Genomic DNA, 115,343 nt, shown 5'->3' with positions numbered 1-115,343 from the left:
GGCGGGCGCGGTTGTGGAGCGCCGGGTCAATCTGGGCCAGCCGGTCGGCGGAGAAGGTCAGGAAAAGGAGCTGTTCAGGCTCGCCGATTTGAGCGTCGTCGAGGCCGAGCTTTCCGTCGGCCAGGCCGACCTTGCGAACATCAAGGAAAATCAACCTGTTCGTATTGTGACCGCGGACGGGGCCGGCCATGACGGGCTGGTGACCTACTCGCCCCGGGTGCTGGATCAGGGCACCCAATCGGGTTCGGTCCTGGCGAGTTTCGACAACGCCGACGGCGTCTTGCGCCCGGGCGCCATGCTCACCGCCAAAATCGATCTTGCCAAGGCCCGCGTGCGCATGGCGGTTCCACGGGCGGCGATCCAGACGATCGACGGCGAACCCTCGGTCTTCATTCGCGTTCCGGATGGTTTCGTCAGGCGAAAAGTCGACCTCGGCGCCTCCGACGACGAGTCGACCGAGATCATTTCCGGAATCGAGCCGGGAGAGACGATCGCAGTCGGCGGGACCTTCGCCCTGAAGGCGGAACTCGGAAAAAGCTCGATAGACACGGGCGATTGACGCCGAATGCCGTGTCGGCAGGGGCATTGGAGCGGCCGCATGGATGGGTGTGCGTAAATGATCAGGGGGATAATCGCCTTTTCGGTCCACCGCCCGTGGCTCGTATTGGTCGCGGTCGTCATCGCATGCGGTTTTGGCGCTTGGTCGCTCACCCGCCTCCCGATCGACGCCGTGCCGGACATCACCAACAATCAGGTCCAGATCAACGCTTTGGCCCCGTCTCTCTCTCCGATCGAGATGGAGAAGCAGGTCACCTTTCCGATCGAGAACGCACTCGCCGGCATTCCGGGACTCGAATACACCCGTTCCCTGTCACGAAACGGCTTCGCCCAGATCACGGCTGTTTTCGCCGACAAGGTGGACATCTACTTCGCCCGACAGCAGGTTTCGGAGCGGCTTGCGCAGGCGAAGGCGGATTTTCCCGCGGGCGTCGACGTCCGCATGGGCCCCGTCGCCACGGGCTTGAGCGAAATCTACATGTGGAGCGTCACCTTCAAGGAGCCCAAGCCGGGACGCGACGGCGAGCCGGGCTGGCAGAGCGACGGCTCCTATCTCACGCCCGAAGGGCAGGTCCTGCGCAGCGACCTCGAGAAATCCGCCTATCTCCGCACCGTGCAGGACTGGATCATCCGGCCGCAGTTGCGCGTCGTTCCCGGCATCGCCGGCATCGACTCGCTCGGAGGCTACGTCAAGACCTATGGCGTGCATCCCGACCCGGCGAAACTCTACGCGCTCGGCCTATCCTTTGCGAACGTCGCCTCGATCCTGGAACGCAACAATCTGAGCCGCGGCGCCGGCTATATCGAAAGCAACGGGGAAGGCTATGTGGTTCGCAGCCGCGGCCGCCTCGAGGATTTTTCCGACATATTGTCGGTTCCGGTCGCCAGCCGCGGCGGCGTGCCGGTGCGGATCAAGGATATCGCCCAGGTCGGCGTCGGCCGCGAACTGCGCACCGGCAGCGCGAGCATGGACGGCAAGGAAGTCGTGATCGGCACCGCCCTGATGCTGATCGGCGACAACAGCCGCATCGTCTCCCAGGCGATCGACGCCAGACTGAAGGAGATCGGCAAATCGCTGCCGCCCGGCATAGAAACGCGGGCCATATTGAACCGCACATTGCTGGTCGACGCCACGATCAAGACGGTGGCGAAAAACCTCGCCGAGGGCGCGGCCCTCGTCATCGTGGTTCTGTTCGCCATGCTGGGCAATTTCCGCGCGGCGCTGATCACCGCGCTGGTCATTCCCATCACCATGCTCCTGCTGATCTCCGTGATGGTGCAGGGCCAAATCAGCGCCAATCTGATGAGCCTCGGCGCGCTGGATTTCGGGCTCATCGCCGACGGCGCGGTCATCATCGCGGAGAACAGCCTGCGCCGGCTCGCCGAGCGCCGCCATGAGCTCGGAGAGGATCTGTCCATCGGCGAAAGGCTGAGCACCATCATCGGATCGGCCGAGGAGATGATAAAGCCCACGGTCTACGGGCAGGCCATCATCATTCTGGTTTACCTGCCGCTGCTGACCTTCTCGGGCGTCGAAGGCAAGATGTTCCAGCCCATGGCTTTGACCGTCATCATCGCCCTGGTCTGCGCCTTCGTTCTCTCCTTGAGCTTCGTTCCGGCGATGACCTCCGTTCTTATTTCCGGCCAGGTCGAGGAAAGCGAGAATTTCTTCATGGCGGCGCTGAAGCGCGGCTATCGCCCCTTGCTCGAGCGCGCCATCGCCGCTCCCATTCCGACCATCGGCGCCGCGGCGGCGATATTCCTCGCGTCCCTGTTGCTGTTCGGCAGCCTCGGCCAGGAGTTCATCCCCACCCTGGACGAGAAGAACCTCGCCATGCAGGCCTACCGCATCCCGAGCACGTCGCTCACGCAGTCGCAGGCCATGCAGCTGCAGATCGAGAAGGCGATTCTTCAGGTCCCGGAGGTCTCCTATGTCTTCTCCAAGACCGGCACTGCCGAGGTGGCGACCGACCCCATGCCGCCGAATTTGACCGACACCTACATCATGCTGAAGCCGGAGGCGGAATGGCCTGATCCCCACCTTCCCAAGCCGGAGCTCATTCGCCGCATCCAAGCCAAAGTGGATGTGCTGCCGGGCAACGCCTATGAATTCTCCCAGCCGATCCAGAACCGCTTCAACGAGCTGCTCGCCGGCGTGCGCGGCGATATAGCGATCAAGACCTTCGGCGAGGATTTCGACGTCATGCTCAAGAGCGCCAACCAGATCGCATCCATATTGCGGGGCATCGAAGGCGCAAAGGACGTCAAGGTCGAGCAGATCGGCGGACTTCCCTTCCTCGAAATCAATGTCGATAAAAAAGAGCTGGCGCGGCTGGGCCTGGGCTTCTCCGAGGCGCAGGACGTGATCGGAGCCGCCATCGGCGGCCAGCAGGCCGGAGTGGTGTTCGAGGGCGACCGTCGCTTTCCGATCATGGTGCGTCTGGCGGACGACATCAGGGAAGACCCCCGCCGTCTCGAGAACATTCCCCTGTCGCTGCCGCCCGATGAAAAAGGCCAGACGGGCACGATCCTGCTCAAGCAGGTGGCGAAGTTCTCCTTCGTCGAGGGACAGAACCAGATTTCGCGAGAGAACGGCAAACGGCGCGTCGTGGTCACGGCGAATGTGCGCGGCCGCGACATCGCATCGGTCGTCGCCGAGGCGCAGAAGAAAATCGACGCCAAGGTGCGCGTGCCTCCCGGCTATTGGCTGACCTGGGGCGGTCAGTTCCAAAATCTGGTCGAGGCGCGAGAGCGTTTGACGCTGGTGGTGCCGATCTGCTTCTTCATGATTTTCCTCCTGCTGTTCTCCGCGCTCGGCGGCTTCATGGACGCCCTGCTGGTTTTCAGCGCCGTGCCTTTGGCGCTCTCGGGCGGCGTAGCCGCCCTGTGGCTGCGCGGCATGCCCATGTCCGTGTCCGCGGCGGTCGGCTTCATCGCCCTTTCGGGCGTCGCAGTGCTCAACGGCCTCGTCATGCGCACTTACATACGGCAGCTGATGGACGCAGGGCGGCCGGCGCGGGACGCGATCGTCGAAGGCGCCATGACCCGCCTGCGACCGGTGGTCATGACCGCTCTCGTCGCTTCGCTAGGCTTCGTGCCGATGGCGATCGCCACCGGAACCGGCGCGGAGGTGCAGAAGCCGATAGCGACGGTCGTCATCGGCGGCCTGATCAGCGCCACGCTCCTGACCCTGATCGTGCTCCCGGCTCTCTACACCCTCTTTGAAGGAGCGACGCGAAATCGTAAAACGGAGCCCGCCGACCTCGGGGGGGTGAGCTGTTGAAACGGCGGATTCTGATGGCGACGCTGGTTTTCGCGGCGCCCGCTCCGGTGGGCGCGGAAACCCTGAACGGCGCGCTGACCAAAGCCTATCGCGCCAATCCGGTGCTGAACTCTGATCGCGCAGGGGTTCGCGCACAGGACGAAAACGTGCCCCGAGCCCTGTCCCAGCTGCGTCCGCGGGTCAAGACCGACACATTTTTAGGGGCGGAGCGGCGGCGCTCGGTCAACAATGCGACCGACATCAGCAACGGCGACTATCTGGACCCGGTGTTCACGCAATCGATCCAGAACAACCAGGGCGCCCCCCGTTCCGCGATCCTGAGCGTCGAACAGCCCCTGTTCGACGGGCTGAAGGCCATCAACTCGACGCGCGCCGCAGAGGCAAATGTCTATGCCGCGCGGCAGCGGCTGCGCCTCACCGAGTCGCGCGTGCTGCTGGATGTCGTCTCCGCCTATATGAACGTGATGCGCGACACCGCGATTTTGCAGCTCCATGAGAGCAATGTCTCGGTGCTCGGCGAACAGCTCCGTCAGGTCAAGGAGAGATACGCCGCGGGGCAGATCACCCTGACGGACATTGCGCAGGCCGAAGCCCGCCTCTCGGCGGGACGCGCGCAAGCCGCAGCCGCCCGGGCGACCGTGGAAGCCAGCATCGGCGCCTATAAGAAGGTCGTCGGCGACGAACCGAACAAGCTGGTTCCCGCGTCCCCCATCGACAATCTGCTGCCAAAAACGCGGGAAGAGGCTGAACGCATAGCGCTGGTCGAGCATCCGATCGCCTGCGCCGCGCTGCATGATGCGGATGCGGCCGATCTCCAGGTGCTCGTCGCCGAGGGCGACTTCATGCCGACCTTTTCACTCGTGGGCAATGTCTACACCCAATCCGACATAGACGGACGCGGCAATCGCGCCGTCGGCGCGCAAGTATTGGGCAAACTCTCCATACCCTTGTATTCGGGGGGCGAAACTTCGGCACGCGTCCGCCAGGCCAAGGAAACCGCAGGGCAAAAGAAATTCGACGTCGACGTCGCGCGCGCCGAGCTGATGTCCCTCGTGCGCGCCAATTGGGGAAGCCTGCAAGCCGCCAAAGCCCAGGTCACAGCGGCGCAGGCGCAGGTCAAGGCGGCGGAGCGCGCGCTGACGGGCGTGAGGGAAGAGGCCAAAGCGGGGCAGAGAACCACGCTGGATATTCTCAACGCTCAGTATGAGCTGCTGGGCGCAAGGATCGGCCTTGTCCTCGCCCAGCGTGACCGGGTCGTCGCCTCCTATGGCGTGATGGCGGCCGCCGGACGCCTCTCGGCCGCGACTCTGGGTCTCAAGGTCGAGGAATATGACGCCGGCGTCCATTTCGATCAGGTGAAAGATCTGTGGTTTGGACCCGATACGCCGGGCGCTGCAAATCGCTGAAAGCAATCTTCCGCAGGTCGACTCTCGTTTGGCCCAGAGGCGACGCAAGCGGCAGTGGAACTTTCTTGCTCTCTTCCGGCTTTAGCAGCATGCGCGGCGCTCCAGACGGCCGTCGACCCGAGAGAGCAGAATGCCGCAGGTCTTTCGCCCCTATGCGGATACGATCGCTCGCCTCGTCCTGCTCGCGATCCTGATTGTTCCCTTCGCCGCGATAGGCGTCGCTTACGGCGTGATGTGGTCGCCTTTCGTCACCGGAGAGAATGTGACGCTGAAGCAACCCGTGCCCTTCAGCCATGAGCATCACGTCGGCGGACTGGGGCTTGATTGCCGCTATTGCCATGATGCGGTGGAGAAGTCGCCGGTGGCTTCGGTCCCGCCCACCTACACTTGCATGACCTGTCACTCCCAGCTCTACACCAATGCGGAAATGCTCGCGCCGGTTCGTGAAAGCCTGGCTCGGGGCGTCCCGATCCAATGGAACCGGGTTCATCGGCTTCCCGCATATGTCTATTTCGACCATTCGATCCATCTTGCAAAAGGCGTCGGCTGCTCCACCTGCCATGGCCGCATCGACACCATGCCGCTCGTGAGGCAGACGCAGCCCCTCACAATGTCATGGTGCCTGGAGTGCCATCGCAGTCCGGCCCCAAATCTGCGCCCGCTCGCCGATCTGTTTCGCTCTGACTGGAAGCCGGGAGCGGATCAGGACCAAAAAGGCGAGCGGCTGCTCAGGGAATATGGGATCGAAACCGGGCATCTGACCGATTGCTCGACCTGTCACCGTTGAAACTCATCCGCGGTGAGAACGCCCTCTGCCTCCGCCGCCACCATGACGCCTGGGCCGCCCTTGCGTCTTCGCCGCGGGCTTGCGGACATTTTCTTCAGAGGGCGGCTGTGATTTTTGCTGCGCGAGGCTCTTTTGTTCTATCGGAGAATAAGCGTCTGCTCCGCGCCGGGCGATCATCTCCATGGCCTGCTCGATCGGAATGGCGCCGCCATCCGCATCCGGCGCCGCATAAGGATTTCGATCGGCGATCGATTCACGGTTGTTGGTCTGCAATACGCTCGGCGACGGAAATGAGGTCGGCTCCTTGAACTTTCCGGACGGCGCCATCCAATCATAGAGTCCGATCGATACGCCGACGCCCGACGCGAGCAAAACCAGAACTCCGCCGGCGACACGCAGGACCAGCCTCGCGTCGACCTGCGCGGGCGAGAGCTCGTCGTCTTCAGGGGGCACGACCGGAACTCCATTTGCAAAAGGCCGTCCGCGCCCATGGCGCGCCGATGAATGCGACGAACAGCGCGCCGATTCCGATCATGGCGACGAGGCCGGCGCCGAGCGACAGCGCGCCGAATGGCGGGCCTATCAGATAGGCGTAATAGAGCGCTATTCCAGCGAGCGCGATCGCGCCGATAATGCGCAGGCCGCGGCGGCTGTTGCGGACGCGTTGCAGGAACAACCAGAAAATGGGGAAAACCGCCCCCAGAAAGAAAGCAAGGCCGGCGATCAGGGTCCATGGCCAGTGATCGCGGCGAACCAGCCACAGAACCTTATGCGGCAGGTCGCCGTACCAGATGACCAGCACGGCGATGAAATTCAAATAGACGACGCCGAGAAGCGTCGCGAGAAGAAGTCCGCCGATGTCGCCCACAGCCACGCCGTCACGGCTTTCCGGCGCAACGATGGCGGCAAAGGCCAGCGCAGCGGCGAGTTGGGTGAAAGCGAGGGTGGCGCCGAAGGAAGTTGAAATGAAGACGGGTTCGAGAGAAAGAATCCAATCCAGCCCGATCAGGCCGATGATCAGGCCGTGTATGGCGAGGCCGATCGCGGCGCTCAAGAGAAGCGCCGTTCCCGCAAGGCGAGTCAACAGCACGCCGATCAAACTCCAGAAAGCGAGCGCCGCCAATGTTCGCGCGATGTAAAAGGGCGCGTTGAGATAGAGTTGCGACACATCGGCGGGCGCCGCCGCGGGATCCTGCGCCCAGGGATAGAAAAGCCTCAGCGCCGCGAGAACCGGCGCAAATAGCGCTACGACGAGAGGCGCCGCTATCGAACCTGGAACCAGCGCAGCGGCAAACTGCGCGCCCCATCTTCCCCCGGTGAGCGTGTGGATCATGACCGCGAAAAGACAGCCGACCGCAACGCCGCTCCAGAACACCGCCGCCATGAGCCAGCCGCCCGCGGCGGCTTTCAAGTCGTAAAAACCAAACGCGACCAAGGCGCAGAGCGCCGCGACAGCGACCAGGAGCGCCGCCGCGCCAGGGATCTGGAGCGAAAGGGACTGGTCTCGCCTTTGGTCCTGGCCTTCTGCTCCTTTTGACATCGCCGCCTCGTTTCTGTTCCGCTCGACTGGAGGAGGAGGCTTCGCCTCGCGCCGCCGATCGACGCCGCCCTATGGCGGCGCCTCGCTTCCGGCCGTGGCCGGAGTCCTGGATAATTGCAAAGCGCGGATATAGGCGACGATGGCCCAGCGATCCGCAGGCTCCACGCGCGCCGCATAGGAATACATCACCCCATATCCTTGCGTGATCACGTCATAGAAATGCTGCGCGGGCGCCGCCCGCAGATTGGCGGAAAAATAGGAGGGCGGGCGCGGAAACCCGCGCTGCGCGATCACGCCGTTTCCGTCCCCCGATAAGCCATGGCAGGGCGAGCAATATATCGTGAAGCGCTCCTGGCCGCGCTTGACGAGTTGCGGGGTAATCGCAGGAGGCGTTTTCCCTGCAGCTTCTCGCGAGGCGTAGTTCTGCGCCACCACGCCTTTGGGCGGAGGCCGCGCCGAAGATCCATCGGACCAGAACCGGGAAGGCTTGTAGGTGGTGTATTTGCGCTGCTCGGTCATGCTCAGATCGCAGCCCCCGATCAAGAGCGCGGCCAAGGCTGCGATGGTCAGCCTCGCGACCACTATTCCATATCCCGGATATTGGAGGCTCCCATGTCTTCGAGCCGCTTTTTGGCCTCCGCCTGCGTCATTGCGGCGGGAGGCTTCAGTGCGAGCAGAAACCGGTCCTGGGTCGTGCGTTCGAAGCCCTCGTGAGCAAAGATGGGATGATGCAGCCTCGGCAGCCCGGTCTGGATGAGAAGACTGATGAAACCGGTGAGAGCGGCGCCGAATATCCCTACGGTGAAGGGGAAAGGCATGAAGGCGGGCCAGGAGTCGAGCGGGCGTCCTCCGCTGATAATTGGATAGTTCGAGGTCGCGCTCCAGGCCTCCACGCCATAGGCCAATGCGGCCACAGCGACGCCGCCGATAAACATGTGAACGCGCAGCGCCGTAGGACCGCCGCCGACGAACTCCCCGGCGCCCTCCACCGGAAAGGGAGAATAGATGTCGATCACCTCGTAATGCGCCTTGCGCGCCCGGCGCGCGAATTCGAGGACGGCTCCGGGCTCGCCAAAGTCGACGACAAGCAGGCGAGTCATGTCTGCTTCTCCAATGACAGCAGATGGCGGGTCTCATGTATCGATACGATCGGCGCCATGCGGCAAAGCGTCAGATAGAGAAGCGCGAACAATCCCAGAGAGCCGAACATCAGGGAATAGTCCCAGAATGTCGGATGAAAGACGCGCCACATGCTGGCGGCGTAGTCATGCGAAAGAGTGTTCCAGACGATGGTGATGCGCTCCAGCCACATTCCGATGTTGATCAGGATCGCGACAATCACGACGGCGAGGATGCTGCGGCGCGCGGCCCTCGCCCAGAACGCCTGGGCCACAACGCAGTTGCAGAACAGCATCAGATAATAGAGGACGCGATAATCCCCGAGGAATTCGAAGCGGACGAGGCTGCGTTCATTGGGATCGCCGCCGTACCATGCGGCGAACCACTCGGTGAGGTAGGACGCGCTCATGATCATCGAGGCGGCGAGCATGATCTTCGCCATCACGTCGAAGTGATCGATCGTGATGATCGCTTGCAGGCGGAAGCCCCACCGCACCGCGGCTGCGAGAACGACCACCATGGCGAACCCCGAATACATCGCTCCCACCACGAAATAGGGCGGGAAAATGGTTTCCGACCATCCCGGCATCAGGCTGGCCGCAAAATCCAGGCCCACCACGCTGTGGAGAGAAACGACGAGGGGCACGCCGAGGCACGCCATGGTCATATGATAGATATGATAAAGCCGCCACTGGCGGGCGGACCCTCTCCAGCCCAAAGCCAAAGCGCCGAAGCGACTGCGCGATTTCTCGCTGCGCGCGCGGTCGCGCAGACAGGCGAAATCCGGGATAAGCCCCACGTACCAGAACAGGATCGAAAAGAGGATGTAGCTCAGTATGGCCCAGAAATCCCAGATCAGCGCGCTGCGCCACTGAGGCCAGAGCGCCATCGTGTTGGGATAAGGGGTGAGCCAATAGAAATAGAGCGGCCGCCCGAGATGCAGGATCGGAAACAGGCCGGCTATGCCCGCGGCGAAGAGAGTCATCGCCTCGGCGAACCTGTTGATCGACGCCCGCCAATGCTGGCGCATCAGCAGCAGCATCGCCGAGATCAACGTGCCGGCGTTGCCGATGCCGATCCACCAGACATAGTTGGCGATGGCGAAGCCCCAGACGACGGTGGTGTTGACGCCCCAGACTCCGATCCCCTGCGCCAGCAGCCAGGAGGCCGAAACAAGCATCAATCCTGTCAGGAGGAGGCTTGCGACAAAGGCGATCCGCCAGGCGCGCCAGCTCCATCTCTGGCGCTCCAGCAGGGGCGCGCTGACGAGATCGGTTATGGTCTCGTATGAGCGCCCCTGCGGCAGGACCCAGCGCTCGTCCTGCGAAGCGATGCTGCGCGGCGTGTCGTTCATGTTTTTTCCGGCGCGAGCATCGGGTTGGGGTTTTTAAAGCGAGCGAGATAAGTGGTTCGGGGCTTTGTGCCGAGATGTCCGAGCAGGACATAATGGCGCCGTTCCTCACGCAAGGAGCGGATGGGCGAAGAGGGATCGTTCAGATCGCCGAAACTGATCGCATGGGTTGGACAAGCCGCCTGGCATGCCGTGACCACGCCGCCGGTCGGGATGCGCCGGCTCTCCTTTTCGGCGTCGCGGCGCGCACGGCTGATGCGCTGCACACAGTAGGTGCATTTCTCCATGACCCCTCTCGACCGCACGGTCACGTCGGGGTTGAATTGGGCCTCGAGGGGCTCCTGCCCGAGATTGGCGTAGCTCTCTCCATCGGCATATCCGAAAAAGTTGAACCGGCGAACCTTGTAAGGGCAGTTCGACTGGCAAAAGCGGGTGCCGACGCATCTGTTATAGACCTGGACATTCAATCCTTCGCTGTCATGCACCGAAGCCGCGACCGGACAGACCGGCTCGCAGGGCGCATATTCGCAGTGCATGCAGGGCACCGGCTGAAACCCGAGAGGCTCGCCGGATCGGCGCGAAAAATATGTGTCGACGCGCAGCCAGTGCATGTCACGGCCCATCGCGACCTCCTCGGGACCGACGACCGGCACATTGTTTTCCGATTGGCAGGCGACGACGCAGGCGTTGCAGCCGATACAGGCCGCAGTGTCGATCGTCATCGCCCATTTGTAGGAATCATACCGCCATTGCGGGAGCAGCGTCGGCAGATCGGCCGAGTTCGGCAATTCCACCCTGCCCTGGGCCAACTCCTCGAATGTCAGCGTAGGCAATATGTCCTTCACCTCCGCTTCGATCTGGAAATTGTGCTGGGTCGTCAGAATCGGCCGGCGTTTTCCCGTGCGCGCGATCTCGACGTCGTTCAGTATCCACGGCGAATTCGCGCTCTGGAGACGAAAGGCGTCGAAGCCGATGTCGCTCCCGATGGCGCCGGCCTTCCGGCGGCCATAACCGAGCGTGGCCGCAAGCACGCCGACCGCCTGCCCTTCCACCACATGAACAGGCGCTTCTACTACCCGCCCGCCCCGGCTCACGGCGACGACCTCGCCCTCCTCCAGTTTATGCGCCGCGGCGTCTTGCGGAGAAACTTCGAGCGCATTGCCCCAAACCTGCTTGGTGAGCGGCTTGGGGCATTCCTGCAGCCACGGATTGTTGCAGAATCTCCCGTCCCATATCGAAGGATCCGGCGCGAGCGCGAGAACGAGTTTTTGCGACGTCGGCGCCGGCCGGATATCGACGAGCTTTGCTCCCGGAGACGACACGGGGCTTTCGGAGGTTCCGGAGATCACCCCTTCGTGCAACCAACGCCGCCATGAGGTTTCGAAATCGGAGGGGGAAGCGCGATTGCGCCAGGTTTCGCGCACCAGATCATAGGAAGATGCAGACTCCCCGCTCCCGATCAGGGCGAGAAGCTGATGCGCCGTGCGCGTGTCGTAGAGAGGCCGGATCATCGGTTGAACGATGCTGGCGGTTCCCTCGAAAGCCCTTAGATCGGACCAGCTTTCCAATATGTGCGTGAGCGGCAGGCGCCATTTGCAAAGCGCCGCGGTCTCGTCTTCGAACAACCCGATATGCGCGGTGAAAGGCGCTGCCGCTATAGCTTCGCCCAGCAGCAATTCCCCCGGCGCGCCATAGGCGGGGTTGCTGTCGATGACGATCAGCGTTTCCGCGCGGCTTTGGCGAAGGTCGCTCGCGAGTTGTTGCAGCGACTGAAGATGGCCGGCGCCGACCGGGTCGACCGGCTGGATGAAATCGACGGGAGCCCCGAGTCGGTCGTTGATCCAATGGCAGAGCGCGTGGAGTTCGGGAGGTTGCTCCCGCCCTGCAAGCACGATGGCGCGGCCGACATTGGCCTGAAGATCCTTGAACGCAGCGTCGACGAATCTTTGAGCCGGTTCCGGCAGATCGCCCCGGCTGGAAATCCCCGCGCCGAGATTTCTGGCGACCTCCACCCCGATGTTCTGGATTACGGGAGGCGGGACCGCCAAGCGTTCGTCGGCGTTCGCTCCTGTCAGCGTCCAGCAGGACTCGGCGGCGTATAGACGTATGGTTTGGCCGCTTTGCAGTTTGGACAGCCGGGCCTTTATGTAGCCGCTTCCAAGATGGAGCTGTGCCGGACCCGGCCCGAGCGGATCGGCGCCGAGCGTGAGAACGACAGAAGCGTCTTCGAGCTTCGGCAGCATGGTCAAGGGCTTGCCGAAGGCGAGGGCTGCGCCCGAGGCGGCCGAGTCCTCATGGACGGGTTCCCAGCGCAGCCAGCGCGCTTCCGGAAAAGCCTTGAGGAGATCGCCCATCTGCCTCGCAAAGGTCGGCGAAGCGATCCTTCCGGTGACAAAGCGCAAGCCCGATCCTTTTCGCGCTTTCTCCTTTTGCATTTGAGCGAAAAGCGCGGTCGAGAACGCTTTCCACGAGGATAGCCCCTTTTCGTCGCTCGCCGCCTTGGCGCGGTCCGGCTGATACAGGGAAACAATTTCCGCCTGCGCGAAGATGTCCGCGGCGCCGAGGCTGGCGGGATGGCGCGGATTGCCTTCGATCCTCGTCGGCCGTCCTTCGTAAGTAGCGACCAGCGCCCCTCGTCCATATCCTGCGAGCGGCAATGCGGTGGCGAAAAAAAGCGGAACGCCCGGAGTAAGGCCTTCCGGCATCTCGACATAGGGCGCTATTTCTTCCTCGGGACGGCCGCAGGCGCACGGCGACAGCGCCATGCCCGCCGCCAGCAGGCGCAATGCGCGGCGCCGGTCCACGCCGGCAGCGTCGCCACTCACTGCGTCGGAAGGCTCCCCCATGCAGATTACCTCATAGGCTCCAATGGATGACCCCACCCGCCGCCTTTTTGGGGAGGGCGCCGCTCGAACAACGCATTCCTGCCAAAGTCCTCCGGCCGCTCGACCTGCGGAAAGTAAAAATCCAGCACGAGAAATGAACTAGGCGCGCGCGAAAAAGGTTCCAGCCAGGCGGGCCAACGGCCGGGTGAAACGCGAACCCGAGGTTGGCGTTATCGATAGCGGCGCAACTTCGGAACACGTTCCTTCGCTCGAGCCGACCCTTCGCCGCCATGGGGAAGAGAAAATGAAAAAGGCAGTCATCGCCACAGGAGCCCGCCGGTCGACATGATCGACGAATTTGCGGCGAAGGCGTCGGAATACGCCGGCTCATGGGACAGGTTCTTTTTCGCGCTCGTCGCAGTGTCGGCGGTCGTCGTTGCAGCCGTCTTTGTCGTCATCGTGGGATTTTCGATACGTTATCGCAAAGGTTCCGACGCCTATCGCCCGACATTGCCGAAATCTCTCGGCTTTGAAATCGAAATCGGCTGGACCGCAGCGACAGCCTTCGCCTTTCTATTCATTTTCTGGTGGGCGGCTTCGATGCAGTTGCGTGAGATAATTCCTCCGCGCGACGCATTGCAGATTCATGTGCTGGCCAAACAATGGATGTGGAAGCTTCAGCACTCCAACGGCGTCAGGGAAATCAACGAGCTTCACGCGCCGACGGGACATCCCGTTCAATTGATCATGACGTCGGACGACGTGATACACAGCATGTTTCTGCCATCATTGAGATTGAAGCAGGACGTCCTTCCGGGACGATACACCTACATCTGGTTCACCGCCGACAAGCCGGGAGTGTATCATCTGATGTGCGCGGAATTCTGCGGAACCCAGCATTCCCGCATGACCGGCCGCCTCATATTGATGACGCCCGAAGATTATTCCCGCTGGCTTGCCGCCCAGCCCGAGGCCGACAATCTCGCAAAGCGAGGCGAGGCGCTGTTTCGCTCCCTGGGCTGCTCGGGCTGCCATGCGCCGAACTCCGCCGTGCACGCGCCGGATCTTCACGGGGTCTATGGCCATCCGGTGCATCTATCCGATGGCCGAGTCGTCAACGCCGACGAGGCCTACATAAGAGACTCGATCCTTTTGCCCGACAAGGACGTCGTCGCCGGCTACCAGCCCATCATGCCGAGCTTTCGTGGAACGGTGAGCGAAGATCAGATCATCGAGCTGATCGCCTATGTCAGATCGCTGGCTTGGGAAGGAAGACAGGAATGAGCGAGACCGCCATCGAAAGTGCGCGCGATGAGGAACCAGGCGCCGTGACAGCCAGCTATCTCGTCGCCGGCCACACCCTGAAATCCTGGCTGACCACCACCGACCACAAGCGGATCGGCATACTTTACGCCCTGGCCATAACCGTGTTTTTCTTTATTGGCGGCATTGCGATCGGATTGGTTCGGCTCGAACTCATGAACCCAAAAGGCGCGATTTTGAGCGACGAAGGCTACAACAGGCTGTTTTCGCTCCATGGAATCGTGATGGTCTGGTTCTTTCTGGTGCCGTCGATTCCGGCGACTCTGGGCAACTTCCTTCTGCCTTTGATGATCGGCGCGCGCGACGTGGCCTTTCCGCGCCTCAACCTCATATCCTGGTATATTTACGCGGTGGGCGCCGCTTTCACCTGCTACGCTATCGTTGCAGGCGGCGTGGACACGGGCTGGACGTTCTACACGCCCTATTCCTCGCTCTATTCGAACAGCAATGTCCTGGCTGCGGCGCTCGGCGTTTTCATCGTGGGCTTCTCCTCCATCGCGACGGGCGTGAATTTCATCACCACCACGCATATGCTGCGCGCACCGGGAATGACCTGGTCGCGCCTTCCGCTGATGGTTTGGGCGCTCTATGCGACGAGCATCGTCATGGTTCTTGCGACGCCGGTCCTTGCAATGTCGCTACTGTTGATAATAGCCGAACGCTATTTCGGGCTTCCCTTGTTCAATCCGAGCGAGGGCGGCGACCCCTTGCTGTTTCAGCATCTCTTCTGGTTCTACAGCCATCCTGCCGTCTATATCATGGTGCTTCCTGCCATGGGCGTCGTGTCGGAGGTGTTCGCCTGCTTCGCGCGGCGGCGCGTGTTCGGCTATATCATGATGGTCTACGCCATCATGGCCATCGCCATCGTGGGATTTCTCGTCTGGGGACATCACATGTTCGTGTCCGGCGAGTCCCAATATGCGAATGTCGTATTCTCGTTCCTGTCCTTCGCGGTCGCCGTGCCCTCTGCGATCAAGGTGTTCAACTGGACCGCGACGCTGCATCGCGGCCAGGTCACCTTCGAAGCGCCGATGCTCTATGCGCTCGGCTTTCTGGGGCTGTTCACCATCGGAGGCCTGACCGGACTGTTTCTGGCGTCGATCCCGATCGACGTGCATGTCACCGACACTTATTTCGTGGTGGCGCATTTCCACTACATAATGGTGGGCGGCAGCGTCTCGGCCTTTTTCGCCGGACTGCACTTCTGGTGGCCCAAGATAACGGGCAGGCTTTATTCCGAGGCCTGGGCGCGTTTCGCGGCGATCGTCATGTTTCTCGGCTTCAACACGACCTTTCTGCCGCAGTTCATAATGGGCTACGGCGGGATGCCGCGCCGCTATCATGTCTACCCGCAGGAATTCCAAGTCTACCATGTCATATCTTCGGTGGGCGCCCTCATCCTGCTTTCCGCCTATCTTCTCCCGCTGATTTATCTCGGCTGGTCGCTTCTCTACGGAACCCGCGCAGGCGACAACCCCTGGGACGCAACCGGGCTCGAATGGCAGACGAGTTCGCCGCCCCCAAAAGAAAACTTCGAGGAAATCCCCGTGGTGAACGCCGGCCCCTATCACTATCATCCCGCAGAAGAAGCGCCCGACGCGGCGCGGCGCGAGCCGCAGGAAGCGCAGGGAAGAAAGCCATGAGCGACGCGCCGACGCTCTTGCATGAACCCTGGCCCAGCCTCGCGCGCGAAAAAGAAGGCGTCGCATTCGGCCTATGGACCTTCCTCGCCAGCGAGATCCTTTTCTTCGCGGGGCTGTTTCTGAGCTATGCCGTGTATCGAAACCTCTATCCCGACGCCTTCCGGATCGCGTCCCGCGAGACCGACATCCTCTATGGGAGCATCAACACCGCGATCCTGCTCACCAGCAGCTTCGTAATGACCATCGCGCTGCACGCCTCCGAACTGGACAGAAGGCGCATCCTCGCTTCATGCCTGCTCGTGACCGCGATCCTGGGCCTCGCGTTTCTCGGGGTCAAGGGACTGGAATATGCGGACGACATCGACAAGCGCCTCGTGCCGGGCCCTGATTTCAGCCTGAAGCCGGCCGCGACGAGGCTCTTCTTTGCGCTCTATTGGGTGATGACCGGCGTTCACGCCATTCATCTCGCCGTCGGCGTCGGCCTCGTCATTTACGCGGGCGTTCAGGTTCAGCGCAGGGCCATTGCGGCGCAAAGCCCCGCGATAGAAGCGATTTCGCTGTACTGGCACTTCGTCGACAGCGTTTGGCTCATTCTCTACGCCCTGATCTACCTTCCGGGGAGATCATGATGGAGGAGCCCCGATCCAGGCGCAGCATGCTCAGTCTATCGCTCGGCTATGCCGGCGTATGGTTCATCCTGCTGCTGCTGCTCGGCGTCAGCATTGGAACGGTCTTCCTTCACATCGGCGCCTACAGCTCCTTTGTGCAGATGGGAATTGCGATCGTTCAAGCCATGCTCGTGTGGTTTTTGTTCATGAATCTGCGCGGCTCCAGCGTCCAGGTCCGGCTTTGCGCCGCCGCCGGCCTGTTCTGGCTGATCTTTCTGTTCACCATCACCTTTTCGGATTACCTCACGCGCCCCTGGAACGGAGGGCTCACGCCGTTCTCGGAGCAAGCGGCCAGAACCGGCGGGTGACGACGCTCTCCGGGGGAACTCCGAACGTCCCCTTCACTATGCCGAATATACCCGGCCCTTCCAGACCACTCGCCCGCGGCGTCGCCGGACGACGCTGTCGGCCGCAATCACGGCTCCCATGCTGTAGCCGAGCGGAAACAGGAGCCCGTACCATAGCGGAATTCGAAAATGGCGTGCGCCGGCGATATGAAACCCGAGAACCGCCGCCGAGGCGGCGAGCGCAGGACCAAGCGCCCAGCACGACCATGCGTCCCCCTGCGCCCAGCGGTAAAATACGATACAAGGAACGAAGACGGCCGCCCATCCGAGGGTGACGGCGACGAAGGCCGCGGAAAGGAGCGGCAGCTGCCCGCCGAGCATGTCGACAAGATTCTTGGTCAGCCCCTGCCACAGCCGGCTCCATCCGGTGTACATGCGGGTCGAGAGCAGGCGGCCGCCGTCGCGAAACGCCGCCCGGAAGCCGCTCTGCTTGATCAGGCGGGCGAGACCTGCGTCCTCGCAGATCATGTGGCTCACGGCGGCGTGCCCTTCGACCGCATCATAAGCTTGCCGGCGGATCAGCATGAACTGCCCCGTCACCGAGGCGTCCAGGCTGTCCTGAGCCTCCAGCCTGCGGATGTCCTGGCGAAAGGCGAGACTGTAAAATCCGCAGGGCATCACCAGCCGCTCGGCGAAACTCTTCAATTCCTGCCGCGGGGCGAGCGACAGCAGACCGAGGCCCTCGCCGGAGGCGAAGCAAACCGCTCCAGCGATGAGGTCGGGCCCCGCCTCGACGTCCGCGTCTATGAAACAGAGCCATTCGGTTTCGGGCGGGGCGGCCTTCGCCCCGATCCAGCAGGCATGCGGCTTTCCTTTCCATCCTTGCGGCAGCGCCGGGCAGCCGATCGCCTGAACATGGGAGTAAGTTTCGGCGATGGAGGCTGCGATGCTCAGCGTCTCGTCTTCGGAATGGTCGTCCACCACAATGACGCTCAAACAGGCTTTCGGGTAACTCTGCGCGGCGAGACTGGCTAGGCAGCGTCCTATGTTCCCGGCCTCGTTTCGAGCCGGCACGACCACGCTCACATTGGGGGAGTCTTCCAGATTGCCCGCAAGAATGTCCGGAAGGGCCAGAAACGCGTTGCGCTGGGCGATCGCCCGCACAATCAGCCAGGCCACCAACGCCGCCCAGGCGCATGAGACCATCAGAGACACCGCGCGTCTCCCGTAATGTTGGAGATACAACCTCCGCCAGGAGCGCCTGGTTCCCGCGCCTTCGCGGATCCGCCCTCGGCGTGGAAGCAGCGGGCGACACCTTCAATTGGCGGTTAGCTCTCGACTGGCCCGGTTTCACCGCCATGATCGTGATCTTCTGGCTGATTGCCGCCAAGCCTCAATTTTAGTTCCCCGCTATTTTCCGGCGACGGTTTTCCAGTCGAGCTCGAAACGGGCGAGATATTTGCGCAGCCGGTCCGCGTCATTGACGCTCGCCTTTTGGGCCCGCGAGGCGGAGAACAGCGCCCGCCCCGCGGCGCTGAGGCTGGAATGGACGCGGCACACGCGCAACACCGCCGCGAGCTGAACGCGGTCGAAAAGGTCCATTTCTGCGAGCGCCTCTTCGCTGAAGAACTCCCGCAACACCGCCTCGGGCTCGTCTTTCGCGCCGCGCGCCCATGAAGCCTCGAGCCGCGCAATCTCCTCGGTCACGATTTCCTCGGTGATGCGGCCCGCGGGAGCGAGCGTCGCCATACGCGTCACCGAGGCGCCGAGATCGCGGAAATTGGCCCGCCATTTGGCGCGGTCAGAGCGCGCGAAGGCGAGATAGCGCTCCCGGGCCTCGCGGTTGAATGTCCCCTGCGCCCCTTCCCGCTCGGAGAAACGCGCCAGCTCGAAATCCAGATTGGGCTCGATATCCTCACGCCTGTCCCTGAGAGCCGGCAGCTCGAAGGTCCAAAGATTGAGGCGCGCGAGCAGATCCTCTCGAAACTTGCCCTTGGCGACATCCTGGGAAAGGTCCCGGTTTGTGCCTGCGATGAGCTGGAAGTCGCTCGAAGCTTCCTTGTCGGAGCCCAGCGGCAAGAAGCGCTTTTCCTCGATCGCGCGCAGGATCATCGCCTGTTCGTCGGGCCCGAGTTCGCCGATCTCGTCGAGGAAGAGAATGCCGCCGTCGGCTTTGCGCAAGAGTCCGGGGCGGTCCTGCAACGCCCCGGTGAAGGCGCCTTTGGCGTGGCCAAAGAGCGCCGACATGGCGCTGTCGCCGCGCAGCGTCGCGCAATTGACCTCAACAAACGGCCCCTTGAGACGATGGCGGGATTTTTTCAATTCATAGATGCGCTGCGCGAGCTGCGACTTGCCGGCGCCGGTCGGCCCTGTCAGCAGCAGGGACGCCCTGGAGCGCGCCGCCACCTGCTCGATGCGCTCTATCATGCGGTTGAACGCCTCGTTGCGGGTCGCGATGCCGGATTTCAGGAAGGATGTCGCCTCGGCCTTTTCGACTGCAAAACGCGTCGCGATGCGATCGTAGCGCGCGAGATCGAGGTCGATCACGTCATATTTGCCGGGCCCGCCCTCGCGCCAGCGCCGCGGCGGCGTGAGCTGCAGTATCCTGGCCGGCACATAATGAGCCTCCACCAACAGGAACCAGCAGATCTGCGCGACATGGGTTCCGGTCGTGATGTTGACGAGATAATCCTCGGCCTCGGCGTCGAAAGGAAAGGCGTCGGCGAAATCCCGCATGGCGCCATAAACTTCCTGGAAATCCCAAGGGTCCTTCAGATTCATCACATGGCGGCGCACCTGCGTCTCGGGCGAGACCTGCCCGATATCGCCTTTGACCCGTAGGGCGAGAGCCTCGCTGTGGGCGTCGTGAATGAGCTCCAGCCGGTCGACCAGAAAATCCTCGTGCTGGCAGAGCGCGACCGTCGGGCGCCAGCGCTCCCAGCGATTGTCCTTGCCGGCGTCCATGGTCGTGCCGAGAAAACCGATGACGACGCGCCGCCTGGCCATTATTACTATCCTAAATTATAAATCACTATCTTTTTATCTCGCAGATCCAGCGCACGCAAGACGCCCGCCCGGCGCACGCAAAATTTTATTGTCGTGTATTTACAATAGCTTGATTTATTTTCAGACCGCCGGCGCAGCTCTGGCACGCTGGTCGCAATAAAGGTTCCGTCGAAATCAGAAGGAACGGAACCATGGCGAACAAATCCCTGTTCGCGTCCATCGCCGGAATGCTGCTTCCCAGGGCGGACGCGCAAAACCACGCGGGCGGACCCGCCTATGCGCTCACGCCGCGCCATAAGCTCGCGCAGCTCGCGGCTACCGGCTCGTTGAACCGGACCTTTTACGCCGACGCTCGAGACCAGCTCGACGACGTGCTTCTGACGGCGCTCGACGTCGATCCCGCCTTCATCGCCAAGACGGCGATCTATGCGCGTCGGCGCGGCTATATGAAGGACATGCCGGCGCTGCTCGTCGCGCTGCTCTCCACCATGGAGACACACGACTTCTCGAAAGCGTTTCCCCGCGTGATCGACAACGGCAAGATGCTGAGGAGCTTCGTGCAGATCATGCGCTCCGGCGCCGTGGGCCGCAAGTCTATGGGCTCGCGCCCGAAGCGTTTCGTCGCCAACTGGCTCGAGCGGGCTTCGGATATCGAGATCATGCGCGCTTCGGTGGGGCAAGACCCTTCGCTCGCCGATGTGATCAAGATGGTCCACCCCAAGCCCGGAACCAGGGAACGCGAGGCTCTCTATGGCTATCTCATCGGCAGGCCCTACGATGTTTCGGCGCTGCCGCAGATCGCCCAGGATTTCGAGGCGTTCAAGCGCAATCCTTCGCGCACGCCGCCGGATGTGCCGTTCCAGATGCTGACGGCGCTCCCGCTGACCGGAGAGCATTGGGCTGCGATAGGTTCGAAAGGAGGATGGCAGATGCTGCGCATGAACCTCAACACTTTCGCGCGCCACGGGGCGTTCGATGTGTCGTGGTTCCCGCGCAAGGCGGCGGCGCGGCTGCGCGATCCCGCCGAGATCAAGCGGGCGCGCGTGTTTCCTTATCAGCTGATGGCGGCCTACGCCGCCGCCGACGATAAGGTTCCGCGCATGGTGCGGGAGGCGCTGCAGGACGCGATGGAGATCTCGATCTCGAATGTTCCGCGCATCGACGGACGCGTTGTGGTCTGCCCCGACGTCTCGGGCTCGATGTCCTCGCCGGTGACGGGCTACCGCAAGGGCGCGACCTCGGGGGTGCGCTGCATCGACGTGGCCGGCCTCGTCACGGCGGCGTTTCTGCGGGCCAACCCGGAGACGCGCGTATTGCCCTTCGAAAACGACGTGGTGGACGTGTATCTGAACCCGCGCGACAGCGTGATGACGAATGCGCAGCGCCTTGCTTCCATCGGCGGCGGCGGAACCAATTGCTCGGCGCCGCTGGCGAAGCTGGTCGCGGAGCGCGCCAGGGTCGACCTCGTTGTCTTCATCTCGGACAATGAGTCCTGGATCGACGCGCGCTACGGCGGTCGCGGCACGGCGACGATGGAGATGTGGGAGAAGCTGAAGCGTCGCAACCCCGACGCCAAGCTGGTCTGCATCGACATCCAGCCTTATGGGACGACCCAGGCGGCGGAGCGTGCGGATGTGCTGAATATCGGCGGCTTCTCCGACAGCGTGTTCGAGATGATCTCGGCCTTCGCAAAGGATGAGCTGGACGCCGGCCATTGGGTCGGAGAGATCGAGAAGATCGATCTCGGTTAAAGGAAAAAGGTCATGGCGAATGCGGTCTGGAGTACATTGCTTGTGATGCAAACGCCTCTCGACCATCGGGCCTCGCGCCTCTTGTCGCCACGGCTTTTCGATACTGAGTAAGGCGCGACGAATGCGGAGCGAAACTACATCACTTTTAATGACCAGGTCGCGGGTTCGAATCCCGCCGGACGCAAGTCCGTAGCTCAGGGGTAGAGCAGGCGTTCGGAGAGCAAGGCGCAAGCCGCGCTCGAAGAGCGGTGTTTCGTTCAAACCTTGTCGTCGCGGCCCTTGCCGCCGACCAGAACAGGAGATCGGACGCGGCGGGATCCTCGCCTCGTCTAAAAAAACGTGGAAAGCCATGGCGAATGCCGGCGAGAGTACATCCTCCGCCAGGGGCGCCGGCGGCTGGAAACCGCCCCCGACTCATCGTTATCGGGAGCCCGCCTCTCGCCACCCCTCGTCGCCATGGCTTCCATGCCGAAAAAACGCTGCGGCGAATGCCCGCGGGACTACATTGGTAGAGCGCCCTCAAAAGGGGAGGCTGGCGGTTCGATCCCGCCCGCGCATCGCAAGATGGGCGAAGCTCATGTCGTCATGTCGCGCGCCTCTTGTCGCCGCAGCTTCGCCTGCGCGCCGAAATGGAATCGAACGGCTTAGGTCCTCGATAATATGGGCTTTTCAGAAAAGGATAATGAAATGCAAACCGCCGCCGATCGCTCTTACGATTTTCTCGCCGAAACGTTCGACGCGGCCAAGGCCCGGAACGCCGCGCCCGTCAAAATGTGGACGCGCGGCGTTCCGGTGGACGACTCGTCGAAAGAGCAGCTGCTCAACACGGCGCGAATGCCCTTCATCTTCAAGTGGCTCGCCGTGATGCCCGACGTGCATTACGGCAAGGGCTCGACCATCGGCTCGGTGATCCCGACGAAAGGCGCCATCATTCCGGCGGCGGTCGGCGTCGATCTGGGCTGCGGCATGATGGCCGTGCGCACCTCCCTCACCGCTTCGGATCTTCCCGACAATCTCGCGCTCCTGCGCGCGGCCTTGGAGAAGGCCGTGCCGCACGGGCGCACGGTGGGCCGGGACATGCGCGACAAGGGCTCCTGGGCGGAATTGCCGGAAGCGACGGCGGAGGCATGGTCTGCGCTCGACGCCGGCTTCAGGCGTATCGTCGAAAAGCATCCCAAGCTCGAGAAATCCAACACGGCGAACCATCTCGGCACTCTGGGCACGGGCAATCACTTCATCGAGGTCTGCCTCGACGAAGCGGATCGCGTCTGGTTCATGCTGCATTCGGGCTCGCGCGGCGTCGGCAATGCGATCGGGTCCTATTTCATCGAACGCGCCAAGGAGGAGATGCGACGCTGGTACCTCAACCTGCCGGATCGCGACCTCGCCTATCTCCCCGAGGGCACTGAAGGATTCGACGATTATGTCGATGCCGTGCAATGGGCGCAGAGCTTCGCGCTCGCCAACCGCGAGGTGATGATGAAACACGCCATAGCGGCGGCGCGCGAGGCGATGGCGATTCCGTTCGAAGCGCATCTCGAAGCGGTCAATTGCCATCATAATTATGTCGCGCGCGAACATCATTTCGGCGAGAACGTGCTCGTGACCCGCAAGGGCGCGGTGTGCGCGGCCGAGGGCGTGATGGGTATCATTCCCGGCTCGATGGGCGCGAAATCCTTCATCGTGCGCGGCAAGGGCGACCCCGAAAGCTTCTGCTCCTGTTCGCATGGCGCCGGCCGCGTCATGTCTCGCGCCGAGGCGAAGCGCCGCTTCACGATCGAAGACCACGCCGCTGCGACCAGCGGGGTCGAATGCCGCAAGGACGCCGACGTCATCGACGAGACGCCCGCAGCCTATAAGGACATCGACGCCGTGATGGCCGCCCAGGCGGATCTGGTCGAGATCGTTCATACGCTGCGGCAGATCGTTTGCGTCAAAGGTTAGCTTTTTAGAGGTTCAGTCTGATGTTAACGATCGACGGCGCCTTCGGCGAGGGCGGCGGCCAAATTCTGCGCTCGGCCTTGAGTCTTTCGATGGCGACGGGACAACCGTTCGCTATCGAAAGGATTCGCGCGGGCCGCGAGAGGCCGGGTCTGATGCGCCAGCATCTTACGGCGGTCAAGGCTGCAGCGGAAATCTGCGGCGCGCGGATCGATGGCGCCGAGGTCGGCTCGACGTCGCTGGTTTTCGCGCCCGGCCCCGTGCGGGCGGGAGATTATGTCTTCAACATCGGCTCGGCCGGCTCCACGAGCCTCGTCCTGCAGACCGTGCTTCTTCCCCTTGCGCTGGCCGGCGCCCCGTCCCGCGTGACGATACAGGGCGGGACCAATAATGTCGGGGCTCCGCCTTTCGAGTTTCTCGATCGCGCCTTTCTGCCGCTGCTGCGGCGCATGGGTTACAGCGTCGCGGCGGCATTGACGCGCCCCGGATATTATCCGGCGGGCGGCGGAGAGATCGTGATCGAGATCGGCGCGACGTCTCCGACGCGCCCCCTGCTCCTGACAACGCGCGGCGCCTTGATCGAACACAAGGGCGAGGCCGTCGTCTCCAACCTCGCCTATACGATCGCCACGCGGGAAGCGGAGCGGCTGTGCGCGCTGCTGAACTGGTCCGAGGATCGCGTCGCGCCGATGACGGAACGTCGCGCGAAAGGGCCGGGCAACATTCTGATCGTCACGCTCGGCTATGAGCATGTGACCGAGGTCTTCGTCGCTTTCGGCCGCCTCGGCGCGAGTTCCGAAACGGTCGCCGAGGAATGCGCCGCGCAGGTCGATCATTACCTTCGGGGCGAGCATCCGGTCGACGTCCATCTCGGCGACCAGCTTCTGCTGCCCCTCGCGCTCGGCCCGGGCGGTGTTTTCGTCACATGCGCGCCATCGCGCCACATGCTCACCAATATCGAGGTCATTCACGCCTTTCTGGGAGAGAAAATCGCTATTCGGGAGCTTCCCGAAGGCGTTTGGCGGATAGAGATCGGAGGCGTCGGCGCAGATTCGGAATAGGCGTCTGGCGGCTCGCCGTCAGCGCCCCATCGGCGTGAATAAAAGAGACCTTTCAAACCCTTGCTCCAAAAGATCCGTGATCTAGTTGGGCGGGGAAGGGCCACGAAGAACGGAACAGACGCTTCAGCGCCTAAGGGTTTCGCGCATCGCGGCCTATTGGAGGTCGACATGCTTAGCGCAACCTATACGAACAATCTTCTGGCGGCCTGCGTGGTCGCAGGACTTGCCGTCTCTGCGCCCCCCGCTTCTGCGGCGCCTATGCCAATTGCGGGCAAGGAGATCATCGCAGGTTCTTCTCCGGTGCAGCAGGTCCATTATTATCATCACTATTACCATCACCCACATTATTATCACCATCGTCACTACAGGCATTATGGCTGGCGCCATCACTACTACCGGCATTACGGCTGGCGTCATCATTATTATTATGGCTACTATAATCCCGGAGCGGCCGTGGCCGGCGCAGCGCTGGGGTTGATGACCGCGCCGCTGTGGGCGTTGGGAGGCTGGGGATACAGCCCCTATTATTATGGCTGGTAGGCTGCCCGTCCCCGAAAAGTGCGAGCGTCTCGCCTGATGGTCTGGAGACGACGGCGCTCCACGGCGATCTAACGCCGTCGTCCGATACAGCCCGCCTGCTTCGCCCGCAGGCGGGCGCCTCTCCAACAACCAATTTCGAAAGCGCGAACCTCTCTGACCGGACAGCCCCGCCCTTCTGTATTTCCTTGCGGACTCCGGCGGCTTGTCGCAAAGCCGTCATGACATGATCCTTCCATGCCCCCGGCGCTGGAGGCCGGCGACGCATCGCCGCGCATTGCGCTGACAAGCTTGTGATACAAGCCGGGAGCTGCCCGCTGCGGCCTTCGCCAGACGCCCTGCTTCGGCCTGAGGATCGACCAAATGACGCAGATCGCAACCGTTCCTGCTCTGCGGAAACGCATCCTGGATTTAGCCCTCGTCGCCTCGGTCGCCCTCGCTTGCCTGGCCGTCGCCGCGGCGGCTCCCGCAAAGGCGGAACAACGTCCGGCTCCATGCGGCGACAACCGGGCGCCCCCCTGCAAAGGACCCTCGACGGGCGCGATCGAGAAAGCGCAACGCCGGGCCGCCGCCTTGGCGAAGAAAGCGCTCCAGCTTCGGTCCAAAGGGGATGACGGAGGCGCGCTGGCCCTCCTCGATGAGGCGTTGCGGCTCGACCCCGGATCGGCCACCGCCTGGCGGGAGCGGGCTTCCATCCGCCTCTCAAAAGGAGACTTCGCCGCAGCGGCCGCCGATTGCGACCACGCCATCGCCCTCGAGCCGGGCGCGGCCGCGCCATATTTGCAGCGGGCCGCGGTCTACAGCAGCGCACAGGATTTCGCCCGAGCCAAACAAGACTTCGAAACGGCGCTGAAACTCGATCCGACGCTCCAGGCGGCGCGTGAGGGACTTTCCGAACTCGGCAGGCTCGCGGCGGCCCAAAAGCCTGCAGAGGAAAAGCCTGCCGGGGAGGCTGACCCGGCTTCGACTCCGGAAATCTCTTCGCCGCCGCCTCGCCCGACGATCAGCATGCGGCTTCTCGCATCGCTGGTCGCTTTCGCATCGATCGGATTGGGGGCCGTCGCCGGCGGCCACCTCCTACAAAAGCGGCGCGGCGTGCGGAGTTCCGGCGCTGAGAGCTCCGCGCCTCAGAGCGGCGAACTGGCGGATATCAGCCGATTGGCCCCGAACGAGGCCTGCGGGAAAGCCGGGTCGCGGCTCCAGGGCCTTTCGCAATCGGAGGCGGAGGAGCGGCTGATCGCCTGCGGGCCCAACATCGTCGCCCGCGAAGCCAAGGCGACGATCCTGCAAGAGCTGTGGGGCCGAGCCCGCAACCCGCTCAACGCCTTGTTGCTGACCCTGGCGATCGTTTCCTATTTTCTGGGCGACGTTCGCGCCGCGATCGTCATTTCCTCGATGGTGGTTCTCGCGATCGCGACCGCCTTCGTGCAGGAGCATCGCTCCAATGAGGCCGCGGCGCGGCTGCGGGCGATGGTCCACACCACCGCGAGCGTCAGGCGCACTCCAGGCGATCCCGACGACCCCTTCGCCGAAATCCCCATCGAGCAGCTCGCGCCCGGCGACATCGTTCAGCTTTCTGCGGGGGACATCATCCCCGCCGATCTGCGACTGCTCGAGGCCAAGGATCTTTTCATCAACCAGTCGGCCCTCACCGGCGAGGCGATGCCCGCGGAAAAATACGCTCACGCCTGCGAGCAGGTTCACGGCGATCCTTTCGATCTGCCGAACATCTGCTTCATGGGGGCCAATGTGGTCTCGGGATATGGGACCGGCGTCATTCTGCGGACGGGACGAAACACTTTCTTTGGTCGATTGGCGGACGAGATCGCGGAGCGTCGGGCTCCGACCGCCTTTGATCTGGGCGTCGATAAATTCACCTGGCTGATGATCAGATTCATGCTGGTGATGGCGCCCGCCGTCTTTCTGGTCAACGGGTTCACCAAGCACGACTGGCTGGAGGCGCTGCTCTTCGCCGTGGCGGTGGCTGTCGGGCTCACGCCCGAAATGCTGCCGATGATCGTGACGGTGAATCTCGCGAAAGGCGCTATCGCCATGGCGAGCCACAAGGTGATCGTCAAACGCCTCAACGCGATCCAGAATTTCGGCGCCATGGACGTGCTGTGCACCGACAAGACCGGCACCCTGACCCAGGACCGCATCATTCTGAAACATCATCTGGACATCTACGGCGAAGATTCCGACCGGGTGCTCGAATTCGCCTATCTCAACAGCCATTTTCAATCCGGCCTCAAAAACCTTCTCGACAAGGCCGTGCTTGAACACTCGGAAGTCGAGGAGACCCGCCTCGCCGGCCGCTTCTTCAAGATCGACGAAATCCCGTTCGATTTCCAGCGCAGGCGGCTCTCGGTCGTGGTGCAGCGCGATGACGGCAAGCATCTCCTGATCTGCAAAGGCGCGGTCGAGGAGATATTCGCCGCATCGACGACCTATGAGACGGAAAATGAGTGCGGCCGCCTCGATCCCACCCATCTCGAAACCGCGAAACGGGAGACCTGCGAACTCAATGAGGACGGATTCCGGGTGGTTGCGGTCGCCTATAAGGAGATGCCGGCGGGACAGGCCGTTTACACGGTCGCGGACGAGCGCGATCTTACCTTGCTCGGTTATATAGCTTTTCTCGATCCTCCCAAGGAAAGCGCGGCGCAGGCCATCGCCGATCTCGCCAGGGCGGGCGTAGCGGTGAAGATTCTGACCGGCGACAATGAGGTCGTCACCCGCAAGATCTGCAAGGACGTCGGCCTGAAGGTCGACCGGATAGCGCTCGGGCATGAAATCGACCAGATGGACCAGGAGGCGCTGGCCGGTTTCGCTGTGGACACGGTGGTCTTCGCCAAACTGTCCCCCATGCAGAAATCCAGGGTGATCGAAGCTCTGCACCGGAAGGGGCGGGTGGTCGGCTTTCTGGGCGACGGCATAAACGACGGCCCCGCCCTCAAGGCGGCGGATGTCGGAATCAGCGTCGATACGGCGGTCGATATCGCCAAGGAATCGGCCGATATCATTCTTCTCGAGAAAAACCTGCTCGTGCTCGACGAAGGGGTGATCGAGGGGCGCAGGATCTTCGCAAACATCACCAAATATATCAAAATGGGCGCGAGCTCGAATTTCGGAAACATGTTCAGCGTGCTCGGCGCCAGCCTGTTCCTGCCGTTCCTGCCGATGGCGCCCATCCAGGTGCTCACCAACAATCTTCTTTACGACTTCTCCCAGACGGCGATTCCGACCGACACGGTGGACGAGGAATATCTCGCGACCCCGCGCAAGTGGGACATCAGCAATATTTTCAAGTTCATGGTCTTCATCGGGCCGATCAGCTCGATATTCGACTACGCGACCTACGCCATGATGCTGTTCGTGTTCGACGCCTGGAACGACGCCCCGCTGTTCCAGACCGGCTGGTTCGTGGAATCTCTGCTGACCCAGACCCTGATCATCCACATCATCCGGACCGCGAGGATTCCGTTTCTCGAAAGCCGCGCCAGCAATGCTCTGATCGCGACGACGTTGATCATATGCGTCGTCGGCGTCTCGCTCCCCTTCACATGGGTCGGCTCGGTCCTCGGATTTGTGCCCCTGCCCCAGCTTTATTGGCCTCTGGTCGCCGCCATGCTGGCGACATACGCGGTCATGACGCATTTCGTGAAGGTCTGGTTTGTTCGCAGATGGGGGCTGTGACGCCCCCCGAAGCCCGTCGAGACCCTGCGCGTCTTTTTGCGCGCTGGAACATGACAAGAGAGTCTGCTCTCCTGTCATGCGGATGGCTCGCCTTGCGAATGCTCTGATGCAGTCGGAAAGGCCGCAGCGAAGTTATTCGGCAAGAGCCCATAAAGCATCGTCTTTTCAACGCCAATGGGAGGTACCGGCCTAAGGAGGCCATGGCGGGCGCTCTGCGCGTCCTACGCTACTCCTGGAAAGGAGCTGGAAATGACGGAAATTGAAGCGCGCGAGCCGGAACGGAACGTTCCTCTCGAGCGAGAATGAGCCGCCCGAGATGAACATGCCCGTGAACGCGACGACGAGCTTTCAAGCCGCGGTGGATCGGAAGCCCGCCTCGCCGCGGGTTTCGGCGAGGATCAGCCATGATGCGGCGCCGGGCCGCATCCGGTTCAAACATCCGGGCCTGATCGGCCGCAAAAGGCTCGCGCGCGCGGTCGATGCGGCTTTGCGCAACTGCCGCGGCGTGAGAACGACGCGCGCCGACGCCGCAACCGGCTCGGTGCTGGTCGAATTCGATCCCCCCGCCGGCCCCGCAGCGCTGGCCCGGATCATCGACGCAGCAGCCGCGGGGGAAGAGCCGGCGCCGCTCGCGGGCGAAAGCGCGGCGCTGGCGCTGTCTTCCGCCGCCAGCGGCGACCAACATGCCGCCGAGCGCCATTGGCACGCCATGACGGCGGGAGGCGCAGCGGAGCTGCTCGGCGCGGGCCTGAGCCGCGGCATGACCGACGAGCAGGCCGCCGAACGCCTCCTGGCCTTCGGACCCAATGAATTGCCCCGCGCCAAGCCGCGCTCCGCCGTGGCGATTTTCGCCCAGCAGCTGGTCAGCCTGCCGGTGCTTCTCCTCGCCGGCTCCGCCGTGCTTTCCCTGACGACCGGCGGCGTCGTCGACGCTCTGGTCATCGCGGCGGTCGTCGTGCTGAACGGCGGCATTGCCACAGCGACCGAGCATCAGGCCGAGCGAACCATCCTCGGTCTGTCGGATTATGCTCCGGAGCCGGTTCCCGTGCTGCGCGAAGGCGTGCGCCGCCATATCCATCCCGCGGAACTGGTTCGTGGCGATATCCTGCTGGTGGAGCGGGGCATGCTGATCCCGGCGGACGCCCGATTGATCGAAAGCAGCGAGCTTTCGGTCAACGAGTCCGCGCTCACCGGCGAAGCTCTGCCCGTCCAGAAGAACGCGCAATTCGTGCTTCCTGCCGATACGCTGCTGCCAGAGCGCTGCAACATGCTGTTCCGGGGAACCGCGGTGACCGGCGGCTGCGCGCTCGCGCTCGTCACTGAAACCGGCTCCTCCACCGAACTCGGCCGGGTTCAAAGCCTCCTGAACGCCGTCCGCCCTCCCGAGACGCCGATGCAGCGCCAGCTCGACGACGTCGAGCGCGAGCTTATCCTGCTGAACGGCCTGATCTGCGCCGTCGTCTTCGGCGTCGGCGTCTATCATCGGCATGGTCTGGTGGCGATGCTGCGCAACGCCATTTCGCTCATCGTGGCGGCCATCCCCGAGGGCTTGCCCGCGGTCGCGACGACCACCCTCGCCCTCGGCGTCCAGAACATGCGCAAACGCGACGTTCTCGTGCGCAGGCTCGACGCCGTGGAGACGCTCGGCGCGGTCGAAGTGATCGGCCTGGACAAGACCGGAACCCTGACGGAAAACCGCATGGCCGCGGCTGCGATCCACACGGCAGGCCTCCTGCTGCGGCTCGAAGGCGACCGGCTGCTTCACGGCGACAGGGAGGCGGACGGCCCCACCGCCGCCGTAGCGCGGCGCCTGTTCGAGGTCGCGGTCCTCTGCAACGAATCTTCAGTGCGCCCAGGGCCGGACGGTCCCCTGATCGAAGGGACCGCGACCGAGACCGCCCTGATCGAAGCCGCCCTCGCTTTTGGCGTCGACGCGGTCTCGCTGCGCTTCTCGGCGCCCGTCCTCGAAAACGCGCCGAGGTCCGAGGGCCGCAAGCGCATGTCCACTCTCCATTCGGTTGAAGAAGGCCGGCGCCTGCTGTGCGTTAAGGGGGAGCCCAGCGAAGTCCTGGCGCTTTGCAGCGCGCAGCACACGGCCGAAGGCGTCCAGCCGCTCGACGAAGCCTCGCGCGCGAATATCCTCAGGGCCAATGAGCGGATGGCGGGCCAGGCGCTGCGGGTTCTCGGCCTCGCCCTATGCGAAAAAGACGCCGACCCGCGGGACGAATGCGACCTCGAGTGGCTGGGACTCATAGGGCTGGTCAATCCGATCCGGCCGAGCGTGCAGCCGGCGCTGCGGCGACTCGCGCGCGCAGGCGTGCGCTGCGTCATGATCACCGGGGACCAAAGCGCGACCGCAAGAGCGATCGCGAGGCAGCTCGATCTCGCCAACGGCGGCGAGCTCAGGGTTCTGGAAGCCGGCCAGATCACCGACCTCTCCGCCGACACGCTCGCCGCCCTAGCCGGCCAGGCTCAGGTTTTCGCGAGGGTGAGCCCCGTCGACAAGCTCAATATCGTGAAGGCGCTGCAGACGGGGGGACGCGTCGTGGGAATGACCGGCGACGGCGTCAACGACGGGCCGGCTCTGCGCGCCGCCCACATCAGCATAGCTATGGGAGGGGATGGAACGGACGTCGCTCGCGAGGTCGCCGACATGGTGCTGGCCAGCAACGATCTCAACGGCGTGATCGAGGCGGTGAGACTCGGCCGCGCCACCTACGCCAATATCCGCAAGGTCTTGCGCTATCTGATCTCCACCTCCGTTTCGGAAACCCTCGCCATGCTGGGCGCGGCGCTCATCGACGGGGGCGTCGCCATGACCTCGACGCAGCTCCTGTGGCTGAATATTGCGGGAGAGCCGCTGCCGGCGCTGGCGCTGGGACTGGAAGAACCGGAGAGTTCGGTGATGGACCAGCCCCCGCACGACGCGCGGGCGCCGATCCTGTCGATGGGCGATTTCCGCCATCTGATCCGCGAAGGCGTGATGATCGGATCGACCACTCTCGCGGCTTACGCTCTCGCCGGCGGGACGAGAAACCTGCCGCGAGCGAGCACGATCACTTTTCATGGCATAACCTACGGGCAGCTGCTGCACGCGATCCGTTGCCGCTCCGAGGCCCCGGGGCTCTACGGCAAGCTGGTTCATTCGCAGAACCACAAGCTGAACGGCGCCTTGCTGCTGTCGGCCGTCGCCCAGGTCGCCGCCCAGCTTTCCCCGGCGACCCGCCGGGCGCTCAATCTGGCGCCGCTCGGAGGCCGCGATATTCTGACGATAGCGGGGATCGTGCTCGGCGGGGGGCTGGCCAACAGCATCTTCGATTACGCCGTGCACATTCGATCGGCTTCGGCGGCGCGAAGGCTCTCTCTCGGGAAACCCTCATGACGGCTGACATGATCTTCACTTCGGAGTCGGTGACGGCCGGCCATCCCGACAAGCTCTGCGACCAGATCAGCGACGCGGCGATCGACGCTTTTCTGCGAGAGGATTCCGGCGCCTACGCCATCGTCGAATGCGCCGTGGCGGCGGGAGTGATCTTTCTCGCCGCCCGCTATGCCGCGGAAGCCGATCTGGACCTGCCCTCGGTCGCGCGGCAGGTGATCGCCGACACCGGATATAGCGACGGACGTTTCGATGCGCGCCGCTGCTCGATCCTGACGAGCTTCATGGAGCTTCCCTTGACGATGCGGCAACCGCCGATGGCGGCTGGCGACGAGGAATGGGCCCAGCGCTGCGCGGCCAGGGATCAGGCCAATGTCTTCGGCTACGCCTGTCGCGACACGCCCGAGCTGATGCCGCTCCCCATCAGCCTCGCCCATCGTCTTGCGCGCGAACTCGACAACGCCCGGCAAAGCGGCCTTTCCGGCCTCTCGCCCGACGCTAAGACCCAGGTTTCGGTGGAATATCGCGGCGGCCGCCCTGTCCGCATCCACGGCGTCGCGATCACTGCGGCGGTCTCGCCCGATGAGCGAACCCGCGAATTCGAGGATCGGCTGCAAAGCCTCGCTTTGGACACGCTCGCAGAGGGCGAGATACGCCCCGACGCAAAGACGGAATTTTACATCAGCGTCAACGCCGGAGCCCCTTACGTCATCGACGGGCCGGCGCGCCACGCCGGTCTCACCGGGCGCAAGAACGGCATCGACACCTATGGAGAAATCGCGCGCCACAGCGGAGCCGCCCTCTCCGGCAAGGACCCTTCCAGGATCGACCGCATCGGGGCCTACGCCGCCCGCCACGCCGCCAAGAACCTCGTCGCCGCCGGCCTCGCCGAAAAATGCGAGGTTCACCTCGGCTATGCGATCGGCCAGTCGGCGCCGCTCAGCGTATCGGTCGAGACCTTCGGGACCGGCCGCCTGCCGGACGCAGAACTTTCCGCCCGTCTGCAACGCCATTACGATTTCCGGCCGGCGGCGATCGAGCGGCGCTTTAAGCTGCGAACCCATCCGGCGCTCGCGAACGCCGGTCTCTTTCGCCCCCTCGCCGTTTACGGGCATTTCGGCCGCCCGGAGCTGGGCCTTCCCTGGGAGGACGCCTCCGCCTCGCTGGCGCTGAGGGAGTAACCAGGACGGGTCTTCGCAGACATCTGTCTCGCCGCGGGGTTCGCGCTATCTCAACTCTGCGGTGGCCATCCGAAACTCATGGCCGCCTCTTTGCCCAACAAGCTTTAGGAGGACTAGATGGATGTGCTGGAAGCGATCCTCGGCGGCGTCATCGGCGTGGAAGCGGCGACGCTCATGAACGATTTCATCCGCAAGCACGGCGGAGTGCAGGGGCTGGTCGCCGAATGGGAAAAGGCCGGAGCCGACCTCGGCGAAAAAGTGAAATCCTGGATTTCCACCGGCCCCAACCAGCCAATATCGATGGAGCAGATCAGACAGGCGATCGGCCCCGATCGGCTGAACGACCTCGCCACGAAACTCCATACGACCTCGGACAAGCTCGCCGAGCTGCTGTCGAAGCATCTCCCCACCGCCATCGACGAAGCGACGCCGGAAGGAAAGCCGGAGGAAGCCGAAAAAACGGTTCCGATCCATCAGGGCTGAGGCGGCTGACTCAACCTCGGAAGAGGATTCGAGCGAGGGCTGACCGTATGGGATTTCAGTCGCCTGCCGGAGAGCCGTCGTCGGTCTGCAACAGGCCCGCCACTGCAAGGGCGTGCATCGCGACCGACAACGCCGAGGGGAAATATTTCTCCCGGTAGATCTGCCAGAGCGCGATCAGGCCCAGGCTGACGACGGCGGCGGTCCGCGGGTTTACATAGGCCTCCAGAGCCGGAACCGCCGCAGAGGTCGCCGCCGATCCATCGGCGACCGAAAACAGGCCGCGTCTTTCGGCTTCGGCGCCGATCGCCGAAAGCGGCTCGTCGTGAAAAATCACCATGCTTCCGGTGAGCGGCGTGGCCTTGACGTCGCTTACGCCGCGGACGGCCTTAAGCCCGGCTGCCATGGAAGCGAAAAAAGCCGCGTCATCCCGTCGGCTGGCGATGCGCAAGCGGGTTCTCCCCTCCGAGGCGTGGACGACCTCGGCGAGAGGCAGACCGGCGGCGCTCACGAACGTCGCTCCGCCGGGGAAGGCGCCGCCTCCCGGCCCTTGCCGGCCTCCATCTCGGCGATCACCTTGGCTTTAGCCATGGCGATGATCTTGGCGACCTTGTCGGGCGTCACATTTCCGTTGGTTTCCGCATAAAGCTTGTAAAGCTCTTCGACCGCCGCCGTCACATGAGGGTCGCGAAGATCGTCCTCGCTCACGCGGGGGGCCTGGCCCTCCCCGGCTGCGGCGGCCGTCGCCTGCGCCCGCCTTTCGGCCATGACCTCGGCTTCCGCCTCGGCGTAGAGATCTTCGACCGCCTCCGTGGCTTCGACCTGACGAACATGCGCCTCATGCGCGGCGGCGAGCGCGGCCTTCAGCATCGCCTTTGCGGCCGGTCGGGCGTGTTCCGCAATCTGTGATCCACGCAATGCGACGCCAACCGCGCCGACGACCGCTCCAAACGCAAAACCAGCCAAAGGCCACATGTCAATTCTCCCGTCGTTTCGAACGAAACCTTGGGCGATCCTCGCAAAGGCGGCTTCTTTTATGATTGAACCGATTTCCCGCGCCAAGGGCTAAATTAGCGTCGGATGGCCGCAAGTTCCAGCCGAAGGCGCATAGACGCGGCTGCTCGCGCCGATCTCTGCCGGAAGCTTAATTTTTCTCAGCTTTGTCATCCAGGCTTCACATCGAGAGGCTTTTTAATCGCGATCGACGCGCTCAGACGCTTTCGCTTCCGAAGCGAGGCCAATTGCAGCGCGCTCGATCCCATCCTCACATCGGAGACTGCTTGTGACCGTCGGCGACGGACTGCTTCCCAAGACGGAAGAGACCCGCATTCATCAGGCGAAAAGCCTGCTGCCTGCGCTGTGGTCGCTCTCCCGCCCCGGAATGCTGCTCTTGTCAGGTTGGCTGGGCAGGCGCGCGGTCCTGCTCATTCCCGGCGCCTGCGCGGGAGCGCTGTCCGAAGCGGTGCTGGTCGCATTCATCGTGTTTGCGCTTTATGTGGCATGGGAGCGCCTCGGCCATCGCTTGAACGATCCCGCGCGGTAGAGCGCATTCCGGAAAAGCGTCTGGAATACGCTCTAAAAAACCTGCCTGACGCCGATGATTATCAGCAATAGGCCGCCTATCAGATTGGCCTTGTTGGCGATGCCCCTCCGCACGAAAAACTCCGCCAGATAGTTTCCCGCCCAAAGCGCAAGGAAGCTGACGAGCGCCGACAGGCCCCCAACCAGCCATGGGTTCACGCCGATTATGCCTGCGCTGAGCCCTCCCCCGATGTTGTTTATCGACAGCGCGACGCCGAGGACCGTCCCTTCCTTGAAGTCGATATGTTTCGAGGCGTCGACGTCCGCGTGATGCGGGCGCAGGATTACCTTCCACAGGCTCGTCGCATCTTTTTCCGGCGGTTCCTGATCGTGCCACGGCTCGCCGCGCGTCTGTATGATCATCATCGCGCCGAGGCCAACGAGAAGCAGCATGGCGGCCACGGAAGCAATCTCCGAGCCGAGGGAACCGCTCACTGTCGCGCCCATGTAGGCGGCCGCCGACGAGATAAGAAAGGTTATGGCGGATATCCAGAGATTTATCGGAAGACTTACTCTGGTGCCCTGTATGCTATAGGCGATCCTCGCCCCGAGATTGTCCACGTTGTTCGTGATCGCTATGACGAAGCCGTAACCGAGCAATCTTCCGTCACCCGAACCGAATATTCCTGCGTAATTAAGCATTATAATCGAGCAAGCGATCACTCCGGAGACTGCCGCAGTCAGCGCTACTGCCAGGACCGCCGATGCAAAGCGCTGCATTTCGCCTCCAGAATTATCCGCGCTCTTTTCAATCCCGCCTATAACGCACGGTTCCTTTAGAGCATGTTCCCAAAAAGTGCGGAGCGGCTTTTGGAAAAGAACATGCTCAATCAATGAGGTTTGGAGCACGTTCGACTGTGTTTAAACCGAACGCGCTCTAGGCCGGCGGACCGCCGACGGAGCCTCCGGTTGTTTATCGAGGGGCCATGTGGGCCCTATGACGGGCGCCGCGCGGCTTTTTGCGCCGCAAGACGCTCGCTGATCTCCCCGGCCTCGACCGGGCGGCTGAACAGATATCCCTGAAACGCATGCACGCCGGCGACGCGCAGGAATTTATGCTGTTCGGGCGTATCGACGCCCTCGGCCGTCACCTGCATGCCGAGAGCGCGGCCGAGGCTGATGATCGAATGCACGACGGCGGCTCCCCTCGCGCTGCTTTGAACCCTGGTCACGAAACTGCGGTCGATTTTCAGACGGTCGAACGGCAGGGCGAGCAGATAGCTCAGGCTGGAATAGCCGGTGCCGAAATCGTCGAGCGCCAGCCGCACGCCGATTTTCTTCAGTTCGGCGAGTTGCGCCTCTGCGGTCTGAAGGTCGTTGACCAGAATGCTTTCCGTGAGCTCGATCTCCAATTGCCTGGGATCGAGACCCGTTTCGCCCAGGACCCTTCGCACCAGATCGACAAAGCCGATGCGCTTGAACTGCTGAGGAGAAACATTGACCGCGACCTTCAGCTCGGGCCACTCCGTCGCCTGGCGGCAGGCGTTCCGCAACACCCATTCGCCCAGCAGATGAATCAAGCCGGAATTTTCGGCGAGGGGAATGAATATCGTCGGGGGAACTTCGCCCCGGACGGGATGGCGCCAGCGGCATAAAGCCTCCACGCCGAGCATGACCTCCCCGCTGGGGTCGAAGCTCGGCTGATAGCTCAGATAAAGGCCATCGCCGTTGCGGATCTCGTCGCCGAGCTCCAATTCCAACTGACGCCGCTCTTTTTGCCGTTCCTCCATGTCGGAGCTGTATATGCAGAGACGAAGCCGGTCGTGACGCTCGGCCTGCGCGAGCGCCGCTTCGGCGCAGGCCAGCAAATCCTGGTCGGCGCCTTCGAGGTCGTTCATGATGGCGATGCCTGCGCGGGCGCCGGCGGCCGCGGAGAGCGTATGGCCCAAAACGCGGAACGGAACGCTGAACGCCTCCAGAATTCGCTCCGTAAGATCGGCGACGGCCGAAATCTCCGGCGCCTCGAGCAGAATGATCCCGAACTTCTGATCGCCGATGCGCGTCACGCAATCCTCGGCGCGCACACAGGTCTCCAGCCTTTGCGAGGCGGCCAGTTCGACATATTCCTTCACCTCCGACCGGAACTTCTCTTCCACGGCGGTCAGAGCGTCGAGCTTGATGACGACGACGGCGAGCCGCTGACGATCGGCGCGGGCCTTGACCTTCAACTCGGCGAGTCGATGCTCGAATTCCTGGCGGCCCGCAGGCGCCGGGACAGCGGGGCTTTCGTAGGAGGAGCGATGGCGGAATCTGCCCAGGGCCGGGCCGCGCTCGCGCGGCGCAGCCTTGCTCCTGGCGAGATAAAACAGCAGGCACACGCCCGATATCGCGCCGAGGAGCACAGCCGCCCGGGATGGCTCCCCCTGCGCTGGCCAGAACAACTCTCCGACCAGAAGCAGGAGCGTCACAAACGCTGTGAGGCCCATGGCGGCGACGCCCGACTGCAGCAGGGTCTTCGCCCCGCCTATGAAATCAGCGCCTTCATTATCCATAACCTATTCGTAACCCTTTGAACCGAGAAGCCGTTCAACAGTGGACGCCGTTGCTTTCCAAGCAGTTATCACGCGACAAAAAATCAGACGTGGTTAACGCTGCCTGCGGCGGCGCGCCATAATGGCGCAATACCTCATGAATTCCTGCGGAACACATTGATACGAAAAAAGTTTTTTCGCAATCCCGCCGCATGAGTCATCGATCGATATAACTCTATCTTAAAATGTGTCTTTTTAGAACATTGCCTGATAACCAGTCTTGCTCAGGCTTCATCATTATGGACTCATGGACCTTCGTACTGGAAGACAAAGCGCGGATTCTGATCGTCGACGACGATCCCATTCTGGTCGAATTCGCGAAGGTTCACCTGGCTACCCCCCAGACCACCGTAGAGTCCGCGGCTGATGGCCTCGAGGGCTGGAACAGACTCACGACTGAAGATTTCGATCTCGCGCTGCTCGACATAGAAATGCCCGGGCTCGACGGCTTCGGCCTGCTCGAAAAGCTGCGCGCCGATCCGCGTTTCGCCCAGCTGCCCGTGGTGATGTTGACGGGTCGCGAAGACGTCGCCTCGATCGATCGGGCGTTTCGCCTCGGCGCCAACTCCTTCATCACCAAGCCCATCAACTGGCGCAAGTTGAGCTACTCGCTGAAATATGTCCTGCGCACCACGAACATGGAAGCCGAGCTGTTGCGCGAACGCCGCCGCGTGGAGGAATTGTCGCAGCTGACGAGCAACATGCTTTCGCTGATACGAATGGAAATGCGGGCGCCGATCAGCACCATAATAGGTTTCGCCAACTGCATCGCACAGCAGATAGACGGCCCGATTTCGCTCAAGAGCTACATCTCCTACGCGCAGCAGATCGGCGCATCGGCCAATCATCTCCAGAGCAGCCTGCTGGATCTGATCCAATACGCCCAGCTCAGCTCCTCCGACGCCAAACTCGCTTTCGACGAATATCTCGCCTCCAGCGTCATGGACGCCGCCCTCGCCGGTTTTTACATGAGCGACACACAGTCGAAGACGCCCGTGGTCGTCAATAAGCCGGCCGAGGATTTCTATCTGTTGTGCGACCGGCACTGGCTGGCGCGCGCGCTCACTCATCTGATCGAGAACGCCTGTCTTCGGGCGGGCGACTCCGAGACGGTGGTTTTCACCCTGAAGCGGGATACGACGGGAGACGTATTGTTCTCCATTCGCTCCCGGAGCGCCCGCGAGGTCGATACGGCCGCGTCCGCTTCTCCGCAGAATGTGCGTCTCGTTCACGGCCTCGGGGCGCCGTTCGCAGGACGGATCGCGGAACTTCATGACGGTTCGCTCAAAGAGACGCAATGCGCCGAAGACTTCGAGACTGTCGAAATCCGGCTGCCGGCTGCGCGCGCGCTCGAATCCGTAACTCGCCTCCCTCCGCAGCCGAAGCTGGCCGCCAATTTCAGCTGATGGTTCGCGGGCGCGCGTGTTTGCGCGCTTCGCTTTTCTGATTGGAAATGAGGAAAGCCGCCCCTTGAAGCCGCTGTTTTTTCAGATCAGGGCATTCGGTCGACGCCGCCAGGGCGGCGTCGCGATCATATTTGCGTTGGCCGTTCTGCCTTTGATGGCCACGATCGGCGTCGCGCTCGATTACGCAATGTTGGCCCGGCAGAAATCGCAGCTTCAGGCGATGGTCGATTCGAGCGCCCTGCGCGCCGCGCGGGAATTGCACCTCGCGCAAGTCGGCTCGAGCGACGTCGTGACTTCCATCGCCAAAAACTATCTTCAGGCGGCGCTGTCGCGATCCGGCCCGCAGCTCGCGTCCGCAGCCACCGACGTCGCGCTGCTCAACAACAATTCGTCTTTGCAGGTCGCGGCTACGGCGGTTTACCGCACCCAGTTCCTGCATATCCCGGTCAATATCGGCGCCCGCGCGGTCGCGACCGCTTCGGGATTCCCCATCTGCGCGCTCGGTCTCAACCAACAGGCGCCCGGCACTATCCACCTCGAAGCCAATGCGAGAGTGACGGCTCAATTCTGCGCAGTCCAGTCCAATTCGACAAACCCTCAGGGCTTGTCGGGGGCCGGCAATTCGGTTCTCACCGCGGCGTCGATCTGCTCCGCGGGCGGCAAGGTCGGAAACAAGGTCAATTATTCTCCCGATCCCCTGACCGACTGCCCTGTGTTGCCAGACCCCCTGGCGAGCCGCCCGGCGCCGGCGATCGGGCCCTGCAATTACAACAACGAGGTCGTCAGCAGCGGCACCGTCGCCCTCTTGCCCGGAGTTTACTGCGGCGGGCTGCATGTGACAGGCGGCGCGAATGTGACGCTGACGCCCGGCGTCTATATCATGAAGGCTGGACCGCTCCTCGTCGACAACGGCTCGACTTTCACGGCCCAAAGCGCGGGAGTCTTCCTGCATGGCGCCGGCGCCAATTTTCAATTCGACGCCTCTACTTCGATCAGCATGACGGCGCCCCAGAGCGGCGTCATGGCGGGAATGCTGCTGTTCGAGGATCCTTCGGCCCCGGCGGGAGGCGCTCATCAGATATTGAGCAACAATGCGCCGCTTCTGCTCGGCACGATCTATACGCCGAAAGGCACTCTCGTCATCGACACCAACAACTACGTCGCTCAACAATCCGCCTTCACGATCATCGTGGCCAACAAGATGCAGCTTTATGGCGGTCCCAATCTCGTGCTCAACTCGAACTACCATCTCACCAACGTGCCCGTGCCCGGCGGGCTGGACGTCGGATATCCTTATCTGTCGAAGTAGCCGCCGACGGTCGCCGTCGACCGCTGCGGTCGCAAAGCTCCAGCCGAGGTCTTCTCAAGGCAACCGAGATAAAAACGCGTCATGAAGCGGCCTCCCGGAACAAAACATCCGACCGCGTCGAGATCGGCGCCCCCGACATCCATAGCCCGGAAGCTCGCGATCCTGGTCACGATCGCCGTGGCGCTCGCCTCCGTGGCGCTGAGCGGCGTCTCGCTGTGGCAGGAATTGTCCCGCTACGCGGAGACCAGGACAAAGATGCTGGTCGGGGCCGCCCAGATCTTCGCCTCCGCCTCCGCTCCGGCGGTCGCCGCCCGGAACGCCGGCTCCGCCTATCAGGCGATGAAGGCGATCGCCCGAATGCCGGATTTCAGATATGCGCGCATAGATATCGCGCCGGGACACACGCTCGCGGTTCTCGGGGGAGCGACGCAGCTCGACGACGACCTGCGCATTCGGGCCGACGGGGATGAGCGCATCCCGCCTTTGAGCCTGCTGTCGTCGCATTCGATAGAGGTCGACGCCCCGATCGTAAGCGGCGGGCTCGATGTGGGTCGCTTCATACTGGTGGCGGACACGTCGGATCTTGCCGATCAGTTGTGGTCCTCCCTGCGGGGCGCGATGCTCGGCGGTCTGTTCGCGCTGATCCTGGGTCTCTTCGTCGCGGCGCGCCTGCAGCGCGGGCTCACCAGACCTCTTCGCGAACTGAGCGACACCATCTGGCGGATCCGCTCGGCTCACGCGTATGATGCGCGCGTCGAAGCCAAAAGCAACGATGAAGTCGGAGTGTTGATCGACAGCTTCAACACCATGCTCGAGGAAATCCAGACCCGCGACCAGCGGCTCGAGGCCCATCGCCGCAATCTGGAAAAAGAGGTGGCCGATCGGACGCAGGATTATCGCGCCGCCAAGGATGCGGCCGAAGCCGCTAATGCGGCGAAGTCGGATTTCCTCGCTACGATGAGCCATGAAATCCGCACGCCGATGAACGGCGTGATGGCGATGGCGGAGCTGCTGGCCGCGGCGGATATTCCGCAAAGGCAGCGCCGCTATGCCGAAGTGATCTCGAAATCGGGCCAGAGCCTGCTCGCCATCATCAACGACATCCTCGATTTTTCGAAGATCGAATCCGGCAAGTTGGAACTGGAGCGGATTGCGCTCGACCCGGAAGAGCTCGCAAGCGACGTGACCTGCCTTTTTGGCGGCCGCGCCAGCGAGAAGGGCCTCGATCTCGCCGGCTTCGTTTCTCCCGCGACCCCGTCCCGCATCGCCGGAGACCCGGTGCGGATCAATCAGGTGATCGGCAATCTCGTCAACAACGCGCTGAAATTCAGCGATCGGGGTTCGGTGAGCCTGGAGGTCGGACCGGACCCCGGCGACCCCTCGCGCATCGCTTTTGCGGTCAGCGACACGGGAATAGGCATCCCCAAGGACAAGCTCGGGGAAATATTCGGAGCCTTCACGCAGGCCGATCAATCGACGACGCGGCGGTTCGGAGGCACCGGCCTCGGCCTCGCCATCAGCCGGCGACTGATCAAGGCGATGGGCGGCGAATTGACCGTCGAAAGCGAATTGGGCAAGGGGTCCAGATTCGCCTTTTCGATCCCGGCGGAAGATCGCGTTCCGCCGCCGCCCTGGCCCGGCGCGGCAGGAGACAGGGCGGATGAACCCCTGGCGTTTCTCGATGTCAGGGGCGAAGCGACGCTGGAGGCCCTGCGCCGCTACCTTCGCGCAGCGGGATACAGGGTTTTGTCGGCCCGGGACGGCGCGGCGCCGCCCGAGACCGCTTTGATGATCGTCGATCCGGATCGCGTTCCCGCGTCTCGTAGCGAAAGGGGCGCCCGGATCGTCTGCATGGCGGCGCTGGGCGATCCGTCGTCGCATCGCCGGGTGAGGGAAGGGCGCGCCGACGCCGTGCTCTCCCGGCCCCTGCAGCGCTCGGAAATCTTCGGACTGCTTCTTGCGATCGAAACCGGTTCTCCGCTCGCCGGATTGGCCGCTCCGGAGAGCGCCCTTCGCGGCCGGTTTTCTGTTTTTCCCAATCTGCGCGCGCTCGTGGCCGACGACGGCGCCGTCAATCGCGAGGTCGCCATCGAGGCGCTCACGCGGCTGGAAGCCATTCCGACGACCGTCGAAAACGGGCTGGAGGCCGTGCAGGCCGCGCTCGGGCAGGAATTCGACGTCGTGCTCATGGACGTCAGCATGCCGGAGCTCGACGGTTTCGAGGCTACGCGCCGCATTCGTGCGGCCGAGTCCGAACAAGGACGCCGCAGGACGCCGATCGTGGCCGTCACCGCGCATGTTATCGGCGGAGCCGCCGACGCCTGGCGCGACGCCGGCATGGATGCGGTGTTGCACAAACCGTTCACCGTGAGTTCGCTCGCCGCCTGCCTGGGGCTGTTCTTCGCCCCGACCGAGAACGTCATCGGGCCGGAAGCTACGGCGCCCGCAGCGCCCCAGGCGCCGCCCCGCCCCTCCTCCACCCCTCTGCTCGACGAAAAGGTTCTGCGAGACCTCGCTTCGACCGGCCCCCGTGGATCGACCGCCTTCATGGAGAAGGTGTTCGGCATTTTTGTTGAACAAGCGCCGAAATCCGCGGCTAAAATGGAGGCTGCTTTCGAGAGAATGGACATTGCGGAAGTCGGCCGCGTCGCTCATGCGATCAAATCGATGAGCCTGAATATCGGCGCCGGCGCCGCAGCGGCCATGGCCGCGGAACTGGAGCGCCGCGCCAACCTCGAGCCGGACGGCGTGGGGCCGGATCTGATTGCGCGGATGACCGGCGTACTGGCTGAAACCTGCGTCGCCCTGGACAAGAAAAAAGCGGCGCTGAGCCTTGGGCGGCAGGAAGCCGAAGCGTAGCGCGGCGCCGCGGCCCAAGCTGCGATCGCATTTCGGCTTTCTCGAAAAGCCTGGGCTTCGAGGCCGGGCGAAAGGCGCTCGCGCGCCGCTGGTCGAGGCGCCGGGACGCGCCTTATGCGCGAAAGTCCGGAGGCTTCTGTCACAAAACTGAAGAATTTCCAATCTAATGCTCGGAAAAGCCGGGTTAAAGGCGTGTGTTTGGCGGGCGTCGGTTCAGCGTGAGAGCCGAGCGGACCTTTCGGATCGCTTCGTTGCGCCCCCAATGGCGGCTTCGAAAGAGGGGTCCGGCCCAACCGACGCAATACCCCGGCGCTTTGAACCGCTGATTTGCAAGTGCAGGGAGTTCCTTCCACAATGGCCTCGGACGATCACGTATCGGGAGCCGCGACTGCCGAGCGCATTCGCGCGGATATGCTCGACAGTTTCGACGAAGAGCTGGAAGAGGAAATCGACGACCAGCGCCTCGCCGCCCTGCTGGATCGCGCCTCCGACCATCCGGAGACCGAGAGCCTCAATCGCAGCCTCTATTTCAAGGAGCTGTTCCGGCTGCAGCGCGAATTGGTGAAGCTGCAGGACTGGATCGCAACCAATAAGAAAAAAGCCGTCGTCATTTTCGAGGGTCGCGATTCCGCCGGCAAGGGCGGCGTCATCAAGCGAGTGACGCAGCGGCTCAATCCTCGCGTCTGCCGCGTCGTCGCGCTGCCCGCGCCCAGCGAGCGCGAGAAGACCCAGTGGTATTTCCAGCGCTATACGCCGCATCTGCCGGCCGCCGGCGAACTCGTCCTGTTCGACCGCTCCTGGTACAACCGCGCCGGCGTCGAGCGGGTCATGGGTTTTTGTTCCGAGGCCGAGGTCGAGGAATTCTTCCGCAGCGTGCCGGAGTTCGAGCGCATGATCGTGCGCTCCGGCGTCACCCTGATCAAATACTGGTTTTCGATCTCCGACGAAGAACAGCATTTCCGCTTCCAGATGCGCATCCACGATCCGTTGAAGCAATGGAAGCTCAGCCCCATGGATCTTCAGTCGCGCATCCGCTGGGAGGCTTATACGAAGGCCAAAGAGGCGATGCTGGAGCGCACGCATATCCCCGAGGCGCCGTGGTGGGTGGTCGAAGCCGACGATAAGAAGCGTGCGCGCCTCAACTGCATCAGCCACCTGCTGAGCCAGTTTCCCTATCAGGAGATCGAGAGGCCCCCGGTCGAACTGCCGCCGCGGGTGCACAACCCCGACTATATTCGCGAGGCCATCCCGGAAGAAATATATGTGCCTCGCATTTACTGAGCTTGCTTTTGCGGTCGCAGGCAAGCCCAGGCGCCGCGCTTGCCGCCGTTGCGGCGAACTCGGAACAACCGCCTCGACGGCGCAATATGAAAGAGACTCACATGGCATATGACACGCACAGTCACGATGATCGGCGCCATTCCGCCGAGGAGCACGACGCCGACGTCGCCGAACACGACGAAGAGGATCTGGCGGCTATCGACTCCACCACTCTCGCGACGATCGCCACCATCGGCGTGGTGGGAGTTGGCGTCGTTGTGATGGAAGCCGCTCTGCTGCCGGGCGTAGCGCTCGGCGTCGCGGCGGTGGCGGCGCCGAAATATTTCCCGCGCCTGAGCTCCGCGCTGGCTCCGATCTTCCGCTCGACCGTGCGCGGCGTTTACAAGGCGTCGCAGAAGACGCGCGAATTCGTCGCCGAAGCGCAAGAGCATGTCGGCGATATCGTCGCCGAGGTTGAGGCCGAGAGCGGCCGTTCTGAGACCTCGGAGCGCAAGGCCTGATGTCCGACGAAAATACGCCGCCGGAGGCGCCGAAGCCGTCTCCGGCGTCCGAAGCAGCGACCCCGGACAAAGCAGCGACCCCGGACAAAGCGGCGGCGACGGCGGCCTTTCTCAGGATCGCCGCCGCGCCGCGCAACGAGTCGGCTCCCGGCGCCGAGAGTGCGTCGCCTGCGCCCGCCACAGGCGCCGAGGCCGTTCCGCCGGCGCCCGCCGGAACCCACCAAACGGCGCCCGAGGCGGTATCCGCCTATCAAAGGATCGTCGGCGCGTCGGGCGCCGAGGCGCGCACGGGCGATGCGCCCGCGGATGCGCAATTCAGCTATTGGAGCTATCCGAGCTTCGACGCGTCGCTCGCCGACGACACGGAGAACACGGAAGCCGTCGCTCCGCCCCCGGCCGAAGCCGCCGCCCCGCCCCTTGCCGAGGGAGAGGGCAGAAAGGCCGGCAAAACCAAGAAGAAAAAGGGCCGCAAGCCTAAGATGCGGATCGCGCATCAGACCGCCGGCCGGGTGCGCATGAAGATATCGGGCGCCAAGGGCGACGAGGAGCTGCTGAACGACATCGCCGCCACATTCCGCGCCATTCCGGGAATTAAGCAGGTAACCGCCAATCCCGTCACCGGCAGCGTCGTGCTCCACTATGACGAGCGCTATCAGGTCAGCATGAACGACCATCTGATGCGCAGCATGGGAACGCGCGACCACTCCAAGATGTTCGGCTCGGAATTCGACGAGCTGACGCGCAAGATCCAGAACGAAGCCGAGTTTCTGGCCGAGAGATCCGAGTCGGCCCGCGCCGTCGTCGATTTCATGAAAAAGCTCGATCGCGAGATCAAGGTCTGCAGCCACAATACGGTCGACCTCAAGATCGTTCTTGCTGCAGGGCTGATCGGTCTCACCGTTCTCGAGCTCGGCGCGAACGCCGCGACGCCGGTATGGCTGACCTTGTCGGTGTTCACCTTCAACCATTTCCTCGAATTGCACGCGCCGCGCGCGCCATTGGCGGGACAGGCCGAGGCCTAGAGCGCGTTCATGTTTCATGGAAACATGAACGCGCTCTAGGCTTTCGTTTTAACGCCGGACGGCGTCTGTCGCACAGGAAGGACCCGATGCAGATCGCCGTTCGTCATTTCATGAAAGGGCGCGTGCGCCTCAGTGCGCCGGCGCTTTGCCGCGACCGCACGCTGGCCGAAAGCGCCTCGAACTGGCTCTCGCGTCAGGAAGGCGTCAGAAGCGTGCGCATCAATTTCGACTGCGCCAGCGTCGTGATCCATTTCGATCCCGTCCACGAACAGGCCTTTCGCTTCCTGTTCGGCCGGTTGAAGCTGATGACGCTCGCGGATCTCGCGGCCCTGGTCGCCTCGGCCGGGGGCGGCGAAACGGGTCGGCACGAGGCGCAAGAGTTGCTGCCGGCCAAGGCGCCGGAGACGGAGCGCCGGTTTCCGCTCGCGCTCCCGACGCTGTCGCTCGCCCTCGCCTTCTCGGCGTCGCCGCTGCTGCGCGCGGTCAACCTCCCCTTCATGCTTTGGAACGCCTATCCCATCGCCCTGCGCGCCTGGCGCGTCCTGGCGCGCGAGCGCCGCCTCAACGTGGACTTTCTCGACACGCTCGCCATCGGGGCTTCCATGGCGCAGGGCAATTTCGTCGCCGCTGCGCTGATCACCTGGCTGATCAAGCTCGGCGACTGGATCAGGGACCTCACCGCGGCAGGGTCGAAACGCGCCATCGGCGACCTGCTCGAATTCCGCAACAAGACCGCCTGGGTGATGCGCAACGGTTCGGTGGTCTCGATCTCCTCCGACGACCTCGAACCCGGCGATGAAGTCGTGGTGTTCCCGGGCGAGATGATCCCCGTCGACGGCGAAATCATCGAGGGAGAAGCGCTCATCGACCAGAAGACCATCACCGGCGAAGGACTGCCGGTGATGCGCAGCGTCGGCGAGGCGGCGTTCGCCGCGACCGTGATTCGAGAGGGGCGCATTACGATCCGGGCCCGCGCCGTCGGGCGCGACACCACGGCCGGAAGGATCGTCAGCCTGATCGACAGCGCCCCCGTAGGCGACACCCGCATGCAGAACCACGCCGAGCGGCTCGCCGACCGGCTGGTGGCTCCCACGCTCGCTGCGGCGACCGGCTCGGCGCTGCTCACCGGGGATCTGAACCGCTTCCTGTCCCTCGTCATCGTCGATTACGGCACCGGCATTCGCGTCGCCGCGCCGACCGCCGTGCTGTCGACGATGACTCAGGCTGCGCGCAGCGGCATCATCATCAAGAGCGGGCGCCATATGGAGCGGCTCGCCGAGGTCGACACCGTCGTCTTCGACAAGACCGGCACGCTGACGCGCGGCGCGCCGGAGGTCATCGACATCGTGCCCTATCAGTCCACGATCGACGCTCGCACGCTGATCGGCCTTGCGGCGGCGGCCGAGAGCCGCCTGCAGCATCCGGTCGCCGAAGCGCTGCGCCGCCGTGCGGATCAGATCGGCGCGCCGGCGCCGGTCTGCGACGAGCCCAACTATTCGGTCGGCATGGGCGTCGAAGCTTTCGTCGAAGGCCGTTTCATCCATGTCGGCAATCAGCGCTACATGCGCAAGCTCGGCATTGCGATCGACCGCGCCGCGGGAGACAAGCAGCGCCTCGAGGAGGCGGGCTATTCCTGCCTGCATCTCGCCATCGACGGCGCGCTCGCGGCGCTCGTTCCCTACGCCGATCAGATCCGCCCGGAGAGCTACGGCTGCATCAGGCGCCTGCACGCGCTGGGCGTGCGCGACACGGTGATGCTCACGGGCGACAACGCCGTGGTCGCGCGCGCGGTGAGCGAACGGCTCGGGCTCAGCCGCTTCGTCGCCGACATGCTGCCGACAGACAAGGCCGATGTCGTGCAGCTGTTGCAGAATGAGGGCCGAGTCGTCGCGATGATCGGCGACGGCATCAACGACTCCCCTGCCCTCAGCTTCGCCGACGTCGGCATTTCAATGAAGCACGGCGCCGAAGTCACCCATGAAACCGCAGACGTCATGCTCATGGAGGATTCGCTCGACAAGCTGGTCGAAGCGATCGAAGTGTCGCGCGGCGCCATCAGCCTCATCAAGCAGAATTACGGCATCGTCATCGGCATGAACACGCTGGCGCTGGGACTCGCGCTGCCGAGCGGCCTCGTAAGCCCGTCTGTAACAGCCCTCATCAGCAACGGCTCGGCGATCATCGCCAGCCTGAACGCCGTCCGCCCGCTGATGTTCAGGCGATAACGCGCCGCGCCGGCGATGCTGAAGGACGACCTTGCCGAGCTGAAGCGCGCAGTACGACGTCTCGAACAAGGCAATCTCGCCGGCGCCGGCCCGAAGACTTCCGGTCGCGATCTCGACCGCGCGCTGGCGCGGCTGCCGAAGCCCCTCAAGCGCCGCATCGACCGCGCCATCGAGCGGGCGGCGCTCCGTTGTCTGGCTTTCGTCGCCAGGGCGCCGCGCGCCGATACGGCGAGACGGCCGCTGCGCCCGGCCATGGGCCTGCTGCTCGCGGGCCTCTCCGGCGGGATCGGCGGCGCGCTCGGCGGGCCCGGCGTATTGATCGAACTGCCGGTGATCACCCTGCTCATCCTGCGCCAGATCGCGGATATCGCCCGCCAGTCCGGCGAGGATCTGACCACGACGGAAGCGCGCATCGCCTGCCTCGAAGTCTTCGCGCTCGGCGCGCGCGGCGGCGCGGCGGATGCGAACCCCGGTTATTTCGCGACGCGCACGCGGCTCGCGCGTCTTGCGCAAAACGCGACGCATTCGGTCGTCGAACGCGGCGTCTCGAGCGCCGTCTTTCCGCCGCTTCTCGTCCGCGTGGCGGCTGAGCTGATCGGCCGGTTCGGCGCCTCTTTGTCCGAGCGCGCCCTCGCGGGCGCGATCCCGGTCATCGGCGCGGTTACAGGCGGCGCCATGAACGCGCTGTTCATGCGCCAATTTCAAAATCTCGCACAGGCGCATTTCATCGTGCGCCGGCTCGAGCGGCGCTACGGCGCCGAGACCGTCCGCATCCGCTATGCGGAAATCCGCGCCGATCTTCGCCCGCTCCGCGCCGCGCCTTCGCGACGAAAAAAGATCAAAACGTCGCCGCACCCGAAAAAGCCGGCGGTCCGCCCTGTCACGGAGCGGTGAGGAGTCGCGGAGCCGGCGGCGGCGCAGCGCCGGCCTCGGGCTTCGCCTTGCCATAGTAATCCCAGGCCTTTTCATGCGCGAGATAGACAAAAGGCCCCGCGAAGAAGCCGAATGCGGACAGTTCCGCCGCGAGCCCAACGTCCCGAACCACCGCGAAATTGGTTCCGAATTCGGAGATCGTCGCAAAGGTGCGGTAAGTGATGGTCTTCGCCATGGCGCGCGTGACGGGAACCTGCGTCCCTGTCGCCTCGATCCGAGCGCTCGCGCGCTGGTCCGAGCGGAAGTGGTTCCAGGCCGTCTCATGCAAAAAATAGAACAGGGGGGCGGCGCCGAGCGAGACAGCCGACAATCCCGCCGCCGTCGCGACTTCGCCGAGCAGGAAATAATTCCAACCGAAATCGAGTCCGGAGGCGATCACGCGGAACGTAACCGTCTTCATCGCCGAGCGCCCGAACTTCAGCCCCGCGAAGGAAAACTGCGGCGCCTGCCCTGTCTCGACGGAATCCGGCGTACTTCCGATGGAGACTGACGGAGCCCTGGCGAGGGCGGGCGCCGGGGCGCGCTGGCGCCGGCGAAGCCGGGCGAGCCGACGGGGGGCGAGCGCCGCCGCCGCGCCCAGCATGACCGCCGGGGCGAAAGCCGCCTCCAGAGCGACCGCCGCCAGCGCCGCGACCGCGCAGGCGGCGGCAAGGCTGGCGATGTCGCCGCCGGCGTCACGGTGGTGGATTTGAAGCATGAACTGCCCTCTCCTGCGTGGCGGGCGACGCCAAGGCCGTCCCGCTCATGGCGAAATCGCTCCGGGTAATATGTTGGAGCGCATTCCTGTCGCAAAAGCATGTCTACTTTTGCGGAATGCGCTCCATTCACAGCGTCCGAGCGCATTCTTGTCGCAAAAGCATGCCTACTTTTGCGGAATGCGCTCCATTCACAGCGTCCGAGCGCATTCTTGTCGCAAAAGCATGCCTACTTTTGCGGAATGCGCTCCATTCACAGCGTCCGAGCGCATTCTTGTCGCAAAAGCATGCCTACTTTTGCGGAATGCGCTCCAGGGCCTCTATCCGGCCATCCGCCAGACTGTAGACCTGATCGGCGAAGCTGCGGGCTTTCGGGTCGTGGCTCGCCATGATGACGGCTTTTCCGCGCCGCCTGGCGAAGCCTCGCAGCATTTCGAGGATCGCCTCGCCGCTTGCAGAGTCGAGACGGGCCGTCGGCTCGTCGGCCAGCAAGATGAAAGGATCGCCGGCGAGCGCTCGGGCGATCGCCACCCTCTGCTTCTCGCCGTCGCTGAGACTCGCCGGGTAAAAATCCATTCGCTCGGCGAGATTGCAGTACTCGAGAAGCTCGGCGCTTCGCCGCTCGCGCAGCGGCGCTGGAACTTTCCGCAGGCGCAGCGCCGTCTCGACATTTTCCCGCGCCGTCAAGAAAGGAAACAGGTTGAAGGATTGAAACACGAAACCGAAACATCGGCGGCGGATTGGCGGCAACTCGCGATCGGAAAGATTGCCGACCTCGTGCCCGCCGAGGAGAATCGCGCCGGACGTCGGACGCAATATGCCGCCGAGCATCGAGAGCAGCGTCGATTTGCCGGAACCCGAAGGGCCGATGAGCAGCGTGACTTCGCCGCCCGGCGCCGCGAGAGAGACGTTCTCGACGGCGGCGACCGTGACGCTTCCCTGCTGGTAATGCTTGGTGAGCGCGCGCGCTTCGAGCAAGGGCTTCATCACTGGCTCCTGAAGATCGTCGCAGGATCGAGCTTCTGCACGCGGCGGATCGAGAGATAGGCGGCGGCGAGCGCAGTGACGAGCGTCACGCAAAACTGGCCGGCGAGGAGCGTGGGGCTAATAGCCAGCGCGACTCCCATCGTCTCCAGCCGCTCCCTGCTCAAAAGCGCCAGCAGCGCGGCGATGGCGAAGCCCAGTGCGGCGTCGACGCCGGCCTGGGCGAGAATGATCGTATTGAGATCGCCCCGCGAGGCGCCCATGGCCTTCAGAGTCGCAAATTCGCCGAGATGCTCCATGGTGTTGGCGAAAACGGTCTGGCCGATCATCCCGGCTCCGACGACGAGGCCGAGCAAGGCGGTCAGGCAAAAAGCCGCTCCCATCCCCGTCTGAATCGTCCAATAGAGCACGGTCCTCTCGACGAAGGCCCAGGTCGTCAGAACTTCATTGTCCTTCAGCAGTCGGCGGAGCGACGCTGCGATACGCTCGGCGTCTTTCGGATTGCGCAACCGGATCGCGATGTAGGCCGCAACGGAGCGCCGCGAAATGTCCGGGGTCATCTCCTGCGCCAAAGCATAGGAGGTGAAGACGATCGGCGCAGTCGTGAAGGTTTTGGCCCCGCGCGAAAGCCCGATGATTTGGAGCGGGCGGTCGTTGACCTCCCAGGTCGCGCCGAGCCGCAATTCGCCGAGCCGTTGCGCCGCGCTTTCGTCGACGATCATCTTGTCGTCGCCGACGTCGCTCTCGGAGCCGCTGGCCATTTCCCAAGGGCCGCCCACGGGAGCCGAGGGGTCGTAGCCGATGATCTCGACGAGCTCCTGCGCCCCGTTCCGCAATTTGAGAAAGCCCCAGCTCAAGCTGATCGGCTTGGCCCAGACCAGCTCCCGGCTGCCCTCCAGCATCTTCACGCGGTCGTCGGGGAAGGGCTTGGTGAAATCGAAATTCTGAACGCCCTTGGCGGCCACCCATATATCCGCGCCGGCGTGACGGATGATCGAGGTCGCATTTTCCATCATGCCGATATAGAGCGCCGTTTCAGTGAGCGTCAGATAGGCCGAGAACACGACTCCAAACAGCGTCACGATCAGACGCGCGCGGTTATGGAAGACGAGCCTCATCGCGAGCCAGATCATGATGCGGGGCTCCGCAGCTGCGACGCGAGCGCAGCCAAGGCGACCTTCCGCAGGTTTTCACGATAGTCCATCACGAGCAGCAGACGCGCCATCGGAAACGGCGCGCGGCAGATCCGGCGACGCCGAGCCTCGTAACGGGCGGGTTCCCCGCGGCGCAACGCCTCTCCCAGCGAAAGCCGATCCCCCGCGTCGCCGAAGACGACCCCGCCGCCATCGTCAAGAGCGCGACGGCGAAACGCCTTGTAGATATCAAGCATTCGCGGCGTGCCGGCGCCAGGCCGCCTGATGCGGTGCGAGACTGTCGGGATTGCCCACGTAAACCTTCGACATTCGTAATAGCACCCCCGTGAGGCGACGTCCTCGATAGGGCGGGATCGAGTTGGGCGAACGGCTGGCGAAGGTCGAAATTTCAAAAATGCGATCGCTGACGGGGATGAGGAACTCGGCTTTCGCGCGCAGGCGATGGTGTTCAGGGATGACCAGGGTCGCCATGAAGCGGCTTTCGCTGCGCAGATCTCACGATAAAACGCACTGACGTTTCGCGCATTGGCTGCTGCACTGCGCCGCGACCAGTAAAAATCAAACTTGGGCTGAATTGTGGCGTTTAAGCGGCGAAAATACGTCCTACCAACGCCGCCCGACGTTCATGCGGACCCGCGGGCCCCGGAGTTGCAGCGGATCAGTGCTCTTCTTCAATCCACAGGAGCCGACCATGCGCTCAACGCCAGGCCCGAGGGATCAGCGCGAGAAAGAGCAGGAACGCCAGAATCAAGCTCAGACTCTTCCAGAAAACCAGCGGATTGCGCTCATAGAGCGGTTTCTTCGTCGCAGGCGGCGCAATATTCCGCAGAGCGCCGTTCTCCAGTTCGAACGCGAATTCCACCACGTCGCCGAAGCGATCGCGCGGATCGGCGGCGACCGCGCGCAGGATGGCGGCATTGATCCAGGCGGGAAGATCCGGCCGCTTTACGATCAAGGGGCGCGGCCGGCCGAACCGCGGCGTGCTGAAGGGCTCGATTTCGCCATAGGGGTAATCGCGTGCAAAAGCGCGATACAGGGTGACGCCCAGCGCAAAAAGATCGGAGGCCTCGTCGCCGGAGGCTCCGAGGAACAGTTCCGGCGCCATGTAGCTCGGCGTGCCGGGAATGTCCTCGGGGCAAAAATCCTCGAGACGAGGAACCCGGCAGACCCCGAGATCGACCAGACGCAGGCTGCCGTCCTTCAGCAGGATCACATTGTCGGCTTTGATGTCGCGATGAACGACGCCCGCGCGATGAGCGGCGACCGCCCGCGCAAGGCGCGTCGCGATCGAAAGCCCCTCCTCCAGTTCGATCTTCGGCGCCCGCGCGAGCCGCGCTTCGAGCGTCTCGCCTTCATAGAAGGGCATGACGGAATAAAGCTGCGTCCTGCGGCCCTCCTCCGGCTCGACGATCTCGCCGACATAGGGGCTGCGGATGCGCCCGGCGACCCAGGCCTCGTTGACGAAAGCCCGGCGGCGGCTCGCGTCGTCGGCGACCCGCGCTAGCGGGAATTTGACGACGAGCGGCCGGCCGTTGCGCAGATCCGTCGCAAGTAGCAATCGGCTGTTGCGCCCCTGCGAGATGATCCGTTCGAGCCGGTAATCGTCCACGACCTCCCCGGGCGCCGGCGGCTCCCCGATGCGGAGACCGGCGGCGAGCTGCGACAGCGCTCCCTGGTCTGCAGGAGGGAGATCGACGACATCGGCGACGAGCGCCGTCGCATTATCGTCGCTCCCGGCGGCCAGCGCCGCGGCGACCAGTCTTTCCGCGGCCTCCTGCGGCGAGACGCGCTCGGCAAGGAGCTTGCGAATAGCCTCGCGGCGCAAGAACGCATGCACCCCGTCGCTGCACAGAAGAAAGCGGTCATGGAGGCAGAGCGCGTGCGAGGCATGATCGACCCGCAGCACATCCTCGAAACCCACCGCGCGAATGAGCGCATGGGCGCTCTCGCCGCGCCCCAGCACATGGTCGTTCGTCAGCTGTTCGAAATCTTCGCCTCTCAGCCGATAGGCCCGGGAATCGCCGACATGGGCGAGATATGCGGAGCGTCTCGAGAAAATCAGCGCCGAGAAAGTCGTCGCCATTCCCGCGAGCTTTTGATCGACGCGCGCCTGCGCGGCGATCCAGCCGTTGATGGATTCGAGCGCCCGCGCTGCGGCGCGCGCGACGCCGATCGTCTCGGGCGAGGCGAAATAGGCCTCGATGAAGCCGCGCACCGCCGTCTCGGCCGCCTCGCGCCCTCCCTTGTGGCCGCCCACGCCGTCGGCCACCGCCGCAACGAGGCCATGAAGCGAGCCGGGGCCGAGCGGCCCCGAGCAGGCGGCGACATAGTCCTGGTTGTCCCGCCGCCTGCCCGTCTCGGTGCAAAAGCCGATTTCGACGCGCAGATCGTGGTCGTAGCGGCTGAGCAAGAGAGGAACCCTTTCGCGTTAGATCCGCGCCCCCGATACGGCGCCCCAGGTCGTGCGCCAGCGCGACTTGACCAGCAGCAGGCCGAACAGGCCGAGAATCGCAAGCACGCCGAAAAACGAGAAGCCTGCGAAGAATCCTCCTGTCTCGCCCTTGGAGAAGGCCAGAGTCTTGGCGAGAAAAAAGCCGCCGAGACCGCCCGCAGCGCCGACCAATCCGGTCATCGCGCCGATCTCGCCGCGAAATCGCTGCGGCAGCAGCTGGAACACGGCTCCATTGCCCATGCCCAGGCTGAGCATGCCGATCGAGAACAATCCCACCGCGACCCACGCGACCGGCGGCAGTTGAAAGAGGCTCCAGCCTGCTTCGCCGGCCGGCGCCGGCCCCTCGGGCATCGTCGCGACGCCGAAATAGCTCAGCGCAACGACGCCGAAGAGGATGGAAAGCGTCCTTATTCCGCCGATGCGATCGGCGATATAGCCGCCGACGGGACGAAAGCCGGATCCCACCGCGACGATCAGCGCGACGGCGAGTCCCGCGGCGACGCCGCTCGCATGGTAGTGCACGGTGAAATAGAGCGGCAAGGCGGAAGCCAGCCCGACAAAGCCGCCGAAGGTGATGAAGTAGAAGAACATGAACCAGCGGCTGTCGGCGTCGAGCAGCATCCGGCCGTAGTCGGCGAGGCCGATCCTGGCCCGCGTCGCGGGGGCGTCTTTTGCGGCGAAGGCGTAAAAGGCCAGCGTCAGCGCCATCATGACCAGCAGCAGGCCGTACACCGCGCGCCAGCCGTAATGTTCCGCTATCGAAGGCGCAAAAAGCGTGTCGAGCACCACCCCCATGTTGCCGGCGCCGGCGATTCCCATCACGATCCCCTGATATTGGGGCGGATACCATCTGCTCGCTTGCGGCAGAGCGACGGCGAAAGCGGCGCCCGCGACGCCCAGCGACAGGCCGAAGACCGCAATCGGCAGAGGGCCGGGAAGCCCGAACACGTAAACCAGCATGACGGAAAAGATCACCGCCGCCTGCGCCATGACGCCGGTGATCTTGGCGCCGATGGCGTCGGCGATCAGCCCCAGCGGCATGCGGAAAAAGGCGCCGCCCAGCACCGGGACGGCGACGAGCGACAGCTTGTCCTCCACGGAAATATGCATGTCCCTGGCGATGAAGACGATCAGCGGCCCCAGCGAGACCCAGGCCATGAAGCTGACGTCGAAGTAAAGAAACGCCGCGAGCAGAGTCGGCCAGTGGCCGGCCTTCTTGAAGTCCTCGAATTTCATGTGGTTCGGCTCCTTTCGGTTGCGCTGGAAATGAAAAATCTGCGCGTTGACGGTCGACGTCATTCGAGAGACTCGACAAGGCGAACGCCCGGCGAGATCTGCGCTGCGGGTTTTTGCGTCTCGGCGCCTCTCAGCATTCGCTGGATCTCCGGGCGGCAGGAGCCGCAGCCCGTCCCAGCCCTGGTGAGGCGGCCGACCGCGTCGAGATCGTCGCAGGCACGGTCGGCGATAGCCGCTTCGATCGTATTGGCGCCGACGCCGTGGCAGACGCAGACCATGCGGCCATCGTCCGAAACGCCTGTCGGCGAGCGACCGGCGAGCAGCGCGCGAGCATCGCACGCCTCCGCTTTTTCGAATTCGGCGCAGAGAAAGGCGCGTGAAGCCGCGACCGGCTCGCGCTCGACGAACAAGAGGCCGGTCGGGCGCCCGTTTTGCGAAAAGATCCAGCGGCGCGCGCCGAGCCGCGCGTCTTGCGCATAGGCGAGTCTGGCCCCGCTGCTTTCGTCCTTTCCGAGCAGGCCGCATGCGAAGGCGTCCCAATCCGCCGGCTCCTTTTGGCCGGCGAGCTCGATGCGCCAGCCGAAACCGGTGCGCGCCATCGCCCAATAATCGGCCGCGATCCGCCCGGGCTTTTCGCGGGTCAGGGCAAAACCGTGCCAGGCCGCGGGCCAGGGCTCGATCCGCGCCACTGAAGCCTTCGACTCGGGCTGGCCGGAAACGGGGTCGACCCTGGCGGCGACGAGAGCGTCGATGCGCGCGGCGCCGGCGTTCTGGTCGGTCCAGTGAATTGGAGCGAACAATGCGCCCCTCTGCTGGCGGTCGGTCACCAGAGCGCGCAAAATCGTCGAGCCGTGCTCGTTGGAAAGACACGCCAGCCCCGCCGGCTGAAGACCGACGCGCGCCGCGTCGTCGGGATGAATTTCCACGAAAGGCTCGGCGATATGCTGCGAGAGACTCGGCGCGAGGCCTGTGCGCGTCATAGTGTGCCATTGATCGCGCATCCGCCCGGTGTTCAGGACATAAGGCGTCTTGGCGCTTCTGCGGCTCTCTGGCGGACGAAAAGGCGTGGCGACGAAGCGAGCGCGGCCGTCCGGGGTAAAGAAACGCCCCTCGGCGAAGAACCTCTTTGGAGTCGCGCCGGCGGCTTCTCCCCTGCGCCAGGGCCACTGGAACGGGCGCAGCCTTTCATATTCGGCCGCCCCGATTTCTTGGCAGGCGGAAATGTCGAAGGCTCGCCCGCCGTCGTTCAAATGGCCGGAGAGCGCAGCATATTCACGGAAGATTTCCGCCGGACCGGCGTAATCGAACCCTTCGGCGCCCATGGCGCGGGCGACGCGGCAGATTATCCACCAGTCCGGCATGGCTTCGCCCGCGGCGGGAAGCAAGGCTCGCTGGCGCGAGATGCGCCGCTCCGAATTGGTGACAACGCCGTCCTTTTCTCCCCAGGGGCGGGCGGGCAAGGCCACATGGGCGAAAGCGGCGGTGTCCGTCTGCGCCATTGCATCCGAAACGACCACGAAAGGACAGGCGGCGAGCGCACGCTTCACTTTGTCGGCCTCGGGCAGGCTGTCGACCGGATTGGTGCCGATGATCCAGAGCGCCTTGATCCGGCCGTCGCCGACGGCCTCGAACAGCTCGACCGCCTTCAGGCCCGCCCTGTCGGCGATGGTTTCGGCGCCCCAAAATCGCTTCACGAGCTCGCGGCTTCGCGGATCATCGAGCTCCATGTGGCAGGCGAGCTGGTTGGAAAGGCCGCCGACCTCCCTGCCCCCCATGGCGTTGGGCTGCCCCGTGACCGAAAACGGGCCCGCCCCCGGCCGGCCGATGCGGCCGGTCGACAAGTGGCAATTGAGAATGGCGTTGACCTTGTCCGTCCCCGCGGAGGACTGGTTCACGCCCTGCGAATAGATCGTGAGCGTCCGCTCGGTCGCAGCGAAAATTTCATAGAAGCGCTCGATCAGCATTTCGTCGAGGCCCGTCGCCGCCGCGACTTCGGGGAGGCTCCAGACTTGCGCGACCTGCAGCGCCTCTTCGACGCCGCTCGTATGAGCCCGAACATAGTCCGCGTCGCGCCGGCCCGATTTTTCCAGAAATCGCAGCAGGCCGAGAAACAGGGCGACGTCGGAGCCGGGCTTCAGAGAGAGTTGCAGATGGGCGATCTCGCTCGTCGCAGTGCGGCGCGGATCGATATTCACGACGCGCATTCCGGGACGCGCGGCCTTCGCCCGATCCAGCCGCTGAAAGAGCACGGGATGGCACCAGGCGAGGTTGGAGCCGACGAGGACGACGAGATCGGCCTCCTCGATGTCTTCATAGACATTGGGAACGATGTCGGCGCCGAAAGCGCGCTTGTGGCCGGCGACGGACGACGCCATGCACAGCCGCGAATTGGTGTCGATATTGGCGGAACCGATAAAGCCTTTCATCAATTTGTTGGCGACGTAATAATCCTCGGTCAGCATCTGGCCCGACACGTAGAGGGCGACCGACTCCCGCCCATGCGCCTCGATGGTCCGGCGAAAATTCCCCGCGACGTGATCGATCGCCGTGCGCCAGGAAGCCCGCGTCCCGTTCACGATCGGATGCAGCAGACGTCCTTCATGCGTCAGCGTCTCGGCCAGCGCCGCGCCCTTTACGCACAGACGGCCGAAATTGGCGGGATGGCCGCGATCGCCGGCGACTTCCACCCTGCCCGACGGCGAAATGCGCGCTTCGACGCCGCAGCCCGTCCCGCAATAGGGGCAGGTCGTGTGTACGATTCTTTCCGCTCCCGTCATCGGCGCGCCCTTTGTTTCTTGCTCAAGGCCGGACAGCGGCGCTCATCTCGAGATAGACGCGCCCCTTCTCTATCTTGACCGGAAAACTGCGGGCGCAACCCTGGCCGTCCCCCGCAGCGTCCCCGCTTTCGAGGTCGACGATCAGGTTATGCAGGGGGCATGCGACCTTGCGGCCATGCACGATGCCATCGCTCAAAGGACCGCCCCTGTGGGGACAGCGATTTTCCAGCGCGAACACTTCGTCGCCTGCCGTGCGGAACACGGCGATGTCGCGGCGCGGCGTCTTAACGAGGCGTGCGCCGCGCTTGGGGATTTGATCGAGCGAGCCGATGTCGAACCAACTGGGCGCGTTGACGTTCATGGATTTTCTCCTCACTCGGCGGCGATGGGGCTGATGACCGCGAGCGGCGCGAATTCTCCGGAGCCGAAGCCCGCGGCCCGTTCCGCCCAAGGGTCTTTGCGCACGGCGCGCTGCGACAGCAGAAAGCGCTCATAGAGCGCCTTGCGCGCGTCGTGATCCTCCATGATCATGCGGCGGACGCGTTCGAGCCCGGTCTTCTCGACCCATTTGTAGAGCCGATCGAGATAGGCCGCCTCCTCGCGATAGAGCTGCATCACCGCGGCGACATATTCGAGCGCTTCTTCTTCCCTATCGACATGGCCGAGGAGATCGGTCGCCCGCACATGAAGGCCCGCGGCGCCGGCGATATGGATGTCGTAACCGGAGTCGACGCAGACGACGCCGATATCCTTCACCGTCGCTTCGGCGCAGTTGCGCGGACAGCCCGAGACGGCAAGCTTGATCTTGGCGGGCGTCCACGAACCGCAAAGCAGGCGCTCCAGCTTGACGCCGAGTCCGGTCGAGTCCTGAGTGCCGAACCTGCACCATTCCTTGCCGACGCAGGTTTTCACCGTGCGCAATCCCTTGGCGTAGGCATGGCCGGAGACGAGGCCCGCGGCGTTGAGATCGGCCCAGACTGCGGGCAGGTCTTCTTTCCTGACCCCCAGAAGATCGATGCGCTGGCCTCCCGTCACCTTGACGGTCGGAATGGCGAATTTGTCGGCGACGTCGGCGATGGCCCGGAGCTCGTCGGGCGTCGTCAACCCGCCCCACATGCGCGGCACGACGGAAAATGTTCCGTCCTTCTGGATATTGGCGTGGACTCGTTCGTTGACGAAGCGCGATTGCGCATCGTCCTTGTAGTCGAACGGCCAGGCGCAGAGCAGATAATAGTTGAGCGCCGGTCGGCAGGACGGACAGCCGCAGGACGTCTTCCAGCCGAGTTCCTGCATTACCGCCGGCATGGAGTCGAGGCGACGCGATACGATTAATCCGCGCGCCTCCTCATGGGTGAGATCGGTGCATCTGCACATCGGCTTGCGTGCGGTCGCGCGATAGCTTTCGCCGAGCGCGCCGGCGATGAGCGCCTCAACCTTGGACGTGCACTGGCCGCAGGAGGCCGAAGCTTTGGTCTCGCTGCGCACGTCATCAAGGGTAGACAGCCCCTTGGACGACAGCGCATTCAGTATCGTCCCTTTGCAAACGCCGTTGCAGCCGCAGATTTCCGCATCATCCGGCAAGGCTGCAACGGCCGCCATAGGGTCGAGGGAGGCGCCTCCCTGATAGGCCTGGCCGAAGATCAACATGTCGCGCATCGCACTGATGTCGGCGCGCTTCTTTATGAGATCGAACAGCCACGGGCCGTCGTCGGTGTCGCCATAGAGCACCGCGCCTCTGATACGGTCGTCGCGCAGAACGATGCGCTTGTAGATGCCGCGCGCCGGATCGCGCAGCACGATCTCGTCGGAATCCTCGCCTTCGGCGAAGTCTCCTGCTGAAAAAAGATCGACGCCGGAGACCTTCAGCTTCGTCGAGGTGACGGAGCCGGAATAAACGGCGCCGACGGCGCCGCAAAGGCGCGCAGCGACTACCTTGGCCATTTCAAACAAAGGCGCGACCAGGCCATAACATTGACCGCGATGCTCGACGCATTCGCCAACGGCGAAAATATCAGGATCGCTCGTCAGCAGCCCATCGTCGACCTTGACGCCGCGCTCGACCTCGAGACCTGCTTCCTTGGCGAGGCGCGCATTGGGACGAATGCCGACCGCCATGACGACGATGTCGGCGTCGATGATGCGGCCGTCGTCGAGCTGCACGCCGGCGACACGAGATCCGCCGACGACGGCCTTGGTGTCGGCGCCGAGAAGCACTTCGATCCCGCGTCGCTCCATGGCTTTCTTGAGGAGATAGCCGGCGGAAGAATCGAGCTGGCGCTCCATCAGCGTCGGCATCAGATGCAGGACCGTGACATCCATGCCCTTGGCCCTGAGGCCTGCGGCGGCTTCGAGACCCAGCAGCCCGCCGCCGATCACCACAGCGCGCCCGCCTTTCTCGGCCGCGCGAAGCATGGCGTCGACATCGTCGAGATCGCGGAATGTCGCCACGCCGGGGAGAGACGCGCCCGGGACGGGGATGACGATCGGGCTCGAGCCCGTGGCGATCAGCAGTCTGTCATAAGGTTCTATACGGCCCGACGCCGTGACGATCGTCTTCGCCGTGCGATCGATGGCGACGACGGCTTCGCCCTTGACGAGCCTCACGTCTCTCTGGGCGTACCAGTCGTCGTCGTGGATGACGATGTCTTCGAAACGCTTCTCGCCGGCGAGAACCGGCGACAGCATGATGCGATTGTAATTGACGCGCGGCTCCGCGCCGAAAACCGTGATCCGATAGGCTTCGGTCGACCGTTCGCACAGCTCTTCGAGCACGCGCCCGGCCGCCATCCCGTTGCCGATCACGACAAGCCGGGCTCGCCCGCCATTATCTCTTGCCAGCGCCATCTAACGCTCCCGATGCGCGACCTTCGAGGTCCCGTTTCGGGCGCTATGGCGTACAGCACATGATGTGATTATGGCTGACGACCACGCAAGCGCAGGCGCTTCTCTTCGAGAGAGGCGTTACGCCGCCCGTGAGAGGAATCCATCGTCGGATTCCTTCCGAGGGACCGGAGGTCGTCGTTGACCAAACCAATTAAAGCAATCCAGGCGCCATCTGACGCGAGGAGTCGTGATTGGCTGTGATTGTCCGATGAAACAGGTTTTTGGGAGCGTTTCGCAGCGCGGGCGAGCCGACGCCACAGTCTATCGAACGCTGCAATCTACGGCGCCTACCGCCTATTGTGCAGGCGCTGCGCAATTGAAAGGCGCCTTGCATTATCGAAGCGCGACTGGAGCGCCTTCGGTTTTGATTGAATCAAAACCGGCGTTCCAACTCCGAGCCGTCATGCGTTTCCGCGCGACTCTGAAAATGATCTAGATTTTCTTGCCTATGGCGAAGGCGTCGAGATAACGCTCGATCGCATCCGGCTCGAACGCCGGTCCGGAGAATGCGCCGATTGCGCCGGGCGCCTCGGCGATCGGCGCAATTGCGCCGCCGGCGGCGTCGAAGAGATCTGCCCGCATGACTTCCACGGCGGCGCGCAGGGATTGCGGCGCGAAAGGCGCCTGCCCCCAGCGCACCATCTGTGCATAGAGCCAGGCGGCCTCGACCGGCGCCGGCCGGGCGCCGGCGGCCCCGATCCGCAGATAATCGGACCTCGATCGCGTGGCGCCCGTCGCGTCGATCCGCAGCCGCCCTTCCAGGGTGCGGGAGATCAGACCGGCGTCGACGCCCACCCGATCTTTGGCCGCGAGCAGCGCCGCAACCTCCCCGCGGTTATCGGCTTCGCCGATGAAGGCCATGGCCCGAATTACGGCCCGGATCAGAGCCGCCGTGCGTTCGAAGGCGTCCTCGGCCGCGACCTTGCGTAACGCCAGGGTTTTTTCGGGCGCGCAGGAAAAAATCTCGCAGCCGAAATGCAGGATCACGCCGAGGCCGGCGTCGACCGCGATAGAGTTCCAGGGAGCGCCGACGCAAAAGCCGTCGACATAGCCCTCTCGCAGACTTTCGACCATATAGGGCGGCGGGAGCACGACGAGCCGCAAATCGCGGTCGGGATCTACGCCGCCTTCCGCCATCCAGTAGCGCAGCTGATAATTATGCGTGGAGAACGGAAAAGTCATGCCGAAGGTCAGCGGCTCCAGCCCCTGCGCTTCGCGTCGCCGCGCCAAAGCGGCGAGCGCCCTGGCGCTGACGGCGGGATCGGCGATGTCGCCTTCGGCTTCTTGCCGCAGCTGCGCATGAAGCGGCGCCGAAACCGTGATGGCGTTGCCGTTGGTCGCAAGGCTCACAGGCGCCGCCAGCGGAACCTTGATGTGGCCGAGCCCCAGATTGGACGCGATCGCCATCGGCGTGAGCATATGCGCGGCGTCGAAGAGGCCGATGGCGAGCTTGTCGCGTATATTGGACCAGGAGGCCTCGCGCACGAGCTCGACCTCGAGGCCTTCCGCCGCGGCGAAGCCCTTGTCCGCGGCCACGATGAGCGCGGCGGCGTCGACGAGCGGTATGAAACCGATCCGCAGGGGTCCCGCCGCGGTCATTTCAGGAGATCCGCCGCGGTGAGAATCGCCCGCGCCACATCCGCGATCTTCTTGTTCTCGCGCATCGCTGCGCTGCGCATCGCGGCATAGGCCTGCTCCTCGGTGAGATTTTTGGTCTTCATCAATATCCCTTTGGCGCGATCGATCGACTTTCGATCCTCGAGATCGGATTTTGCGCGCGCCAATTCGTCCTGGAGCCGAGAGAAAGCGTTGAAGCGCGACACGCAGAGGTCGAGAATCGACTTTATCCGCTCCTTCTTCAATCCGTCCACGATATAGGCCGAGACGCCCGCATTCACCGAGGCTTCGATCGAGGCGGCGTCGCTCTGATCGACGAACATCGCCACCGGACGGCGCACCGCCCGGCTGACCTGAAACATCTGTTCGAGCGCGTCTCGCGAAGGGTTCTCGAGGTCGATCAATATGACCTCGGGGTCGAGAGCGTAAAGGCGCTTGAGGAGATTACGCATGTCGCCGAGCAGCTCGACGTCATGGTAGCCCGCTTCGCGCAACCCTTCTTCGAGGATCGCCGCGCGGATCGGGCTCTCGTCGACTATGGCTATTTTCAACCCGCTGATTCCGGTCGGTTAGGGACAAGGGCGGCGCGTTGCGCTCTACCGGGCGAGTTTATCGCCTTCGCCATTATCGGTCCCGCTAAAATTTGGCCGTGGCCGGAGCCGGAGCACCAAAGTTGAAGTGATAATTCACGCCGACGCGGACGATGTCGCCATTGAAGCGGGCCTGATAATAGGCGCTCGAGACCCGCCCTTTCGATCCGTAGACCGCCTGCAGCGGCAAAGTCGTCGCGGTCTGGAGATCATAATAGAGATATTCGAGCTTGGCGCTCCATTTCGGCAGGAACATCCACTCGACGCCGGCGCCGCCGACCCATCCCGTGCGCAAGTCCTGATAGCCGAGCCAGCTGCCGCCGGCGTTGAGCGCCGGCTTCAGGGCCGGGCTGAACCAGGCGGCGCTGAGGTCCGTTTCGCCATAGGCGAGGCCGCCGGTGGCGTAAGCCAGCAGGGCGGGCGTCGCGAGATAGCCGAGGCGGGCGCGCACCGAACCGAAACTGTGCTGGCTGCGCAAGCCCTGGACATAAGCAAGCGGAGAGGCCGCGAGCCAGTTCGCCGCGTTGACCCCGGCCACGACGCCGTCGATCTCGGTCTCGACGCCGCCGACGAATTTATCCGAAAGCTGGTAGTTGTAGCCGAGCTGCGCGCCGCCGACGAAGCCGTCGCTGTTCAGCCTGAAGCCCGACGGGACGGCGCCCGACGCCCACAGATCGACGAAACCGCCCGAGCCGAAATAGCGGAAGTTGGTTGAATTGTCGCCGCTCCATCCATAGCCCGCGTTTACGCCGAAATACAGGCCGCTCCAGCTCACGGGGAACGGCGATGAAGCGTCCGGCGAGTCTTTGAGCGCAGGAAGCCCCGGCGCAGCGCCGGGGACGGCGCCGTCGCCGACCTTCCAGCGCAACCCCATGGTGGCTTGCCAGTTCTTTGCGAGCTGCGGGCCGTTCAGATTCTGGTAGACCGGAATTCCCGCCTCCGCCAGCAGGCTGAACCCGGGATAGCCGAAAATCTTGCCGTCGATCGAAGCGCCGCCGAAGAGCTCGATCCGCTTCCCGCCGAAGAAGTCGGGATCGCCGGTTTGAATCTTGCCGATCACCCACCAGTCGGCCCCGACGATGTGATCCTGGATGTTGCCGTTGACGCGGACTGTGGTCGTGAAGCCCGGGACCCACGTATAGCCGGCCCAGGCGTTCCACTCCTGGTAATTGCCCCACATATAGCCTTCGGGATTGACGCCCAGCGGCAGGCGGGCGCGATAGGACAGGCCCCAGGACCACGGCGCCAGCGCGCCGGCGTATAGAATCCCCGGCATGATGTCGAAGGTGCCCGTGCCGGTCTGCATGGCGTAAAAGGCGCGCGCCGTCGCCCAGGTTCCGGTCGGCTGGAAGGGGGTCGCGAGATTGTGGTCGCTGCCGGTCGGGAAGGACATTCCCAGATTGAGCTGAATGCGATGGATAGGATCCTGGTAGACCCGCCAGATGCCCGACAACTGCGTATCCTGCAGGCTTTCCGTCCCGGGATTGCTCATCCCTCTCGGAATGATTCCCGACGCCCCGTAAAAGGTCATGAGATCGATGTGCTTCTCGATCAGGCCGGCGTTCAGGACAAGGGAGAGATCGTCGCGGAGGCCATAGGCGAGCGTCGCGGTCTGGGATTCGGTCAAGAGGCGCTGCGGAACAAGCCGCAACGTGGACAGAGGACTCCAGTACCAAGGCGTGGTCGCCACGATCTGCTGCGACGAAACACCCCGGGCGCCGACAAGGGAATTGGCGTTCCCGGAAAACTGCGGGGACAAAGTGAGCAGAAGCTTTCCCGCACCCGGCAAGGCGTCGCCGAACACACAGAGCGGAACCGGAGGCGGGGCCGGCCGCGGCGACGACGTCCCTCCCGCGCCGGCCTCATCGGCCCGCGCGTCGTGAGCCACCAAAAGAACCGCGGTCAGAACGGGCGCAAATTTCCTCAGCCCGCCGATCCGCTGCGCGCGATGTGAAATCCCGAGCGCTGCGACTCGCATATCCCCTGCTCCATGTGAGCGAGCCGTCGCGTTGCGCGGCTCGGAAAAACAAAAAGCCGCTGTTTTGGATGTCGCGCACATTACGTGCGCCGACATCCAAAACAGCGGCATTGCTGCGAGGCCCGCCACTGGGCCGATCACGCCATCTCTGGCGTCAGAGGCTACAAAGCAGGATCGGCGCCAAGGCTGCGCTTTGTGATTTCCTTGAAATGGCGCCGCCAGGAAAGCCGAGCGGCTCCCGCCCCGGAAACGCACTGCAATGCGCTGGTTCACCACAATCTGCGACGCGTCCAACGCCGACGTTCCGGCGATGAGCGCAGCGATAGAACCAAATGCACGGGAAAATCGCCGGCGCTCGATGATGATCCGCTTCTGCTCAATCGTTCGGCCTTTTGCAGAAGAATCGAGCACTTGCAGCGATTGGGCGCAGCAGTGCCTTCACCGACCTATTGGGCATGCAGTCGCTTTCCAGCCAAAACCCGTTTATATGTATTATAAATTCCTATTTTAGATATAAACATACGTTGTATGCATACTCTACGAGTATTTCAAGTCTACGGCATATATGTCTGTTTTCATTTGGCCTGAAAAATGCGTAGAGCAAGGGTCGACGTCAGCATCCACGCCAGGGGGCAGGACCGGGATACAACCTGGTCTCTGACGGCGAGGCATACAGGCCACGACGAGTTGCTCTTGATGACTGCACGGCTTTCGGATGACGTCGGCGCGAAAGCGGGGAAATGAACCAGTGGCCATAACTCTCCCCGCAGGCGCCCGGGCTGATAAGTCGCTCCTTGGAAAGACTTTTCCCGTTCTGCTCTTGATCGCGCTAATAACGCTGCTGCTGTTCTCGCTCACATTGGGGCGTTATCCGGTCCCCCTTCTCGACGTGGCTCGCATCGTCTCGACGACGCCCCCTTTCGGCGCGATCGGCGATTACGCCAACGCGCCCTGGGTTGTCGTCGAGATCGTGCGCATGCCGCGCATCCTGCTCGTGACGCTCTGCGGGATGGGGCTTGCGATGTCGGGAGCCGCGACGCAGGGCGTGTTTCGCAACCCTCTCGTCGGGCCGGAGATCGTCGGCGTCTCGTCCGGCGCTTCGCTCGGGGGCGTTATCGGGATCATGTTCTCCTGGCCGCCGCTTGCGGTGGTCGGCCTCGCCTTTGGGTGCGGCCTCGCCGGGGTCGGCCTGGCTTTCGCGCTCGCCAGAGCGACGGGCCGGTCGAGTTCGGTCGGACTCGTGCTTTCCGGCGTGATCGTCAGCGGCTTTTGTGGCGCGCTGGTCGGCTTGCTGCAGACCTTGGCCGATCCTGTGACCAAGCTGCCTTCCATCCTTTACTGGCTGCTCGGCAGCTTCGCAGGCGCGACTTACGATAAGGTCGCAATCGTCGCCGGCGTCTCGCTCGTCGCGGGCACGCTGCTGCTCTCGTTGCGCTGGCGCATCAATCTGCTTTCGCTCGGCGAGATGGACGCCGCTGCCCTCGGCGTCGACGTCGAGGCGCTACGCTGGGCGATCCTCGGCCTCGTGGCCCTCATCGTTGCCGCGCAGGTCTCGGTCAGCGGAGGCGTCGGTTGGGTGGGCCTCATCGTGCCTCATCTCGCGCGCATGCTGGTCGGCCCCGAGCATTCTCGCCTGCTGCCGATCACGGCCCTGCTCGGCGGCTTCTATCTCCTGGCCATGGACGACATCGCGCGCAGCCTTACCGAGCAGGAAATCCCGATCGGCCTGCTGACGAGCGTGGTCGGCACGCCGATCTTCGCCTTTCTGTTCTGGAAGACCCAGTCGAGAGGATGGATCAATGAGTGACGCCGTCGTCGCTTTCGAGGGGCTCGGACACTCCTATCGGAACGGCGTCTTCGTGTTCCGGGGCTATTCGGCTCGTGTCCGCAGGGGTTCGATTTTCGCTGTTCTCGGCTCCAACGGCCGAGGAAAAACCACTCTTCTCAAAATCCTGCTCGGCGCATTGAAGCCGACGGTGGGGAGCGTTTCCGGCGACGGTCATTATGCTTTCGTGCCACAGCTTTTTCATGTGAGCTTCGATTACACCGCGCTCGATATGGTTCTCATGGGCCGCGCGCGGACCGTGGGCATGTTCTCCCAGCCCTCGCGCCAGGATGAGGAGGCGGCTTTCGCGGCTCTGGATCGCTTCGGATTGGCGGATCATGCGGACCGCCCTTATCATGAATTGTCGGGAGGACAGCGCCAACTGGTGATCTTCGCCCGCGCGCTGGTGTCCCAGATGCAGACTCTCATCCTCGACGAACCGACCTCAGCGCTCGACCTCAAGAACCAGGCTCTCGTGCTCGATTGGATATCGACGCTTTCACGCCGCGACGGACTGACGATCATCATGACGACCCACCATCCGCATCATGCGCTCGCTATCGCCGACGATGCTTTGCTGATGATCGCCGAAGAAGAACATGTGATCGGCCCGGCAAAAAAGGCGCTGACCGAAGAGAACCTCGCCCACCTATACGGCGTGCCGATGAAGCTCATGTCTTTCCAGCATGAAGGCCGTCAGATCGAGACTCTCGCGCCGGTCTATGCACTCTCCAGAGCTGTTCCGTCGGGGGGCTAAGCAGTTGTCCAGCAGGAAGTTTTCGCGATCGGCCCTCGACATGCCGGAGAGGGAAGAGATCAGAGGACCGCATCAGGAAGACAGCCGTTCGGTCTCTGGCGATCGCGGCGGGAAACCCCTAGGCGCGCAAGCGAGCGACCCGCCGCAACCGCACCCTGCGAATGATCCGGCGAAGCAAGATTTTACGCTTCCCGAACGCCCCCTTCGCCCTCAATGGTTCGCGCCGGCGACAATCGCCCTCGTAACAGTGGCGCACCTTGGCGTTTTTGTTGCCCTTTCCTTCAATTTCCTGGAAAAGAATACACCTGTCGCGGATATTCAGGTCGAACTGATGCCGGAAGGCGAGGTGGTGACCGAAGTCAGCATTGCGCCTACGCCGGATGCGGCTCCTCTCATCGCGCAGCAATCCTCCAACGCCACCTCACCCGATCCTCATCCGCAGGATGACACGGACGCACAAGCGGCTGAAGAGAGCGCCCGGGCGAGCATGCAGGATATTGCTCCGCCGCCCCCCAAGATCGTGGCGCCGGACCCGATTCCAATCCCGTTGAAGACAAAGAACGCCAAGCGAGACCAAGCTCTCGCGCGCGAGCGCGAGTTGAACAACAAAAAACAGCGCCAGGAAGAAGAAGCGCGCCGGGCTGCCGCACAATATGCGCAAAAACGTGCGCAAGCCCGGGCCAAAACGACGGCGGCCCATTTTCAGCTCGGCGCAGCGGCGCGTCGAGCCGGCGTCCGCCACGGCTCCGGCGCGGCCAATCACATGTCCAACGCCGCTTATGCAGCGCTTGTCGCCGCCGAGATCAACCGCCACAAATTCTATCCGGCCGCCGCACGCGCGAAAGGCGCCATCGGCTCGGTCGGCGTCACCTTCTCGATCGGCTCTTCGGGCGCCATCACATCGCATGCAATCACGCGTTCGTCCGGCAACAGCGCGCTCGATGCGGCGGCGGGACACATGCTCGCCTCCTCGCATCCCCCGCCGCCGCCGGGCGGCGCCTTCCACGGGTCCACGACGATCCACTTCAATTACGAAAGATAACAGCGCCGACGCATCACAGAGCAACCCCTGCCGGCGCATGCCTGAAGAGCTCAATGCCACATATATGTATGCTTATTATATAACCAAACTGCCAAGGCCGTGATGACCCCGACCGCTTCCTGAGCAGCACCTTGGTGACGAGCAGTTTCATATCGCATATATATCAATATATTAATTAACTTTTGAAGTCGGCACGCATATTGCCAATGAGAAGTCGGCGGGCCTGATAGGGGTGGTCGATCCCTCGCAAGGGAGAGCGACCACCTTTTTATGTCACTCTTATACATAGCGAATCGACAAGACGCTTTGATCGCCCACTGACTGAGATTTCATGGAACTGATGCGATGATGCCGACAAAGAGGCGCCAACTCACGAGAGTGGCTGGAACTATATCCTTCGCTATCTCGGCCTGTTCGACTGCGATCGCGCAGCAAGCTACGCCTGTGCCCGATATTTCAGTCACCGAAACGGCGCCCACGGGCGCTCCCCACGACTCCGTGCCGCTGACACAGCGCCCCGCCTCCGGGAATTCGAATGCGGCGCCCCAAAACAAGCTCGATGGAAGCGCCGCCTCAGGCTACCGGGTAGAGGACGCCACAACCACCGGGCCTTGGGGAAGCTTGCCGCTGCAGGACACGCCCTATTCGGTCAATGTGATGTCGCAGCAATTGATCGAGAACGTTCAAGCGTCTTCCCCCGATCAACTCTTTCGCATGAATCCGCTCGTTCAATTGCAGCAACCCACCTCGCTCAACGGCGCGGCAAAGGTCAATATCCGCGGATTCAACGTTCGCACCAGCATGGAAGACGGATTGAGAAATCCAAACGGCTGGGGCAATGCGCTCGAACAATATGATCGCGTAGAAATACTTTCCGGCCTTTCCGGCTTTCTTTACGGTCCGGCGAATGTCGGCGGCATGGTGAATTACGTCACGAAAACTCCCACGACGACGCCGCTCGCCAACATTACCGCCGGCGATCACGGCGGGTCCAACTTTTTCGTGCATGGCGATTTCGGTGGACCGCTGGATAATGGCGTATTCGGCTATCGCCTGAACTTCCTGACCGAAAACGGCGATGAAGGCCCTCAATATTCGACGCTGAGCCGCAACCTCATAAGCGGTGCGCTGGACTGGCATATCACGGATCGGCTGACGCTCGAACTCAACGGCTCCTATTTCGATTATAAACAATTCGGCGTCCCAGCGGCGTGGACGACGGCGAAAGCCTTTCGCTATCCTTCGGCGCCGTCGGTCGATCGCCTCTGGTCCGAACCATGGACCTACCAAACGGTCGGGACCGGCAAACTCGGCGGCAACCTGAAGTGGGACTTGAACGAGATTTTCAGCTTGCGCGCCTCATATAGGCATGTCGACTACACTGACCAGAACGTAACAAACACCAACAATTTGCTAATCAACGGCAGCTACTCCCAATCTACCGCAATCAGAGCGCTGCGCGGTCTTGGAACGGACGCCGGCAATGCTTTTCTAGACGCCCATTTCAACACCGGGTTTATTGACCATAAAGTCACATTCGGCGTTTTCGGCGACAGATACGCCTGGCTTCAGCATCCGGACGAACAAGCCACCATCAACAATCTAAAAGGCGTATTCTCGCCTGCCTTCCCGATTTATGCGGTGCAGCCGGTCTATAACATCGGCCTTTTACCAACCTATAAGAATATCGCCGTCAGCGACCGCAATATCATGATCGGCGACGATGTGAAGATCACCGACCAATGGTCCGCTCTTTTAGGCGTGAATTACGCGCGTGTCGCCGAAACGGATTGGTCGACGTCGAAAGGGCTCGCTCCCGCTTCCGCACGCTATGACAAAGGCGCTTGGACGCCGAATTTTTCGCTGCTCTTCAAGCCGGTTCCCTGGCTCACTGCCTATGGAACCTACATTCAATCCCTGGAAGAAGGACCCATCGTCCCGAACACTGGGGCATTGATCTATACCAACGCCGGCCAAATTCTGCAGCCGATCGTCAGCACGCAATATGAGATCGGAGCCAAAGCGACAGTTGGGGAAGTGTTCCTGACGGCCGCGCTCTTCCAAATCGAAAAGGCGAACGACTACAGCAAAAACAACGGAAACGGCTCCTATACTTATTTTCAGGACGGAAAGGAAACGCATAAGGGCGTCGAGCTCACGGCGACGGGCACAATTGTTCCCGGCGTGCGCGTGGTCGGCGGCCTCACTTTTTTTGATGCAATGGTTACGCAAAGCAGCGATTGGACGCTGAACAACAGAAAGCCTGCCAACGTCTCCGAAAAAATGATCAAGACCTACGCCGAATATGATGTGCCTTTTGTTCCGGGCCTCACTCTGACAGCCGGTGGATATTACACCGGGGCCTTCTATGCCGATGCGCTCAACTCGCAGGTCTTGCCGGGAGTGCTGATCGGCGACGTCGGAGCGCGCTATACCACTACGGTCTTCTCCCAGAATGTGACGGCCCGCCTGAATATCACCAATGTCGCCAATAAGAGCTACTGGCTGAACGCGAATTACCTCGGAGATCCTCGGCGGGTCGCCTTTTCTCTGGAAGCGCGCTTCTAGGCAAATGCGGGATAGCGCTGCGCCAATCGTCCTCTCATGCTGGATCGCGCTCGCCGCGAGCGCGCTCTCGATCGGCCTAGCGCCGCCGCATGTGTCGTCCTTGGCTTCGCCGAGCGCCGCAGACAGGCGCGCGCCGCAACGCGTGGTTATTTTTCCGCCTCTTCTCGCCGCCTATCTCACGATAGACAAAGCCGCGGACCACCTATTGGCGGCTCCCGAGGGGGAGAGAAGGGAAATCGCGAAAGGCGCGCTGAGACATTATTTTTCTACTCTGGATCGTTTATCGAGCGTCCCCACGCTCGGCGCAAATTCGGCTATTCCCTCGGATCCGGAACAAGTGCTGCTGCTGTCTCCAGACCGCGTCGTCGTGTGGGCGTGGGCCGCCGGCGGATTGGATAGACTCGGCCTCCCGATCGCCGCGATCGCGCAAACCGGCATCGCCGAATCCTGGCGCGCCATCGGCGCGATCACGCATAATTCAGCACGAACGGAAGAGATCCTCGACGCCTTCGATCGCCGATTGCAGGCGCTCGCAGACGAAACCTCGGCATCGACACTCGATGGCGGACGCCGCGTGATCGTCCTTTGGGAAGCAGGCCAGAATCTCTGGAGGATCGCATTGGGAGGAAACCGTCATACTCCGTATTTGCGGGGCCTTGGCGTCGAAGATCTCACGCCTCTGTTTCCAGGTCTGGCAAAAACGCTTGGCTCGACCGTCATCGGTGTGGAAACGCTGTTGAAACTCAATCCCCAGGCCATCTTCCTGACCTGCTGCGGATCTCCCGACGATCTGCCGCAGAAATACTATGAGTCGCCCTATTTTCATTCGCTGACGGCGGTGCGGGAGAACAGAGTCTACAAGGAGCCGAAAGGCGGAGCCAGAATGGATGGGGCAGTCGAATGGCCACTGTTGATGCGCTGGTACGCCGAACTCCTCGTTCCCACATCGCTCGAAAGAAAACTCCGGGGGCAATGGCAGGAAGTCTATACGGATTTTTACGGCTTTGCGCCCGACGACGAAGAACTCGACGACATGCTGCGTAACGACGAGAACGCTCATTCTCTGAATTACGGGAGATTTACGAGAACGGGCGGCTGAAACGCCGCTTCTTCAAGATTGAAAACAGGTTCTGGAATGACCCGGGATATCGAAATTCGCGGAATTCGCATTTTTGCAAAGGCCTCCGCATGCGCACATGCATGCGCATATTGTCTGATCGGACCAAAAAAGCTGACCGAGCTGCCTTTTCCTCGCTTCAACGCCCTGGCCGAACGCTTCATTGAATGGCGTAACGAAAAGCCGAACCCTCCGCCCCATGTGCTGATCGGCTTCGAAGACTCATACGAATTCGATGTCGAGATACTGGCCGGCCTGTTCCACCTCTATAAAAAGCTGGGATGGGACGACGAAGGCATGAGCGTGAAGCTCGGCGGATTGCGCATGCGAACCGAAGCCGAAATGCACGACTGGCTTCTCACGCGTCGCGATGTCGCTGGGCTAAAGGTCGCGCACGCTTCGCTCGCCGGCTACGGAACGATCCATGACCAATGGAACCGCCGAGAAAGAGACTTCGACTTTCTTTACAACGCCATGAGGGATGCAGTTGGGCTCGGACTAAAGGTGAATCAGAGAATTTTCATCTCCAGAAGCACAATCGCATCGATCGACAAGCTAGTTCTCGAACTCGACAAGATCACGCCGAACGCGCACCGCTACCTTTCCACTTTCGTCTATAGCGGATTTGCAACCCGGCTCGAAGCCGAACGCATCACCGAAGAAGATCGAGACCGCTTGCCATCGTCAGTCGCCGCGCTCCCGCGGCGTTCAGGCGACAACTGGCTGTCGGAGCGGGAATGGATATCCACGAGATCCGACCTCGTCTCCGATCGCTCGACCCGGAGCGTCACTCTCAGTCTCGAAGTCAATGAGCGAAACATCGATCGATTGGAGTCGATGCAATGCGAAGAAATCATCGCCAAACTCGCCGAGCAGACCCGCCAGGCCTATGCGACGCTTCCAAGCCGGTCGGAACTTTTCGAAAAATACGCCGACCCCAGCAACCGATGCATCTACGCATCGATGGACGAAATCGAGCGCAAATGGTTCGACGCATATCGCCGAGACTATAATTTCGACGTCGCCAAAGGGCTGACGCATCTTGCCGCTTGATCGGATGCGCCTCGAACCCGGTCAGGGCTATCCCTTGGATTAAAGGTTGCGTTCTTCTACTTAAACCCAAGGAGCGGTTACATGAATTCCCCCCCAATCCAACCGCAAAAGAATTCCGGGCCGATTGCATCATGCAAGATATGCACGATCCAGCTCGAATCCCTATGCTACCAGCGCGCCTGGTGGTTCCGCGCCTTTCGGGAGCTGCTCGCCACGGGCATCCGTCTATTCGCGATTGCCTATCGTGTCGAGCCAAAGGAATATTTGGCGCGTTCTCCCATGTGTTTCAGATGTTTACGCTTCAGGAAGAACGCATTGAAACTGAACTCCCCGCTTTTCGACTGGCTCGACGGCTACCTCAACCCGATGTTCAATCGCGTACGGGACTCCCTGCTGACGACTGACGAATTGGAACGAGCGCGCCTGTTGGCGCGGCGCGCAGGCGACCCTGACTACCTCGACCATATAAAGCTCAGATAGTCGTTTGAACGCTTTCTCGGCGCCTAAAAACTCTCCGGACGCCAATGAAGCGCCGTTATGCATATGTTTTATATTGCCTTACGACGAGGCTGATTGCGGCTGCGCCACCATAAATGACTGATAAATATACATCTGTCATGCCCTCCGGGGGACAGCGCCCGAAACTGAGACGCCACGCTTTTCATGGCCTAATACTTGCTCCGCAACGTACCCGGCTGTAAGAAGGGGAAAGCTGACTCCCCGTCGCGCAAGACCCCACAGATGCTCGATCGGTCGAGGGCTGTCGGCGCCCGAGAGCGGACCCGGCTACTCAGGCGAAATATTCAGTTCCGCCGGCTGCGGCAGCGGATCCGTCACAGGTCATCATATTTGAGGCGGCGTCCGCGGCTTTTGGCGGCCCGGTGGATCGAATCCACGATGGAGGTGCGCATTGGCGACTAAATTGGGGCTTGCAGGGGGTAATACTCCGGATAGCGCCTCTCGCGGGGTCTCTGGCGTGTCGCCATTCGAACCGCACACATGTCAGTGCGACCTCGGGGAGTGCAGAACGAATGTGCTTCCCCTCATGAACGAAATGAGCAGCATCGCCAATGCGAGCGATGACCTGTCGGAGACGCTGCAGATATTATTGGAACTCTTGCGCACGCATATGAACGTCGTGAGAGCCATGGTCAGCCTGTTCGAGCCGGGGTCCGGCGACATCTTCATCCATCGAAGCTTTGGCCTAAGCGAGGAAGAGGAAGCCAAAGGCATCTATTTTCTGGGCGAGGGCGTGACGGGGCGCGTCGTCGAGTCAGGCCAGCCGATTATCGTGCCGAGGATCAGCGAGGAGCCGGGCTTTCTCAACCGCACCGGCAGCCGTTCGAGCGAACTCGACAAGAAGGTGAGCTTTATTTGCGTCCCCATCACGCGCGGCAAGCGCGTGCTGGGGACGATCAGCGCGGAACGCCTCTACGACAATGCACGATTATTGCGTCTCGATGTAGAGGTGCTGTCGATATTGGCCATGATGGCGGCACAGGCGGCGGAGCTCTATCTGGTCGAAAACGTCGAGAAGGTGGCGCTCGAAAATGAAAACCGGCGCCTCCGCAGCGCTCTCAAGGCGCGCTTCAAGCCGTCCAACATCATCGGCAGCTCCAAGCCGATGCAGGATGTCTATCAACTGATCGACCGCGTGACCCGCACCCGGACCACAGTTCTGATTTTGGGAGAAAGCGGCGTCGGCAAGGAGCTCGTTGCGAGCGCTATCCACTTCAACGGCAGCTCCGCCAAGGGACCATTCGTCAAGTTCAATTGCGCGGCTCTGCCCGAAAGCGTGATCGAGAGCGAACTCTTCGGCCACGAAAAGGGCTCCTTCACCGGCGCGATCGGCGCGAGAAAAGGCCGGTTCGAGGAGGCCAATGGCGGCGCCGTATTCCTGGACGAGGTGGGCGAGCTTTCCTTGCCGGTTCAGGCCAAACTATTGCGCGTCCTCCAGGAAAGAACCTTCGAGAGAGTCGGAGGCAACACTCCGATCAAGGTGAACCTGCGGATCATCGCAGCCACCAATCGCAACCTCGTCGAGATGGTCGAAAAGGGCACGTTCAGGGAGGACCTCTATTATCGACTGAATGTCTTTCCCGTCACCATTCCGCCCTTGCGTGACCGCGGCAACGACATCATCGCTATTGCAGACTATTTCGTCGATAAATTCTCGAAAGAACTCGGCATGGAGGTGAAGCGCATCTCGACCTCGGCCATCAACATGCTCTTATCTTACCACTGGCCGGGCAATGTGCGCGAACTCGAAAATGTGATCGAACGCGCGATCATTCTTTCCGAGGATGGCGTCATCCACGGCGACAATCTTCCGCCTTCGCTGCAAATGCCTGTGCTCGCAGAGGTCGAATGCAAGGGAAGCCTCGAGACGAGGCTCAACGCGGTCGAATATGAGATGATCATCGAAGCGTTGAAAGTGCAGAAAGGCAATACGACCGAGGCCGCCAGGATGCTGGGTCTCACCCGCAGGATCCTGGGACTGCGGCTGACGAAATACAACCTCAACCACAAGGACTTTCATTAGAGGTCATCGTCGCAAAGGCCGACCGGACTTTGCGACAAAAAAAGCGCGTTCGGCTTGAACGCTGCCGAACGCGCTCCACAGGTTCACTGACAAGACATGCTATTTCCCAAACGCCCGATCACTCTTTACGGAATTATGCTCAACCTGAGCGCGTTCGATTAACGCAGTCGAACGCGCTCAAAATCTCATTGACCGAGCATTGTTCTTTTACAAAAACCGCTTCGCACTTTCTGGGAACAGGCCCTAGTTCATCGCGCTGGAGCCGCATGAATGGCCGGACGCCGATCCACAGCTTGGGGATTCCGTCGTCTGGCTTTTGCACCCGCACTGTTGACTTGCGCTGGGATCGAGCGTGAATTTGAACCCCGGATCTTCGACGTCGCCCGAATAATCCACCGTCGCGCCGCGGAGAATATCCATCGAGGCCGCGTCGAGGAAGACGCGAACCTCGCGGATTTCGATAACCACGTCGTCGCCCAAAGGTTCTTTTTCGAGCCACATGGAGAATTTGGGACCGCCGCAGCAGCCGCCCTCCGCCGCGATGCGCACGCCGGACCCCAGCTTGTCGTTCTGCCGCATAGTGGATTCGATGGCCGCGATGGCGGGACGTGTCAGAACAAGCATCTTTCCCTCCTTCAGGCTTTGACGCAGGTATTTTCAACCGGGCATGATTCGACGCAGCGCGGTGCGTCGCCGTCGCACTCCGTGCATTTGGCGGCCTCTATGATATAGGTCTCGCCCTTCATACGGATTGCGGCGTTGGGACACTCGAATTCGCAAGCGCCGCAAACCGAACATTGGGACGCGATGATCTTGTAGGCCATTTGTTTCTCCTGCACAGGTGGGTGTGAATTACGCGTCTGCGGGGGCGCCTTCTCTGCGCCTGGCGTAGAACGCGGCTATCGAGGGTTCGATGAATTCATAGGCGAAGTCGTCGCTGGGTTCGATCCCGACGGCAGCGAGTTCTTCTTTGGGGCAGTCGCCGATCTTTGCGCAGAGCAGGACATCGACGTCTGCGAGAATCTCGATAATGCCGGCAAGGGCAGAGTCCTCGCCCAATCCGCCCGTACAATAATGCTCGTCGATCTTGCGGACGCCCAGGAAGCGCACGCCCCCGCCGTCCGCCTGATAGATCAGGAACTCCGTCGCATGGCCGAAGTGCTGGTTGATCAGCCCGTCCCCTTTGGTTGCGACCGCAACCGTAAGGGTTCTGGCGTCTTTGGTTTCCGGCGCGAACGCCGCCGCAGCCGCCTTGGCGACGCCCTGCGCCTCGCGCTTTCGCTCGACCTCTGCACGATAGGCCTCGCGCTGAGAGGGATCGACTTCAATTACGTCCGGAAGTTTGTCGAGGGTGAATTCCTGACCCCTATCCTCCCCCAGGAGACCCACAGCGTCGGCGCGGCACTGGCGACAATGTCGCATCATCTTCGCGCCGCCTTCGCAGGCGTCCTGGACCTTCTTCAATTCCTGCGCGGTCGGCCCACGTTGTCCTGAAAGTCCGAAATAGGTTCCATGAGCCGGGTCCGAGATCAGCGGCATGACATTGTGCAGGAAAGCCCCGCGCGCGTTGACTTCACGATTGACATCGGCGAGGTGGGCGTCGTTGACTCCCGGAATAAGCACGGAATTGACCTTTACGAGCACCCCGCGCGCCGTGAGCATATCCAGTCCGAGCATTTGCCGTTGGTGCAATATCTCCGCGGCCTCCCAGCCCGTCCAACGCTTGTGCTCGAAATAGACCCATGGATAGATCTTGGCCCCGATTTCGGGATCCACCATGTTGATCGTGATCGTAACATGGTCGATGTTCATTGCGACGATTTCATCCACGTGGTCGGGCAAAGCCAGACCGTTCGTGGAAATGCAGAGCTTGATGTCCGGCAAGTGACGCGCGACGAGGTTGAAAGTCGCCTTGGTATGGCGCCAGTCATAGAGCGCGTCGCCGGGGCCCGCTATGCCGAGAACGGAAAGCTGCGGCACGCTCTGCGCAACCGCGAGAACCTTACGGGCGCCTTGCTCGGGGGTGAGGCGCTCCGAAACGACGCCGGGGCGGCTTTCGTTGGCGCAATCATATTTGCGGTTGCAGTAGTTGCACTGGATGTTGCAAGCCGGCGCGACCGCGACATGCATACGGGCGAAATAGTGATGCGCCTCCTCGGAATAGCAGGGATGATCCTTCACCTTCTCCCAGATCTGCGGCGCGAGCTCCCCGGCGTCGCCCGAGGCGCCGCATGAGGACGAGGCGCATCCGGTTGATTTGACGGGCGCCGCGACCGCGCCTGTTCCCGTTCCCGTTCGGATAAGGTCATCGATTGTGATCATCTTCCGTTCCCCCAAAATTGTTCCGCGTCCGGCGTCATAGGTCGTGACCTGAAATTCACAGAAAACCGTCCAGCGCGCTCAACTAGGGCATGATCGGTACGACCATGACCGGCTGGCCAAGGGTCTGAACGAGTTTGCGGCGGATCGCGCCTAACGTCTGACCGGCGAGGGCGCAGGTCAGACACTTGCCCGTGAGGCGCACCTCAACGCGCTCGCCACGCAGTTCAAGGAATTCAATGTCTCCGCCGTCAGCCTGGATTCCCGGGCGCGCCTCGGCGATCGTCCGAAGGATCAAACGCAGCTTCTCCTCCTCGCCTATCGAGGGGCCTCCCGCCTCTGAATTTTCGGCGCTAGATCGATCATCCAAATCAAGGCTCATTCCAGCTCCTCCATCGATGCGACGAGTTTACGGCTTTGGGTTGAACCGTTAGTGGCTGGCGTCGGCGGCGCAGCTTTCTTTTTCGCCTTCTCCACCCATGGAAGGCCCCCATAGACGAGCGCCAGGCTCACCTCGTTCAGCAAATCCAGAATCTCGTGGCCGTCGTCGACGACGATCGGCTGCACGCCCATCAGCATCAACCGCCGCACGGAATTACCGCCGATGGAAGCGGCGTAAACCGCAGCGCATCCGTCGACGAACTCCAGCTTGGGGATCACCTTGTCCTGAACGGAGTCCGTAAGACCGCTGCGACCGGATTCCCCCACCGGTTCCGCCTTGATAAACTGCTGGACCCCCAGCAGATCGGCGCGGCCCGGCGAAACGTCGAAGATCACGAGTTGCTCGGCGCCGCCGAAATGCAGGTTCACTCTTTCCTGATCGCTGGAGGCGAAGGCGATCTTCAGCATCGCTCACTCCGCCGCGTCGACGCGATACCGCGACACATAGGGCTGCAGTTCCTGGTAGTGGTTAGCAAGCAGATTGGCCGCCGTAAAAATCAGCCGCCGCGTACCACGGTAGCCGATCCATGCGTCCGTATGCGCGCCATAGGCGTCGTAGATCGGAAATCCTGCGCGCAGCAGCGCGGCCCCGGTTCTGCGGGATATTTCGGCGCCATGGGAATTGGTGACGATGAGATCTACCGAACCCTCCCGCACGAGAGACTCGAAGTCCTCGAGATCGCCGATAACGACCTGTTCGATCCCGAGCGCGTCGAGCCGGGTGGAATTGGCCGAGGCGACCGCCGCTACGACATGAGCTCCCATGCCGGTGAAAAAATCCGCCATGGCGGCGACGACGTCGGCGTCCCCCGCGACCCCAATCTTCGCCCCCCCGAACTGGAACTGGCAATCGACCATGGCGTCGGTAAGCTGCTCGCGATAGCGCGCGAGACGCGCGGGCGCGCAACGCCCCGATATATCGACGAGCGCCTGCGTGAGGGCGTCGCTCTCGGCGAGCCCCGTCAGTTGATCGAAGCGCCAGTCGGAAACGCCAGTGATCTCCTTCAGCGCATCGGCGGCTCCGCAGAGCGAACGCCCGATCACGAACGTTGCGATGGACTCCCCCATAGACTCGATCTCAGCCCGCAATGCTCCCCCGTAGGTCAAGGTGGAATAGCCGGCCTCGATCAAATGCCCATCCAGAGAGGCGCCGATATCTGGCGCGATGATCGGCCTGAGCCCAAAGGCTTCGATCCAATCCCGCAACTCTTCCAGATCCCCGGGAGTGAGCAGCGCTCCGGCCAGCACATTCACCTGGCGCGGATTTCTGCGCGCTTCCGGACGCCGGGTCACCAGCGTGCGGATGATGGATTCCACCGCCGCGGCGAAGCCCGTCTCCAGGCAGCCCAAAGTATCGCTGGCGCTGACCGGCGCAACGGCGACAGAACCGAAGTCGGGATATTTGCGCCGGAACTCATGGATCGTGCGCGGCACGTCCGCTCCCTGCATTTCCGAGAGGCCCGTCGTCACCAGCCCGATGATCTTAGGCTGGTTTCTCCGGCAGATCGTCGCCAGCGCTTCGACAACGCTGTCGTCTGCGCCGAGGACGGCGGTCGTCTGATCCATCGCGGTCGTCTGCAACGGAATCGGCTCATTGAAATGCCGCATGAAGAAGAGCTTGTTGAACGAAGTGCAACCGCGTGCGCCATGCTCCAGCGGCATGCAATCGGCGAGGCCGAGAAAGGCGAGCGACGCGCCGATAGGCTGGCTGGCTTTCAGCGGGTTGACGGCAAGCGCCTTTGTGGGGGTGAGGATCTGCGCCATGTCGCCTCCTCAAGCCACTGCGCGCGCCGGCCTGGGCTCGCTCCAGGAGGGACGAGACCGCACCAGGTTCCAGACCGGAGAATGAACCGCATGATCGAGATTGCGCGCCAATTCGATCAGACCGTCATAGCCCGCGTAGCCGATGCGCCGCACATGGTCGATATCGAGGAAGGGGATTCGCGATTTGAGCGTCGGATAGATGTAGCGATCCCCTGCGATCAATATGTCGGCCCCGCATTCGCGATAGACGCCGATCAACCCGGTCTGGTCGTTATCCGAGATCATGCGCGCATCCGGCCCCATCAGCTCACGTATCCGGGCCTTGTCCTCTTCCGTAGATTTTTCGGTCCCCGTCGCAACCACCACCATGCCGAGATCCTGCATCGCGGAGACAACAGACCACGACTTGTAGCCGCCGGTAAAAATCAGGACGCGCTTGCCGCGCAGCTTCTGTCTCGGCGGATCTAGAGCCGCCTCGACGCGAGCCTCCTCGCGTGCGATCAGCGCCTCCACCCGCATGGTGAGATCGGAATCGTTCAGGAGACGAGCGAAGCCCCGCAAGGCCGCGGACGTATCCTTCACACCGTAGAAGCTACCCTCGAACCAGGGAATCCCGTGATCGGCCTCCAGCTTGCGAGCGACATGCAGCATCGCCTTCGAGCAGACGACCATGCTCGCTTCCGCCCGGTGCATAGTCTGGATTTCGTGAAAGCGACTATCGCCGGAGAAGCTGCACAATACGCGCAATCCGAGTTCGTCGAATAGAGGCGACACATTCCAGAATTCTCCGCCGACATTCCATTCTCCGATGAGATTGATGTCGTGCCGAGTGACCCCCGGGATCTCCGAAGCCGTGGGCGGAGCTTCCGGCTCCCGCCCGCCGATCATGTGCTTATATGCGGCGTCGCCAGCAATTCGGTTGCCCAGATTCTTGTTGCCATAGAAGCCGGCGCAATCCACCGGCACGACGGGAACGCCGAAACGCTCTGATGCGGCTTTTGAAACGGCGTCGATGTCGTCGCCCTGCAATGCCGGAACGCAGGTGTTGTAGACGAACACAGCCGCCGGCTTGTGCGTCTCCACCGCTTGGCGAATGGCCCGATACAGCCGCCTCTCGCCCCTTCCCATGATGACATCCATATCGGAAAGATCGGTAGTCATACCGATGCGATAGGTGTCCGGGCCCGATGATCGCGTGCCGCGGTTGTCCCATGACGATCCGGCGCAGCCGATCGGGCCATGCACGATGTGAGCGACGTCGGCGACAGGAAGCAATGCGTTTCGCGCCCCATCGAAACAGCAACCGCCTTGAGTGGCTCCGGGCGCAGGCTTGGCGCAGCCCGACTTCGACTTCTTGTTGTGGGCGCAGGCGGGTTCATCCATCAACGCCTGAATCTCTTCCGGCTTCATATCTGCCTCCACGATTTCTCGAGCATCCTTTGCAAGAGCGCGGCCACGTCGATGCACGCCATTTCACCCTCGAAAAGTCGAAGGAACGCTGCCACGATGATAGATGCCGTAGAGATCTTGCGTGCAAATCTGTTCTCGGATCTCCGCGTCCGTACCGCCGTGAACGCATTGCATATGCCGAAGCTTCAATGTCGACAGGTTCTGCAGAAGCCGTCTACGTACGATCCAGATTTCTGTCGTGGCTCAAATCTTGTTACCGATTTGATGAATGCTTCGACTGCATGAACGAAAGGATATGAAATGGCAGAGCTGACCGAGAACCAGAAATTCAATCTACTGTTGGCCGATATCGCAATGGCCGCCGCGATTTCGACCGTTGGTTCGAGCTTCGACACGCCGGACGCTTACGTCCCGGGCGTCATTCGCGACAAATGGCTGGCGGAGGCCCGAGACGAGGTGTTGAAGCGCCGCGTACTATCTCTTGCGAACGCGGGAGTCGCTTCACTGCAGGGCGTCGACGCCGAACAGCTGCTACGCGCCGCGCAACGCTACAGCGTTCCGGTGGACGAAGCTCTGGCGGCGCGAATGGTGGAATTTTTCGCCGACAAGCGAGAGGCGCTCCTGCGTTATCGGCGCTGAGGCGCCGGTCGAACGAGCTTGTCGGCGTTTACGACAGGATGAAGAAACAAAGGCGACCGCCGCATAGGCGACGGTCGCGATCAGGCTCGGCACATGGATATCACATGGGCGTGACGCCGAACTCTTCGTAAATGACATCCTGGGCCTTTTTGAACTCCGTCATGGTGAACTCGAACCCGGCCTCGCGGATGGCGGCCCAGCTCGCGTCGTCATCCTCGGATACTTCGTTCATCGATTTCCTGAACTCATGATCCTCGCGCATGCGCCGGATATAGTCCACGGCAGACTCAACTGACATTGGCGCCTCCCTAAAGCGAAATAGCGGCCGGGAACGCTTCCCCGACCGCCTCACCGTCACGCAATAGCGAGTTGCTCGGCGGTCTTGCCGACGGACGATTCGTCGATGGCGTCCATGATTCCATGCTCCATCAGCAGGTCTTCGAGTTCGTCCATCGTGATCGGCGTCGGAATGATTCCCTTGCCGACATTGTTGTGAACCTTGTTTGCAAGAGTGCGATACTCGTTCGCCTGCTTGGACTCGGGAGCAAACTCCACGACCGTCATACGTCGCAGTTCGGCGTGCTGAACGATATTGTCGCGGGGGACAAAATGTATCAGCTTCGTGCCGAGCCGAGTGGCGAGCGACGAGGCCAGTTCCAGCTCCTTGTCGGTCTGGCGTTCGTTGCAGACGAGGCCGCCGAGGCGCACGCCGCCGGAATTCGCATATTTGAGAATGCCCTTGGAGATATTGTTGGCTGCATACATGGCCATCATCTCGCCGGACATGACGATGTAAATCTCCTGGGCCTTGTTCTCGCGGATCGGCATGGCGAAGCCGCCGCACACGACGTCGCCGAGAACGTCATAGGAGACGTAATCAACCCCGTCGTAGGCGCCGTTCTCTTCAAGAAAGTTGATCGACGTGATGACGCCGCGACCCGCACAGCCCACTCCGGGCTCGGGACCGCCGGATTCGACGCATTTGATGTCGCCGAAGCCGACCTTGAGAACGTCCTCGAGTTCGAGATCTTCGACGCTGCCCGCTTCCGCGGCGAGCGACAATATCGTGTCCTGCGCCTTGGCGTGAAGGATCAGACGTGTCGAGTCCGCCTTGGGGTCGCATCCGACGATCAGGATTTTCTGGCCCATCTGCGATAGCGCGGCCAGCGTGTTTTGCGAAGTGGTGGACTTGCCGATGCCACCTTTTCCATAGAATGCGATTTGACGAAGCATATTCACTCCTGTTCAGACTTGGGTTGACGACACGTCATCGAGAGCCGCATCCGCTTCCGGCTGCGGCGCTTGAACCAGTTCAACGCGGTATCCATCGGGATCTTCGATGAAAGCGACGACGCTTTCCCCGTGGCGCTGGGCGCGGGGAGGCCGCGGCATGGGCACGCCCGCTACCGCAAGGCGATCACACAGACGCATGATATTGGTCACGCCGACCGCGATGTGACCGAATGCGTCGCCATGGACGTAGGGCTCATCCCGCATCCAGTTGGCGACGAGCTCGAGCGTCATCCCGGAGCCGGGGCCGCCGTATCCGAGATAGGCCTGGCTAAACATATTCTTCTTGTGCTCGCGCCGCTCCATGAGCTGCATACCGAGCTTCCGGGTGTAGAAGTCGATCGATCGGTCGAGATCCGCGACACGCAGCATGGCGTGCAAAAGGCGGAATTCACTGGAGTCGACCGCCGCGTCGGCCATAGCCGCCAATTTTGCGGCGTAAAGCTCGGCCAACGCGGACGAAACATCCTTGCCGGCGTACATGTTGCTCGCCTGCACCCCAACCTTGGCGAGCGCCTCCTGCGGCGTAGCGCCGATCTTGGCGATCAACAGATCCGAGCAATCGGCGAGCATTCGATAGATTGTCTCTCGCTTGTCCTCGTCTTCATGGAGCGCATGCTCGGCGATCTGACGTTCTTCGACGAAGCGCGGTCCATCAGCGGAGACCGCATATATCCAGAAGGACTCGGCCTGCCCGAAATGAAAATCGATGCGCTGACCATCCCTGGTCGCGACCGCGACGCGCAGGATCGTGGGCGCGGGAGGCGTCTCCCGCTGCACGGGCGTTTCGACTTTATCCTCGACACCATCGTAGAGCATGAGCGACCTTTCCGTCAGGACCGCTATCCCTAGAGCAGAAGACGTGCCAAGCTTATATTCGCTTAAACCGGCCTGTTTTCGGCCTCACATGCGCAGCGTGGTACACTTGCAAAGCGTTTCGTTCGCACAGGTGCGCTACGGATCTTGCCTCGCCGCATTTTATATGGGCCAGCACTTACGCCGAGCCGCCGCCTAAAAGGAGAAGAGGTGCGGAGCCAGGCGCGCTACAGGAGCTAACATATTGTAATTTAGTGGTAGACTCGCCTGTGTGCCGCAACTGATATGTATTCTTATTACATTCCGATTAATTGGCACGCTTTCTGCCAATATCCCCTCGAACGGCGCTGGAACAGACTGATCTCTTCCGGCGCCGCCAGCTGAAAGCCGCCAGCTCTGCAGCTCACTTCCTGTGAGGAGGACGACTCATGCCTATGGTTTTGTTGGAATGCGATAAAGCGATTCCGGAACGAGAGAAGCATATTTATCTTAAGGTCGAGGGAGAAGACTCCCGCGACTATCTGCCGATATCGAACGCTTCGACGATTCCCGGCACGCTCTCCGAACGCGGCTGCGCATTCTGCGGCGCCAAGCTCGTCATCGGCGGGGTTCTCAAAGACACCATCCAGATGATCCACGGGCCGATCGGCTGCGCCTACGACACATGGCACACCAAGCGCTATCCGACGGACAACGGCCACTTCAACATGAAATATGTGTGGTCGACCGACATGAAGGAAAGCCACATCGTTTTCGGCGGCGAAAAGCGGCTCGAAAAATCGATCAACGAAGCCTTCGACGAGATGCCCGACATCAAGCGGATGTTCGTTTATACGACCTGCCCGACAGCCTTGATCGGCGACGACATCAAGGCCGTCGCCAAAAAGATTATGGAAGAGCGGCCCGACGTCGACATCTTCTGCTGCGAATGCCCCGGTTTCGCCGGCGTCTCGCAGTCCAAGGGTCACCACGTACTCAATATCGGCTGGATCAACGAGAAGGTCGGCACGCTGGAACCCGAGATCACCAGCGACTACACGATGAACTTCATCGGCGACTTCAACATTCAGGGCGACACCCAGCTTCTCCAGACTTATTGGGACAGGCTCGGCATCCAGGTCATCGCGCATTTCACCGGCAACGGCACATATGACGATCTGCGCTGCATGCACCGCGCCCAGCTCAACGTCGTGAACTGCGCGCGATCCTCGGGCTATATCGCCAACGAACTCAAGAAGCAGTATGGCATTCCGCGCCTCGACATCGACTCCTGGGGCTTCTCCTATATGGCGGAGGGCATCCGGAAGATCTGCGCATTCTTCGGCATCGAAGAGCGTGGAGAAAAGCTGATCGAGGAGGAATACGCCAAGTGGAAGCCCAAGCTCGATTGGTACAGAGAGCGGCTGCAGGGCAAGAAGATGGCGATATGGACCGGCGGTCCCCGCCTGTGGCACTGGACCAAATCGGTCGAGGACGACCTCGGGATACAGGTCGTCGCCATGTCGTCGAAATTCGGCCATCAGGAAGACTTCGAGAAGGTCATCGCCCGCGGCCAGAACGGCACCTATTACATCGATGACGGCAATGAGCTCGAGTTCTTCGAAATCATCGATCTCGTCAAGCCCGATGTCATCTTCACCGGCCCGCGCGTCGGCGAGCTCGTCAAGAAGATGCACATTCCCTATGTAAACGGCCACGGTTATCACAACGGCCCCTACATGGGCTTCGAGGGTTTCGTGAACCTCGCGCGCGACACCTACAATGCGGTCCACAACCCGCTTCTGAAACTCGCTGCGACCGACATTCGCGGTGAAAATGTGGTTCGCCTTCTGGAGGCCGCAGAATGAGCGAGCAGCAGATCAAGCTACTCTTCGATTACGTGCAGAAGCGCTACCTCTGGCAGTTCTTCTCGCGGTCCTGGGATCGGCAGGAGAATATCGAGGGCATCATCGCCGCGGCGACCGATATGCTGAACGGAAAGCACCCGCACAAGCATGCGCCGATGGACCGGCTGTTCTATGCCGACGCCAAGGAGATGGTGAAGGACTTCAGGGAAAACTTCCCCTGGATCGACGAGCTGGAGCCGACCCGGATCGGCGAGGTGATGAACGGCCTCAAAGGGATGCTGATCGACCACGCCATCACCCGGTCGCTGAATCACGAACTCCATCACTCGCTTTATTGACCAGCGCGCCGCCGCCCTCTCGCGGCGGCGCTCCCTAAAAGTTCAACGTGGCGCCGCCACTCACGGAAAGGAACCCACGATGGGTTGCGAAATCACTACGCGCGAAAGGGCCGGAGTCATCAACCCGATGTACGACTGTCAGCCGGCCGGCGCGCAATACGCCGGAATCGGCATGAAGGACTGCATCCCGCTGGTGCACGGCGGTCAGGGCTGCACCATGTTCGTGCGCTTGCTGTTCGCCCAGCATTTCAAGGAGAACTTCGACGTCGCCTCCACCTCGCTGCACGAGGATTCGGCTGTGTTCGGCGGGCATCAGCGCATCCAGGACGGCGTGTTGACGCTCGTTCGCCGCTACCCCGACCTGCGCATCATTCAGGTCATCACCACCTGCTCCACCGAGGTCATCGGCGACGACATCGAGGGCAACATCAAATACGCCGATGAGGTGATCGCCAGGGAGTTTCCCGGGCGCAAGGTCTATGTCGTCCCGGTTCATACGCCGAGCTTCAAAAGCAGCCAGGTCGGAGGATATTCCGAATGCGTTCTAGCGACCTGGAAGACCGTCGCCACCCTGAAGGCAGCGCCGACGGGCAAGCTGAACCTCTTTCCCGGCTGGGTCAATCCTGGCGACGTCCAGTTGCTGAAATACTACGCTCAGGAAATGGGAGTAGACGCGACGATCTTCATGGATACGCAGGATTTCGATTCGCCCATGCTTCCCGACAGGTCGATTCACACGCATGGGCGCACGACGGTCGAAGACATTCAGGCTTCGACCGGAGCGGCGGCGTCTCTCGCCCTCGCAAGATATGAGGCCGCCAGCACGGTGGATTATTTGAAAAAGGAGTTCGATGTGCCTGGGCACACGATCTCCTCGCCCTACGGCATCGCCAACACGGACGCCATGCTGAAAAAAATCAGCGAGATTACAGGCAAACCGATCCCGCTTTCGCTTGTCGAGGAGCGCGGCGTCGCGATCGACGCGCTTCAAGATCTGGCGCATATGTTCTTCGCCAACAAGAAGGTGGCGATTTTCGGCCATCCGGATCTCGTCATCGGTCTCGCCGAGTTCTGCATCGAGGTCGAGCTGGAGCCGACCCTGCTGCTGCTCGGGGACGACAACACCCGCTACAAAAAGGACCCGCGTATCCTCGCGCTCAAGGATCGCGTGAACTGGGACATGGAGGTCGTCTGCAATGCGGACCTCTGGGAGCTCGAACGGCGGGTCAAGCAGGATCCCAAGAAGTTCGACGTGATCCTCGGACACTCCAAGGGCCGCTATGTGGCGATCGACGCCAATATTCCAATGGCGCGCGTCGGTTTTCCAACCTTCGATCGGGCGGGTCTCTACCGGCATCCGACGATGGGCTATCGCGGCGCCATGCTGCTCGGGGAGCAGATCGCCAATGCGATGTTTTCGCATATGGAATACACGCGCGATCGCGAATGGCTCCTCAACACCTGGTGAACGCAGACGGGGAGCGGAAGGCGCCGCTCCCCGATCGCTGCGCTGGAGTCGTTTCGAGATATGCCGAGACGACCCGGGAATTCCTCATTTGATCCTGTTTCCTTCGCGCGAACCGGCATCCGCTTCGCTCGATAGCTAACTGAGCTGCGGGGACGAATTTGGGCTTCACCGAAAAATTGCTCGTTCATCCGGCTATCGGCTGGTCCTCGCATCTGCGCATGCCAGAGTATCGTCAGATCGAGCTCTACACCAAGCGTAAGGCGCTCGATTTCCTCGATCCGATTCCACCAGACGATGCGCCTCTCGATCGCATCGCTGCGGTGGCCCGCGCCGCGCTGCTGTTCGAGGCGACGCTGGCAGGGCTTTACCCGACGCAACATCAGCTCACCGCATGGGCCCGCTGCAAGGAACTGCCGAAGAGCAACCAGAGCGAAAAAATACTCGCCGAACTCCACCGCATCTTGCGGATCGTGCGCAAGATCGCATTTCATCCCCAGGGTCACGTCGACATGCGCGACGGCGTCATCTGTTTGAACGGCGCGATCGATATGGTGGCGCTGTCTCTGGAGATCACCCGAGCGGGGCTGGACCTTCTGGAATCGATGGTCGCCTATTGGTTCTCGGCTCGGATCAGCGTCTACCCCGATGCCTATGTCGGCAGGATGCTTTCGGAATTCTTCTTCGACACCGTCGCCGAAATAAAGAGATTTTCCGACGAGGACCGGATTCTGTATCAGTTTCGGCGCAGTTCTCCTTTCAATCGCTATTTTCGTTTCGATTGCGACAACCCGAAAATCATTCTCGAGAGTGATCGGGTGAATTTCGAAATCGGGGAGCGTTATCGAGACGCGGCGCGCTATCCGATCGATTTTTATGTCCTGCTGGATGACCGGCTGCATATCATCCCTGTAGAGGCTCTCCAAAACGGGGCCATAAGAAAAGACGAATTGCCGAATTGGCGAGCGCGCACGTCGGACGGGACTTCTCTTCCGGCCTCCTTCCGAACCCGTTTCGCCCGCGAAAAAATCATCGTCGGTCAACCCATGACCTAACCTCGACGGAGTCGAACATGGACGCACCTCATCTGCGAATAGCCATCACGACCAACAGCCTGATCAGTCTCGACGCTAATTTCGTGGTGGCCAAGCAATTCGCGTTCTACGACGTTTCGGTGGACGACTCGGAGTTCGTCGATGTCGTGCAATTCGCCAGAGGCGGCAAAGGCAAGGCGCAGGGCGGAGGCATGGCCAACAACGGCGGCCGCTGCATCATGGACGACATGGAAAATGACGACGGCGCCGGATACGACCCCCTGCTCGATCGGGTCGCCGCGCTCGAAGGTTGCGGCATCCTCTTCACTCTGGGCTTGAGCGATCTGGCGGCGGTGCGGGTGCACGATCTCCGGGTGTTTCCGGTGAAAAGTGAAAGAGTCCGGCCGATCGACGATGTCATCGCGCAGGTTCAATCGATGATGGTCGGCGTCCAGCCGCTTTGGATGCGTCGCGCCATTAGCCGCCGCAACGGCACGCAGCTGCAGGAGCAGACCGCCTACTGACCTCAACTTTCAGTCGGGACTGAGGAACCTCCTGCGCATCATCGCGCCGAGGAGGTTCACGCCCGTCACCAACGCCAGCAGGATCAAAATCAGGGCCGACGCCTCCCGGTATTCGAAGAGGTGGAACGCGGTCACGATCTCCAGGCCGAACCCACCGGCGCCGATGAGCCCCAGCGTCGTCGCCGCACGCAGATTGTGTTCCAGACGATAGATCGTCGCGTCGACCAGGCGCGGCAACGCCTGCGGCAATATTGCAAAGCGGAAGACTCCCAGCCGCGAGACGCCGTTGGCGCATAGCGCCGCGCCGGGAGCCGGATCGACATGTTCGATCGCCTCGAAGAACAATTTGCCGAGCATTCCGGTTGAATGAACCCCGAGCGCGAGCATGCCGGGCAGCGGACCAAATCCGACCGCGGCGACGAACACGACGCCCCAAATGAGGCCGGGTATAGCGCGGAGCGCATTCAAACCCAGCCGCACGGATCGACCGAGAAAAATCGAGGGCCCGACATTATTCGCAGCCATGGCGGCAAGCGGCAAGGCGAGCCCGGCCCCCAAGGCGGTTCCGGCGACGCCGGTCGCGAGCGTCTCCAGAAGGGGACGGCCCCATTGGCGCCAGCGGCTGAAATCCGGCGGCAGGGAGTCTGCGGCGAGCCGCAGCATTGTCTGCGCAGCATCCGCGTAGCGCGGGAACTCGAAGGCGCCGGCATAAGCGCAGGCGGCGAACGTGATAAGTGTCGCGCAGGCGGCGGCGGCGCCATTGCGCAACTGGCGGCGACGCCACTCTCGGGCGAGAGGAAGAAAATCGGAACAGACTTCTGCGTCGGTCATTGCGGCGCCCATGCGTTCTTCGGATTTGCGGACTGAACCGCCGCGACCCAGTCGCGAACGCGATCGACGTCGGAGTCGGCGGCTGGAACGAATGATTCGGCGCGAAAAACGCCGAGCGCGTCCCGGTCTTTCATCTCCAGAAAGGCCTCGCGAATTTCCTTCTTCAACGCCGGATCGAGCCCGGCGCGGAAAGTCCACATATATTCGGGGATTGGAGGCGAATCCTGCAGCACGCGCAGCTTTTCGGGCGAGATCGCGCCTGATTTCAGGAGGCGCTCGAAGATCGGCTTGGATAATCCGCCGGCGGCCACCTTCTTGTTCTCCACCGCAAGCGCTACGGCGTCATGCGCGCCGAGCACGCGAATGGTATAGTCGCGCCCGGAAACGAGACCCTCGTTCAGCAACTGCCAGCGGGGAACCCAGGTTCCAGAGGTCGACGCCGGATCGCCGAAGGCGATCTCGCCGCCCTTGAGATCGGCCAGCGATTTCGCCGGACTGTCCCTGGGGACGATGATCGTCGCCTTGAATGTCGGTCCAACGTCGGCATGGCTCGGTCGCGCGAACGGCTCGAGAGCTGAACGCTGCGATTGGAGGATATATGTGACCGGTCCTAGAAAGGCGACATCGAGGCGCCCGAAACGCAAGGCCTCGGATGTCGCCGCGTAATTGGCGCCGACCACGATCTCGACAGGGATCTTGAGCCTTTCCTCCAGATATTTGCGCAGCGGCTCGTTGAGCCGCATTACGGTAGGCGCAGACTCTCCCGGCAACAAGCCGATGAGGAGCTTCCTGGGTCGCTCCGCCGCCTCGGCGTTCATGCCCATGCCGAGCGCAGCCGTCAGCGCCACAACGACGATCGAACGCAGAGTCCGCAACATATCAGCCGCCTTTCCCGATGCAATTTTCCGGTTTGATCACAGAGGTTGCAAAAATCGCAGCCTCCGCCGTGGCGTCGAAAGACTCCGTCGGCCCGTCAAAGATCAATCTCCCCGCTTTGACGCCGATGATGCGGTCCGCGATCTCGCGCGCGAGGTGAATCTGATGCATTACGAGCGCCACAGTCACGCCGTCGCGCGTGGCCAGCGCGCGCAGATACTCGCCGAGACGGCGGGCGAGCGAGGGATCGAGAGACGAAAACGGTTCGTCGCCGAGCAGCATTTCCGGACCGCGGACCAAAGCGCGCGCGACGCCGACGCGTTGCCGCTCTCCGCCTGATAACTTATCGACGCGTTGAAAAGCCCGGTCGAGCAATCCCACGTCCGCGAGCGCTCGCGCGGCCCGATCCCGCGCGGATGGTCGCCATGGGATCAGCGACAGCGCATGCCGGGTGTCCGCAAGTCCGAGCAGAACATTGTCCAATGCGTTGAGGCGTCCGATCAGCGCATGGTCTTGAAAAATCGTCGCCGTCGTCCGGCGAATGCGCGCCCATTGCGTCGCATCGTCAAGCGCCCCTATGCCCGGCGCACAGATGACGCCTCCCGCCGGAGCTGCGAGGCCGTTGATCGCTCTGATCAAGGTCGTCTTTCCTGCGCCTGACGGACCAATGATGACGGAGACGCTCCCCCGTTCCAGCGTCAACGAAACGCCGTCGAGGATAAGGCGACCATTACGTTCGACGCGAAGATCGTCGATCGTCAGCGCGAGGGGGGCCGACCGGCCGCGCGGAAGAACATGCATGTTCATTTGCGCCGCCTCCCGGGACAAGCAGAGGTTCCTGGAATACGAGCCGGCGCCATGCGAGCGTTCACCGGCGTCTTGGCGCTTACATTCCGATTGGGCGCAAGTCCGATCCGCTCATCTTTTAGCGGAGCAAGGCAGGAGATCGATTCTTGCGACGCACGCATGGCCCTCTCCTTTGACGAACCATGATTCGCCAGTCCGAAATATCCTTCGGACGCGCTCAATACGGGGCCTGCGCGGCAGGTCCCCGGGAAGAGAGCCGAGCCGATAACTGCGGCGCGGTCCCAGGCGATCGACAATTGCCGGGAGCAGGATCCACGCCAACTCGCGAGGGGGCGGTCAGGTCGGGATTCTCCCTGGATAGAGGAGAACCAAGCTCGCCGGGCCGCACCAAAATGTACGTTGTTTCGATCCGTCGCTCAAAAACGCGCATTAGCCGGAGCGCGCTCGGCTTGAACGCAGTCGATCGCGCTCATGCCGCCAAACCTTGAAATACGAAGCACAGGGCCGAACAATACCCAGCTGAATCGATGCGCTCGCGCGGTCTTCCGGCTTCATAACCGGGGATTATTTAAAGATAGTCGCGGCGAATTGGACGCCGAAGCGACTTCGCAATAGAAACATCGTGTCATCGCACATGACATGCAGGGCTGGAACGCGTGGCGATCCCCTGCCGGTGAAGACGCCTACCCCGTCGATGAACCGCCTCTCGGACTGGCTGATTTGCCCTCGATCCGGTTGTAATCGAGCCGCAAGCGAGACCACACGGTCGTCCTCGCTTGCGGCTCTGTGCGTTCAGGACGAAATCGCGGGCCCGGCTCTCTACCTTCGAAGATCAAGTCTCGCTGCCGCTGGCCTTCGTTTGAAACGATAACTGCAGCCTATCATGTCATTGCGCGAAACGAATGGACGTTGAAGGAGGCGCGTTTACCTATTCGAGCGACGCCGCCGCAAAATATGAGGGCGACCCCGCAAGCCCCCGAGCGATCGGTTTCCCTCACAGGCGAGCGGCCCGGCGTCCAGAAACAGGAGGAAACCCAAATGGCTAAGATTGTTTGCGTGCTCTATGACGATCCGATCGGCGGCTATCCGAAGACCTACGCTCGCGACGATGTTCCCCAGCCGAAAGTCTATCCCGATGGACAGACCTTGCCGACCCCTAAGGCGATTGATTTCAAGCCGGGCGCGCTGCTCGGCAGCGTCTCGGGGGAGCTCGGATTACGTAAATATCTCGAGTCGAACGGTCATCAGCTCGTCGTCACCTCCAGCAAGGACGGCGCCGACAGCGTGCTCGACCGCGAGCTGCACGACGCGGAGATCGTGATTTCGCAGCCCTTCTGGCCGGCTTATATGACCGCCGAGCGTATCGCCAAGGCGAAGAAGCTCAAGATAATAGTGACCGCCGGCATCGGTTCGGACCATACCGATCTGGAAGCGGCGATGAAGCATGGCGTCACCGTAGCCGAGGTCACCTATTGCAACAGCAACGCCGTGGCCGAACATGTCGTGATGTCGATCCTCGCGCTGGTGCGCAATTTCATCCCCTCCTACAAGATCATCGTCGACGGCGGCTGGAACATCGCCGACGCCGTCTCGCGCTCCTATGACCTCGAAGCCATGCAGGTCGGCACAGTCGCGGCGGGCCGTATCGGCTTGCGCGTGCTGCGCCTGTTGAAGCCTTTCGATGTCGGTCTGCACTATATGGACCGTCACCGGCTGCCGGAAGACGTCGAGAAGGAGCTGAACCTCACTTACCATTCGAACCTCGAGAGTCTCGCCAAGGTTTGCGACGTGGTGACCCTGAACTGCCCGTTGCATCCCGAAACGGAGCACATGGTCAACGAGAAGACGCTGAAGTTCTTCAAGCGCGGCGCTTACATCGTGAACACCGCGCGCGGTAAGCTCGTCGAGACCGATGCGATCGTGAAGGCGCTGGAGGACGGCCGCATCGCAGGCTATGCCGGCGACGTGTGGTTCCCGCAGCCGGCGCCGAAGGACCATCCCTGGCGCAAGATGCCGCATCACGCGATGACGCCCCATATTTCCGGCACCAGCCTTTCGGCGCAGACGCGCTACGCGGCGGGCGTGCGGGAAATTCTCGAATGCCATTTTGAAGGCCGCCCGATCCGAAACGAATATCTTGTCGTCCAAGGCGGCAAGCTCGCCGGGGTCGGCGCGCACTCCTATAGTGAAGGCAACGCAACCAAGGGCTCGGAAGAGGCGGCCCGTTTCGTAAAGGCGTAACCTCGAAAGGGTGAAAAGGCGGGTTGGACGCCGGTTGGGCTCGCCTTTTTCATACGCAACCGTGCGGGGAAGACCGAAGATGAGCCGCGAAGACACAACGAGACGCATCCTCGAAGCGAAGACCGCGAGAGGCCTGAAATGGTTTCAAGTCGCGGACAAGATCGGGCTGAGCAAGGAATGGGTGACGGCAGGCTGTCTCGGTCAAATGACCTTCGACGCCGAGCAGGCCGGGATGATCTGCGAGATATTCGGCTTGCCCGAGGAGGATCGCCTCTGGCTGCAGACCCCGCCCCATAAGGGGTCGCTGTCGACCGGCGCGCCGTCCGATCCGCTCATATATCGCTTTTATGAACTCGTCAGCGTTTATGGGATCACTCTCAAGGAGCTCATTCATGAGGAGTTCGGCGACGGCATCATGAGCGCGATCGACTTCAAGATGGAATTGAGCCGCGAGAGCGATCCTCACGGCGACCGTGTCAATATTTCGATGTCCGGAAAATTTTTGCCCTACAAGACATACTGAAATCCGATAAACGATGGCGCGCGCACGAGAGAGAAAGAGAGGATCCTGATTTGTTCGTCAGGCAGCTGGAATATCTGGTGACATTGGCGCGCGAACAGCACTTTGCTCGCGCCGCGGAGGCTTGCGGCGTATCGCAGCCGGCGCTTTCGGCGGCGATCAGGCATCTCGAAGAGGAACTGGACATATCGATCGTAGAGCGGGGAAAGAAATATGTCGGGTTCACCGAAGACGGCGAACGTATCCTCGCCTGGGCCCGCCAGACGCTGGCCGCATGGGATGGACTGAGACAGGAAGCCTCTTTATCGCGTGCAAAACTCAGTGGCGCGCTACGCATGGGCGCCATCCCGACCACAATGCCGATCGTGTCCCTGCTGACCGGTCCCTATTGGCGCGCCTATCCCGACTTGCGGCAAGTCGTCCGCTCGCTCTGCAACGAGGAAATTATCCGCCAGCTCGAGAGATACGAGCTGGATGTCGGGATCACCTATCTCGAAGATCAGAAGCTCGATCGCTTTCGCGTATTGCCGCTTTATCGCGAGCGATATGTTCTGGTGGCGCGTGACGCGGGAAGTCTGGGAAATATCGCGTCGATTTCGTGGGAGGAGGCGTCGAAGCTGCCGCTGTGCCTCCTCACCCGGAACATGCAGAATCGGCGCATTATCGACGCCGCGTTCCGGCGGGCGAATACGCATCCCGTGGCGATCGTCGAGACGGATTCCGTTTTGGCTCTATACTCGAATGTGAGATGCGGGGACTTTTACAGCATCATGCCTCACAGCCTGCTTGCGCTCCTCGAGATGCGGGAAGAGCTGATCGCGATACCCCTTTCCCCTGAGCTCAACCGGGCGATCGGCCTTATCGCCCTCGACAATGAACCGGCCTCGCCGATCGTATCCGCTGTTTGGTCGATAACCGGCAAAATGGATCTCGAGGCTCGCTTCAGTTTCCCGGGCGGCGTCGGCTCATAGTCCATTCAACTGCTGAAAGCCTGAGCGATCCAGCTCCGCCAGAATAGTCGCGCCGCGGATTCGAGCTTTGGCGCCCACAGCCGGCCTTGCCTGCGAAGTTCGACGACATCGATTTTGGCGTTCGCCAGTTCGCAGGCGTGACCGACATACCAGCGCTCGAGACTATCCGCGGTGACCTCCGGATGAAATTGCAGTCCGAGAGCGTAATGCTCCAGCGCGAACGCCTGATTTGGATACCGGGACGTTTGAGCAAGATGCATGGAGCCCTCGGGCGCTTCGAAGGTGTCGCCGTGCCAATGAAGGAAGGAAGGCGCATCGGCGAGCAACCGAGCGAAGGCTGGATAGCGTTCCGCATCCCGTCCAGCCGTTAAGGGCGCCCAGCCGAGTTCCTTTCCACAGGCTCCGGGGAAAACCCGGGCCCCGGCGGCAGCGGCGATCAACTGGGCTCCGAGACATATGCCGAGCGTCGGGCGCCTGGCGGCAAGCCGTGTCCGCAGAAGACCTATCTCGTCTTCGATAAAAGGGTATGCCTCGGCTTCATAGACCCCGATCGGGCCGCCCAGGACGACCATCAGCTCCGCATCCAGTGGATCGACGCTTCGAAGGTCGCTAGTCGAAGCATCCAGGAACTCGATCTGCGCGCCCGCGCGTTCGAGCTCCAAACCCAATGTGCCCAAATCCTCGAAGGCGACATGCGTGATCGCCAGTGTCTTCCGCATTTCGGATTTCCGTGAATCGCTGCTTCCCGGCGTCTCTCGCCGCGATCTGGGGCCAGCTCCCGGCGCATATTTTCAGGCTTTTCTCGAATCTCGGAGCCCCTGCGAAATTCACGCGAAGCATCGGCGCAGGAGCGGAGCCGGCGGAGGCGAAATCGCAATCGCCGCCATCTGTGGTTGAACGGGCTTCGACCCCGCCGGAGCTGCTGCTGCTCCAGGCGGCGCCTGTGATATTTATGCTTGGACGGCGCTTTGTAAATTGGATTATTGTCGCCCGATCGGTCTCGACGCCTACCGGACGACCTGTCTGTCCAGCAAGCGATGATCGCCATGAAGCTTTTGATTATCGACGACCACCCGGTTATGCGCGAAGGGCTCGCGGCCTTGCTGAGGCAGGTCGAACCCGGCGCCGAGATCCTGTTGGCGGGGGAAAGCGGGCAAGGATTGAATATCGCCGAGGCGCATCCGGACCTCGACGGCGTGATCCTGGATCTCTCGATGCCGGGAATCGGCGGAATCGAGACTATCCAGGAGTTCGGCAGGCGACGCCCTCAATTGCCGGTCATTGTGCTGTCCTCGTCCGAAGATCCGAGGGATGTGCGGCGCGCGATGGCTGCGGGCGCCCTCGGTTACGTTCCAAAATCGGCCCCTCCGCAGACTCTGCTCTCGGCCTTGCACTTCGTGCTCGCAGGCAACCTCTATGTTCCCACGTTGCTCCTCAGCGAGACCGGAGCTGCGACGACCCAAACCAGGACCAACGCCGGCTCACGCCTGACCGAACGCCAAATCGAGGTGCTGACATTGGTGTGCGAGGGGCTTCCCAATAAAGAGATCGGATTTCGCCTCGGGCTCTCCGAAAAGACGGTCAAGGCCCATGTCACCTCGATTTTCAAAACCCTGAACGTCGTGAACCGCACCCAGGCGATAGCCGTGGCCAAAGACTTGGGGTTTTTCTAGACTCTCGGCTGCAGGCGCGGAGGATCAGAATTTCGGCTCCGAAGAAGTCTGCATGAGATTGCGGATCGCCGCTCTGAGCTTGCCATTCGAGAGGGGCTTATGAAGCAAGAGCAAACCGCTCTCTTGCGCCTCCTTCAAGCGATCGGGAGCCGTGTCGCCGGTGATCAGCATGGCGGGAATATCGTCGTTATATTCTAGCCGGAGCCGCTCGACGACGGCGATGCCGTTCTCTCCCGCGCGCAAGCGGTAATCGGAAATGATCAGATCGGGTCGCAAAGGGCATATGGCGACGCGTTCGAGCATTTCCGCACAGGAGCCGGCGGCGATGACTTCATGGCCCCAGCCCGCGAGCAGACTCGTCATCGCCTGCTGGATTGCGGCTTCGTCGTCGATGACGAGGATCAGACCGCAGGCCGTCGCGCCCTCATGCGCTTCACGAGCGGGAGCCGCCGAACGCAATCCCCGGTGCGCGAGCGGCGCCTCGATCTTGAACGCCGACCCCTTGCCTTCCCGGGAACACAGGGTCACACGACAGCCGAGCAAGGATGAGAGCCGGTGCACGATGGCGAGACCGAGGCCGAGGCCCTTGGAGCGGTCCCGCTCGGGGTTTCCCAGCTGATAAAATTCCTGGAACACCTGTTTGTGTCGTTCCGCCGGTATTCCACGCCCGGTGTCCCATACCTCGACGCTCAGCCCGTTTCTCAATCGGCAGCCGACGACGACGCGGCCTTGGTCGGTGTAGCGCACGGCGTTGGAGACCAGATTGCGCAGGATGCGCTCGATGAGAATCGGATCGGTGCGAACGATCGCCGAACATGGATGCAGAACCAGCCGGACGCGCTTTTCCCGGCTTTCCGCCTCATAATCGCTGCAGACGCGCGCAAGTACGGGCTGTATCGGAAAGGTCTCGATGCGAGGCTCCACCACGCCCGCATCCAACCGAGAGATATCGAGCAGCGAGTTGAAGAGGTCGTCCATCGCGCTCACCGAGCCGCCGATCTGCTCGACGAGGCGGCGCATCTCATGATTCATGGGATGGGCCTGCAACGCTCCCACGAACATTCCCAGCGCATGGACCGGCTGGCGCAGATCGTGGCTCGCCGCGGCGAGAAAACTCGATTTGGCGATATTGGCCTGCTCGGCCGCCTCCTTTTTTCCGAGCAGCTCGCGGGCGAGGTCCATATTCTCGAAGCGCAGCCGCAACGCCTCGGTAAAATTGCCGTTGCCTCGCACGGCGAGAGCCGAAAAAGCGACGATGTGAACGGGCACAAGCAGCGCGATGACGCCATCTATCGGATTGTCCCTGAACAGGCTCGCGATTCCGTAAGGCGTTATGGCCGGAAAGAGCAGCAGGTAGAAGGCTGGAAGATAGCTGCCGAAGGCCAGCGCGGCGCCGGAAGCGATGTTGGTGGCGACCACGAGAGTGAGAAGATATTGATCGGGCTCCCCGCGCGCCGTCAGCGCCAACGCAGGGACGCCCCAAAGCATTCCCTCGATTGCGCTGAACGCGACGAATGATCGCGCCCATGGCCGCCATGCCCCGACGGCCGGAGCCGCTCGCCAATAGCGCCGGCACAGAAGCAGATGACACAGCGCCGCGATCGCGACGGACGCCAACCATATTTCATTTCCGGGCGGCGGCGCGCGACCGGAAAACGCCAGGGCCGCCACGAGAAAAACAGCCGCAACCGCGGCGCCCGCGATACCTACCGGCCCGATCCGGTAGAGCATCTTGATTTGCTCGGCGCGGATTCGGTCGCAGGACGCGGACGGCTCTGCGCTGCTCATGGGGCGCACTCCAAATTTTGCGTGGCCGCCGCGAAATTGCGCGCCGGTCACCACGATCGGCTACCGGGCGTCGCCTTCTGGAGGAAGCGCCCGGGCGTTTGTCGACGGTCTTCTCGATCGTGCATCGTCGGCCAATCGCACACAAAACCGCAAGCCTGGCGCTCGCTTTTCCTGGCGCAAAATAGAGCCCTGCCCGCATTTTGCGCGGCAGGGCTCTACGCCTCATGGCTGGTTCGGGGTCGTGAATCCGGTATAGCCGATCTGGGTCGCCCAGCTTCCATCGGGCTTGGCGAAGGCGCCCGCGACCCAAATTCCGGGCGTATCGACGCCGCCGGTTCCGTAACCGAGCTTCGCCGCGGCCGCGGCAGTATATCTGCCCCACGCCGGCTGGAGATAGCGCGCCGCGCCGGTTCCGAAGAGCTGCCCGTTGTCATAGAAGGTCTGGTTGGGCTGGGTGACGCGCTCGGTCACGTAACCGACGCTCGGAAAACAATTGGCGCAGCTCGGGCCGGAGAAATTGTAGACGACCGTGACATTGCCCTCCAAATCCGATTGAGGCGTCGGGTAGTAATAGAAATTGCCGTTTCCGCTGATGTATTTCGAGTCCACGGTCAGGGCGCCGATCATACGGGGACAATCGCCGGCAAACGCGCCCGCACAATTTGGATCTTCATTGCCGAGCATCGGCGCAATTCTGTAGGATTGAATATCCGACCAGCTGTTGTCGGCCGTCGTGAGCGCGGCGTAAAGAAAGCCGCTGTTATAGGTCGCCTGGCCCGTGATCCTCGTATCCAAGGTGTCGATCGAATTCGGCGCGCCGGGCTGGCTGGCGTTGGGCGGCAGATAATAAGTGAATGAGCCGCTGACCCAGGCCGAAACCACAGGCGGGTAAAGATTGCCGTTCAGCCAGCCGAACTGGTTGGAAATTGCCCAGTTCAACAGATTGCCGCAGCCTGTGACGCAGTTGCCGCCGCCGTAGTTCATGTTGAACGAACCGACCAGAAACTCCGCGCGGGGATTGTCGTAGGGACTCCATACGTTAACGGGCTGGGTCGAGTCGGTATACTGGTTGTAGGCCTGGATGCCCGACAAATACCAATAGCTGAGCGGGCCGCCCGAGTAGAGCTGCGACTTCGGCAGCAGCACCCACTCCTCCCACAGGAAGGAGCCGCAGCACGAGCCCATCATCGGAAACAGGTTCGAAGCAATATAGACGCCCTGCCTGTCCTGCCCCAGACGTATGAAGTCGTTCAGGACCTGGCTTTGGCTCGGAGTGGGGAAACGCCAGACGCTCCAGAGCCCGGTAGGATCGTCGCTCTGGCTCACGGCGATGTCGTAATAGCTGCTGCCGACGAGATCGCTGTCGCCGAACGCCAGAATGAACCGATGATTGTGCCAGTCATAGAGCGCGCGGGGATCGAACACATAGGCGGAGGCCGGCAATCCGGCGAAAGCCTGCAATGTTTTGGGGCCGAGCAGCCGCGTTCCGCTCGGGGACCATACCGAGACGCAATCCTGATTGACCTGCAATATTGGTTCGCTGCCGTCGCCGACCGCGAGCGCCTGATCGGACGGCGCCGCGCGGGCGCAATCCTTTTCGGTGTTGCCGGCGAAACTGGTTTGTATGGGAGCGCTTGCAGGAGCAATTCCCGCCGGCCGCTCGACCGGCGGCCTTACGGTTGCGGAGCCGTCCGGTTGGGCGCGCGGCGCTGGAGCTCCCCCCTTCGCCGCGAGCGCCTTGCGTTCGGCGAAGACCTCGGCCGAGGCGCCCGTCAGAGGGCCGACCCGGAACTGCGGCCGAGCCGCCATATCCGCGGCGGAGGCGTCGGGCAGCGCGTTCAGTCTGATCTGGCGGACCGCGACGGGCGCTGGCGCCGCCGCGCTGCGTTCGACGCTGAACTGGAGCGGCGACGTTTCGGCGGCGCCGGCGCATGGCGATATTATCGCCAGGGAGGCCGCGGCGACCGTCGCATTCAGAACCGCACGAAGCAAAGTCGTTTCAATAAGCATCAACATCACTTCCCCCGTCGGCGGCATCAAGGCTGGCTCTGCGCCGTATAGGCGGCGTCGCCGATCTGCGTGGCCCAATTGCCGTTTGCTGCGACATAAGAACCGGCGAATCCGGCGCCCGGAACGGCCACGGCGCCATTGCTCACAAAGCCCACGCCGAGAGGAGCGGCGGCGGTATAGCGTCCCCAATAAACGGATTTGTAGGGAGCCTGGCCCGGCGCGACCAGCAGGCCATAATCCGCCCATCCGCCGTTGCTCGCAGCGCGGCTCAGCCCGAAGCCGACGCCGGGATAGCAAATGGCGCAGCTCGGCCCCGAGAAATTGAAGACGGTGAGGACATTGCCTTCGAGATCGGGCTGCGGCGTCGGATAGAAAGCGAAATTGCCGTTATAATTCGCCCTGGCTTCCTCGATAGTCCAGGCGTTGCCAATTTGCGGACACAAGAACTGATATTGTCCCGAGCAACGCGTGTCTTCATTCGTGAGGGAGGGCAGGATACGGTAGATCAGAACGTCCGACCATGTGGTGTCGCCGGTCGTCAGCGCGGCGTGGAGCACTCCCGATTTATATGTCACCTGCCCGGTGATGCGGACGTCGAGCGTCTCGATCGAGTTCGGCGCCCCCGGCTGGCTGGCGTTGGGCGGCAGGGAATAGCTGCTCGTGCCGGCGCAGCAAACCGAGCTCACTTCCGGAGAGGGACCGCCGTTGATCCAGCCGAAAGGATTGGCGATCGCCCAAACCACCAGCCCGCTGCAGTTGTTGACGCAGTTCCCGCCGCCGTAATTCATGTTGAACGAGCCGACCAGAAACTCCGCCCGGGGATTGTCGTAGGGGCTCCAGACATTGGCGGGCTGCGTCGAGTCGGTGTAAAGGCCATAAGCCTGCATGCCGGACTGATGCCAGTAGTTCGAGCCCAGCGTTCCGGCGTAGAGCGCGGATTTGGGCAGAAACACCCATTCTTCGTAAAGAAAGGCCCCGACGGCGCCGCCGCTGAGATTGAACAGGTTGGAGGCGAGATAAACCCCCTGCCTGTCCTGACCCAATCGAATGAAGTCATTGTATGCGCTGCCGCGCGACGGCGTCGCGAAACGATAGACGTACCAGCTGCCGGTCGGATCGTCGGTCGCGCTGACCGCGATGTCGTAATAGGACGCGCCGACCAGATCGCTGTCGCCGAAGGCGAGAATGAAACGATGGTTGTACCAGTCGTAAAGGACGCGGGGATCGAACACCGCCTCGTTGGCCGCGAGCCCGGCGAAGCTCTGCAAGGTCTTGGGACCGAGCAGACGCGTTCCTGTCGGAGACCACACCGAAAGACAGTCGTTGTTGACCTGCACCACCGGCGACGCGGCGTCGCCGATCGCGAGCGCCTGATCGGAGGGCGTCTTCGGCGGCGTGGCGCCGGCGCAATCGGCCTGCCCGTTGCCTGCGAAGCTGACCTTGGGCGAGGGCGTGAGCGGCTGAGGACCGCCCGAACCGACCTTCGTCGGCGGAGTGGGGGTCCTCGGCGCTTCGAGCGGGCGGCCGACGCGGCTCGCGGCGATCGCTTTCCGCCGCGCGTATTCTGCGGCGGAGGCGCCCGTCAGCGGCCCGAGCACGCCGCGCGGGCGAAGAAACAACTCCGCTTCCGTGGCGTTCGGCAGCGCGCTCAAAACAACTTTGCGCGTCGCCGCCGCCGCCGCGGCGGGGGCGCCGTGACCGGGGTCGACGGAGTTGACGGGCGAGACTTCCGCGGCGCTCGCTGAAGCGACGGCTACGAGCGTCAGCGCTGCGAACGTCAGCGTCCTGCGAAAGAGCTTGTAGGGGTAATCCCAAGGCTCCGACATTTCACCCCTCCATATGTCCTGCAAGCTGAGTTGCGGGCTCCGACGCCCCTGATGGTCTCTAGGCCAGGCTGTCCTGCCTCCGATCACATGCCGTTCATATGAGAATGGAACCCCCCTCCGCCGCCATTGTTTGACCCGTCGCCGGCGCCGGCGTCAGAACCGCCTCCAGACCCGGCAGAACAACTGCCCCCGCCGTATCCTCCTTGAGGGGTTCCACCTAGATAGCCCCCAACAATTCCGCCTATGATGGCGCCCACCGGGCCCCCACCCAGTGCAAAGCCAGCAAAGGCTCCTGCGTATATTCCTGAGAGGCCGCCTACCGGCTGCCACCCATCCAAGCCGGTTGGATCGATTACGTTCACAGGATCGGCGAACGCATAGGAGAAGAGGTTGCTCTCGACGCCAGCAAGCTCCGGCATGTGGACAGCCGACGCCATCCCGGCGGTAGTGGCGGCCTCCCGGCTTGTAAAAGCCGTGAACTGCGTCGGAACCGGTCGATTTCCCAGCGGCGTCGGAAACACAAAGCTGGTCACGCCCCCCGCTCCGGTGGGACCCATGTCGGCTTTCTCCCCCAGCGGATCACGCGACGTCCATCTGGCGGTCTGGGGATCGTAGGCTCTAAACTGGGTGAGGTAGAGCGAGCTTTCGCCGTGACGGAACATTCCGGCGAAGAGGAAGTCCGGCGTCGGCGAGGACGGGAGCGGCAGCGGCAGGCTGGTCAGAGCATTTCCGAAAGGATCGAAGTCGATCGCCTTCACCGTCGCGCCATTGGCGCTCGCCACGGCGTAATTGCGCGTCGAGCCGATCTGGTCGGGGCCGTAATAGATGTTCTGCCCGCTCGAGGTCAGCGCTTCGCCCTCGTCGTAATAGAGCCGCAGAGTCGATCCGGTCGCCGTGCTGCGCCGGCAGATCCGCGCCCCGCACCACTGATAGAGATTGACCAGCGTCCGGCCCGCCGTGGTCTCGACGATCGAGGTGCGCCGGCCGAGCCCGTCATAGGAAAAGCTCGTCGTCGCGCTGCTGCCGGCATAGCCGATCCCGACCAGACGGTTCTCCGCGTCATAGGCATAGCTGCGCTGCCCGTCCGAGACGAGATCGCCGTCGGCGTCGTAGACGAAATTCTCCACGCTCGCCCCCACGGTCTCCTGCGTCAGCTCGTTGAGGCCGTTGTAGGCGAAGCTTCGTGTCCGCGCTCCATTGCGGAACCCGGCGACATTGCCGACGGGATCGAGCGCAAGACGGTAGTCGAGTCCGTTGGAGTAGTTCGCGCTGGTCAGACGGCTGTCGGCGTCGTAGCCGAAGCCCCAGTGGCGCGTCCTGTTCTCGGTCGCGCCCGTGATCAGCCCCTCCACTGTCGTCGCGTAATCGAACCGCCGCATTCCGGCGTTGACGATGGAGGCGAGACGCCTGTCCCCGAGATTGTCGAGATAGGACCAGCTGGTCTGCGCCGGGTAGACGCCCCCCGCGGTTTGCGCGCGGCTCGCGATCTGCCCGGTCTGGCCGAGATAACCCAGCGCAAACTGCCCCAGCGGATCGATATGTCCGATCAGCCGGTTGAGCTCGTCATATTGGAAGCTCTCCGCCGTCCCCGCGACAGTGCGGCCCGTCACCCGCCCGAGAGCGTCGTAGCTGTAGTTCACCGCCCCCATCGGACCGCTCTCGCCCTGCAGCGAAAGCGCCCCGTTGGTTCCCGGCGGCACATAGCTCCAGCTTGTCGCGCCATTGCCGTCGATCATGCTCGAAAGGCGCGGGAAGTAAGGATCGTAGGAGAATGAAACCCCCGGCGTCGGATTGACCGGATAGCTGTAGCCGATCGTGGCGAAACGATTGTCCAGGGTGTAGCTGTATTGCTTGATCTGACCCAGCGCGTCCCGCACCGATTTCAGCCGCCCGCCGTCGTCGTAGCTGTACACCGTCGTCGAGCCGTCGGCGTATCGCTTGGTCGCGGGTCGACCCTCGACGTCGATGGTCCAGCTCGTCACATTGCCCTTGGGGTCCGTTATCGATTTGAGCTTGCCGTTCTCCCAATAGTCGTAGCGCGTCACGGCGCCGAGTGCATCGGTCGTCGAAATCAGCCGGCGATCGGCATCATATTTATAGGAGGTCGTGCGGCCTTCTCGGTCCGTGACCGAAGCGAGATCGAGCTTGTCGTAGGCATATTGCCGCGTCGTGCCGTCGGGGTAGGTGATTTTCGTGATGCGATTGAGCGCGTCATAGGCATAAGCGAGAACATAGCCTTCCGAATCCGTCGCGGTGGCGACGCGGTCGAAACCGTCGTAGCTATAACTGGCCTGCGTGGCGCCTTTCGGATTGACGATTCCGGTCAGCCGGCCGAGAGCGTCGTAAGAGAGGCTCCACACCAGTCCGCCCGGCAAGGTCGCCTTCGTCAGCTCCCCGGCGGCGTTGTAGGCGTATTGCGTCACCTGCCCCGCCGCGTCGGTATAGGTCGCCGGCCGATGCTGGCTGTTGTAGCTATAGGTCGCGATGGTCTGCGGCGTGGAATTGACGACCTGCTGCACCTGCGTGAGGTCGATGAGATTGGCGTCATAGGTCAGGTTGGTGGTGCGGCCGACGGGATCGATAGCCTGGGTGGGATTGCCGGAAGCGTTGTAGGTCCTCTGCAAAACCTGCGACGCGCTGCCGTCGACGATCCGCCCCACGGCGCTCGGCTGGTCATATGTCCCGTTGTTGACGTTCTGGCTCTGCCCTGGGTAGTTGTACCATACCCGGGTCTCCAGCGGCTGCTTGACCGCCTCGACCTGATACCATTCGATGTTGATGTTCTGGGCGTCGTGATAAAAATGCGTGTTGCGCCCGGCGTTGTAATTGCACCCGCCGCTCGGCGTGCAGCCGGCGACGCCATATTGATGTTTGTCCCAGTGGAAGCTGTTGCGATAATTGAGATAGGCGTTGAACACATTCATGCTGGGCGGGGCCAGCGGATCTGAAAAGGCCACCGGCGCCGGCTGCAGGCTTTCCTCGCGCTCGCTCAGGCCGAGCGGATCAGTCACCTGAACAAAGCGCGTATTGCCCGTGCCGCCATAGACGAACTGCGTCGTCCCATAGGGAGTCGTGAGCGCGTTCACCAGCGACGAGGCGTCATAGGCGAAAGACGAAGTAATGCCGACGACGTCGGTTATCGAGCTCAGCCTCCCGCTGGCGTCATAGGTCAGCGTCGCGCTGCGCCCGAAAGGATCGGTGATCTTGGTGATCAGGAGATTGGAGACCGTGCTTCCGTAGGTGAATGTGGTGTTCCTGCCGGTGGCGTCGGTCAGCGACGACAGCAGCACATGCCCGCCCGAGATCGTGTAATTGAGCCGCAGCGTATTGCCCTGCGGATCGGTTATGCTGGTGAGAAACACGTTGCGCGGATAGCCCGCGGCGCCGTCCGACTGGCTGTAGGTTTCGACCCCGCCATCGCGCAACTGGCGCTGGTAGACGATCGGATTGGTCGAGGTCATCACCAGGACGGAAGCGTCCGATTCTTCCGGCGCGAAGACGCCTGTCGCGGCGCTGAAGCCGGAATAGCTCCAGGAGTCTCCGTTCGGGAAATAGCGCATGACGCTTTGCCCGGCGTTGGCAGGGTCGTCCTGGATGAATCTGGTCCAGCTCATCGTCCAGTTCGGACTGATGTTGAAGTAACCGAACACTGCGGGCTGACTGGCTTCGCGCTGATTGTACCTGAGCTTGATGGTGGGTGACGGACCGAAAGGCGCCTTATATGGCATAGGCTGGTCGGACATCGTGACCGCGATCGCGAGTTCGGCGATGTCGTATTTGCACATGCCGCAGCCGGAACCGTCTCCCCCGCCATCTCCCCCATCGCCGCCGTCGCCCCCGGCGCCCGGGCCGCCATTGTTCGGATCTGGACCATTGACCGGACCCGCGCCAAAGACTTCGCCGCCTTCCCCGGCTTCGACGCGGCGCCAGCCGGCGTTCTCGACTGCGGCGGGCGGCGCCAGAAAATAGCCGGTCGCTTCCTTGTCTATCGCCGCGGCGGACACCCAGTGGGGATTTTGGCCGAGCACGGGGTCCTTGACGATGTAGCCGCCCTTCTCGGAACGGAGAATCGCGGAAAAATGCCCTGTTTTCCAATGCACGATCGCATGCGTCGGGACTGGCTGGCCGGGCTCGCGGAACACGGGAGCCAGCGCCACTTTCGCGTCATTCGCGAGACGCGCCAGCTCCGCAAGGCTCACGCCCTGCGGACCCGCGCGGTAGAGGTTGATGAACCTGACCTTCTCCGGCGTCGTTCCCTCTTCGATCATCAGGAATTTGAGCGCGAGCGGCCCGCAAAGAAAGACATGCTTGGGCTCGTTCTCCATCACCCAGAGATTCTCGCGCGCCTTCTGCACCCATTCGCCGCCGGGATTGGCGACCGGGCGATCCCCGATCTCCGCCAGCAGCTCCTTCACGCGCTCGCGATGGCCGAGCTGGGCGTGAAGCAGGACCAGTTCGCCGACGCCGCGATCCACCAGCGCCTTGCGATACTGGCCGGTTGCCGCCCTGCCCTCCCGCCAGGCCTGCTCCCACACATCGAGCGCCTGGGAGAGATAGCCGTAATGCTTGTATTCGAGCCCCAGATTGACCTGCAGCGCGACGGCCCACGGCGAATGAGGATGATGCGCGAGATATCGGGTAAGCGCCGAAAAATCGTCGGCTTCGGCGCGGCGCTCGTAACGCGCCAGCGCTCTTTCCAGAAGCCGCTCGTCGATCAGGCTTCCAGGCTCCATCGCCACAAGGGGCTCGGCAAAATGCGCGCCACCGGGAAGAACGCCAGCCCCCGCGGCCATGGCCGCCGGGCTCTCCAGCTCCGCCCGGGCAACCGAGGGCCCAAGAGCCAAAACCACAAAAGCCGCCACGGCGCACAGCAGAACAGCCGCTGCGCCAGATCGCAATCGCCCCGACATCGCGCTCTCCAACTTCAATCAGATTCAGGCAACCAAGCTCGATATGCTTTGAATTGAGGCCGGCTTTCGGCGCATAGGTCCAAAGCCGCCTCCAATTCGACCCTTTATCTTTCGCGCTGTCCGCTCGACCGTGCGCCGATCGGCGGAGCGATAAAGATCGCTCCGGTTCGGCGAAGTTGCGGAAATTCCCTGCGGTTCCAGAGGAAGCCTCGAGAAATGCTCCAGCGGGCGGCATATTGTCGCTCCGTTCAGGCTCTGTAAACTGGACTAAGGTCGTACGATGGTCTTAAGACCACGGCTAAGGCGCGGGAGAAATTCCAGGAACCCTGGCGTTCCCCGACGCCCCCCAGCATCGCTTTTGATCCGGTCGAGCTGCAACAGCTTCTGCTTGAACTCTTCCGTCTCTTTGGGAGAAGAGCCGGCGATTTTCGCCACGGCTTTGTGAACCCCACGTAAGACGCTCTTCGAAGCGGAGAGGTCATTTTTTCGCCATAGACTTCAATTAAAGACCCGGATCGTCGAAAACATTCGATTTTAACGTAGAGTGAGACGTTATCACGCCCTCGCCGATGGAGCTGGCCATGGTCAGATATGACGTGCGCTGCAAAGCCCTCGCCGACGTGATTGTTTTGCGCAGATATATGCGCCGCTCCCGCGTCACCTCGCGATTTATTTAGCCAAGGCCATCGCGGCTTCCTTCTCCATCGTTTCGTCGCAAGCCTGCGCCCGCTCGTAGAAACCTGCGAGTTCCGCCGCGCCTTTTGTTCTCCATTTTAACGGAACGCCCATGTCCTTCTCGCTGCATTTGGCGACTCTTCGCTTCGCCCTTCGCTATTGGCTGCTCTCGCCGCGGCTCTTCGCGCTGATTCTCGGCGCGCGCCTGCTCTCCAACGCCATAGACCTGAGCGTCCCTATCGCTTCGGGCCGCCTCGTCGATTCGCTGGTCGACTCGAACCGCGGCGGTGACGCGCCTCTTCTGGCGCTCGCGACGCTGATCGCGCTCGTCGTCGGCTTCCACCTTTGCCGCAAGACCTTCGGCCTCGCGCTCGTGCCGCTCGTCACGACCGGCATGGAAGCGCTGACGCGCGACGCCTACGCAAAAGTGCAACGCTTTTCCTCCGACTGGCACGCCAACGCCTTCGCCGGCGCCACAGTGCGCAAGATTACACGGGCCATGTGGGCGTTCGATCAGTTGAGCGACACGCTGATCTTCGGCCTCGTTCCGGCCTGTCTCGTCGTGCTCGGCGCGACAGCGACGCTGGCCTGGCGCTGGCCGCAACTGGGCCTCGTCGTCGCGTTTGGAGTCGCGACTTTCCTCGTCGTGGCCGTGTCGCTGTCGCTTGGCTGGGTCGCGCCGGCGGGACGAGCCAATCAGGCCCTCGACTCGCGCGTCGCGGCGCGTCTGGCGGATACGATCACCGGCAATCCGGTCGTCAGGGATTTTGCGGCGGAGACGCGTGAAGACCAAGCCTTCGCGCAGCTGATGCGCGAGTGGCGCAATGCCGCGCGCGTCAACTGGTATCGCGACAGCGTTGCTGAGGGCGCGCAGACGGCGGTGATGATCGCGGTGCAGGTTGCGCTGCTCGGGGCCGGCGTCTGCTTCTGGCGGGAGGAGCGGCTCTCGAGCGGCGACGTTGTGAGCCTTATCGGCCTGCAGGGCCTGCTGAACGGCTACTTGCGCGATTTCGGCAGTCACCTGCGCAACTTCCAGAAATGCGTGAACGACATGGAGGATGTGGTGCGCTTTGCCGACGCGGCGCCGGATGTGCTCGATGCGCCGGGCGCCGCTCCGCTCGAGGTGACGGCTGGACGGATCGTATTCGACAAAGTCCGCTTCCGCTATCCCAACGCCGCGCGCCCCGTCTATGACGGCCTCGACCTCGTCATCGAGCCCGGCGAACGCGTCGGGCTCGTCGGCGCCTCGGGCGCGGGCAAGTCGACTCTCGTGCGGCTGTTGCAGCGCGCCTATAATCTGGAGAGCGGCGCCATCCGCATCGACGGGCAAAACATAGCGCTTGTCACGCTCGCGTCGTTGCGTCGCGCAATCGGAATCGTCGCGCAGGATCCGGTCCTCTTCCATCGCTCGCTTGCGGAGAACATCGCATTCGGACGCCCGGGGGCGACGCGCGAGGAAATGCGGGCGGCGGCGCGCCGTGCGCATGCCGATATTTTCATCGAAGGGCTCGCAGACGGCTACGACACGCTCGTGGGCGAACGCGGCGTGAAGCTCTCGGGCGGCGAGCGGCAGCGCGTCGCAATTGCGCGCGCAATCCTGGCGGATAACCCGATTCTCGTGCTGGACGAAGCCACGTCCTCGCTCGATTCCCTATCGGAGCTTCATATCCGCGCGGCGATCGAAGAGCTGTCGCGCGGGCGCACGACGCTCGTCGTCGCGCATCGCCTGTCGACGGTGCAGCGGCTCGATCGCATACTCGTGTTCGAGAAGGGGCGGATCGTCGAGGATGGTTCTCACGCCGACCTGCTGCGCCGGCCCGGCGGCGCCTATCGGCGCTTGTTTGAGACCCAGTCGAGCGGCATGGCGATCGATCGTCCTCTGGAGCATATCGATTGACCCGGCGCCCTGGCGGCGGGCGGCTCTCGCAGGATGGAGAACGGATCGGAATATCTTAAACGGTTTCCGGCTGAATGAAGCGGCTTCGCGCCGTCTTCGCGAGGAGCGTAAGCTCCGCGGCGATCCAGGAGAACTGGCGCGGCTCTGGATCGCTTTCGCTTCGCTCGCCGTGCCGTGAACTGATCAGTCGGAAGCGGTATTAAACGAGCCGCCCAGGCGCGAACCCGATCGCGACCTGTAATGAACTGCTTGGCGGCAACGAAAATTTGGGGGGATTGCGAAAAGCCGGCCTGAAACGGCGGCGAGGGAATTCCTCGCTCTTCCAGGCGAACCTCCCGGTTCGCCGGTCTCCGCGACGGCGCTTGTGACGCAAAGCTCCGGGTAAAGCGGGACTTTCGCCAAGCGCCGCGCAAGGTATCGGATTTTGAGGATATTTGGCTGGGGCGGGAGGATTCGAACCTCCGTATGGCGGAATCAAAATCCGCTGCCTTACCACTTGGCGACGCCCCAATAGCCTCGCCGCGCGAAGCACGGCTACCCTTAATGCGGGCGGCGCCGCTTCGCAACACCCTTGTCGCCCCGCGCCGCCGGAAGCCAAAAGGCCCCAGCCGAATTAATCCCAGGCGTGCAGGGGCGTATAGCGCGAAAACTTCTTGGCGTGATGCCGGTCCATCCGCGTCAGCACGTCGCGCAGAAAAGCCACGCCCTCGGCGAGATAGGGGCCCTTGTTCAACATGACGCAGTCGGCCCTCTGGGCCATCGCGGCGTCGGTCGCCTCGGCCCGGCTGGCGACGCCCTCGCGCACGAAATTATCGAGCACCTGCGTCGCCCAGACCACCGGAACGTGGGCCGCCTCGCAAAGCCAGAGAATTTCCTCCTGGATCTCGGACAGCCGCGCAAAGCCGAGCTCCACGGCGAGATCGCCGCGCGCGATCATCACCCCGGTGGGATTGTGCAGCGCGGACTGGAGAATGAGCCTGGGCAGATTGCGCAGGGCGAGAGGCGTTTCGATCTTGAGGATGATGGGCTGCGGGGGGCGGTCGCCGCGGCGCGCGCCGAGATGATCCTGAAGCAGCTCGATGTCGGCGGGATGCTGGACGAAGGAGAATCCAACGAGATCCGCATGAGCCGCGACGAAATCGAGATCGGCGAAGTCCTTGGAGGTCAGCGGCGACAGGTTGAGCGCCGTGGTGGGGAAGTTCAACCCCTTCTCCAGCTTCAGGCGCTCCCCCTTGGCGCGCGCGCTGAAAACCTCCAGCTCGACCTGCCCTTTTGCTTTCGAGACGACGCGCGTTCCGATCTTCCCGTCGTTGATCCAGACCTCCGCCCCGATCTCCAGCTGCTCGACGATCTGGGGAAAATTGGGCGCTATGGCGATCGGCCCTTTGGCGGCGGGGTCGACCCTGGCCGCGAGCACGAAATGATCGCCCCTGTGGGCGCGGAATTTCTCCGGCGCCCGCACCGCGACAATGCGGCATTTGGGGCCGGCTATATCCATGAGAATGCGGCAGGGGCGCTTCAGCTTTTCTTCGGCGGCCCGAATATTGGCGATCATCCTGGCCCAGGCGGCGGCGTCGTCATGGGCGCAATTGATCCTTGCGCAATCCATCCCGGACATGATCAGGCGCTCGATCAGCTCGGCGCCGGTCACAGCCTCGGAAGGCAGCGTGGCCATCACCCGGGCGTGAGGCGCCCCCGCCGCGAGCGGCCCGAACAGCAGATCGCAGGCCGCTCGCAGCGCGGATTCGCCGGCCTGCATGAGCCGGTTGGAAGGATAGGGAGCGTCGCCCTCTCCGCACAGCCTGGTGAGCGTCCCCAGCAGCGCGTCCAGCGCCGTGAGCGTCCTGGCTTCGCTGCGGCCCAGCGACGACAATCCGAAGGAGGCGAGCTCGCGCTGAAGGTCGCTGAGGTCATGGCGGCGCAGAGCCAGATAATCGGCGAGGTTGCGCATATCCGCGAGCGTGGGTTCGTTCGCCGCCGTAACGCCCCAGGCGGCCTGCAGGGCCTCGCTGTCCTTCGCCACTTCCTCGCGCAGCCGGCCGACGCGCGTCAGGAGATCGCGCAGTTCCGCAGGAGGGCAGTCAACCGCGATTCCACGATCCATGCGCATTTTCCGCCTTGACGCACATTCCCCTCCCAAAGCGGCTTGTGGAGGAGAACATGCTCGTTCGACAACATCCGGGTCGCGCATTCGAATTCTGGTTCGATCGAACCCGCTCGCCCGCGCGACGGGCGGGTGTCTCCCAGCAATGTGACAAGCGTGTTACATCAGCGAGGCCGCGCCGTTGCGCCGCAAAATCACACCTCGATCGCTCCGGCGGCGGCCGCGGCCCGGCGCAGCTCGGACAGATTCGCAGCATAGCGCGCGCTGTCGCCGCTCCGGAACGCCGCCGAGCCCGCGACCAGCGTATCGGCGCCTGCCTCCACGACGCGGGCGATGGTGTCGACCGAAACGCCGCCGTCCACCTGCAGACGGATGGGACGTCGCCCGATCTTCTCTCTGATGCTGCGGATCTTGGCGAGTTGCGAAGGTATGAAGCTCTGGCCGCCGAAGCCGGGATTGACGCTCATGACGAGAATGAGATCGAGCTCGTCCAGAACATAGTCGACGATGTTCTCCGGCGTCGCCGGGTTGAGCGAAACGCCCGCCTTCTTGCCCAATGAGCGGATCGTCTGCAGCGAGCGATGCAGATGCGGTCCCGCCTCGGAATGCACGGTTATGATGTCGGCGCCGGCCTCGGCGAAGGCCCCGATATAGGGGTCGACGGGCTCTATCATCAGATGGACGTCGAAGGGGATCGCAGCATGCGGACGCAACGCCTTCACCACGCCGGGGCCGAAGGTGATGTTCGGCACGAAATGGCCGTCCATCACGTCGAGGTGAATCCAATCCGCCCCTGCGGCCGCCACGTCCCGCACTTCCTGTCCGAGCTTCGAAAAGTCGGCCGAAAGTATGGAGGGCGCGATTACGATGTCGTTGTTCACGGCAGGCTCCGGGGCTGCGCGCGGGCCCGTGGCGAAAAAACCGCGGGCCCGTTCTTCATCACTTTCCGGCGATGTGGGGATCGAGCTGGCCGGAAGCATAGCGCTTGGCCATTTCGGCGAGCGGAATCGGCTTGATCTTCGAGGCCTGTCCCGCAGTGTTGAATTCTTCGTAACGCTGCCTGCAGACCTTGACCATCGCCTCCTGCGCCGGCTTGAGATATTTGCGCGGATCGAATTCGCCCTTGTTCTTGCCCAGCGTGGCGCGGATCGCCGCAGTCATCGCAATGCGGCAATCGGTGTCGATGTTGATCTTGCGCACGCCGAACTTGATGCCGCGCTGAATCTCCTCCACCGGCACGCCCCAGGTTTGCGGCATCTCGCCGCCCGCGGCGTTGAAGGCGTCCTGGAGCTCCTGCGGCACCGAGGACGAGCCGTGCATGACGAGATGCGTGCTGGGCAAGCGGCGGTGAATTTCCTCGACCACCTTCATCGCGAGGATCGCGCCGTCGGGCTTGCGCGTGAATTTATAGGCGCCATGCGAGGTGCCCATCGCTATCGCCAGAGCGTCGACCTTGGTCTTGGCGACGAAGTCGGCGGCCTGGGCCGGATCGGTGAGCAACTGATCATGGCTGAGTTTGCCCTCGGCGCCGTGACCGTCTTCCTTCTCTCCTTCGCCGGTCTCCAGGGAGCCGAGAACGCCCAGCTCG

At 62.6% G+C, this 115,343-nt stretch carries 90 protein-coding genes and 1 tRNA gene (2 of these 91 running past the window's edge); 44 read left to right on the top strand and 47 right to left on the bottom strand.

What is annotated here, in order from left to right; genetic code table 11:
- The 4 genes from H2LOC_RS00705 to H2LOC_RS00690 all read left to right on the top strand — a co-directional run.
- Positions 1-559, top strand: partial view of an efflux RND transporter periplasmic adaptor subunit gene (locus H2LOC_RS00705; RefSeq protein WP_136494643.1) — the 3' end only. The gene continues 710 nt to the left of window position 1, outside the view; the window shows 559 of its 1,269 coding nt (coding positions 711-1,269); its start codon lies off the left edge, out of view; its stop codon occupies positions 557-559.
- 57 nt (positions 560-616) lie between these two features.
- Positions 617-3,841: an efflux RND transporter permease subunit gene (locus H2LOC_RS00700; protein ID WP_154331531.1), complete on the top strand. Its 3,225-nt coding sequence runs from the start codon at positions 617-619 to the stop codon at positions 3,839-3,841.
- A gap of 14 nt (positions 3,842-3,855) precedes the next feature.
- The gene (locus H2LOC_RS00695; RefSeq protein WP_136494642.1) at positions 3,856-5,247 is read left to right on the top strand and encodes a TolC family outer membrane protein; all 1,392 of its coding nucleotides are present in this window, start codon (positions 3,856-3,858) and stop codon (positions 5,245-5,247) included.
- A gap of 130 nt (positions 5,248-5,377) precedes the next feature.
- Positions 5,378-6,034, top strand: coding sequence for a cytochrome c3 family protein (locus H2LOC_RS00690; RefSeq protein WP_136494641.1), 657 nt, complete (start codon positions 5,378-5,380; stop codon positions 6,032-6,034).
- A 3-nt stretch (positions 6,035-6,037) separates the two neighbouring features.
- Here H2LOC_RS00690 and H2LOC_RS00685 read toward each other — a convergent pair whose 3' ends face one another.
- From H2LOC_RS00685 to H2LOC_RS00660, 6 genes are all read right to left on the bottom strand, one after another.
- On the bottom strand, positions 6,038-6,487 hold the full coding sequence (locus tag H2LOC_RS00685) for a hypothetical protein (protein ID WP_136494640.1): 450 nt from the start codon (positions 6,485-6,487) through the stop codon (positions 6,038-6,040).
- Complete coding sequence (locus tag H2LOC_RS00680) at positions 6,477-7,574, bottom strand: hypothetical protein (RefSeq protein ID WP_136494639.1); 1,098 nt, start codon at positions 7,572-7,574, stop codon at positions 6,477-6,479. The genes H2LOC_RS00685 and H2LOC_RS00680 overlap by 11 nt, the downstream gene beginning before the upstream one ends.
- 69 nt (positions 7,575-7,643) lie before the next feature.
- The gene (locus H2LOC_RS00675) at positions 7,644-8,156 is read right to left on the bottom strand and encodes a c-type cytochrome (RefSeq protein WP_425487312.1); all 513 of its coding nucleotides are present in this window, start codon (positions 8,154-8,156) and stop codon (positions 7,644-7,646) included.
- On the bottom strand, positions 8,156-8,674 hold the full coding sequence (locus H2LOC_RS00670; protein ID WP_136494638.1) for a DUF3341 domain-containing protein: 519 nt from the start codon (positions 8,672-8,674) through the stop codon (positions 8,156-8,158). The genes H2LOC_RS00675 and H2LOC_RS00670 overlap by 1 nt, the downstream gene beginning before the upstream one ends.
- A complete protein-coding gene (gene nrfD / locus H2LOC_RS00665; protein WP_136494637.1) occupies positions 8,671-10,047 on the bottom strand; it encodes an NrfD/PsrC family molybdoenzyme membrane anchor subunit in 1,377 nt (458 codons plus the stop codon). Before nrfD ends, H2LOC_RS00670 begins: the two co-directional genes overlap by 4 nt.
- Positions 10,044-12,869, bottom strand: a complete 2,826-nt coding sequence (locus tag H2LOC_RS00660; protein ID WP_343040049.1) for a 4Fe-4S dicluster domain-containing protein — start codon at positions 12,867-12,869, stop codon at positions 10,044-10,046. The genes nrfD and H2LOC_RS00660 overlap by 4 nt, the downstream gene beginning before the upstream one ends.
- 345 nt (positions 12,870-13,214) lie before the next feature.
- Between H2LOC_RS00660 and coxB the strand changes: the two genes are divergently transcribed.
- From coxB to H2LOC_RS00640, 4 genes are read left to right on the top strand one after another with little or no spacing between them, the layout of a single operon-like run.
- Positions 13,215-14,153: a cytochrome c oxidase subunit II gene (gene coxB, locus H2LOC_RS00655; protein ID WP_136494636.1), complete on the top strand. Its 939-nt coding sequence runs from the start codon at positions 13,215-13,217 to the stop codon at positions 14,151-14,153.
- A complete protein-coding gene (gene ctaD, locus H2LOC_RS00650; protein ID WP_136494635.1) occupies positions 14,150-15,835 on the top strand; it encodes a cytochrome c oxidase subunit I in 1,686 nt (561 codons plus the stop codon). The genes coxB and ctaD overlap by 4 nt, the downstream gene beginning before the upstream one ends.
- Positions 15,832-16,464, top strand: coding sequence for a cytochrome c oxidase subunit 3 (locus H2LOC_RS00645; protein ID WP_136494634.1), 633 nt, complete (start codon positions 15,832-15,834; stop codon positions 16,462-16,464). Before ctaD ends, H2LOC_RS00645 begins: the two co-directional genes overlap by 4 nt.
- 26 nt (positions 16,465-16,490) lie before the next feature.
- Positions 16,491-16,811 (top strand): cytochrome C oxidase subunit IV family protein, encoded by a 321-nt coding sequence (locus H2LOC_RS00640; protein ID WP_162009671.1) that lies wholly within the window; start codon positions 16,491-16,493, stop codon positions 16,809-16,811.
- Between the two features lie 36 nt (positions 16,812-16,847).
- Here the strand turns inward: H2LOC_RS00640 and H2LOC_RS00635 are convergent, their stop codons facing one another.
- Both H2LOC_RS00635 and rtcR read right to left on the bottom strand, forming a co-directional pair.
- Positions 16,848-17,996, bottom strand: a complete 1,149-nt coding sequence (locus tag H2LOC_RS00635) for a glycosyltransferase family 2 protein (RefSeq protein WP_246207235.1) — start codon at positions 17,994-17,996, stop codon at positions 16,848-16,850.
- Between the two features lie 204 nt (positions 17,997-18,200).
- Positions 18,201-19,796, bottom strand: a complete 1,596-nt coding sequence (rtcR, locus tag H2LOC_RS00630) for an RNA repair transcriptional activator RtcR (RefSeq protein ID WP_136494631.1) — start codon at positions 19,794-19,796, stop codon at positions 18,201-18,203.
- Positions 19,797-19,987: 191 nt separating this feature from the next.
- Here rtcR and H2LOC_RS00625 point away from each other — a divergent pair, with 191 nt between their 5' ends.
- From H2LOC_RS00625 to H2LOC_RS00590, 8 genes are all read left to right on the top strand, one after another.
- Positions 19,988-21,547: an RNA-binding protein gene (locus H2LOC_RS00625; protein WP_136494630.1), complete on the top strand. Its 1,560-nt coding sequence runs from the start codon at positions 19,988-19,990 to the stop codon at positions 21,545-21,547.
- Between the two features lie 687 nt (positions 21,548-22,234).
- The gene (locus tag H2LOC_RS00620) at positions 22,235-23,491 is read left to right on the top strand and encodes an RtcB family protein (protein ID WP_136494629.1); all 1,257 of its coding nucleotides are present in this window, start codon (positions 22,235-22,237) and stop codon (positions 23,489-23,491) included.
- A 20-nt stretch (positions 23,492-23,511) separates the two neighbouring features.
- A complete protein-coding gene (gene rtcA, locus H2LOC_RS00615) occupies positions 23,512-24,549 on the top strand; it encodes an RNA 3'-terminal phosphate cyclase (RefSeq protein ID WP_136494628.1) in 1,038 nt (345 codons plus the stop codon).
- Between the two features lie 168 nt (positions 24,550-24,717).
- Entirely contained in the window at positions 24,718-25,089 is a 372-nt protein-coding gene (locus H2LOC_RS00610; protein ID WP_136494627.1) for a hypothetical protein, read from the top strand.
- A 360-nt stretch (positions 25,090-25,449) separates the two neighbouring features.
- Positions 25,450-28,782 (top strand): magnesium-translocating P-type ATPase, encoded by a 3,333-nt coding sequence (mgtA, locus tag H2LOC_RS00605; protein ID WP_136494626.1) that lies wholly within the window; start codon positions 25,450-25,452, stop codon positions 28,780-28,782.
- A gap of 316 nt (positions 28,783-29,098) precedes the next feature.
- Positions 29,099-32,164 (top strand): cation-translocating P-type ATPase, encoded by a 3,066-nt coding sequence (locus H2LOC_RS00600; RefSeq protein WP_246206923.1) that lies wholly within the window; start codon positions 29,099-29,101, stop codon positions 32,162-32,164.
- Entirely contained in the window at positions 32,161-33,342 is a 1,182-nt protein-coding gene (gene metK / locus H2LOC_RS00595; RefSeq protein WP_136494625.1) for a methionine adenosyltransferase, read from the top strand. Before H2LOC_RS00600 ends, metK begins: the two co-directional genes overlap by 4 nt.
- A 117-nt stretch (positions 33,343-33,459) precedes the next feature.
- Positions 33,460-33,825 (top strand): YidB family protein, encoded by a 366-nt coding sequence (locus H2LOC_RS00590; RefSeq protein WP_136494624.1) that lies wholly within the window; start codon positions 33,460-33,462, stop codon positions 33,823-33,825.
- A gap of 55 nt (positions 33,826-33,880) precedes the next feature.
- On the opposite strand, the gene H2LOC_RS00585 is transcribed toward H2LOC_RS00590, so the two are convergent.
- Together H2LOC_RS00585 and H2LOC_RS21440 are read right to left on the bottom strand one after the other, a co-directional pair.
- On the bottom strand, positions 33,881-34,333 hold the full coding sequence (locus H2LOC_RS00585; protein WP_136494623.1) for a hypothetical protein: 453 nt from the start codon (positions 34,331-34,333) through the stop codon (positions 33,881-33,883).
- Positions 34,330-34,797 carry a hypothetical protein gene (locus H2LOC_RS21440; protein ID WP_202620507.1) on the bottom strand — a complete coding sequence of 156 codons (468 nt, stop codon included), beginning with the start codon at positions 34,795-34,797 and terminating at the stop codon, positions 34,330-34,332. The genes H2LOC_RS00585 and H2LOC_RS21440 overlap by 4 nt, the downstream gene beginning before the upstream one ends.
- 307 nt (positions 34,798-35,104) lie before the next feature.
- Here H2LOC_RS21440 and H2LOC_RS00575 point away from each other — a divergent pair, with 307 nt between their 5' ends.
- The gene (locus H2LOC_RS00575; protein WP_136494622.1) at positions 35,105-35,365 is read left to right on the top strand and encodes a hypothetical protein; all 261 of its coding nucleotides are present in this window, start codon (positions 35,105-35,107) and stop codon (positions 35,363-35,365) included.
- Positions 35,366-35,397: 32 nt separating this feature from the next.
- On the opposite strand, the gene H2LOC_RS00570 is transcribed toward H2LOC_RS00575, so the two are convergent.
- Positions 35,398-36,045: a manganese efflux pump gene (locus tag H2LOC_RS00570; protein WP_136494621.1), complete on the bottom strand. Its 648-nt coding sequence runs from the start codon at positions 36,043-36,045 to the stop codon at positions 35,398-35,400.
- A 293-nt stretch (positions 36,046-36,338) separates the two neighbouring features.
- On the bottom strand, positions 36,339-37,895 hold the full coding sequence (locus H2LOC_RS00565; RefSeq protein ID WP_136494620.1) for a putative bifunctional diguanylate cyclase/phosphodiesterase: 1,557 nt from the start codon (positions 37,893-37,895) through the stop codon (positions 36,339-36,341).
- Positions 37,896-38,173: 278 nt separating this feature from the next.
- Here H2LOC_RS00565 and H2LOC_RS00560 point away from each other — a divergent pair, with 278 nt between their 5' ends.
- The 8 genes from H2LOC_RS00560 (at position 38,174) to H2LOC_RS00525 (ending at position 49,430) form a co-directional block, all read left to right on the top strand.
- Positions 38,174-39,340, top strand: a complete 1,167-nt coding sequence (locus tag H2LOC_RS00560; protein ID WP_136494619.1) for a hybrid sensor histidine kinase/response regulator — start codon at positions 38,174-38,176, stop codon at positions 39,338-39,340.
- A gap of 64 nt (positions 39,341-39,404) precedes the next feature.
- Positions 39,405-40,649 (top strand): TadE/TadG family type IV pilus assembly protein, encoded by a 1,245-nt coding sequence (locus tag H2LOC_RS00555; RefSeq protein ID WP_246206922.1) that lies wholly within the window; start codon positions 39,405-39,407, stop codon positions 40,647-40,649.
- Between the two features lie 81 nt (positions 40,650-40,730).
- Positions 40,731-43,508, top strand: coding sequence for an ATP-binding protein (locus H2LOC_RS00550; RefSeq protein WP_154331530.1), 2,778 nt, complete (start codon positions 40,731-40,733; stop codon positions 43,506-43,508).
- Positions 43,509-43,862: 354 nt separating this feature from the next.
- Positions 43,863-44,789: a polyphosphate kinase 2 gene (gene ppk2 / locus H2LOC_RS00545; RefSeq protein WP_136494616.1), complete on the top strand. Its 927-nt coding sequence runs from the start codon at positions 43,863-43,865 to the stop codon at positions 44,787-44,789.
- 101 nt (positions 44,790-44,890) lie between these two features.
- Positions 44,891-45,289, top strand: a complete 399-nt coding sequence (locus H2LOC_RS00540; protein WP_202620506.1) for a DUF5132 domain-containing protein — start codon at positions 44,891-44,893, stop codon at positions 45,287-45,289.
- Positions 45,289-46,311 (top strand): HMA2 domain-containing protein, encoded by a 1,023-nt coding sequence (locus tag H2LOC_RS00535; RefSeq protein ID WP_154331529.1) that lies wholly within the window; start codon positions 45,289-45,291, stop codon positions 46,309-46,311. The genes H2LOC_RS00540 and H2LOC_RS00535 overlap by 1 nt, the downstream gene beginning before the upstream one ends.
- An 86-nt stretch (positions 46,312-46,397) precedes the next feature.
- The gene (locus H2LOC_RS00530; protein WP_136494614.1) at positions 46,398-48,536 is read left to right on the top strand and encodes a heavy metal translocating P-type ATPase; all 2,139 of its coding nucleotides are present in this window, start codon (positions 46,398-46,400) and stop codon (positions 48,534-48,536) included.
- Positions 48,537-48,551: 15 nt separating this feature from the next.
- Entirely contained in the window at positions 48,552-49,430 is an 879-nt protein-coding gene (locus H2LOC_RS00525) for an EcsC family protein (protein ID WP_136494613.1), read from the top strand.
- On the opposite strand, the gene H2LOC_RS00520 is transcribed toward H2LOC_RS00525, so the two are convergent.
- The 13 genes from H2LOC_RS00520 to H2LOC_RS00460 form a co-directional block, all read right to left on the bottom strand.
- A complete protein-coding gene (locus tag H2LOC_RS00520) occupies positions 49,417-50,166 on the bottom strand; it encodes a DUF2061 domain-containing protein (RefSeq protein WP_136494612.1) in 750 nt (249 codons plus the stop codon). The two genes, H2LOC_RS00525 and H2LOC_RS00520, sit on opposite strands and share 14 nt — an antisense overlap.
- Before the next feature lie 289 nt (positions 50,167-50,455).
- Positions 50,456-51,151 carry an ABC transporter ATP-binding protein gene (locus tag H2LOC_RS00515; RefSeq protein WP_136494611.1) on the bottom strand — a complete coding sequence of 232 codons (696 nt, stop codon included), beginning with the start codon at positions 51,149-51,151 and terminating at the stop codon, positions 50,456-50,458.
- Entirely contained in the window at positions 51,151-52,281 is a 1,131-nt protein-coding gene (locus H2LOC_RS00510; RefSeq protein ID WP_136494610.1) for an ABC transporter permease, read from the bottom strand. The genes H2LOC_RS00515 and H2LOC_RS00510 overlap by 1 nt, the downstream gene beginning before the upstream one ends.
- A complete protein-coding gene (locus H2LOC_RS00505) occupies positions 52,278-52,538 on the bottom strand; it encodes a hypothetical protein (protein ID WP_154331528.1) in 261 nt (86 codons plus the stop codon). Before H2LOC_RS00505 ends, H2LOC_RS00510 begins: the two co-directional genes overlap by 4 nt.
- Entirely contained in the window at positions 52,531-52,773 is a 243-nt protein-coding gene (locus H2LOC_RS00500) for a hypothetical protein (RefSeq protein ID WP_154331527.1), read from the bottom strand. The genes H2LOC_RS00505 and H2LOC_RS00500 overlap by 8 nt, the downstream gene beginning before the upstream one ends.
- Positions 52,774-52,999: 226 nt before the next feature.
- The gene (locus tag H2LOC_RS00495) at positions 53,000-54,712 is read right to left on the bottom strand and encodes a bifunctional protein-serine/threonine kinase/phosphatase (protein ID WP_136494608.1); all 1,713 of its coding nucleotides are present in this window, start codon (positions 54,710-54,712) and stop codon (positions 53,000-53,002) included.
- A gap of 18 nt (positions 54,713-54,730) precedes the next feature.
- A complete protein-coding gene (locus tag H2LOC_RS00490; RefSeq protein WP_343040047.1) occupies positions 54,731-56,053 on the bottom strand; it encodes an MFS transporter in 1,323 nt (440 codons plus the stop codon).
- A complete protein-coding gene (locus tag H2LOC_RS00485) occupies positions 56,050-58,767 on the bottom strand; it encodes a nitrate reductase (protein WP_136494607.1) in 2,718 nt (905 codons plus the stop codon). Before H2LOC_RS00485 ends, H2LOC_RS00490 begins: the two co-directional genes overlap by 4 nt.
- A 22-nt stretch (positions 58,768-58,789) precedes the next feature.
- Positions 58,790-59,128 (bottom strand): nitrite reductase small subunit NirD, encoded by a 339-nt coding sequence (gene nirD, locus H2LOC_RS00480; protein ID WP_136494606.1) that lies wholly within the window; start codon positions 59,126-59,128, stop codon positions 58,790-58,792.
- Positions 59,129-59,139: 11 nt separating this feature from the next.
- Positions 59,140-61,611 (bottom strand): nitrite reductase large subunit NirB, encoded by a 2,472-nt coding sequence (gene nirB / locus H2LOC_RS00475; RefSeq protein ID WP_136494605.1) that lies wholly within the window; start codon positions 61,609-61,611, stop codon positions 59,140-59,142.
- 471 nt (positions 61,612-62,082) lie between these two features.
- Complete coding sequence (locus H2LOC_RS00470) at positions 62,083-63,249, bottom strand: CmpA/NrtA family ABC transporter substrate-binding protein (protein ID WP_136494604.1); 1,167 nt, start codon at positions 63,247-63,249, stop codon at positions 62,083-62,085.
- Positions 63,246-63,818 (bottom strand): ANTAR domain-containing response regulator, encoded by a 573-nt coding sequence (locus tag H2LOC_RS00465; RefSeq protein WP_202620505.1) that lies wholly within the window; start codon positions 63,816-63,818, stop codon positions 63,246-63,248. The genes H2LOC_RS00470 and H2LOC_RS00465 overlap by 4 nt, the downstream gene beginning before the upstream one ends.
- Before the next feature lie 85 nt (positions 63,819-63,903).
- Positions 63,904-65,835, bottom strand: a complete 1,932-nt coding sequence (locus H2LOC_RS00460) for an outer membrane protein (RefSeq protein ID WP_162009670.1) — start codon at positions 65,833-65,835, stop codon at positions 63,904-63,906.
- A 754-nt stretch (positions 65,836-66,589) separates the two neighbouring features.
- Here H2LOC_RS00460 and H2LOC_RS00455 point away from each other — a divergent pair.
- The 8 genes from H2LOC_RS00455 (at position 66,590) to H2LOC_RS00420 (ending at position 76,739) form a co-directional block, all read left to right on the top strand.
- The gene (locus H2LOC_RS00455; RefSeq protein WP_246207227.1) at positions 66,590-67,642 is read left to right on the top strand and encodes a FecCD family ABC transporter permease; all 1,053 of its coding nucleotides are present in this window, start codon (positions 66,590-66,592) and stop codon (positions 67,640-67,642) included.
- Positions 67,635-68,417, top strand: a complete 783-nt coding sequence (locus H2LOC_RS00450) for an ABC transporter ATP-binding protein (RefSeq protein ID WP_136494600.1) — start codon at positions 67,635-67,637, stop codon at positions 68,415-68,417. Before H2LOC_RS00455 ends, H2LOC_RS00450 begins: the two co-directional genes overlap by 8 nt.
- 349 nt (positions 68,418-68,766) lie before the next feature.
- Positions 68,767-69,459, top strand: coding sequence for a TonB family protein (locus H2LOC_RS00445; protein ID WP_246206921.1), 693 nt, complete (start codon positions 68,767-68,769; stop codon positions 69,457-69,459).
- A 345-nt stretch (positions 69,460-69,804) separates the two neighbouring features.
- Positions 69,805-72,027 carry a TonB-dependent receptor gene (locus tag H2LOC_RS00440; RefSeq protein WP_136494598.1) on the top strand — a complete coding sequence of 741 codons (2,223 nt, stop codon included), beginning with the start codon at positions 69,805-69,807 and terminating at the stop codon, positions 72,025-72,027.
- Positions 72,028-72,031: 4 nt separating this feature from the next.
- Entirely contained in the window at positions 72,032-73,126 is a 1,095-nt protein-coding gene (locus tag H2LOC_RS00435; RefSeq protein WP_136494597.1) for an ABC transporter substrate-binding protein, read from the top strand.
- Positions 73,127-73,162: 36 nt separating this feature from the next.
- Positions 73,163-74,197, top strand: coding sequence for a hypothetical protein (locus H2LOC_RS00430; protein WP_136494596.1), 1,035 nt, complete (start codon positions 73,163-73,165; stop codon positions 74,195-74,197).
- An 81-nt stretch (positions 74,198-74,278) separates the two neighbouring features.
- On the top strand, positions 74,279-74,677 hold the full coding sequence (locus H2LOC_RS00425) for a hypothetical protein (RefSeq protein WP_154331526.1): 399 nt from the start codon (positions 74,279-74,281) through the stop codon (positions 74,675-74,677).
- A 565-nt stretch (positions 74,678-75,242) separates the two neighbouring features.
- Positions 75,243-76,739, top strand: a complete 1,497-nt coding sequence (locus H2LOC_RS00420; RefSeq protein ID WP_136494595.1) for a sigma 54-interacting transcriptional regulator — start codon at positions 75,243-75,245, stop codon at positions 76,737-76,739.
- 243 nt (positions 76,740-76,982) lie between these two features.
- Here the strand turns inward: H2LOC_RS00420 and H2LOC_RS00415 are convergent, their stop codons facing one another.
- The 7 genes from H2LOC_RS00415 to nifE all read right to left on the bottom strand — a co-directional run bounded on the left by H2LOC_RS00415 (position 76,983) and on the right by nifE (position 82,673).
- A complete protein-coding gene (locus H2LOC_RS00415) occupies positions 76,983-77,363 on the bottom strand; it encodes an iron-sulfur cluster assembly accessory protein (RefSeq protein WP_136494594.1) in 381 nt (126 codons plus the stop codon).
- An 11-nt stretch (positions 77,364-77,374) separates the two neighbouring features.
- Positions 77,375-77,563, bottom strand: coding sequence for a 4Fe-4S dicluster domain-containing protein (locus H2LOC_RS00410; protein WP_136494593.1), 189 nt, complete (start codon positions 77,561-77,563; stop codon positions 77,375-77,377).
- A 28-nt stretch (positions 77,564-77,591) separates the two neighbouring features.
- Complete coding sequence (gene nifB, locus H2LOC_RS00405) at positions 77,592-79,061, bottom strand: nitrogenase cofactor biosynthesis protein NifB (RefSeq protein WP_136494592.1); 1,470 nt, start codon at positions 79,059-79,061, stop codon at positions 77,592-77,594.
- 82 nt (positions 79,062-79,143) lie between these two features.
- A complete protein-coding gene (locus H2LOC_RS00400; RefSeq protein WP_136494591.1) occupies positions 79,144-79,440 on the bottom strand; it encodes a NifU family protein in 297 nt (98 codons plus the stop codon).
- Positions 79,437-79,907 (bottom strand): NifB/NifX family molybdenum-iron cluster-binding protein, encoded by a 471-nt coding sequence (locus H2LOC_RS00395; RefSeq protein ID WP_136494590.1) that lies wholly within the window; start codon positions 79,905-79,907, stop codon positions 79,437-79,439. The genes H2LOC_RS00400 and H2LOC_RS00395 overlap by 4 nt, the downstream gene beginning before the upstream one ends.
- A gap of 3 nt (positions 79,908-79,910) precedes the next feature.
- Positions 79,911-81,263 (bottom strand): nitrogenase iron-molybdenum cofactor biosynthesis protein NifN, encoded by a 1,353-nt coding sequence (gene nifN, locus H2LOC_RS00390; RefSeq protein WP_136494589.1) that lies wholly within the window; start codon positions 81,261-81,263, stop codon positions 79,911-79,913.
- A 9-nt stretch (positions 81,264-81,272) separates the two neighbouring features.
- On the bottom strand, positions 81,273-82,673 hold the full coding sequence (gene nifE / locus H2LOC_RS00385; protein WP_136494588.1) for a nitrogenase iron-molybdenum cofactor biosynthesis protein NifE: 1,401 nt from the start codon (positions 82,671-82,673) through the stop codon (positions 81,273-81,275).
- A 300-nt stretch (positions 82,674-82,973) separates the two neighbouring features.
- Between nifE and H2LOC_RS00380 the strand changes: the two genes are divergently transcribed.
- The gene (locus H2LOC_RS00380; protein WP_136494587.1) at positions 82,974-83,312 is read left to right on the top strand and encodes a hypothetical protein; all 339 of its coding nucleotides are present in this window, start codon (positions 82,974-82,976) and stop codon (positions 83,310-83,312) included.
- Positions 83,313-83,412: 100 nt separating this feature from the next.
- On the opposite strand, the gene H2LOC_RS00375 is transcribed toward H2LOC_RS00380, so the two are convergent.
- Genes H2LOC_RS00375 through H2LOC_RS00365 form a run of 3 tightly spaced genes read right to left on the bottom strand, consistent with a single transcriptional unit; the run spans position 83,413 to position 85,421 of the window.
- Entirely contained in the window at positions 83,413-83,610 is a 198-nt protein-coding gene (locus H2LOC_RS00375; protein ID WP_136494586.1) for a Nif11-like leader peptide family natural product precursor, read from the bottom strand.
- Between the two features lie 56 nt (positions 83,611-83,666).
- The gene (gene nifH / locus H2LOC_RS00370; protein WP_136494585.1) at positions 83,667-84,551 is read right to left on the bottom strand and encodes a nitrogenase iron protein; all 885 of its coding nucleotides are present in this window, start codon (positions 84,549-84,551) and stop codon (positions 83,667-83,669) included.
- Between the two features lie 6 nt (positions 84,552-84,557).
- On the bottom strand, positions 84,558-85,421 hold the full coding sequence (locus H2LOC_RS00365; RefSeq protein ID WP_136494584.1) for a VOC family protein: 864 nt from the start codon (positions 85,419-85,421) through the stop codon (positions 84,558-84,560).
- A 425-nt stretch (positions 85,422-85,846) separates the two neighbouring features.
- On the opposite strand from H2LOC_RS00365, the gene vnfD reads away from it, so the two are divergent.
- The 5 genes from vnfD (at position 85,847) to H2LOC_RS00340 (ending at position 90,626) form a co-directional block, all read left to right on the top strand.
- Positions 85,847-87,265: a nitrogenase vanadium-iron protein, alpha chain gene (gene vnfD, locus H2LOC_RS00360; protein WP_136494583.1), complete on the top strand. Its 1,419-nt coding sequence runs from the start codon at positions 85,847-85,849 to the stop codon at positions 87,263-87,265.
- Complete coding sequence (gene vnfG, locus H2LOC_RS00355) at positions 87,262-87,603, top strand: V-containing nitrogenase subunit delta (RefSeq protein ID WP_136494582.1); 342 nt, start codon at positions 87,262-87,264, stop codon at positions 87,601-87,603. The genes vnfD and vnfG overlap by 4 nt, the downstream gene beginning before the upstream one ends.
- A gap of 79 nt (positions 87,604-87,682) precedes the next feature.
- Positions 87,683-89,071, top strand: coding sequence for a nitrogenase component 1 (locus H2LOC_RS00350; RefSeq protein ID WP_154331525.1), 1,389 nt, complete (start codon positions 87,683-87,685; stop codon positions 89,069-89,071).
- 158 nt (positions 89,072-89,229) lie between these two features.
- Positions 89,230-90,123 carry a hypothetical protein gene (locus H2LOC_RS00345; protein ID WP_202620504.1) on the top strand — a complete coding sequence of 298 codons (894 nt, stop codon included), beginning with the start codon at positions 89,230-89,232 and terminating at the stop codon, positions 90,121-90,123.
- A 17-nt stretch (positions 90,124-90,140) separates the two neighbouring features.
- Positions 90,141-90,626 (top strand): NifB/NifX family molybdenum-iron cluster-binding protein, encoded by a 486-nt coding sequence (locus tag H2LOC_RS00340; protein ID WP_136494581.1) that lies wholly within the window; start codon positions 90,141-90,143, stop codon positions 90,624-90,626.
- A gap of 9 nt (positions 90,627-90,635) precedes the next feature.
- Here H2LOC_RS00340 and phnE read toward each other — a convergent pair whose 3' ends face one another.
- From phnE to H2LOC_RS00325, 3 genes are read right to left on the bottom strand one after another with little or no spacing between them, the layout of a single operon-like run.
- On the bottom strand, positions 90,636-91,457 hold the full coding sequence (gene phnE / locus H2LOC_RS00335; RefSeq protein ID WP_136494580.1) for a phosphonate ABC transporter, permease protein PhnE: 822 nt from the start codon (positions 91,455-91,457) through the stop codon (positions 90,636-90,638).
- Positions 91,454-92,335, bottom strand: coding sequence for a phosphate/phosphite/phosphonate ABC transporter substrate-binding protein (gene phnD / locus H2LOC_RS00330; RefSeq protein ID WP_136494579.1), 882 nt, complete (start codon positions 92,333-92,335; stop codon positions 91,454-91,456). Before phnD ends, phnE begins: the two co-directional genes overlap by 4 nt.
- Position 92,336: 1 nt before the next feature.
- Positions 92,337-93,140, bottom strand: a complete 804-nt coding sequence (locus H2LOC_RS00325) for a phosphonate ABC transporter ATP-binding protein (protein ID WP_202620503.1) — start codon at positions 93,138-93,140, stop codon at positions 92,337-92,339.
- Positions 93,141-94,178: 1,038 nt separating this feature from the next.
- Here H2LOC_RS00325 and H2LOC_RS00320 point away from each other — a divergent pair.
- From H2LOC_RS00320 to H2LOC_RS00310, 3 genes are all read left to right on the top strand, one after another.
- The gene (locus tag H2LOC_RS00320) at positions 94,179-95,381 is read left to right on the top strand and encodes an NAD-dependent formate dehydrogenase (protein WP_136494578.1); all 1,203 of its coding nucleotides are present in this window, start codon (positions 94,179-94,181) and stop codon (positions 95,379-95,381) included.
- Between the two features lie 79 nt (positions 95,382-95,460).
- Positions 95,461-95,904, top strand: coding sequence for a cyanase (cynS, locus tag H2LOC_RS00315; RefSeq protein WP_136494577.1), 444 nt, complete (start codon positions 95,461-95,463; stop codon positions 95,902-95,904).
- 50 nt (positions 95,905-95,954) lie between these two features.
- On the top strand, positions 95,955-96,872 hold the full coding sequence (locus H2LOC_RS00310) for a LysR family transcriptional regulator (protein ID WP_136494576.1): 918 nt from the start codon (positions 95,955-95,957) through the stop codon (positions 96,870-96,872).
- Positions 96,873-96,877: 5 nt separating this feature from the next.
- Here H2LOC_RS00310 and H2LOC_RS00305 read toward each other — a convergent pair whose 3' ends face one another.
- A complete protein-coding gene (locus H2LOC_RS00305; protein WP_136494575.1) occupies positions 96,878-97,591 on the bottom strand; it encodes a glutamine amidotransferase in 714 nt (237 codons plus the stop codon).
- 327 nt (positions 97,592-97,918) lie between these two features.
- On the opposite strand from H2LOC_RS00305, the gene H2LOC_RS00300 reads away from it, so the two are divergent.
- Positions 97,919-98,545: a response regulator gene (locus H2LOC_RS00300; protein ID WP_136494574.1), complete on the top strand. Its 627-nt coding sequence runs from the start codon at positions 97,919-97,921 to the stop codon at positions 98,543-98,545.
- A 24-nt stretch (positions 98,546-98,569) separates the two neighbouring features.
- On the opposite strand, the gene H2LOC_RS00295 is transcribed toward H2LOC_RS00300, so the two are convergent.
- From H2LOC_RS00295 to H2LOC_RS21880, 4 genes are all read right to left on the bottom strand, one after another.
- Complete coding sequence (locus H2LOC_RS00295; RefSeq protein WP_136494573.1) at positions 98,570-100,333, bottom strand: ATP-binding response regulator; 1,764 nt, start codon at positions 100,331-100,333, stop codon at positions 98,570-98,572.
- 222 nt (positions 100,334-100,555) lie between these two features.
- Positions 100,556-102,349: a hypothetical protein gene (locus H2LOC_RS00290; RefSeq protein WP_136494572.1), complete on the bottom strand. Its 1,794-nt coding sequence runs from the start codon at positions 102,347-102,349 to the stop codon at positions 100,556-100,558.
- 20 nt (positions 102,350-102,369) lie between these two features.
- Positions 102,370-104,169: a hypothetical protein gene (locus H2LOC_RS00285; protein ID WP_136494571.1), complete on the bottom strand. Its 1,800-nt coding sequence runs from the start codon at positions 104,167-104,169 to the stop codon at positions 102,370-102,372.
- Positions 104,170-104,252: 83 nt separating this feature from the next.
- Positions 104,253-109,079 carry an RHS repeat domain-containing protein gene (locus H2LOC_RS21880; RefSeq protein ID WP_136494570.1) on the bottom strand — a complete coding sequence of 1,609 codons (4,827 nt, stop codon included), beginning with the start codon at positions 109,077-109,079 and terminating at the stop codon, positions 104,253-104,255.
- A gap of 787 nt (positions 109,080-109,866) precedes the next feature.
- Between H2LOC_RS21880 and H2LOC_RS00275 the strand changes: the two genes are divergently transcribed.
- Positions 109,867-111,651, top strand: coding sequence for an ABC transporter ATP-binding protein (locus H2LOC_RS00275; RefSeq protein ID WP_136494569.1), 1,785 nt, complete (start codon positions 109,867-109,869; stop codon positions 111,649-111,651).
- A gap of 435 nt (positions 111,652-112,086) precedes the next feature.
- Here H2LOC_RS00275 and H2LOC_RS00270 read toward each other — a convergent pair.
- The 4 genes from H2LOC_RS00270 to fba form a co-directional block, all read right to left on the bottom strand.
- Positions 112,087-112,161, bottom strand: a tRNA-Gln gene (locus H2LOC_RS00270).
- Positions 112,162-112,264: 103 nt separating this feature from the next.
- Positions 112,265-113,755: a pyruvate kinase gene (locus tag H2LOC_RS00265; protein ID WP_136494568.1), complete on the bottom strand. Its 1,491-nt coding sequence runs from the start codon at positions 113,753-113,755 to the stop codon at positions 112,265-112,267.
- Positions 113,756-113,949: 194 nt separating this feature from the next.
- A complete protein-coding gene (gene rpe / locus H2LOC_RS00260; protein ID WP_246206919.1) occupies positions 113,950-114,636 on the bottom strand; it encodes a ribulose-phosphate 3-epimerase in 687 nt (228 codons plus the stop codon).
- Positions 114,637-114,694: 58 nt separating this feature from the next.
- Positions 114,695-115,343 carry the 3' portion of a class II fructose-bisphosphate aldolase gene (gene fba / locus H2LOC_RS00255; protein WP_136494566.1) on the bottom strand. The gene runs 422 nt beyond the window's last position, so only the last 649 of its 1,071 coding nucleotides appear in the window; its start codon lies off the right edge, out of view; the stop codon is at positions 114,695-114,697.

Source organism: Methylocystis heyeri (assembly GCF_004802635.2).
Classification (GTDB): Bacteria; Pseudomonadota; Alphaproteobacteria; order Rhizobiales; family Beijerinckiaceae; genus Methylocystis; species Methylocystis heyeri.
This window is presented reverse-complemented; position numbering and strand designations above follow the sequence as displayed.

Excerpts from the sequence above, each read along its gene's own strand:
- H2LOC_RS00700 (WP_154331531.1), top strand. The coding sequence starts at position 617 with ATGATCAGGGGGATAATCGCCTTTTCGGTCCACCGCCCGTGGCTCGTA.
- H2LOC_RS00695 (WP_136494642.1), top strand. The coding sequence starts at position 3,856 with ATGGCGACGCTGGTTTTCGCGGCGCCCGCTCCGGTGGGCGCGGAAACC.
- H2LOC_RS00690 (WP_136494641.1), top strand. The coding sequence starts at position 5,378 with ATGCCGCAGGTCTTTCGCCCCTATGCGGATACGATCGCTCGCCTCGTC.
- H2LOC_RS00680 (WP_136494639.1), bottom strand. The coding sequence starts at position 7,574 with ATGTCAAAAGGAGCAGAAGGCCAGGACCAAAGGCGAGACCAGTCCCTT.
- H2LOC_RS00670 (WP_136494638.1), bottom strand. The coding sequence starts at position 8,674 with ATGACTCGCCTGCTTGTCGTCGACTTTGGCGAGCCCGGAGCCGTCCTC.
- nrfD (WP_136494637.1), bottom strand. The coding sequence starts at position 10,047 with ATGAACGACACGCCGCGCAGCATCGCTTCGCAGGACGAGCGCTGGGTC.
- coxB (WP_136494636.1), top strand. The coding sequence starts at position 13,215 with ATGATCGACGAATTTGCGGCGAAGGCGTCGGAATACGCCGGCTCATGG.
- ctaD (WP_136494635.1), top strand. The coding sequence starts at position 14,150 with ATGAGCGAGACCGCCATCGAAAGTGCGCGCGATGAGGAACCAGGCGCC.
- H2LOC_RS00645 (WP_136494634.1), top strand. The coding sequence starts at position 15,832 with ATGAGCGACGCGCCGACGCTCTTGCATGAACCCTGGCCCAGCCTCGCG.
- H2LOC_RS00640 (WP_162009671.1), top strand. The coding sequence starts at position 16,491 with ATGCTCAGTCTATCGCTCGGCTATGCCGGCGTATGGTTCATCCTGCTG.
- H2LOC_RS00635 (WP_246207235.1), bottom strand. The coding sequence starts at position 17,996 with ATGGTCTCATGCGCCTGGGCGGCGTTGGTGGCCTGGCTGATTGTGCGG.
- rtcR (WP_136494631.1), bottom strand. The coding sequence starts at position 19,796 with ATGGCCAGGCGGCGCGTCGTCATCGGTTTTCTCGGCACGACCATGGAC.
- H2LOC_RS00625 (WP_136494630.1), top strand. The coding sequence starts at position 19,988 with ATGGCGAACAAATCCCTGTTCGCGTCCATCGCCGGAATGCTGCTTCCC.
- H2LOC_RS00620 (WP_136494629.1), top strand. The coding sequence starts at position 22,235 with ATGCAAACCGCCGCCGATCGCTCTTACGATTTTCTCGCCGAAACGTTC.
- rtcA (WP_136494628.1), top strand. The coding sequence starts at position 23,512 with ATGTTAACGATCGACGGCGCCTTCGGCGAGGGCGGCGGCCAAATTCTG.
- H2LOC_RS00610 (WP_136494627.1), top strand. The coding sequence starts at position 24,718 with ATGCTTAGCGCAACCTATACGAACAATCTTCTGGCGGCCTGCGTGGTC.
- mgtA (WP_136494626.1), top strand. The coding sequence starts at position 25,450 with ATGACGCAGATCGCAACCGTTCCTGCTCTGCGGAAACGCATCCTGGAT.
- H2LOC_RS00600 (WP_246206923.1), top strand. The coding sequence starts at position 29,099 with ATGAACATGCCCGTGAACGCGACGACGAGCTTTCAAGCCGCGGTGGAT.
- metK (WP_136494625.1), top strand. The coding sequence starts at position 32,161 with ATGACGGCTGACATGATCTTCACTTCGGAGTCGGTGACGGCCGGCCAT.
- H2LOC_RS00590 (WP_136494624.1), top strand. The coding sequence starts at position 33,460 with ATGGATGTGCTGGAAGCGATCCTCGGCGGCGTCATCGGCGTGGAAGCG.
- H2LOC_RS21440 (WP_202620507.1), bottom strand. The coding sequence starts at position 34,797 with ATGTGGCCTTTGGCTGGTTTTGCGTTTGGAGCGGTCGTCGGCGCGGTT.
- H2LOC_RS00570 (WP_136494621.1), bottom strand. The coding sequence starts at position 36,045 with ATGCTTAATTACGCAGGAATATTCGGTTCGGGTGACGGAAGATTGCTC.
- H2LOC_RS00565 (WP_136494620.1), bottom strand. The coding sequence starts at position 37,895 with ATGGATAATGAAGGCGCTGATTTCATAGGCGGGGCGAAGACCCTGCTG.
- H2LOC_RS00560 (WP_136494619.1), top strand. The coding sequence starts at position 38,174 with ATGGACTCATGGACCTTCGTACTGGAAGACAAAGCGCGGATTCTGATC.
- H2LOC_RS00550 (WP_154331530.1), top strand. The coding sequence starts at position 40,731 with ATGAAGCGGCCTCCCGGAACAAAACATCCGACCGCGTCGAGATCGGCG.
- ppk2 (WP_136494616.1), top strand. The coding sequence starts at position 43,863 with ATGGCCTCGGACGATCACGTATCGGGAGCCGCGACTGCCGAGCGCATT.
- H2LOC_RS00540 (WP_202620506.1), top strand. The coding sequence starts at position 44,891 with ATGGCATATGACACGCACAGTCACGATGATCGGCGCCATTCCGCCGAG.
- H2LOC_RS00535 (WP_154331529.1), top strand. The coding sequence starts at position 45,289 with ATGTCCGACGAAAATACGCCGCCGGAGGCGCCGAAGCCGTCTCCGGCG.
- H2LOC_RS00530 (WP_136494614.1), top strand. The coding sequence starts at position 46,398 with ATGCAGATCGCCGTTCGTCATTTCATGAAAGGGCGCGTGCGCCTCAGT.
- H2LOC_RS00525 (WP_136494613.1), top strand. The coding sequence starts at position 48,552 with ATGCTGAAGGACGACCTTGCCGAGCTGAAGCGCGCAGTACGACGTCTC.
- H2LOC_RS00520 (WP_136494612.1), bottom strand. The coding sequence starts at position 50,166 with ATGCTTCAAATCCACCACCGTGACGCCGGCGGCGACATCGCCAGCCTT.
- H2LOC_RS00515 (WP_136494611.1), bottom strand. The coding sequence starts at position 51,151 with ATGAAGCCCTTGCTCGAAGCGCGCGCGCTCACCAAGCATTACCAGCAG.
- H2LOC_RS00510 (WP_136494610.1), bottom strand. The coding sequence starts at position 52,281 with ATGATCTGGCTCGCGATGAGGCTCGTCTTCCATAACCGCGCGCGTCTG.
- H2LOC_RS00505 (WP_154331528.1), bottom strand. The coding sequence starts at position 52,538 with ATGCTTGATATCTACAAGGCGTTTCGCCGTCGCGCTCTTGACGATGGC.
- H2LOC_RS00500 (WP_154331527.1), bottom strand. The coding sequence starts at position 52,773 with ATGGCGACCCTGGTCATCCCTGAACACCATCGCCTGCGCGCGAAAGCC.
- H2LOC_RS00490 (WP_343040047.1), bottom strand. The coding sequence starts at position 56,053 with ATGACGTCGACCGTCAACGCGCAGATTTTTCATTTCCAGCGCAACCGA.
- H2LOC_RS00485 (WP_136494607.1), bottom strand. The coding sequence starts at position 58,767 with ATGACGGGAGCGGAAAGAATCGTACACACGACCTGCCCCTATTGCGGG.
- nirD (WP_136494606.1), bottom strand. The coding sequence starts at position 59,128 with ATGAACGTCAACGCGCCCAGTTGGTTCGACATCGGCTCGCTCGATCAA.
- nirB (WP_136494605.1), bottom strand. The coding sequence starts at position 61,611 with ATGGCGCTGGCAAGAGATAATGGCGGGCGAGCCCGGCTTGTCGTGATC.
- H2LOC_RS00470 (WP_136494604.1), bottom strand. The coding sequence starts at position 63,249 with ATGACCGCGGCGGGACCCCTGCGGATCGGTTTCATACCGCTCGTCGAC.
- H2LOC_RS00460 (WP_162009670.1), bottom strand. The coding sequence starts at position 65,835 with ATGCGAGTCGCAGCGCTCGGGATTTCACATCGCGCGCAGCGGATCGGC.
- H2LOC_RS00450 (WP_136494600.1), top strand. The coding sequence starts at position 67,635 with ATGAGTGACGCCGTCGTCGCTTTCGAGGGGCTCGGACACTCCTATCGG.
- H2LOC_RS00440 (WP_136494598.1), top strand. The coding sequence starts at position 69,805 with ATGATGCCGACAAAGAGGCGCCAACTCACGAGAGTGGCTGGAACTATA.
- H2LOC_RS00435 (WP_136494597.1), top strand. The coding sequence starts at position 72,032 with ATGCGGGATAGCGCTGCGCCAATCGTCCTCTCATGCTGGATCGCGCTC.
- H2LOC_RS00430 (WP_136494596.1), top strand. The coding sequence starts at position 73,163 with ATGACCCGGGATATCGAAATTCGCGGAATTCGCATTTTTGCAAAGGCC.
- H2LOC_RS00425 (WP_154331526.1), top strand. The coding sequence starts at position 74,279 with ATGAATTCCCCCCCAATCCAACCGCAAAAGAATTCCGGGCCGATTGCA.
- H2LOC_RS00420 (WP_136494595.1), top strand. The coding sequence starts at position 75,243 with ATGAACGAAATGAGCAGCATCGCCAATGCGAGCGATGACCTGTCGGAG.
- H2LOC_RS00415 (WP_136494594.1), bottom strand. The coding sequence starts at position 77,363 with ATGCTTGTTCTGACACGTCCCGCCATCGCGGCCATCGAATCCACTATG.
- H2LOC_RS00410 (WP_136494593.1), bottom strand. The coding sequence starts at position 77,563 with ATGGCCTACAAGATCATCGCGTCCCAATGTTCGGTTTGCGGCGCTTGC.
- nifB (WP_136494592.1), bottom strand. The coding sequence starts at position 79,061 with ATGATCACAATCGATGACCTTATCCGAACGGGAACGGGAACAGGCGCG.
- H2LOC_RS00400 (WP_136494591.1), bottom strand. The coding sequence starts at position 79,440 with ATGAGCCTTGATTTGGATGATCGATCTAGCGCCGAAAATTCAGAGGCG.
- H2LOC_RS00395 (WP_136494590.1), bottom strand. The coding sequence starts at position 79,907 with ATGCTGAAGATCGCCTTCGCCTCCAGCGATCAGGAAAGAGTGAACCTG.
- nifN (WP_136494589.1), bottom strand. The coding sequence starts at position 81,263 with ATGGCGCAGATCCTCACCCCCACAAAGGCGCTTGCCGTCAACCCGCTG.
- nifE (WP_136494588.1), bottom strand. The coding sequence starts at position 82,673 with ATGAAGCCGGAAGAGATTCAGGCGTTGATGGATGAACCCGCCTGCGCC.
- H2LOC_RS00380 (WP_136494587.1), top strand. The coding sequence starts at position 82,974 with ATGGCAGAGCTGACCGAGAACCAGAAATTCAATCTACTGTTGGCCGAT.
- H2LOC_RS00375 (WP_136494586.1), bottom strand. The coding sequence starts at position 83,610 with ATGTCAGTTGAGTCTGCCGTGGACTATATCCGGCGCATGCGCGAGGAT.
- H2LOC_RS00365 (WP_136494584.1), bottom strand. The coding sequence starts at position 85,421 with ATGCTCTACGATGGTGTCGAGGATAAAGTCGAAACGCCCGTGCAGCGG.
- vnfD (WP_136494583.1), top strand. The coding sequence starts at position 85,847 with ATGCCTATGGTTTTGTTGGAATGCGATAAAGCGATTCCGGAACGAGAG.
- vnfG (WP_136494582.1), top strand. The coding sequence starts at position 87,262 with ATGAGCGAGCAGCAGATCAAGCTACTCTTCGATTACGTGCAGAAGCGC.
- H2LOC_RS00350 (WP_154331525.1), top strand. The coding sequence starts at position 87,683 with ATGGGTTGCGAAATCACTACGCGCGAAAGGGCCGGAGTCATCAACCCG.
- H2LOC_RS00340 (WP_136494581.1), top strand. The coding sequence starts at position 90,141 with ATGGACGCACCTCATCTGCGAATAGCCATCACGACCAACAGCCTGATC.
- phnE (WP_136494580.1), bottom strand. The coding sequence starts at position 91,457 with ATGACCGACGCAGAAGTCTGTTCCGATTTTCTTCCTCTCGCCCGAGAG.
- phnD (WP_136494579.1), bottom strand. The coding sequence starts at position 92,335 with ATGTTGCGGACTCTGCGTTCGATCGTCGTTGTGGCGCTGACGGCTGCG.
- H2LOC_RS00325 (WP_202620503.1), bottom strand. The coding sequence starts at position 93,140 with ATGAACATGCATGTTCTTCCGCGCGGCCGGTCGGCCCCCCTCGCGCTG.
- H2LOC_RS00320 (WP_136494578.1), top strand. The coding sequence starts at position 94,179 with ATGGCTAAGATTGTTTGCGTGCTCTATGACGATCCGATCGGCGGCTAT.
- cynS (WP_136494577.1), top strand. The coding sequence starts at position 95,461 with ATGAGCCGCGAAGACACAACGAGACGCATCCTCGAAGCGAAGACCGCG.
- H2LOC_RS00305 (WP_136494575.1), bottom strand. The coding sequence starts at position 97,591 with ATGCGGAAGACACTGGCGATCACGCATGTCGCCTTCGAGGATTTGGGC.
- H2LOC_RS00300 (WP_136494574.1), top strand. The coding sequence starts at position 97,919 with ATGAAGCTTTTGATTATCGACGACCACCCGGTTATGCGCGAAGGGCTC.
- H2LOC_RS00295 (WP_136494573.1), bottom strand. The coding sequence starts at position 100,333 with ATGAGCAGCGCAGAGCCGTCCGCGTCCTGCGACCGAATCCGCGCCGAG.
- H2LOC_RS00290 (WP_136494572.1), bottom strand. The coding sequence starts at position 102,349 with ATGTTGATGCTTATTGAAACGACTTTGCTTCGTGCGGTTCTGAATGCG.
- H2LOC_RS00285 (WP_136494571.1), bottom strand. The coding sequence starts at position 104,169 with ATGTCGGAGCCTTGGGATTACCCCTACAAGCTCTTTCGCAGGACGCTG.
- H2LOC_RS21880 (WP_136494570.1), bottom strand. The coding sequence starts at position 109,079 with ATGTCGGGGCGATTGCGATCTGGCGCAGCGGCTGTTCTGCTGTGCGCC.
- H2LOC_RS00275 (WP_136494569.1), top strand. The coding sequence starts at position 109,867 with ATGTCCTTCTCGCTGCATTTGGCGACTCTTCGCTTCGCCCTTCGCTAT.
- H2LOC_RS00265 (WP_136494568.1), bottom strand. The coding sequence starts at position 113,755 with ATGGATCGTGGAATCGCGGTTGACTGCCCTCCTGCGGAACTGCGCGAT.